116 protein-coding genes and 1 pseudogene (1 of these 117 running past the window's edge) are annotated in these 115343 nt (G+C 37.3%); 37 read left to right on the forward strand and 80 right to left on the reverse strand.

Annotation, left to right across the window (positions count from 1 at the left end; genetic code table 11):
* Positions 1-31: 31 nt before the first annotated feature.
* From ACB088_RS07245 to ACB088_RS07280, 8 genes are all read right to left on the reverse strand, one after another.
* Positions 32-757: a hypothetical protein gene (locus ACB088_RS07245; RefSeq protein WP_375038490.1), complete on the reverse strand. Its 726-nt coding sequence runs from the start codon at positions 755-757 to the stop codon at positions 32-34.
* Between the two features lie 326 nt (positions 758-1083).
* Positions 1084-2175 (reverse strand): chorismate synthase, encoded by a 1092-nt coding sequence (gene aroC / locus ACB088_RS07250; RefSeq protein WP_004642724.1) that lies wholly within the window; start codon positions 2173-2175, stop codon positions 1084-1086.
* Positions 2176-2187: 12 nt separating this feature from the next.
* On the reverse strand, positions 2188-3192 hold the full coding sequence (gene prmB / locus ACB088_RS07255; RefSeq protein ID WP_199990564.1) for a 50S ribosomal protein L3 N(5)-glutamine methyltransferase: 1005 nt from the start codon (positions 3190-3192) through the stop codon (positions 2188-2190).
* A 237-nt stretch (positions 3193-3429) separates the two neighbouring features.
* The gene (gene trpB, locus ACB088_RS07260) at positions 3430-4635 is read right to left on the reverse strand and encodes a tryptophan synthase subunit beta (RefSeq protein WP_199990565.1); all 1206 of its coding nucleotides are present in this window, start codon (positions 4633-4635) and stop codon (positions 3430-3432) included.
* Positions 4636-4671: 36 nt separating this feature from the next.
* The gene (locus ACB088_RS07265) at positions 4672-5859 is read right to left on the reverse strand and encodes a VWA domain-containing protein (protein ID WP_375038491.1); all 1188 of its coding nucleotides are present in this window, start codon (positions 5857-5859) and stop codon (positions 4672-4674) included.
* Positions 5860-5874: 15 nt separating this feature from the next.
* Complete coding sequence (locus ACB088_RS07270; RefSeq protein WP_199990566.1) at positions 5875-6726, reverse strand: MoxR family ATPase; 852 nt, start codon at positions 6724-6726, stop codon at positions 5875-5877.
* Between the two features lie 29 nt (positions 6727-6755).
* Positions 6756-7142 (reverse strand): hypothetical protein, encoded by a 387-nt coding sequence (locus ACB088_RS07275; RefSeq protein WP_307009908.1) that lies wholly within the window; start codon positions 7140-7142, stop codon positions 6756-6758.
* Positions 7135-7440, reverse strand: a complete 306-nt coding sequence (locus ACB088_RS07280; RefSeq protein WP_003651616.1) for a YcgL domain-containing protein — start codon at positions 7438-7440, stop codon at positions 7135-7137. Before ACB088_RS07280 ends, ACB088_RS07275 begins: the two co-directional genes overlap by 8 nt.
* Before the next feature lie 471 nt (positions 7441-7911).
* Here ACB088_RS07280 and ACB088_RS07285 point away from each other — a divergent pair, with 471 nt between their 5' ends.
* Positions 7912-8076, forward strand: coding sequence for a hypothetical protein (locus ACB088_RS07285; protein ID WP_002113596.1), 165 nt, complete (start codon positions 7912-7914; stop codon positions 8074-8076).
* Positions 8077-8143: 67 nt separating this feature from the next.
* Here the strand turns inward: ACB088_RS07285 and ACB088_RS07290 are convergent, their stop codons facing one another.
* From ACB088_RS07290 to ACB088_RS07300, 3 genes are all read right to left on the reverse strand, one after another.
* Positions 8144-8479, reverse strand: a complete 336-nt coding sequence (locus ACB088_RS07290; protein WP_005047367.1) for a hypothetical protein — start codon at positions 8477-8479, stop codon at positions 8144-8146.
* A 158-nt stretch (positions 8480-8637) separates the two neighbouring features.
* Positions 8638-8904 (reverse strand): hypothetical protein, encoded by a 267-nt coding sequence (locus ACB088_RS07295; protein WP_375038492.1) that lies wholly within the window; start codon positions 8902-8904, stop codon positions 8638-8640.
* Positions 8905-9000: 96 nt separating this feature from the next.
* Positions 9001-9852 carry a LysR family transcriptional regulator gene (locus tag ACB088_RS07300; RefSeq protein WP_092705660.1) on the reverse strand — a complete coding sequence of 284 codons (852 nt, stop codon included), beginning with the start codon at positions 9850-9852 and terminating at the stop codon, positions 9001-9003.
* Positions 9853-9970: 118 nt separating this feature from the next.
* Here ACB088_RS07300 and ACB088_RS07305 point away from each other — a divergent pair, with 118 nt between their 5' ends.
* A complete protein-coding gene (locus ACB088_RS07305) occupies positions 9971-10654 on the forward strand; it encodes an FMN-dependent NADH-azoreductase (protein ID WP_375038493.1) in 684 nt (227 codons plus the stop codon).
* A 462-nt stretch (positions 10655-11116) separates the two neighbouring features.
* On the opposite strand, the gene ACB088_RS07310 is transcribed toward ACB088_RS07305, so the two are convergent.
* The 5 genes from ACB088_RS07310 to ACB088_RS07330 all read right to left on the reverse strand — a co-directional run bounded on the left by ACB088_RS07310 (position 11117) and on the right by ACB088_RS07330 (position 15402).
* Positions 11117-12241 carry a ribonuclease D gene (locus ACB088_RS07310; protein WP_375038494.1) on the reverse strand — a complete coding sequence of 375 codons (1125 nt, stop codon included), beginning with the start codon at positions 12239-12241 and terminating at the stop codon, positions 11117-11119.
* Positions 12242-12569: 328 nt separating this feature from the next.
* Entirely contained in the window at positions 12570-13166 is a 597-nt protein-coding gene (gene recR / locus ACB088_RS07315) for a recombination mediator RecR (protein WP_017390620.1), read from the reverse strand.
* Positions 13167-13175: 9 nt separating this feature from the next.
* Positions 13176-13505 (reverse strand): YbaB/EbfC family nucleoid-associated protein, encoded by a 330-nt coding sequence (locus ACB088_RS07320; RefSeq protein ID WP_004642711.1) that lies wholly within the window; start codon positions 13503-13505, stop codon positions 13176-13178.
* Between the two features lie 281 nt (positions 13506-13786).
* Positions 13787-14020: a hypothetical protein gene (locus ACB088_RS07325; RefSeq protein ID WP_017390619.1), complete on the reverse strand. Its 234-nt coding sequence runs from the start codon at positions 14018-14020 to the stop codon at positions 13787-13789.
* A gap of 194 nt (positions 14021-14214) precedes the next feature.
* On the reverse strand, positions 14215-15402 hold the full coding sequence (locus ACB088_RS07330; protein ID WP_375038787.1) for an O-succinylhomoserine sulfhydrylase: 1188 nt from the start codon (positions 15400-15402) through the stop codon (positions 14215-14217).
* Between the two features lie 135 nt (positions 15403-15537).
* On the opposite strand from ACB088_RS07330, the gene ACB088_RS07335 reads away from it, so the two are divergent.
* The 5 genes from ACB088_RS07335 (at position 15538) to ACB088_RS07355 (ending at position 20287) form a co-directional block, all read left to right on the forward strand.
* A complete protein-coding gene (locus ACB088_RS07335; protein WP_375038495.1) occupies positions 15538-16623 on the forward strand; it encodes an alpha/beta fold hydrolase in 1086 nt (361 codons plus the stop codon).
* A 10-nt stretch (positions 16624-16633) separates the two neighbouring features.
* Positions 16634-17506, forward strand: coding sequence for an NAD(P)-dependent oxidoreductase (locus ACB088_RS07340; protein WP_375038496.1), 873 nt, complete (start codon positions 16634-16636; stop codon positions 17504-17506).
* Between the two features lie 718 nt (positions 17507-18224).
* Complete coding sequence (locus tag ACB088_RS07345; protein ID WP_092705654.1) at positions 18225-18494, forward strand: YARHG domain-containing protein; 270 nt, start codon at positions 18225-18227, stop codon at positions 18492-18494.
* 18 nt (positions 18495-18512) lie between these two features.
* Positions 18513-18926 carry an HIT family protein gene (locus tag ACB088_RS07350; protein ID WP_004642705.1) on the forward strand — a complete coding sequence of 138 codons (414 nt, stop codon included), beginning with the start codon at positions 18513-18515 and terminating at the stop codon, positions 18924-18926.
* A gap of 254 nt (positions 18927-19180) precedes the next feature.
* On the forward strand, positions 19181-20287 hold the full coding sequence (locus ACB088_RS07355) for a porin (RefSeq protein WP_092705653.1): 1107 nt from the start codon (positions 19181-19183) through the stop codon (positions 20285-20287).
* Between the two features lie 118 nt (positions 20288-20405).
* Here the strand turns inward: ACB088_RS07355 and ACB088_RS07360 are convergent, their stop codons facing one another.
* Both ACB088_RS07360 and ACB088_RS07365 read right to left on the reverse strand, forming a co-directional pair.
* Positions 20406-20996 (reverse strand): YidB family protein, encoded by a 591-nt coding sequence (locus ACB088_RS07360; RefSeq protein ID WP_375038497.1) that lies wholly within the window; start codon positions 20994-20996, stop codon positions 20406-20408.
* A 99-nt stretch (positions 20997-21095) separates the two neighbouring features.
* Positions 21096-21557, reverse strand: a complete 462-nt coding sequence (locus ACB088_RS07365) for a DUF6231 family protein (protein WP_127491666.1) — start codon at positions 21555-21557, stop codon at positions 21096-21098.
* A 39-nt stretch (positions 21558-21596) separates the two neighbouring features.
* Here ACB088_RS07365 and ACB088_RS07370 point away from each other — a divergent pair, with 39 nt between their 5' ends.
* Positions 21597-22466 (forward strand): DUF2797 domain-containing protein, encoded by an 870-nt coding sequence (locus ACB088_RS07370; RefSeq protein ID WP_375038498.1) that lies wholly within the window; start codon positions 21597-21599, stop codon positions 22464-22466.
* A gap of 44 nt (positions 22467-22510) precedes the next feature.
* On the opposite strand, the gene lpxB is transcribed toward ACB088_RS07370, so the two are convergent.
* Entirely contained in the window at positions 22511-23686 is a 1176-nt protein-coding gene (gene lpxB, locus ACB088_RS07375; RefSeq protein WP_375038499.1) for a lipid-A-disaccharide synthase, read from the reverse strand.
* A 220-nt stretch (positions 23687-23906) separates the two neighbouring features.
* Here lpxB and ACB088_RS07380 point away from each other — a divergent pair, with 220 nt between their 5' ends.
* The 6 genes from ACB088_RS07380 to ACB088_RS07405 all read left to right on the forward strand — a co-directional run bounded on the left by ACB088_RS07380 (position 23907) and on the right by ACB088_RS07405 (position 30482).
* On the forward strand, positions 23907-26042 hold the full coding sequence (locus ACB088_RS07380; RefSeq protein ID WP_375038500.1) for a TonB-dependent siderophore receptor: 2136 nt from the start codon (positions 23907-23909) through the stop codon (positions 26040-26042).
* 66 nt (positions 26043-26108) lie between these two features.
* Complete coding sequence (locus ACB088_RS07385) at positions 26109-26408, forward strand: hypothetical protein (protein WP_375038501.1); 300 nt, start codon at positions 26109-26111, stop codon at positions 26406-26408.
* Positions 26401-27957, forward strand: a complete 1557-nt coding sequence (locus ACB088_RS07390) for a PepSY-associated TM helix domain-containing protein (RefSeq protein ID WP_375038502.1) — start codon at positions 26401-26403, stop codon at positions 27955-27957. Before ACB088_RS07385 ends, ACB088_RS07390 begins: the two co-directional genes overlap by 8 nt.
* Positions 27954-28235, forward strand: coding sequence for a DUF1634 domain-containing protein (locus ACB088_RS07395; protein WP_127491660.1), 282 nt, complete (start codon positions 27954-27956; stop codon positions 28233-28235). Before ACB088_RS07390 ends, ACB088_RS07395 begins: the two co-directional genes overlap by 4 nt.
* 153 nt (positions 28236-28388) lie before the next feature.
* Complete coding sequence (locus ACB088_RS07400) at positions 28389-29276, forward strand: sulfite exporter TauE/SafE family protein (protein WP_375038503.1); 888 nt, start codon at positions 28389-28391, stop codon at positions 29274-29276.
* 96 nt (positions 29277-29372) lie between these two features.
* Positions 29373-30482: a 3-deoxy-7-phosphoheptulonate synthase gene (locus ACB088_RS07405; protein WP_080547672.1), complete on the forward strand. Its 1110-nt coding sequence runs from the start codon at positions 29373-29375 to the stop codon at positions 30480-30482.
* Positions 30483-30583: 101 nt separating this feature from the next.
* Here the strand turns inward: ACB088_RS07405 and ACB088_RS07410 are convergent, their stop codons facing one another.
* The 8 genes from ACB088_RS07410 to ybaK form a co-directional block, all read right to left on the reverse strand.
* The gene (locus ACB088_RS07410) at positions 30584-31324 is read right to left on the reverse strand and encodes an adenosylcobinamide-GDP ribazoletransferase (protein WP_375038504.1); all 741 of its coding nucleotides are present in this window, start codon (positions 31322-31324) and stop codon (positions 30584-30586) included.
* 108 nt (positions 31325-31432) lie between these two features.
* Positions 31433-33004, reverse strand: a complete 1572-nt coding sequence (locus tag ACB088_RS07415; RefSeq protein ID WP_375038505.1) for a histidine-type phosphatase — start codon at positions 33002-33004, stop codon at positions 31433-31435.
* Positions 33005-33129: 125 nt separating this feature from the next.
* Complete coding sequence (locus tag ACB088_RS07420) at positions 33130-33729, reverse strand: histidine phosphatase family protein (protein ID WP_375038506.1); 600 nt, start codon at positions 33727-33729, stop codon at positions 33130-33132.
* The gene (gene cobT, locus ACB088_RS07425) at positions 33722-34777 is read right to left on the reverse strand and encodes a nicotinate-nucleotide--dimethylbenzimidazole phosphoribosyltransferase (protein ID WP_375038507.1); all 1056 of its coding nucleotides are present in this window, start codon (positions 34775-34777) and stop codon (positions 33722-33724) included. Before cobT ends, ACB088_RS07420 begins: the two co-directional genes overlap by 8 nt.
* 1 nt (position 34778) lies before the next feature.
* Entirely contained in the window at positions 34779-35297 is a 519-nt protein-coding gene (gene cobU / locus ACB088_RS07430) for a bifunctional adenosylcobinamide kinase/adenosylcobinamide-phosphate guanylyltransferase (protein WP_375038508.1), read from the reverse strand.
* Complete coding sequence (locus tag ACB088_RS07435; RefSeq protein ID WP_375038788.1) at positions 35285-35911, reverse strand: 2'-5' RNA ligase family protein; 627 nt, start codon at positions 35909-35911, stop codon at positions 35285-35287. Before ACB088_RS07435 ends, cobU begins: the two co-directional genes overlap by 13 nt.
* A 105-nt stretch (positions 35912-36016) precedes the next feature.
* Positions 36017-38164: a bifunctional mannitol-1-phosphate dehydrogenase/phosphatase gene (mtlD, locus tag ACB088_RS07440; protein ID WP_375038509.1), complete on the reverse strand. Its 2148-nt coding sequence runs from the start codon at positions 38162-38164 to the stop codon at positions 36017-36019.
* 621 nt (positions 38165-38785) lie between these two features.
* Entirely contained in the window at positions 38786-39253 is a 468-nt protein-coding gene (ybaK, locus tag ACB088_RS07445; RefSeq protein WP_004642683.1) for a Cys-tRNA(Pro) deacylase, read from the reverse strand.
* A 190-nt stretch (positions 39254-39443) separates the two neighbouring features.
* On the opposite strand from ybaK, the gene ACB088_RS07450 reads away from it, so the two are divergent.
* The 4 genes from ACB088_RS07450 to ACB088_RS07465 all read left to right on the forward strand — a co-directional run bounded on the left by ACB088_RS07450 (position 39444) and on the right by ACB088_RS07465 (position 44093).
* Entirely contained in the window at positions 39444-39746 is a 303-nt protein-coding gene (locus ACB088_RS07450; RefSeq protein ID WP_209733478.1) for a hypothetical protein, read from the forward strand.
* Positions 39747-39978: 232 nt separating this feature from the next.
* Entirely contained in the window at positions 39979-41352 is a 1374-nt protein-coding gene (locus ACB088_RS07455; RefSeq protein ID WP_092705633.1) for an AarF/ABC1/UbiB kinase family protein, read from the forward strand.
* Positions 41353-41581: 229 nt separating this feature from the next.
* Positions 41582-42865, forward strand: coding sequence for an acyl-CoA dehydrogenase family protein (locus ACB088_RS07460; protein ID WP_375038789.1), 1284 nt, complete (start codon positions 41582-41584; stop codon positions 42863-42865).
* A gap of 22 nt (positions 42866-42887) precedes the next feature.
* On the forward strand, positions 42888-44093 hold the full coding sequence (locus ACB088_RS07465; RefSeq protein WP_375038510.1) for an acyl-CoA dehydrogenase family protein: 1206 nt from the start codon (positions 42888-42890) through the stop codon (positions 44091-44093).
* 111 nt (positions 44094-44204) lie between these two features.
* Here the strand turns inward: ACB088_RS07465 and ACB088_RS07470 are convergent, their stop codons facing one another.
* On the reverse strand, positions 44205-45428 hold the full coding sequence (locus ACB088_RS07470) for an alkane 1-monooxygenase (protein WP_375038511.1): 1224 nt from the start codon (positions 45426-45428) through the stop codon (positions 44205-44207).
* 171 nt (positions 45429-45599) lie between these two features.
* Between ACB088_RS07470 and ACB088_RS07475 the strand changes: the two genes are divergently transcribed.
* Positions 45600-46562: an AraC family transcriptional regulator gene (locus ACB088_RS07475; protein WP_045432634.1), complete on the forward strand. Its 963-nt coding sequence runs from the start codon at positions 45600-45602 to the stop codon at positions 46560-46562.
* 48 nt (positions 46563-46610) lie between these two features.
* Here the strand turns inward: ACB088_RS07475 and ACB088_RS07480 are convergent, their stop codons facing one another.
* From ACB088_RS07480 to ACB088_RS07490, 3 genes are all read right to left on the reverse strand, one after another.
* Entirely contained in the window at positions 46611-48476 is a 1866-nt protein-coding gene (locus ACB088_RS07480) for a SurA N-terminal domain-containing protein (protein ID WP_375038512.1), read from the reverse strand.
* Positions 48477-48607: 131 nt separating this feature from the next.
* Entirely contained in the window at positions 48608-48880 is a 273-nt protein-coding gene (locus tag ACB088_RS07485; RefSeq protein WP_001043034.1) for an HU family DNA-binding protein, read from the reverse strand.
* A 168-nt stretch (positions 48881-49048) separates the two neighbouring features.
* Positions 49049-49504, reverse strand: a complete 456-nt coding sequence (locus ACB088_RS07490; protein WP_005041005.1) for a phasin family protein — start codon at positions 49502-49504, stop codon at positions 49049-49051.
* 208 nt (positions 49505-49712) lie between these two features.
* Between ACB088_RS07490 and ACB088_RS07495 the strand changes: the two genes are divergently transcribed.
* From ACB088_RS07495 to fdx, 8 genes are all read left to right on the forward strand, one after another.
* Positions 49713-50360, forward strand: coding sequence for a hypothetical protein (locus tag ACB088_RS07495; RefSeq protein ID WP_005041007.1), 648 nt, complete (start codon positions 49713-49715; stop codon positions 50358-50360).
* Between the two features lie 109 nt (positions 50361-50469).
* Entirely contained in the window at positions 50470-50943 is a 474-nt protein-coding gene (locus ACB088_RS07500) for an Rrf2 family transcriptional regulator (RefSeq protein ID WP_003651563.1), read from the forward strand.
* A 1-nt stretch (position 50944) separates the two neighbouring features.
* Positions 50945-52162 carry an IscS subfamily cysteine desulfurase gene (locus tag ACB088_RS07505; protein ID WP_005041010.1) on the forward strand — a complete coding sequence of 406 codons (1218 nt, stop codon included), beginning with the start codon at positions 50945-50947 and terminating at the stop codon, positions 52160-52162.
* 67 nt (positions 52163-52229) lie between these two features.
* Positions 52230-52616, forward strand: coding sequence for a Fe-S cluster assembly scaffold IscU (gene iscU, locus ACB088_RS07510; RefSeq protein ID WP_003651560.1), 387 nt, complete (start codon positions 52230-52232; stop codon positions 52614-52616).
* Positions 52617-52646: 30 nt separating this feature from the next.
* Positions 52647-52967, forward strand: coding sequence for an iron-sulfur cluster assembly protein IscA (gene iscA / locus ACB088_RS07515; RefSeq protein WP_003651558.1), 321 nt, complete (start codon positions 52647-52649; stop codon positions 52965-52967).
* An 84-nt stretch (positions 52968-53051) separates the two neighbouring features.
* The gene (hscB, locus tag ACB088_RS07520) at positions 53052-53570 is read left to right on the forward strand and encodes a Fe-S protein assembly co-chaperone HscB (protein ID WP_056481731.1); all 519 of its coding nucleotides are present in this window, start codon (positions 53052-53054) and stop codon (positions 53568-53570) included.
* A gap of 38 nt (positions 53571-53608) precedes the next feature.
* Positions 53609-55468, forward strand: a complete 1860-nt coding sequence (gene hscA, locus ACB088_RS07525; RefSeq protein WP_209733473.1) for a Fe-S protein assembly chaperone HscA — start codon at positions 53609-53611, stop codon at positions 55466-55468.
* Between the two features lie 17 nt (positions 55469-55485).
* Positions 55486-55824, forward strand: a complete 339-nt coding sequence (gene fdx, locus ACB088_RS07530; protein WP_003651552.1) for an ISC system 2Fe-2S type ferredoxin — start codon at positions 55486-55488, stop codon at positions 55822-55824.
* Between the two features lie 45 nt (positions 55825-55869).
* Here fdx and ACB088_RS07535 read toward each other — a convergent pair whose 3' ends face one another.
* The 8 genes from ACB088_RS07535 to ACB088_RS07570 all read right to left on the reverse strand — a co-directional run bounded on the left by ACB088_RS07535 (position 55870) and on the right by ACB088_RS07570 (position 65118).
* The gene (locus ACB088_RS07535; protein ID WP_133746142.1) at positions 55870-57336 is read right to left on the reverse strand and encodes an adenylate/guanylate cyclase domain-containing protein; all 1467 of its coding nucleotides are present in this window, start codon (positions 57334-57336) and stop codon (positions 55870-55872) included.
* A 56-nt stretch (positions 57337-57392) separates the two neighbouring features.
* Positions 57393-57827, reverse strand: a complete 435-nt coding sequence (locus ACB088_RS07540) for an HIT domain-containing protein (protein WP_003651547.1) — start codon at positions 57825-57827, stop codon at positions 57393-57395.
* Between the two features lie 201 nt (positions 57828-58028).
* Positions 58029-61490 carry a transcription-repair coupling factor gene (gene mfd / locus ACB088_RS07545; protein WP_375038513.1) on the reverse strand — a complete coding sequence of 1154 codons (3462 nt, stop codon included), beginning with the start codon at positions 61488-61490 and terminating at the stop codon, positions 58029-58031.
* Between the two features lie 134 nt (positions 61491-61624).
* Positions 61625-61981: a hypothetical protein gene (locus tag ACB088_RS07550; protein ID WP_375038514.1), complete on the reverse strand. Its 357-nt coding sequence runs from the start codon at positions 61979-61981 to the stop codon at positions 61625-61627.
* A gap of 82 nt (positions 61982-62063) precedes the next feature.
* The gene (locus tag ACB088_RS07555; RefSeq protein WP_375038515.1) at positions 62064-62996 is read right to left on the reverse strand and encodes a Dyp-type peroxidase; all 933 of its coding nucleotides are present in this window, start codon (positions 62994-62996) and stop codon (positions 62064-62066) included.
* Between the two features lie 133 nt (positions 62997-63129).
* Entirely contained in the window at positions 63130-63912 is a 783-nt protein-coding gene (locus tag ACB088_RS07560) for a glutathione S-transferase N-terminal domain-containing protein (RefSeq protein WP_375038516.1), read from the reverse strand.
* A 21-nt stretch (positions 63913-63933) separates the two neighbouring features.
* Complete coding sequence (gene rraA / locus ACB088_RS07565) at positions 63934-64440, reverse strand: ribonuclease E activity regulator RraA (protein WP_045432975.1); 507 nt, start codon at positions 64438-64440, stop codon at positions 63934-63936.
* Between the two features lie 12 nt (positions 64441-64452).
* The gene (locus tag ACB088_RS07570) at positions 64453-65118 is read right to left on the reverse strand and encodes a nucleoside-diphosphate sugar epimerase (RefSeq protein WP_375038517.1); all 666 of its coding nucleotides are present in this window, start codon (positions 65116-65118) and stop codon (positions 64453-64455) included.
* 212 nt (positions 65119-65330) lie between these two features.
* Between ACB088_RS07570 and rpsT the strand changes: the two genes are divergently transcribed.
* Entirely contained in the window at positions 65331-65597 is a 267-nt protein-coding gene (rpsT, locus tag ACB088_RS07575) for a 30S ribosomal protein S20 (protein ID WP_003651535.1), read from the forward strand.
* Between the two features lie 57 nt (positions 65598-65654).
* Here the strand turns inward: rpsT and ACB088_RS07580 are convergent, their stop codons facing one another.
* Both ACB088_RS07580 and ACB088_RS07585 read right to left on the reverse strand, forming a co-directional pair.
* Positions 65655-66389 carry a histidine phosphatase family protein gene (locus ACB088_RS07580; protein ID WP_092705620.1) on the reverse strand — a complete coding sequence of 245 codons (735 nt, stop codon included), beginning with the start codon at positions 66387-66389 and terminating at the stop codon, positions 65655-65657.
* Between the two features lie 57 nt (positions 66390-66446).
* Positions 66447-67304 carry a 3'(2'),5'-bisphosphate nucleotidase CysQ gene (locus ACB088_RS07585; RefSeq protein ID WP_005041033.1) on the reverse strand — a complete coding sequence of 286 codons (858 nt, stop codon included), beginning with the start codon at positions 67302-67304 and terminating at the stop codon, positions 66447-66449.
* 298 nt (positions 67305-67602) lie between these two features.
* Between ACB088_RS07585 and ACB088_RS07590 the strand changes: the two genes are divergently transcribed.
* Positions 67603-67971 (forward strand): hypothetical protein, encoded by a 369-nt coding sequence (locus tag ACB088_RS07590; protein WP_375038518.1) that lies wholly within the window; start codon positions 67603-67605, stop codon positions 67969-67971.
* Positions 67972-68029: 58 nt separating this feature from the next.
* Here ACB088_RS07590 and ACB088_RS07595 read toward each other — a convergent pair whose 3' ends face one another.
* The 7 genes from ACB088_RS07595 to ACB088_RS07625 form a co-directional block, all read right to left on the reverse strand.
* Positions 68030-68689, reverse strand: a complete 660-nt coding sequence (locus ACB088_RS07595; RefSeq protein WP_375038519.1) for an SOS response-associated peptidase family protein — start codon at positions 68687-68689, stop codon at positions 68030-68032.
* Positions 68690-68797: 108 nt separating this feature from the next.
* Complete coding sequence (locus ACB088_RS07600; protein WP_375038520.1) at positions 68798-70531, reverse strand: ABC transporter ATP-binding protein; 1734 nt, start codon at positions 70529-70531, stop codon at positions 68798-68800.
* Positions 70532-70544: 13 nt separating this feature from the next.
* Positions 70545-71687 (reverse strand): ABC transporter permease, encoded by a 1143-nt coding sequence (locus ACB088_RS07605; RefSeq protein WP_375038521.1) that lies wholly within the window; start codon positions 71685-71687, stop codon positions 70545-70547.
* A 7-nt stretch (positions 71688-71694) separates the two neighbouring features.
* Positions 71695-72633, reverse strand: a complete 939-nt coding sequence (locus ACB088_RS07610; protein WP_375038522.1) for an ABC transporter permease — start codon at positions 72631-72633, stop codon at positions 71695-71697.
* Between the two features lie 12 nt (positions 72634-72645).
* Positions 72646-74658 carry a M3 family metallopeptidase gene (locus tag ACB088_RS07615; protein WP_375038523.1) on the reverse strand — a complete coding sequence of 671 codons (2013 nt, stop codon included), beginning with the start codon at positions 74656-74658 and terminating at the stop codon, positions 72646-72648.
* Positions 74659-74678: 20 nt separating this feature from the next.
* Positions 74679-76502: an ABC transporter substrate-binding protein gene (locus tag ACB088_RS07620; RefSeq protein WP_375038790.1), complete on the reverse strand. Its 1824-nt coding sequence runs from the start codon at positions 76500-76502 to the stop codon at positions 74679-74681.
* A 15-nt stretch (positions 76503-76517) separates the two neighbouring features.
* On the reverse strand, positions 76518-78296 hold the full coding sequence (locus ACB088_RS07625) for an ABC transporter substrate-binding protein (RefSeq protein WP_375038524.1): 1779 nt from the start codon (positions 78294-78296) through the stop codon (positions 76518-76520).
* A gap of 781 nt (positions 78297-79077) precedes the next feature.
* Here ACB088_RS07625 and ACB088_RS07630 point away from each other — a divergent pair.
* The 5 genes from ACB088_RS07630 (at position 79078) to ACB088_RS07650 (ending at position 84364) form a co-directional block, all read left to right on the forward strand.
* On the forward strand, positions 79078-81750 hold the full coding sequence (locus tag ACB088_RS07630) for a TonB-dependent receptor (RefSeq protein WP_375038525.1): 2673 nt from the start codon (positions 79078-79080) through the stop codon (positions 81748-81750).
* Between the two features lie 110 nt (positions 81751-81860).
* The gene (locus ACB088_RS07635; RefSeq protein ID WP_375038526.1) at positions 81861-82574 is read left to right on the forward strand and encodes an energy transducer TonB; all 714 of its coding nucleotides are present in this window, start codon (positions 81861-81863) and stop codon (positions 82572-82574) included.
* A 40-nt stretch (positions 82575-82614) separates the two neighbouring features.
* Positions 82615-83493 carry a MotA/TolQ/ExbB proton channel family protein gene (locus ACB088_RS07640; protein WP_375038527.1) on the forward strand — a complete coding sequence of 293 codons (879 nt, stop codon included), beginning with the start codon at positions 82615-82617 and terminating at the stop codon, positions 83491-83493.
* A gap of 15 nt (positions 83494-83508) precedes the next feature.
* The gene (locus ACB088_RS07645) at positions 83509-83931 is read left to right on the forward strand and encodes a biopolymer transporter ExbD (protein WP_087088840.1); all 423 of its coding nucleotides are present in this window, start codon (positions 83509-83511) and stop codon (positions 83929-83931) included.
* A 19-nt stretch (positions 83932-83950) separates the two neighbouring features.
* A complete protein-coding gene (locus ACB088_RS07650; protein ID WP_000525670.1) occupies positions 83951-84364 on the forward strand; it encodes a biopolymer transporter ExbD in 414 nt (137 codons plus the stop codon).
* Between the two features lie 51 nt (positions 84365-84415).
* Here the strand turns inward: ACB088_RS07650 and ACB088_RS07655 are convergent.
* The 4 genes and pseudogenes from ACB088_RS07655 to ACB088_RS07670 all read right to left on the reverse strand — a co-directional run bounded on the left by ACB088_RS07655 (position 84416) and on the right by ACB088_RS07670 (position 89696).
* A pseudogene (locus tag ACB088_RS07655) lies at positions 84416-84822 on the reverse strand (GNAT family N-acetyltransferase).
* Between the two features lie 99 nt (positions 84823-84921).
* Positions 84922-87087 (reverse strand): malate synthase G, encoded by a 2166-nt coding sequence (locus tag ACB088_RS07660; RefSeq protein ID WP_375038528.1) that lies wholly within the window; start codon positions 87085-87087, stop codon positions 84922-84924.
* A 366-nt stretch (positions 87088-87453) separates the two neighbouring features.
* Positions 87454-88596, reverse strand: a complete 1143-nt coding sequence (zapE, locus tag ACB088_RS07665) for a cell division protein ZapE (RefSeq protein ID WP_003651500.1) — start codon at positions 88594-88596, stop codon at positions 87454-87456.
* Positions 88597-88673: 77 nt separating this feature from the next.
* Entirely contained in the window at positions 88674-89696 is a 1023-nt protein-coding gene (locus ACB088_RS07670) for a helix-turn-helix domain-containing protein (RefSeq protein WP_375038529.1), read from the reverse strand.
* 121 nt (positions 89697-89817) lie between these two features.
* On the opposite strand from ACB088_RS07670, the gene ACB088_RS07675 reads away from it, so the two are divergent.
* Complete coding sequence (locus ACB088_RS07675) at positions 89818-91365, forward strand: flavin-containing monooxygenase (RefSeq protein ID WP_375038530.1); 1548 nt, start codon at positions 89818-89820, stop codon at positions 91363-91365.
* A 49-nt stretch (positions 91366-91414) separates the two neighbouring features.
* Entirely contained in the window at positions 91415-92326 is a 912-nt protein-coding gene (locus ACB088_RS07680) for a lysine exporter LysO family protein (RefSeq protein ID WP_133746160.1), read from the forward strand.
* On the opposite strand, the gene pyrF is transcribed toward ACB088_RS07680, so the two are convergent.
* From pyrF to ACB088_RS07820, 28 genes are all read right to left on the reverse strand, one after another.
* A complete protein-coding gene (pyrF, locus tag ACB088_RS07685; protein WP_092705610.1) occupies positions 92323-93021 on the reverse strand; it encodes an orotidine-5'-phosphate decarboxylase in 699 nt (232 codons plus the stop codon). The genes ACB088_RS07680 and pyrF overlap by 4 nt on opposite strands.
* Before the next feature lie 185 nt (positions 93022-93206).
* Positions 93207-93572 carry a lipopolysaccharide assembly protein LapA domain-containing protein gene (locus ACB088_RS07690; protein WP_005041071.1) on the reverse strand — a complete coding sequence of 122 codons (366 nt, stop codon included), beginning with the start codon at positions 93570-93572 and terminating at the stop codon, positions 93207-93209.
* 25 nt (positions 93573-93597) lie between these two features.
* On the reverse strand, positions 93598-93900 hold the full coding sequence (locus tag ACB088_RS07695; RefSeq protein ID WP_003651488.1) for an integration host factor subunit beta: 303 nt from the start codon (positions 93898-93900) through the stop codon (positions 93598-93600).
* Between the two features lie 156 nt (positions 93901-94056).
* Entirely contained in the window at positions 94057-95730 is a 1674-nt protein-coding gene (gene rpsA / locus ACB088_RS07700) for a 30S ribosomal protein S1 (protein ID WP_005041073.1), read from the reverse strand.
* A gap of 111 nt (positions 95731-95841) precedes the next feature.
* Positions 95842-96522: a (d)CMP kinase gene (cmk, locus tag ACB088_RS07705; protein ID WP_375038532.1), complete on the reverse strand. Its 681-nt coding sequence runs from the start codon at positions 96520-96522 to the stop codon at positions 95842-95844.
* A gap of 10 nt (positions 96523-96532) precedes the next feature.
* Positions 96533-96973 carry an SRPBCC family protein gene (locus ACB088_RS07710; RefSeq protein ID WP_375038533.1) on the reverse strand — a complete coding sequence of 147 codons (441 nt, stop codon included), beginning with the start codon at positions 96971-96973 and terminating at the stop codon, positions 96533-96535.
* A 70-nt stretch (positions 96974-97043) separates the two neighbouring features.
* On the reverse strand, positions 97044-97547 hold the full coding sequence (gene tadA, locus ACB088_RS07715; protein ID WP_004642637.1) for a tRNA adenosine(34) deaminase TadA: 504 nt from the start codon (positions 97545-97547) through the stop codon (positions 97044-97046).
* 5 nt (positions 97548-97552) lie between these two features.
* Entirely contained in the window at positions 97553-98677 is a 1125-nt protein-coding gene (locus ACB088_RS07720) for an enoyl-CoA hydratase/isomerase family protein (protein ID WP_080026950.1), read from the reverse strand.
* Positions 98674-99387, reverse strand: a complete 714-nt coding sequence (gene ung, locus ACB088_RS07725) for a uracil-DNA glycosylase (RefSeq protein WP_005041081.1) — start codon at positions 99385-99387, stop codon at positions 98674-98676. The genes ACB088_RS07720 and ung overlap by 4 nt, the downstream gene beginning before the upstream one ends.
* A gap of 49 nt (positions 99388-99436) precedes the next feature.
* The gene (locus ACB088_RS07730) at positions 99437-100033 is read right to left on the reverse strand and encodes a 6-carboxytetrahydropterin synthase (protein WP_003651480.1); all 597 of its coding nucleotides are present in this window, start codon (positions 100031-100033) and stop codon (positions 99437-99439) included.
* Positions 100034-100261: 228 nt separating this feature from the next.
* The gene (gspK, locus tag ACB088_RS07735) at positions 100262-101221 is read right to left on the reverse strand and encodes a type II secretion system minor pseudopilin GspK (RefSeq protein ID WP_375038534.1); all 960 of its coding nucleotides are present in this window, start codon (positions 101219-101221) and stop codon (positions 100262-100264) included.
* Positions 101221-101922, reverse strand: a complete 702-nt coding sequence (gene gspJ / locus ACB088_RS07740) for a type II secretion system minor pseudopilin GspJ (protein ID WP_375038535.1) — start codon at positions 101920-101922, stop codon at positions 101221-101223. Before gspJ ends, gspK begins: the two co-directional genes overlap by 1 nt.
* Positions 101922-102302 (reverse strand): type II secretion system minor pseudopilin GspI, encoded by a 381-nt coding sequence (gene gspI, locus ACB088_RS07745; protein ID WP_375038536.1) that lies wholly within the window; start codon positions 102300-102302, stop codon positions 101922-101924. The genes gspJ and gspI overlap by 1 nt, the downstream gene beginning before the upstream one ends.
* Complete coding sequence (locus ACB088_RS07750) at positions 102292-102846, reverse strand: type II secretion system protein (RefSeq protein WP_309950561.1); 555 nt, start codon at positions 102844-102846, stop codon at positions 102292-102294. Before ACB088_RS07750 ends, gspI begins: the two co-directional genes overlap by 11 nt.
* Before the next feature lie 9 nt (positions 102847-102855).
* Positions 102856-103464: a TetR/AcrR family transcriptional regulator gene (locus tag ACB088_RS07755; RefSeq protein WP_004642629.1), complete on the reverse strand. Its 609-nt coding sequence runs from the start codon at positions 103462-103464 to the stop codon at positions 102856-102858.
* A gap of 36 nt (positions 103465-103500) precedes the next feature.
* Positions 103501-104274: a TatD family hydrolase gene (locus tag ACB088_RS07760; RefSeq protein WP_375038538.1), complete on the reverse strand. Its 774-nt coding sequence runs from the start codon at positions 104272-104274 to the stop codon at positions 103501-103503.
* 17 nt (positions 104275-104291) lie between these two features.
* The gene (locus tag ACB088_RS07765; protein WP_003651467.1) at positions 104292-104633 is read right to left on the reverse strand and encodes a PilZ domain-containing protein; all 342 of its coding nucleotides are present in this window, start codon (positions 104631-104633) and stop codon (positions 104292-104294) included.
* A 10-nt stretch (positions 104634-104643) separates the two neighbouring features.
* A complete protein-coding gene (locus tag ACB088_RS07770; RefSeq protein ID WP_307010039.1) occupies positions 104644-105624 on the reverse strand; it encodes a DNA polymerase III subunit delta' in 981 nt (326 codons plus the stop codon).
* 13 nt (positions 105625-105637) lie between these two features.
* Complete coding sequence (gene kdsB / locus ACB088_RS07775; protein ID WP_375038539.1) at positions 105638-106399, reverse strand: 3-deoxy-manno-octulosonate cytidylyltransferase; 762 nt, start codon at positions 106397-106399, stop codon at positions 105638-105640.
* 9 nt (positions 106400-106408) lie between these two features.
* Entirely contained in the window at positions 106409-107419 is a 1011-nt protein-coding gene (gene lpxK / locus ACB088_RS07780) for a tetraacyldisaccharide 4'-kinase (protein ID WP_375038540.1), read from the reverse strand.
* 2 nt (positions 107420-107421) lie between these two features.
* A complete protein-coding gene (gene msbA, locus ACB088_RS07785; RefSeq protein WP_375038541.1) occupies positions 107422-109149 on the reverse strand; it encodes a lipid A export permease/ATP-binding protein MsbA in 1728 nt (575 codons plus the stop codon).
* Positions 109146-109574, reverse strand: coding sequence for a biopolymer transporter ExbD (locus ACB088_RS07790; RefSeq protein ID WP_307010047.1), 429 nt, complete (start codon positions 109572-109574; stop codon positions 109146-109148). The genes msbA and ACB088_RS07790 overlap by 4 nt, the downstream gene beginning before the upstream one ends.
* A gap of 14 nt (positions 109575-109588) precedes the next feature.
* Positions 109589-110224, reverse strand: a complete 636-nt coding sequence (locus tag ACB088_RS07795) for a MotA/TolQ/ExbB proton channel family protein (protein WP_375038542.1) — start codon at positions 110222-110224, stop codon at positions 109589-109591.
* Positions 110225-110274: 50 nt separating this feature from the next.
* On the reverse strand, positions 110275-111162 hold the full coding sequence (locus ACB088_RS07800) for a ParB/RepB/Spo0J family partition protein (RefSeq protein WP_375038543.1): 888 nt from the start codon (positions 111160-111162) through the stop codon (positions 110275-110277).
* Positions 111159-111941 (reverse strand): ParA family protein, encoded by a 783-nt coding sequence (locus ACB088_RS07805; protein ID WP_003651453.1) that lies wholly within the window; start codon positions 111939-111941, stop codon positions 111159-111161. The genes ACB088_RS07800 and ACB088_RS07805 overlap by 4 nt, the downstream gene beginning before the upstream one ends.
* Before the next feature lie 21 nt (positions 111942-111962).
* Positions 111963-112595, reverse strand: coding sequence for a 16S rRNA (guanine(527)-N(7))-methyltransferase RsmG (gene rsmG, locus ACB088_RS07810; protein ID WP_003651451.1), 633 nt, complete (start codon positions 112593-112595; stop codon positions 111963-111965).
* 87 nt (positions 112596-112682) lie between these two features.
* Positions 112683-113372 (reverse strand): N-acetylmuramate alpha-1-phosphate uridylyltransferase MurU, encoded by a 690-nt coding sequence (gene murU / locus ACB088_RS07815; RefSeq protein ID WP_307010054.1) that lies wholly within the window; start codon positions 113370-113372, stop codon positions 112683-112685.
* Positions 113372-114385, reverse strand: coding sequence for an aminoglycoside phosphotransferase family protein (locus tag ACB088_RS07820; protein WP_375038544.1), 1014 nt, complete (start codon positions 114383-114385; stop codon positions 113372-113374). Before ACB088_RS07820 ends, murU begins: the two co-directional genes overlap by 1 nt.
* Positions 114386-114505: 120 nt before the next feature.
* On the opposite strand from ACB088_RS07820, the gene ACB088_RS07825 reads away from it, so the two are divergent.
* Positions 114506-115343, forward strand: partial view of an LPS-assembly protein LptD gene (locus tag ACB088_RS07825; protein WP_375038545.1) — the 5' portion only. The gene runs 1604 nt beyond the window's last position; the window shows 838 of its 2442 coding nt (coding positions 1-838); its start codon is at positions 114506-114508; its stop codon lies beyond the right edge, outside the window.

Below are 115343 nucleotides of genomic sequence, written 5' to 3' on the forward strand. Positions count from 1 at the left end.
GATAATCTAATATAGAAAAAATTCCATTTAATTAGAGCTCGCCTTTCAACCTCTTCCAAAATTTAATTAAAAAATAAAATAGTGAATTTTGTTCTATTCTTTGCGGTACTGTGGAAATAGCTTCAGTTGAAAATGGTAAAATCGAAACAATATTCTCATGTATTGTTTCATAATTTGGATAGGCTTCTTTTTTTATTATTTCTATAATTTTTTGTATTTCATCAATAGATAAGTTCAAAAACCTCTTAATTTCTTGAGCTGTTTTTGACTCAATAGATAATAAAGCACAAACTCTAGTAACATTAACAATCTGCTCAGCATGAATGTTTTTAAAGTTTGGATAACAGACAAGCTTATAAAGAATTTTTGTCTCTAAATGATCTTTAGACACTATATTCTCGTTATTTATTATACGTTCTTGATAACTTGTTTTAAAATATTCATTCTTCTCAATATCTTGTAAAATATTGAGAAGTTCCTGATATCTTATTGGTCTCTTCAAACCATACTGATAGCCCTTTAAAAGCTCAGGATTATTACTTAATACGATCTTAATTTTTTTTGGAATAAGAATATTGGTATAACCACTATCTAAATCAATAATATGTATATCAGGATTATCTTCACTATATATCCAATTCCCCACAAGATGAGATGACAAAGATAAGTCATGAATAACTTTTATCATTGCCTCTAAATTTTTAGGCAATAGCCTATCCTTTGACATACAGCCAATTCTATATGTACACTGATTCATTGATATTTCCCCAATTTCAATGATGACTTTGAAAATTCTTTGTTTAAAGTAATAAAAATTTAAATATGTAATAAACTTATATAAAAGCAATTTAAGTAAATTAACTTTCGGTGATAAATATCGGTTGCAGTAAAAATTAACAAGATTTAATTGCCAAACTCTACAGATGAATATACTCAAAAATAATTCGCAGAATATTATATTTATATAAATATTATAAGACAAGAAAATAATTTAAAATTTAATCAGACTTAATGGAATAAAAATTTAAAACCCCATATTTAATTTAAATATGGGGTTTTACTTATTTTAGTCAAAAATTATGACTATGGTTCGATTGGAGCAAATGGTGGAATAACATCTGCATTTTGTGCGCGATGGCGTAAGAAATGATCCATCAAAACAATTGCTAACATTGCTTCAGCAATTGGGGTTGCTCGAACACCTACGCAAGGATCATGACGGCCTTTAGTCAACACATCTGTATCTTCACGATTTAAATTAATCGTTTTACCTAGTGTCGTAATGCTTGCTGTTGGTTTTAGTGCAATAGCGACTCGAATGGTCTGACCACTTGAGATACCCCCCAAAATACCACCTGCATGATTCGCTAAAAAGCCATTACTGGTCATTTCATCACGTGTTTCATGACCAAACTGTCCAGCAACTGCAAAACCATCACCGATTTCAACACCTTTAACCGCATTAATACTCATCATCGCGTGAGCAATGTCAGCATCTAAACGGTCAAAAACAGGTTCACCCCAACCCACAGGAACTTTCTCAGCTAAAATCTCTAGTTTTGCACCGCAGCTCGTTCCTTGTTCACGTAAAGAAGTAACCAAAGCCTCAAAACGCGAAACAGCGTCTACATCACCACAGAAAAATGGATTATTCGGAACTTCATTCCAATCCAGTTTTTCGGCAACTTCATTACCAATTTGCGTAACATGACCACGAATCAAAACGCCAAATTTTTCTGCTAAATATTTTTTAGCAATTGCACCTGCTGCAACACGCATAGCAGTTTCACGAGCACTTGAACGGCCACCGCCACGATAGTCACGGAAGCCGTATTTTTGCGTATATGTATAGTCGGCATGGCCAGGTCTAAAAGTTTGGGCAATATTGCCATAATCTTTCGATTTTTGGTCAGTATTACGAATCAATAAACCGATTGGTGTACCAGTGGTTTTACCTTCAAATACACCTGAAATAATTTCAACTTGATCAGGCTCTTTGCGTTGAGTCGCAAATTTTGATGTACCTGGCTTACGACGGTCTAGATCTTTTTGTAGATCTTCTTCGGTTAACGCAAGGCCCGGTGGCACACCGTCAACAATTGCCATTAAGCCAACGCCATGAGACTCACCACAAGTAGTTACACGAAAGAGTTGTCCAATACTATTCCCTGCCATATGCCCAACTCCTTATATTTGCTCTTCAAATAGTTTTCTATAACGGCGACATTGTTCAGCAGTCAAAGCAAAAATACCTGAACCACCTTTTTGGAAAGTGAGCCAGTTGAAATCAATCGTATTAAAGTTCTGACGCATTGACCATTCAGAATTACCTACTTCAATGACAATGAGGCCATCTTCAGTTAAGTAATCTGCCGCTTGTGCAAGCATTTTACGAACTAAGTCTAAACCATCTTGGCCCGCTGCCAATGCAAGTTCAGGTTCATGTAAAAATTCTTCTGGTAAGTCGGCCATATCTTCAGCATCGACGTACGGTGGATTGCTTACAATCAAATCATACTGATTTTCAGCTGGAATCTTGGCGAATAGATCCGACTCAAGCAATGCAACTTGATATTGCTTATTGTGGTGCTCAGTATTAATTGAAGCAACTTCTAAAGCTTCTTTAGAGATGTCAGTTGCATCTATTTCAGCATCTGGATAAGCATAAGCCAAAGCGACTGCAATACATCCAGAACCTGTACACATATCTAAAATACGGTGCGGAGTTTTAGGCTTTGTATTTTCTGGCAAATTATTGAGAGCTTCGCGCATTTGACCATTTTCATCTAAACAATATGGTGCAAAACGTTGCTCAATTAATTCTGCAATTGGTGAACGTGGAATCAATACACGCTCATCTACATAGAATGGTTTATTAAAGAAATAAGCAAGATTTAGTAAATAAGATGTTGGAATACGGTCATTGATACGGCGTTCCAATAAGCTTAAAAATTCTGCTTTTTCACTTGGTAATAACTTCGCGTCTAGAATTTCTGCGTCTGCTGACCATTCAAGAGATAAGGTTTGTAAAACTAATGCAGAGCTTTCTGCAAAATAATCTTCAGTACCTTGTCCTAAATGTGCATCATGTTGACGTAATGCTGATACCCCAAAACGAATAAAATCTCGAATTGTTGATAAATTTTCAGCCGCTTCCTGTAAATTTTCAGGGCTAATCGTCGGTCGCTCCACTTAGGCGTCTCCAAAGGCAAATTTTGCAAAGTGACTATTCTACTGAGTGAGGTACAGCAAAGCAACGCTTTGCCTTGTGAACCGGAGTTTTACACGCCTATCTCGAACAATCACACGTTAAATTCAGAATACTTTGTTTTAATTATAAAATGATGAACTTTAATTAAACTTTAATTTAGATATTCAAAATAAAAAGCGGCCCTTAAATGATGGACCGCTTCTAAAGTTTAATGAGTTTTAAAGCTTAAGCTTTTCAGCGACATAATCAGAGTCTTTATCTCCACGCCCAGATAGATTCACTACAATCATGGTTTCTTTCGCTAATTGGGGAGCTTCACGAATTGCCCATGCAACAGCATGTGAGCTTTCAAGAGCAGGAACAATGCCTTCAACCCGAGAAAGTGTCATAAAAGCATCTAAGCACTCTTGGTCAGTTGCAGTGCTATATTCAACACGACCTAAATCTTTTAAAAAACTGTGTTGTGGGCCAACACCTGGGTAGTCAAGTCCTGAAGCAATAGAATGCACTGGTAAAGGTTCACCATCTTCATTTTCAAGGACATAACAGGCCATACCATGAATTTGACTTGGCTTACCTAAGGTTAGTGTTGCTGAATGCATATGGGTGTCTAAACCATGTCCAGCTGGTTCAACGCCTACCAGCTTTACATCGGGATCATTTAAGAATGCCGTAAATGCGCCTATTGCATTTGAACCGCCGCCGACGCATGCCACAACATAATCCGGATTTTTTCCAAAACGATGATGTGTTTGTTCTTTAATTTCTGTACCAATAATCGATTGAAAATCACGAACCATTTTAGGGAATGGATGTGGACCCACGACGGAACCAATCGCATAGATAAAGTTTTTGGGGTCTTTTAAATATTCTTCAAATGCACTATCTACGGCATCTTTTAATGTTGCTGTACCACGTGTTACTGCGACCAAATGAGCACCCAAAATTTTCATTTTGACGACATTTGGATGTTCTTTTTCGATATCGACTTGCCCCATATGAATTTCACATGGAATCCCCACTAAGGCGCAAGCTGTTGCCAAAGCAACCCCATGCTGACCAGCACCTGTTTCAGCAATAACTTTCTTTTTGCCCATATACTTGGCAAGTAAAGCCTCACCTAAACAGTGATTGATTTTATGTGCACCCGTATGATTTAAGTCTTCGCGCTTTAAATAAATTTGTGCACCGCCTAACTGTTCAGAAAGACGCTTGGCATGAAATAAAGGACTTGGACGGCCTACATAATTCGTAAAGAGATCTGCCAATTCATTTTTAAATTCAGGGGTATGGCGAATCTCTTCATAAGCAACATTAATCTCATCCATTGCCTCTTTTAAATGTGGAGGAATGAACTGTCCGCCATATTCACCAAAAAATCCTTGTTCATTCGGCAAAGCAATACCGTTAATTTGATGTTGCATGTCATCTCTCTTTTTAAATTATTAAAGTTATTAAGCTTATCGAGAAAGGTAGCGAGTCATATCTTCAATGCCTTTTAGCGTCATTGGATACATATGATTTTCAAAAATTTCTTTAATCCAGCCAATGGTCTGAGTGTAATGCCAATACCCTTCAGTTTCAGGATTTAACCAAGCTGTTTTATCGAAATGTTGACGTAAGCGGCGTAACCAAACCTCACCAGTCTCATCATTCATATATTCAACCGAGCCACCCACCGATTTTAGCTCATACGGTGCCATACTGGCATCACCCACTACAATTACACGATAGTCGCGTCCATAAGTGTGAAATAGATCCCATGTATTCATACGAGTAGCTGTGCGGCGATGATTATCTTTCCAAACATAGTCATAGAGACAATTATGAAAATAAAAGTACTCAAGTGTCTTAAACTCAGTTTTAGCGGCACTAAAGAGTTTCTCGCATTGGGCAATATGAGCGTCCATAGAACCGCCTACATCGAACAACATAAGCACTTTTATTCGATTTCGACGCTCTGGTACCATTTGAACATCAAGAATACCTTGCTTGGCTGTTTCACGGATTGTACTGTCAACATCCAACTCTTCAGCTGCACCTTGACGTGCAAATTTACGCAAACGGCGCAAAGCAATTTGCATCTGACGAGTACCAAGAACTTGGTCGTCATCTAGATTTTGATATTTACGCTGTTCCCATACTTTTACCGCCGAACGTTTACGACCCGGCCCACCAATCCGCACTCCCTCAGGATGATCACCAAAAGCCCCAAAAGGTGAAGTACCACCTGTACCCACCATGCGGTTTCCGCCTTGATGTTTCTTATGCTGTTCGCGTAACCGCTCTTCCAGCATTTTCACCAGTTCTTCTAAGGAACCAGCTTTTTGGAGTTCTGCTCTTTGTTCAGGAGTTAAATGTTTTTCTAGAAGCTCTAAATCAAACCAGTCTTTTGGTAGTTTCTGAACTTGCTTAAGTAACTCATCCAGGTCAAAGGTTTCGATACCGTCAAAGTAGTCTTTTATGGCACGATCAAACTTGTCAAAAAAGCGTTCATCTTTAACTAAAATAGTTTTAGCAAGTTGATAGAACTCTTCTTGATCGGCAAAAACTAAACCTTCACTTACTGCACGGTTTAAATCAATGAGCTCACGAGTTGTAACTGGAACACCGTATTTACGTAGGGTGTAAAATAACCGCACAAACATGGGTTATTCCCTCCTTTAACGTCGAGACATGAAAGCCAAACGTTCGAGGAGTTGCACATCCTGCTCGTTTTTGATGAGAGCACCATATAACGGTGGAATAGCTTTAGATGTATCTCGATTACGCAATACATCTTCAGGCATATCATCTGCCATGAGCAAGCTTAACCAATCAATTAACTCAGATGTTGATGGTGGTTTCTTCAAATTAGGAATTTCACGTAATTTAAAGAAAATCTGTAAAGCTTCGTTGACGAGTGTTGCAGAAATATTCGGGAAATGAACATCGATAATTTCTCGCATGGTCACTTCATCTGGAAACTCAATGTAATGAAAGAAACAACGACGCAAGAAAGCATCTGGTAACTCTTTTTCGTTATTCGAGGTAATAATTACAATTGGGCGTTGTGTTGCCGTAATGGTTTCACTGGTTTCATAAACATAGAAAGACATTTTATCGAGTTCATGCAACAAGTCATTTGGAAACTCGATATCGGCTTTGTCAATTTCATCAATTAACAAGACACAACGCTCTTCACTCGTGAAAGCTTCCCACAATTTACCGGGTTTAATATAGTTCTTAATATCGTAAACACGGTCATCACCTAACTGGCTGTCTCGTAAACGAGAAACAGCATCATATTCATACAACCCTTGCTGTGCTTTGGTTGTCGATTTGATATGCCAAGTAATGAGTTTTAAGCCCAAACTTTCTGCTACTTGTTCAGCAAGTAAAGTTTTACCCGTACCAGGTTCACCTTTAACCAGTAAAGGCTTTTGTAAAGCACGGGCTGCTTTTACAGCGAGCTTAAGACTGTCAGTCGCGATATATTGATCTGTACCGGTAAAATGTTGGGTATCAGCAGACATGTGAAGACCTTATTTTTCTATTTCAATGGTTAGATGGAACGCATGCTTTTGCTTGTTGAATATTTTGACCAACAATAACCAACAACCAAACCTAGACCAACTACAAACAGAATTAAAGATAAATTTGCCCAGATTAGTGGGCTATCTTTCGTTAAAACACCAAAGAGTAGTCCAAAAATAGCAGGTGCTACCGAGGCATTTGGCCCTTCAGACACAGTTGGTGTAACTAAAATAGCAAATACAACAAGCCAACTAATTGCACCCAAAGTCGTTGGTAGGCGGCGCATTAATCGCCACCAACACCACAAAGCAATAATAGCGCCTATTCCATAAGCTGTTAAAGCAATAGCATCTTCAGGAATAAAATCCAAAAAAGAGAATAATTGATTCATTATTCCAGTTTGATTTTCACGCACCACGTAAGCCCTCTGGTTCAACCGCATTCGGGTTAATTAACCCTTCTGGTGGCATCTGAATAAAGAAACCCTTTGTTTGTAATGAGTCTAAAACATGTAAAACATTAGCACGCGCCAATTTACGTGTTGGAGCTAATTCTAAATGCATGACAAACGTTGCACGACCAAACGCTTGCAAAACAGCTTCAGGAACATTTTCAAACGGATCAGCTTGTTCCGCATCGTCAGGATAGTTTGGACGAGCAATATAAATGTACATTTCATCTTTTTTGCTCGATCTATAAATATCACAGTGCATTTCAAATCAACTCTTGAACTAAGGACAGCATACATGAAAAAAAACGACTCACCCACGCAGGTTTGTTTACGCATCAGTCGTTTTTTTAATTCTTGGGAAATATTAACCCACAACGTTGATTAAGGTCGATAATAACTTTGTTCTAGACAAAAGCCAGCCTTCATAAAAAACAAGTAAATATCTGATTTTAAAAATTAAATATAATTATTCATTTTAATAAAATAAAAACAATTTTAGAAAAAAATAAGAAATCGTTCGTTACTAAGTACTTTTTGTGATCTGTTTTTAATAGTTTCACCCCTTAATACTATGAAATTTATCGTATTAAAATTAGGTATTACCTTTTAAAATTCACATTTAAGTAAAACTTCTAACCACTTAATAAACATTAGCAGACATTACTTAACTAGTTTAAATTCTCAATATGTTTCAATAATAAGTATCTTAATAATAGATGTGGAGGATGAACTTATGCCTCGTGGCGATAAAACAGCTTACACAGCAAAGCAAAAACGTCAGGCTAAACATATTGTTGAGAGTGAAGTAGACAGAGGTCATTCTCAAGAAGAAGCTGAACGAATCGCATGGTCTACCGTCAATAAACAAGATGGCGGCGGTAAGAAAAAGTCTCACTAATACAAACTTTGAATACTTCTTTAGCCCAAGCTAAAGAAGTATTTTTACCAAAACAAGTTAATGATATTTAGAAGACTCGAGAACTCTTTATATAGTTATCAGTTACTTGATTTAAGGCATTCAAAATAGCACTATCATCTTGGCTTAATAGAGCTTCATTGAGGCATTCCATGTAACCTATGAGCGTAGTCTTAGAAACGTTGGCAAATTCAGTTGTTACGGCTTCATCTTCATATAAAATCACGTAGCTACGTGCAAAACCATAGATCAAATAGACTGCTGCTTTTTCTTTTGTATTTTGAGATTCTTTAAGAGACTGTTCACAAGCATTTTTTAAATCTTTAAATGCATCTGTACCAGTAGATTGATTTTTGAAAGATAAAAGTATTGTTTGGAAGTTCATATCCATATTCCACTTAAAAAGTAAAGCTACAGAAGATGGTAGAACGTGTCAAATAAAATCATGATTAACATAAGTTTAAATGTAAATAAATTTATCTTCCCTTTTTAATACGATATAAAAGACCGCCTTTAAAAGAGCGGTCTAAAAAAAATCGATATTTAAAAGCTTATTTCTATCGTTATGGTAGTACCAGAGTGTTCAATATTGGTTGATACATTAAAGCCTCTACCCTTAAGTTCCTCTTCTACTTGTGTGAGCTGATCAGGACTTACAGCATCAATCGGAAACAGGAAAGTTGCTTTTCGCTTCCCTGCTTTAGAATCAGTTTCAGTGCCTGTTAAAATTTTTTCCAGCATGGCCTCTTGATTGATTTTAAAATTTTTAGCATTTTGACGCGCTTGTTCAGCACTAAAGTTATTAAGCATATTTATCTCTCTAATTATTAATTTATCTAATTTTATAGCATAAAAAGCTTATATAGTTTTGGTGTTGTGTAGTTAATTCCAATCAGAAATATAAGCTTATTGATTAAATAACCTCTCTATCCATTCAATAAATTTTCTGGCATTTCTATTTTTAAAATCTTCTTTATTTGGGATGTAATAGCACAGCTCAGATTGAACTGATTTAGTTTTAAGCGGTTGTATAAGATTTGCTTTAATAAATCTCTGGGCAAGTGTAGAAGAACAAAATACAAGTCCATTGGCCGCTAATGCCTCATGTATTCCAAAAATTTCCTGATCAAACTTCTTAATTGTTATTTGCGTTCGGTCCCATCCATTCAGCTCAAGCCAAGTCTCTAGTGGCGGACTTGGTAATGCTTTATTTTTCCATTCTGTGGTGAATAACATTATTGGCTCATTAGAATGTTCAAGGGGATCAAGTTTAGATGCACCAAATACATTAAAAGACTCATATTTAAGAATATCGTTAGAAGGTATTAAAGATACATCACCATATCGAATAGGTAATGTATATAAGTGACTTTCTAACGCTTCCCCTGTAGAAAATTCAACCGAGATATCAGGATGTAATTGATAAAATTCATTTATTGAGGGAATTAATAACATTGCTGCCAATGAAGACGTGGTAGCTACTCTGAGTGTATTTCCATTTACTGTTATTTCATCTAGCGCATCTTCAATTTTACGAAATCCTTCAGAAATCGCTACTGCTAGTCTATCACCTGTCGTTGTAAGCGTTATTTTTCTTACCTGTCGATGAAATAAATCAACATTTAACCTGCTTTCAAGATTGGCAATATGATGTGAAATTGCAGTCGGTGTTAGCGAAAGCTCTTCAGCAGCCAATTTAAAACTGCCTAGTCGAGCAGCTGATTCAAATGCCCTAAGTGCTTGCAATGAGACTTGCATGCTTTCTCCTGAATCACAGTTATAGGTGATTTAAAATCATCTATAGCTGTAATTTTCTCGTTTGTCTACTTCTCATTTAAAACTCAGAATAAATTAACTCCTAACCCTTATGGAATTTATGATGAGCAAAATGTTACATATAGATGCCAGCGTACGAGCTGCAATTAACCCCAATCCAAATCATAATTCTATTTCAAAAAGTATTGCCAGCCGATTGGTCAGTTTATGGAAAAATAAAAGGCCTATGGATGAGTATATTTATCGGGATGTAGGAATGAATCCGTCTCAATTTATTACTCAGGACTGGATTGATGCTGTATTCACACCTGAAAATAAAAGAACACAAACTCAATGCGATGTCTTATCAATATCAGATCAGTTAATAGCGGAGGTTTCGAGTTCAGATATCATTCTAATTTCTTCCCCTATGTACAATTACGGTATGCCTGCTCAACTCAAAGCATGGTTTGACCAAATTATTCGAATTAATAAGACATTTGATTTTGACCTTGCTCGAGGAGATTTCCCTTTACAACCTCTTTTATCTGGAAAAATTTTAATCATTATCACATCTAGTGGGGAGTTTGGGTTTAAGAACGATGGTATTCGTCACAACATGAATCATCTTGTACCTCACCTGCGTACACTCAGTAAATATTTAGGTGTAGAGAAAATTTATGAAATTGCCTCAGAATATCAAGAGTTTGGAGACGAACGACATATAAAGTCATTAGAAAATGCTTTTCAAAAAGCTGAAGAACTTGTAGCTGAACTTGCTGGTTCATTCACAAAAAATCCGTAGAAGATTAATACTTAATTTTTAAAATTTAATAACCTACTGACATTTTAATTGAGCTATATCATTAAAAAATAAAAAGCCGACCCAATTGGGTCGGCTTTCTTATTTCTGCACTGAAACAAACTTATAGTTATATATTATTCATATTGAAATTGTTTTTCTTGTATCCAAGAATATACAGACCTGTATGTTTAATCAATTGAATTTTTCTCATTGAATCGGTTAATTTAATTCATTATCACTTTTACAAATTAAAACCCATTCAATTCATCACTTTACTAACTTTTAAAATAAGTTAATTATTTAATATAACTAATATAATTATTTATTTTATTAACTATTAACGTTAAATATCTATTATTTTAAATAAAAACTACTCAATTTAAACTTCAAGCCATTCACTATCCTTAATTAAAAAAGCTCATCACGAAGATGAGCCTTTTAAATTTTAACTATCAACTCATTTTAAATTGATAGACTTTCTTTTTCTTCTTGAAATAAATGAATTAATGGTTGAGTTAACAACTCATAACGCCACCCCAAAAGATAATCAGGTAAATCTTGTTCATCCCCTTGAGAAAGAACATGTTGATGAATTGCATTTAGCCATTTTTTTCTAAGTAATACTTCCTTAGGAATAGAAGTTTCACTTATTGCATGGGCAAGTACCATATCCATTTTATTTAAAGTTTCTTTAGATGTTACTTTAAAAGGTTTGGCAATTCTTGTTGGCCATTCGCTTTCATTAGGTAAATCTTTAAGTAATTCTAGAATCGTTTTTCCATATTCACGAACTACATTTGGGCGAATATCTTTAACTTGCGAGAGTTGAAAACTATTACGTGGATTCTTTTCAACCATATCAATCATGGTTGAGTTTCTAAGAATAAAACTACGTGGCTGGTTCGTCGCTTTAACAATGTAATCACGCCATTCACTTAAATTTTGCAATTGCATCAATTGACGGCGCGAATGACGATAATTACCAACATCGGTATAGAGTAACTCTGTAGGCGTTTCACTAATAATTTCTTTAGTTAAACTACTACAATCTTCAAGAACATACTCATAAAGCCCTTTCTGCTTAAGTTGTTCTTGAATATGATGAGCTAACTTCATTATATATAGAACATCATTGGCTGCATAACAGAGTTGCTGAGGCGATAAAGGTCGAGCCAACCAATCAGATCTTGTTTGATCTTTTTCAATGTCAATGTCGAGACAAAGCTTTAAAGCGCCTTGGTAACTCACTTGTAGTCCATGACCTAAGAAAGAAAGACCGACTTGAGTATCAAACACATTAAGCAGATCTTCTTGATCAGCGTAATGATAGATTAAATCGATGTCTTCCCCACATGCATGAAAAATGTTCTGCTGTGCGAGAAATATTTTTTTCCAAAACTGACTTAGATCTAATGAAACACCATCCAACAGATAGACATTACCATTTACATTGACTTGGCATACCCCAAGTTTAGGCCAGAGTGTGTCAACCTTAATAAATTCTGTATCAAGTCCATATATGGAACATTGATCCATTTTTTGAAGAACATCAACCAATTCGGTTTGCTGTTGGATAAACTGAAACATGCTTTCTCAAGTAAATGCAAAGAGTGCTTAGAACTCTGGTATATATAACATAGAAGTAGGAAATTACCACTTAAACCTTTATGAATACTCTATTTTTGAACAATTTTTCGAAAATAGATAATTTTTTGATCTTTTATTTATACTTTTAAAGTTAACTACAAATATTCATTCTTTAAAATCTCTAAGATCTTTTTCATTCTTATGTGCTTTCATATTTTATTTAAACGATTTTTTCTAATTAAAGACAAAATAATATTTGCCTTTAATAGCTAAATTAATAAATTTAATTCAATTTTATATCGCATCAATGAAATAAGCATCGGAATGCTTATTTCATTCTCATACGGTTATGAACTGCCTGACTTAAGGTATGGCTATCTACATACTCAAGTTCACCACCTTGCGGTACACCTTGAGCAATACGCGTCATGTGTATAGGTAAGTGCTTAGTCGCCTCTACCAAATAATGAGCGGTTGCCTGTCCCTCTACAGTCGCATTAGTTGCCAAAATCACTTCTTCAATAGTGCCTTGACTTAAGCGCTGAATCAGATAAGGAATACCAATTTCTTCTGGGCCAATACCATCCAAAGGAGAAAGATGTCCCCCTAAAACATGGTATTTACCTCGAAAACTACCACTTTGCTCAATCGCCATGACATCTGCTGGTGATTCAACTACACACAATAATTGATCTTCTCGCTCAGTTGAGGCACAAATATCACAAATTTCATTTTCAGTTAGAGAATGGCAAACGCTACACTCATGAATATAACTTGAAGCCTCATGTAAAGCATGAGCTAATGCGAACGCACCTTCTCGATTTTTCATCAAAAGATGTAATGCCATACGTTGAGCCGATTTCGGGCCAACGCTAGGCAATATACGTAAAGCTTGAACGAGTTGTTCAAATCTATCACTAAACACAGAACTTCCTTAGAACATGCCCGCTAAGCCAGGTGGCAAGCCCATACCAGAATTCGCTTTTTGCATTTTTTCTTCTGAAATAACTTCTGCTTGACGCACAGCATCATTTACCGCTGCAGCAATCAAATCTTCAATCATATCTGGTTCATCTTGAAGTAATTCAGGGTTAATTTCGATACGTTTTACAAGATAGCGACCATTCATGGTTACTTTAACCAAACCACCACCAGCTTCTGCTTGGACTTCAGTTTGGGCAAGCTCTTCTTTCGCCTTTTTTATATTTGTTTCCATATCTTTTTGCATGCGCTGCGCTTGCTGCATGAGCATATTGATATTCATAACTTTACTCCGTATCTCTATCAAATCTTTAAAGTATTATTGGTTATCGGGTAATACTTTATAAAAACTTAATCTCATTGAACCAACCCATGTGATTAAAATCCATACAGATTAGCGCATTGAACTCAAATTAATCCGTAATTCTGACACAATAGACTAATGTTTTCTATCAGTATCTCTAGCTCTATTTCACGTAGCTACATGAGTAGCGTGGTTAAACTTAGATACACTTCATAAACGTCTAAAAGTTATACATTAAAGTTTGATAAAAATTTATTTCACTATTGAGATGCCTGTAACCCTTTATCAATTGTTTTATATTCACTTAAAGGGACTTTCTTAAAGGATGTATTTGCTTCTTGAATAGATTTATCTGCTTCTTGCACCGACTTCTCTGCATTGTTAATCAATAAGGTTGTTTCATTTACTGGGTGTTGATGCGGTTTGGTCAATAATTTATATCCAACCACCCCAATTACCCCTACCACAACAACAATAGCAATAGGCTTAAGCATTTTAAAACTCGCATTTCTTTTAATTAAATTTAAAGTCTTTATACCTTGTACTCTTAGCCCTCATTTAAACAAAAATGTAGGTTTTTTATTGCAATTCTGAAATTTGGGTAACATTTAAATATAAAAAACCATCTCGATTAAAGAGATGGTTTCATGAACAAAATAACCAAAGAGTGTTATTTCGATCGAGATAATTAGATTAAATCTAGACCACGTGAGATATCACGGATAATGTCGTTAATATCTTCTAAGCCCACAGATACACGGATTAAACCCTCTTGGATGCCCGCCGCAGCTTTTGCTTCAGCAGAAAGTTTGCCATGTGTAGTCGTTGCAGGATGTGTAATTGTTGACTTCACATCGCCCAAGTTGCCCGTAATTGAAATAAACTTAGTATTATCAATAACCTTCCAAGCACCTTCACGTTCGCCTTTAACAACAAATGAAACGATCCCGCCAAAACCATTTTGCTGTTTGGCAGCAAGTTCATGACCTTCATGAGTTGGCAAACCAGCGTAGTAAACTTTTTCTACTTTTTCATGAGTAGATAACCATTCTGCAAGAATTTGAGCACTTTCACAGTGTGCTTTCATACGCAAACGTAAAGTCTCTAAACCTTTTAAGAAGACCCAAGCATTAAATGGACTCATTGATGGTCCAAGCGTACGGACAACACCAAAAACTTCTTCTAATAACTGATGATTACCGACAACAGCACCACCTAATGCGCGCCCTTGCCCATCTAAATATTTAGTCGCCGAGTAAATTACAAGGTCTGCCCCAAACTTTAATGGTTGCTGTAAAACAGGCGTACAGAAACTGTTATCAACCGCAAGTAATGCACCATTCGCATGGGCAATATCTGCAAGCGCTTGAATATCTGCGATCTCAGCTAAAGGATTAGACGGTGACTCAACAAATAAAAGTTTAGTTTCTGGACGTACTGCCTTTTTCCAATCGTCTAAATCACATAAATCGACAAATGTAATATCTACACCAAACTTGGCAATATATTTTTCAAATAAGGCAACAACTGAACCAAAAACTGCTCTTGAGCAAATAACATGATCACCCGCTTTTAGATACGCCATAGCAACTGCCAGAATTGCCCCCATTCCCGAGCTTGTCGCTACAGCTCGTTCAGCGCCATCTAAAGCTGCCAATCGTTTTTCGAACATGCCTACAGTCGGATTGGTAAAACGAGAATAGATATTTCCTTGAACCTGACCAGAAAATTTTGCTGCAGCTTCAGCTGCATTTTCATATACAAATGATGAAGTCAAAAAAATCGGTTCGCCATGTTCACCTTCAAAACTACGTGTATGTCCGGTACGAATGGCTAAGGTATCAAGTTGGTATTCTAAATCATCAGACTGGTTCATTAAATGTTCGCCTTTACTGGTCATGTACTAAAAACTATCATCATTTTGAGTGTCTAATGTATTTAAGGTCAAGGTAAACCTTAAAATTATCGCTTAGACTTTATTCAATCTTTAGTAAATAGTTGGTAAAGCAAGATGAAACGCTTAAAGTCCCTTGTCTCTGAACAAAGTCAAATGAAGCATCTTTCTGCCCGACTATTTCACCCAAAAACATTGGTTCTGTCACAAAGCACTCCCTATGAAGTCATTGGCGAGTTCAATCAAACCCGTATTCGCTATTACGCAGCAACACAGAAAAGATTTAAAGAACCTTTAGTATTTGTTGCCCCACTCGCCATTAATATGGCGATATATGATTTATATCCTTATCGCTCTCTTATTAAATATTTCCAAAATGCTGGTTTCGATGTCTATTTGGTCGATTGGGGAAGTTTAAAGTTTAAAGATAGACATCTTAACTTTTTATCATTTATTGAAGATTTCATTCCCAAAGCGATAGAAATCGTCCGCACACATTCAGGAAGTGAACAAATCTCACTCCATGGATGGAGTATGGCTGGCATATTCGTCACTTTATATACTGCGCTTAACCAACCTAACTATATTAAAAACCTGATTGTTCTTGGTAGTCCAATAGATAGTTATGCATCTGGCTATATTGGCAAACTCTACCGAAACATGAATCATCTTATTGGTCGTAATAAAAAAATTCAGGACCGTATTTATTCGGGATTGCCAAAACGCCTGATTCATAGTCCCGGAATTTTAAATTCATTAGGCTTTAAAATTCTTGATCCTAAAGGCTGGTTTGAGGGGCATGTTCAATTGCTAAAAAATCTTGATGACCTGCAATTTGTACAAGAGCATGCAACCTTAAGTAGCTTTTTAAATAATATGATTGATTACCCAGGGGGGATTAATCAGGACATGTTGTTTAATGTCTGGCTACAAAATCCACTAAAACGTGGCTTTATTCAATTAAAAGATAAAAAAATCGAATTAAAAAATATAGATTGCTCTCTCTTAGTTGGCGCGGGTCGTAGTGATCAGTTGGTGACTGCTGATGCTGCTTCTCCATTAAGTCAATTGACAAGCAGCCAAGATGTCACGTTTACTCTCATCCCCGGCGGTCATTTAGGCCTAATGTCGAGTCAGGCCAGTGCTCTGGAATTTTGGCCACAACTGGCGAAATGGCTGACCGAACGTTCAACACAAATTTAAGGATAAGGTCATGAGTCAATCTGTTGCATTTATTGGTTTGGGTGCAATGGGCTATCGTATGGCAGCACATTTACCGAAACACTTCGATACTGTCTATGTATGGAATCGAAATTTCGAAAAAGCCAAACAACATGCAATAGAATATGGCACAAAGGCTGCTCCATTAGAGCAAGCGGTACAAGCAGATATTATCTTTTCATGTTTACCGACAAGCAATGACGTAGAAGCACTTATTAATGATGTACAAATTAAATCTGGGGCAATCTGGATAGACTGTACAAGTGGAGTCCCTGACTCTGCCCGCGCATTAGCAAGCTCATTAAAACAATTGAATGTTGATTTTCTGGATGCTCCAGTAAGTGGTCAAACAGTAGGTGCTGAAAATGCAACTTTAACTGTCATGGTCGGTGGTGATGCCGCAGCTTTTGAACGCGCATTACCGGCACTGCAAGCAGTAGGTAAATTAATTAAACATGTTGGTGAATCGGGTGCTGGATTTGCAGTAAAAGCCGTTAATAATATGTTACTCGCAGTCAACCTTTGGTCTGTTGCAGAAGGCTTCAGTGCACTCAAAGCACATGGGGTCAGTTTGAACGAAGCATTAGAGTGCATTAATGCCTCAAGTGGTAAAAGTTTGGTAACAGAAACTATCTTCCCACAGCGTGTATTGAGTCGTGAATTTCCAGTGACCTTTGGCTTACCTCTTCTTGCCAAAGATACAGGAATTGCTTTGGATTTAGTCCATCAAGCTAAGCTTCCTGCCCCACTTTTGTCATTAACACAAAGTTTAATTCAGGCTGCGAATTTAACTGCTGAAGACAATAGTGACTTCTCTGCGGCAGTTAAAATGTATGAAGCATGGACCAAGATTACATTGGAATAAATTTAATCTTTTAGATGGCAGCTTATTAAAGATGCTTAATTTTAATAAGCTGCATAATGAATATTAAAAAGACTTAAAAAAAAACCCATATCAATTTTAGAAATGGGTTACAAAAACAAAAACTATCAAACGCAGCAATTAAGGATCACATAATAGAAGCTAAAACATGTAAAATCAATACATCTTTCAGTTGAATTGTAAACTAAGATCAATTTTGGCTTATTTATATTTTAGATATCAAAAGAAAAAGCCCATTTCCGTCTAAATTAAAATGGGCCCTGTGAATTCCACTTAATCCTAAAATACAAAAATGTGATAATTATCACGCTTTGTATTTTTATAATGTCATTGATATATTTCTTTTTCATTGACCCAATTTCAAACTCAAGCCGTCTATTTAGCAAATGAAAAAGCTATAAAATCTCATCTTTTCCTACAATTTTTTATATATTATCAACCGAACCAGAAGTATATTTTTCTCTTATTAATAACAGTTAAAGTAGATTAAACGAGAATCAAATTCTGAAAAAACATATATAATTTTTCTTAAGTTTATGTTTTTATTTGATTTTTATAAATAGTTGATATGTAAAGTTTTTATTTATATTGTGAACAAATTATCAACCAAAATGACACTTGAGTAATTAATAGTCATTGAAATATTGGTAATAAACCTTATATTGAGTACAGGTTCATACCTTTAACTGAGGAAACGCTCATGAATAAATTTATAGTTGCAGTCTTTACTGGCATGGTAAGTATTGCTGGTTTAAGCGTTCAAGCTGCAACGCCTGAGCAAGAATGTCAGAAATTGCAAGACGATTATAATTTGATTTATGCATCAAAAGGCTTTTGTTTTAAAGATCCTGATGCAAAAGAAAAATATGGTAATGAAAACTGTCATACGACAAAACCAAAGTTTTCTGACAAAGAGCAGCAACGTCTTGATGCTATTAAAGAGCGTCAGAAAGAATTGAAGTGTAAATAATTTTTAAAGGAATAATACATGGCATACGATGATCAAAATATCTTCGCAAAAATTTTACGTGATGAACTTCCAGCGATAAAAATCTATGAAGATGATCAAGTTCTAGCTTTTATGGATATTATGCCTCAAGCCGATGGTCATACATTAGTTATTCCAAAAACACCTGCTGTAACGCTCCTTGATTTACCTCCAGAAGCAGCTGCATATACCATACAAATTGTTCAGAAAATTGCGAAAGCAATGGAAAAAGCCCTCAATTTAGAAGGTATTGTGTTGATGCAACTTTCTGGAGCAGCGGCAGGACAAACTGTTCCACATGTTCATTTTCACCTTATTCCTACAAATGTGCATCAACTTGGACGCCATGCTGTAGAGTTAGGAGATCAAGAAAAAATTAAAGGATTAGCTGAGAAAATTAAAGCAGCTCTTTGATTTTTAATTCATTAAAGCGGAGTTTTGACTCCGCTTTTTTTCGTCTAAAAACTATAAAAAATTAAAATAATTAATTTATTTCTAAATTTTAACCGTCATAAAACTGTCATTTACTTTTCACGCCCCTGTCACAAAGTTTGCCGATACTGCTTAGCAAGTTGGTGAGCTTTTGTAACTTTTTGTACATAAGTCAACTACAAAATAAATAGTTAACTAGGCATACGCCATTTTTAAATACTTTTGGAGAAATCTCAATGAAGAAATTGCTACTCGCTGCCGCAGTTGCAACTTTGAGCATAAACGCGGTGCAAGCAGCGCCAACTTTGTATGGCAAACTGAATGTTTCTATTAACCAAGTTGACAATAAAAATTTCGATGGAAAAAGTGACGTTACTGAAGTTAACTCAAACTCTTCTCGCATTGGGGTAAAAGGCGAAGAGAAATTAACTGACAAGCTATCTGCTGTTTATTTAGCTGAATGGGCAATTTCTACTGATGGTTCAGGTTCAGATACTGATCTTAGCGCTCGTAACCGTTTTATCGGTTTAAAAACTGAAGGCGTGGGTACATTAAAAGTAGGTAAGTACGATTCTTACTTTAAAACCGCTGCTGGTGGTAACCAAGACATCTTTAATGACGATACACGTTTAGATATTACCAACATCATGTACGGCGAAAACCGCTTAGACAACGTGGTTGGTTTTGAATTAGACCCTAAATTATTAGCTGGTTTAACATTCAATATCATGGCTCAAACTGGTGAAAGCACCTCAGATAGCAAACAAGGTGAAACTGGTAAAGACAGCAAAAACGACAGCTTTGACTCTGTGTCAACTGCGCTTGGTTATGAAAACAAAGACCTTGGCTTAGCAGTGGCTGCTGCTGGTGACTTCGGTATTAAAGGTAAATATGCTGCTTACGGTCTGAAAGATGTTTATACAGATGCTTACCGTGTAACGGGTTCTTATGACATCGCAAAATCAGGCTTTGTTGTAGGTGCTTTATGGCAACATGCTGAACCTACTGATGATTTGACTGCATATGGTCAATCATATAAATCAGATGGTTCAATTGATAAAGCTGGTAAAGCTTACCGTGGGTTAGAGGAAGAAGCATATGCAGTAACAGCTGCTTATAAAATTCCTAACACTAAACTTAAAGTGAAAGCAGAATACGCTTCAGCTGAAACACAAGTAAGTGGTCAATCAGATCGTAAAATCGACTTGTACGGTTTAGGTCTTGATTACCAAATCAACAAGCAAGCTCGCTTCTACGGTATCGTTGCTCAACAAAAACGCGATTGGTTGAATGATGACGACAAGCAAACTGTTGTAGGTACAGGTATCGAGTATAATTTCTAATCAGTCATATCTGATTTAATTATAAAAATAAAAGGGCTTATGCCCTTTTATTTTTTATTGTGTGGTGCGAAAAATAAAAAAACCGATATCAATTTTATCGGCTTTTATAACCTATATCTTATTTCAAGAAACCACTCACAAGATTCATCACATTTTGGATGTCCTGATTTGCTTCTTGATGGTCTGTACTGTCACCCTGAGGTGTTAATGAGTCAATGACTTGAGGTAAGACTGAAGCAATTGCACCGTAAACTTGTTCTTTTGGAGCTTGAGCCTGCTCGGCAACTTGTTCAATATCAGCAGGATTAAATAGACTCTGTAATTGTTGAGTAGGAACCTCACTATTGCTTTGATTTGGGTCAACCCAGCTTTGAACTTGGCTACCTAGACCTGCTCCTTTTAGCTTTTCTAAAGCCGCTTGCAAACCACCTTGTTGCTGAACCCAACCTAAAATTAAAGGCACCACTGCAATTAATAAACTTTGTACACCACCACCTGCTTGAGGTGCATTATTATTGCCAGTCACTTGACCCAATACAGAACCTAATACTCCACCAAGGCCCCCTTGAGCGCCAGAAGAAGTATTACCCCCCATTTGTCCAAGTACTGAACCTAAAATTCCGCCCAAACCGCCTTGACCTGATGCTTGCTGGTTCCCACCTAAAGCCTGCTGAGCCAAAACTTCAACAATGCTGCTTAAATTTGTCATGTGTAACTCTTATGTATGGTTTCTACATGAGCATACGCGGATTCTTATTCAGACAGCAAAAGCCAAATTGTTAAATTTTGAAAGAGATTTAATGCCCTTTTACCAACGGAATTTATTCCAGTTTTCTGGGTTTGCCCAAAACTTTGAATTAAACCAATCTGGAACATGTTTATAGGTCAATATATTAAATTGCCATAAAGCAAAATCGCTATCATGTGAAGTCTTATCAATGAGTTGGGTAAAACCTAGGGAGCGTAGTAACTGTTCATCACTTCGTTTGCTCACCACCACAATTCGTTTTGCTAATAAATCTCGTAGCTTTACTAATAATTGTGATTTTTGAATATTACTGATGTTATGCATTTCATCGGTATCAAATAATACAAAACCCAAATCATAACGCTGAGTAAAAGGCAGACTTAAAAGCTCAGTTACGCTAAAATAGTGCCATTGAATTGCGTTATTCTGGTCAATTTTCTGGCCAATACAAAGTGCAGTATGAATGGGCTGTTCTTTTGATAAATCGTCTAGCATAGAAGCGATGACATTTTGTTCAGCCATGACTGCAACCCTTAATTGAAAGATGTGAGTTTAAACTTTATGGAACTACAAGGCATTTGCCATAAAATGCATGCAGGCCTAAAAGATGCTAGTGTAACTGATCAACAGACAACCAAGGCAAATGTTGAATACAAATTTGTATTAGACCGTTCAGAAATTGATCTTCCTTTTAATTTAGGACAAGAACTAGAAATCGAATGGACAGGTAATATTTATTGCACCTCTTGTGGCACTAAAACACCAAAATCTTATTCTCAAGGTCACTGCTTTAAATGTTTTAAAACGAAAGCGGAATGTGACCTCTGCATTATGAAGCCAGAAACATGCCATTACCACTTAGGTACATGTCGTGAAGATGACTTTGCCCACAATGTTTGTTTCCAACCTCATATTGTTTATTTAGCAAATTCTAGCGCTTTGAAAGTTGGTATTACCCGCGTTAGCCATATGCCAGGTCGTTGGTTAGATCAAGGTGCAACTCAGGCCTTACCAATTATGAAAGTTGGATCACGTCGTTTATCTGGTCAGCTTGAAACAATGTTTGGTTCTTTAGTTGCTGACAAAACTGATTGGCGTAAACTCCTTAAGGGAGAAGCTGAACCTCTAAAACTAACTGAGCAACGTGATCAGTTAATCGAAGAGTTTGCACCTAAAATTCAAACGATTCGTGAGGAATTTAGCCAAAATCTTGAATTTAACGAAACCGTTGAATTATTAGAAGATGAGCTACCACGTGAGTTTGTTTACCCTGTTGAGCAGTACCCTGAAAAGATCAAGTCTTTAAATCTGGATAAAACTCCAAAAATTCGCGGTGTATTACAGGGCATTAAAGGTCAATATTTAATTTTTGATATTGGTGTTATTAACATCCGTAAATATACGGGTTACGAGCTCATTGTGCGTACTTAAACTAAAATAGAAATAGGCATTCAGAAGAATGCCTATTTTTTTAATTACTTTTCTAAAATTTTTAAAATTGCCTGCACCGGATCTTCTGTATTTCCAGAAATAAGCTGTTTATGCATGGTTAAATGTTGCATCACTTGAATTTGCGCCTTTTCAATATTCATCAGTTTTTCTATTTCAGTTGCTAAATTTTCTGGTGTTGCATCTGCCTGAATCAACTCTTCAATCACTTTTTTACCAGCAATGATATTTGGCAAAGAGTAGTAAGGAATTTTGACCAAAAACTTAGCAATTAAATAGGTCAACCAATGCAACTTATAAAAAGTAACCATAGGTCTATGCATTAACATTGCTTCTAATGTCGCTGTTCCAGAAGCTAAAGCAATGATGTCACTTGCATTCATGACCATACGGCCAACTTTTGATTCAGCGTCTGTATTTTCTAAAATATGAATTGCAGCTTTTAAATGAGGTGCTAATTGTTCAACACCCTGCTCAATCTGCTGTTTACGTGCATCGTTAATTGCGGGAATCAAAAATTGAATATCTGGATATTTGGTATGTAAAATATTGGCAGCGCCCAGCAACATAGGAAGAAGTCGTTCTACTTCCCCTTTGCGGCTACCTGGCAACAAAGCAATATGTTTTTGATTTTCATCAATACCTAATTGTTGTTTAGCAATTTGAATTGGATTTTCAAGCGGTAATTGTTTAGCTAATGGATGACCTACAAATGCCGCAGGAACTTCATATCGCTCATAGAAGACTTTTTCAAAAGGAAATAAACAAAGTACTAAATCTATACTCTGTTTAATGCCATGAACACGCCCCTGACGCCATGCCCAAACCGAAGGACTCACATATTGAACTGTTTTAATTGGAAGATTCTTTTCTTTAATACTTTTTGAAAGTCTGAGGTTAAAATCTGGCGCATCAATACCAATAAAAATATCAACGGGATGCTCAGTCCATTGGTTAATTAAGCCATCACGTACCGCGAATAGTTTCTTTAAGTCTTTTAATACCTCAACAATCCCCATTACCGACAAAGTTTCCATTGGGTAATAGCTTTTAAAACCTTCAGCAATCATTTGAGGTCCACCAATTCCCTCAAATTCAGCATCGATTCCCTGTTCACGAAAACTACGCATGAGCTTAACGCCAAGCGTATCTCCTGAAACTTCCCCAACTACAATGCCTATTTTAAGTTTTTGGTTTGCCAAGGCGATTTACCCAAGAATTTGAAATAACGCATTCTAGCATAGAGGCTTATCAATCTTGAACTTGATCGATGCATCCTCACTAAAAGCGGCCACGGCGTACACTATCTAAAATTACATTCATTCACCATATTTTAATCTAAATTAACAATGCAATTTGAATTGTAGCTTACATTAACAAACAATAAAATAAATGAGAATTATTTACATTATCTTTACTCTTATGAATATCCCGCCTCGACCATTTAAGCTTACCGTAATTGCCTGCGCGATTTGTTATGCGAACCTCACGTATGCTCAAGATGCAGATGTGCAAGCTTTACAGACCATTCAAGTTAAAGCCACAAGTGCTGAGCAGTCTTCTGAACAGACCAAAGCATACAATGTTAAAAATTCAAGTAGCGCAACCAAGCTTAATATTGAGGCTAAAGAAACTCCTCAAACTATTAACGTAGTCACTCGTCAGCAAATGGAAGATTTCGGGCTTACCAGTACGAGAGATGTTCTAAAAAATACTCCAGGAGTAACTGTAAGCAATCAGGAAACCGAACGTACTTCGTACATGGCTCGTGGTTTTGAGATTTCAAATATTTTGACTGACGGCGTGGGCTTTCCACTCTCAGGGTATAACTACAACAACACTAACCCAGATACCTACTTTTACGATCGTGTAGAAATAGTTAAAGGTGCAGACTCTTTAACTAATGCATTTGGTGACCCAAGTGCAACAATCAACAATATTCGTAAGCGACCAACTCAAGAGTTCCAAGCAAGTGGCGGTTTGAGTTATGGTTCGTGGGATACTCAACGTTATGAAGCTGACGTATCAGGCTCAATTACCTCTAGTGGAAAAGTACGTGGCCGTATCATGGGCTATGAACAAACTGGCAATTCTTACATTGACCGATATTCTTCAGAAAAAAATGGTTTCGCAGGTATTGTTGAAGCTGATTTAACAGATAGTACTTTACTCACCGTAGGCTATAGCCAAGAACAAAATAAACCGAATGCAAATAACTGGGGTGCTCTGCCCTTACTCGATGCAAATGGCAAGCAAATTTCGTACGACCGCTCATATAATCCAAACCCTGATTGGGCACACTGGGATAATGAAACACAAAATGCTTTTGTCGAATTAAAGCAAAAAATTAATGAGCAATGGGCAGCGAAGCTAACCTATAACTATCTTGATACTAAGCACAATAGTCGCCTCCTTTACTACTATGGTTATCCAAAAGCTGATGGTTCGGGGGTATCTTTAACCCCTTGGGGAGGTCAAGAACATCAAGAGAAACATGCAGTAGATTTTAACCTCGAAGGAACCTATAAACTTTTTAACAGAGAACACGAAGCAACTCTCGGTTATAGCTATGTACGTAGTCGTCAGCAAGATAAACAATCTACAGGAACGATTAACGATAGTAATGTTATAAAATCAACGACTACAGACTGGGCAAGCTGGACACCTCAATCTGTAACTTGGTCAGATTTCACAGAAGCCGCTAACTATACTCAAAACATTGACTCGATCTATGCCGCGACGCGCTTACATCTCAATGAAGATTTAAAACTTTTACTTGGTGCGAACTATGTCAGAGCTGAGAGTAAAGGCGAAAGCTATGGCTCACCAATGTCATATAGTGAAAGTAAAGTATCACCCTATGTTGGACTCACCTATAACTTCACACCTGAATATACAGGTTATATGAGTTATACCTCTATTTTCCGCCCTCAAACCGGTATTGATAAAGACACCAATCAAGCTTTAAAACCTATTGACGGCAAAAGCTATGAAATGGGTGTAAAAAGCTCGTGGCTAGATGACCGTTTAACCGGAACACTTTCAGTATTTAAAACTGAGCAGAATAATTATCCGCTACGCAACTCTGACGGAAATCCTCTCAACAGAAAAGTACCAACCAGTGATTTAGAATCGCAAGGTGTAGAAGTCGGATTATCTGGCCAAATTACAGATAATGTGAATCTTTCTTTCGGTTATGCTCAATTTAGTATTAAAGATATTAAGAATGGTGGCGAGGCAAGAACTTATAATCCAAACCAGACGCTTAATTTGCTGACGACCTATACGCCGTCAGCTTTACCTAAGCTGAAAGTTGGTGCAGGCTTACAATGGCAAGATGGTGTAAAGCTATATGACTCAACTGTAAACAGTACTATCACACAAGATGCCTATGCCTTAGTCAACTTAATGGCGAGCTATGAAGTAAATAAACATATTACGCTTCAAGCAAATGGTAATAACATTTTCGATAAGAAGTATCTATATAGCTTCCCTGATGGCCAAGGATTTTATGGTCCTTCTGCCAACTATACAGTTGCTGTAAAGTTTAAATATTAATATCGTAGCCAATCCCAATTTAGGGATTGGCTTTTCTTATTATTCTTTGTTTATGTGTCATTAAAGATGTCCAAAACTGTAAATCTCCCTGTGTCATATCGCATAAAAGTTTTCTATCGATTCTTGCTGGTTTTCGGTATGGGTTTTGCCTGTATGGCGTATTTAAGTCTTGGACTCACTGGAATTCTCCTTTTGACCTTAGACAAAGCTGAAGCTATCTATCTCGCATCATTTATAGCAATTCTATTTTACGTAGTGTTCGTGATTATAGGTTTTTGCATCCAGTCACTTTTGAAACTCACTGGGCTATCAGTCGTTCTATGTGCCCTTTTCTTTTTTACAACGCGTATGGTGGGTTATGCATAAAGGTATACGTCAATCTATGGCATGGCTACACTCATGGACTGGCTTAATTTTTGGATGGCTCGTATTTGCCATTTTCTTAATGGGAAGTTTGTCCTATTACCGCCACGAAATTAATTTATGGATGCAGCCTCCACTTGCGCAATATGAAGTAAAGCAAGATATTGCTATTAAAACAGCCTATCAATACTTACAAGACCATGCTCCAGATGCCAAATCTTGGTATTTAACTGTTGCTACACCAGAAAGTCCAGTAAACACCATGTATTGGGAAAAATCAGACGGCGGTTATGGCAATACCACACTTGATGCAAACACAGGTCAAGAGCTTCAACTTTCGGCAACGTTAGGCGGCGACTTTTTTTACCGATTCCATTACCAACTTTTTGGCGTCCCAATATTACTTGGACGATTAATAGTATGTCTTGCCGCATTTATTATGTTGATTGCTTTGGTTTCAGGCATTATTACCCATAAAAAAATATTCACCGACTTTTTTACTTTGCGTACATTTAAGTCTCAGCGTTCATGGCTAGACTTTCATAATATTTCTTCGGTGATTGCCCTACCTTTCTTTTTAACCATTACATTTACAGGCCTAGCCATTTTCTTTTATTTGTATCTGCCTTGGGGCATGCAAAAGCTTTATCCTGAAAATCCATATCAATATTTTACCGAAATACGTACAAAGAATGTGCTTGAGAACCAATCGATACAGCCAGCTCAGAACTTATCTATCGAAAAGTTATTAAACCAAGTGCAACAAAGTTGGGGAAATCAAACTTTATCGACAATTAGTGTAAAAAATCCAAATACCAATCAGGCGCAAATTACCTTTATTCAAAATGAAGATCATTCAATTACTCGTAATCAGGCTCAAATTACATTGAATGCATCAACAGGCAAAGTCTTAGCAGACACACGTAATAATAGTGCTATTGCAACACTGAATGCAGGAGTTTACGGTCTACACATGGCAACATTTGCCCAACCTTTACTTCGCTTAGGTTTGTTCTTCTCTGGCATTTTAGGTTGTGTCATGATTGCCTCTGGTTTGTTACTCTGGAGCCTTAAACGCCAAATTCAAAATAAGAATAGTAAGTTTCACTTTGGACACTATTTAGTTGACCGTTTAAATGTCGCAACTTTTGTAGGACTGCCGTGTGCAACTGTCGCCTATTTAAGTGCGAATCGATTATTTACAGTCACTTCAACCACGATCAATTATGAAATTTATAGTTTTTTCTTGGTCTGGCTAATCAGCTTAATCATTGCTTTAGTCACTAAAAAACAATATTTATGGCGAACTCAACTTAGTATTTTTATTCTGCTTTGTATGGCGCTTCCAGTCTTAAATTTAATTTATTTGCTCAAGTATGATTATGTTGAAAGCTTCAACAAGTATTGGGCATTTGCACGTATAGATATATTTTTGTGGATATTTGCAGGCTTAGCGATTTTTATATTCTGTAAAATTCAACCTATTCAGCATAAAGCTGTAGAAAAAATTCAAAAGAAGCTGAATAAATTAAATACTGAGGTGAGCTCATGATCTTTATAGCTTTCATCTTAATTTTATTAGGAATGTATTTGTTGTTTATGGCGAGTGAAAAATATCGATCGCCAAAATCAACAGGCCATTTCAAATCATTAGCTCAAAAATATTACCAACACTTTAAGATAGCTGCATTCATATTGTTTGTTTTATGCGCATATATTCTGATTCGACATTATAATTTTTCAATTGGTTTTGTCAGTTGGTGGATATTTGCAACGCCGTTAACTTTTGGCCTCATACTTCTACTTAACCCCTTGAAACCATCAAAATAATCTTAGATCCTAAGAATTTGATGAAAAATAGCTCAAGCTAAGCAATATTTTGATTGCTTAGCTTTTTTTTGCATAAGTAAATCATTATTCATGACAACTGTTTATCTCTAAAAGGAATAAGATATGGGCGTTTCGTGATAAGTGGCGATAAAGATGTCTGGTGCTTTTGAATTTATCTTAGCGGGTATGTTAGTTGGTTTCTGTGTAGGGATTACAGGAGTTGGTGGTGGATCATTAATGACACCAATTTTAATTAGTCTTTTTAGAATTGAACCGCATATCGCAATTGGTACCGATTTACTTTATGCCGCAATTTCAAAATTCTGTGGCTCAATGGTTCATGCTAGAAAACTCAACATTGTGTGGCCAATTGTTTTATGGCTTGCAGTGGGTAGTATTCCAGCATCTTTCATTACCTCATGGGTACTTGAACATTATTTAAGTCAGTCAACTCACTATAAAGCTGTGTTAACCATGGTTTTAGGTTTTATGCTAACACTGACTGGTGTTTCAATTATTTTTCGTTCACGTATTGAAAAATTCTTTAATCGTTTTAGAAATAAAGAAACCGTACAAACAGAAAATGAGCAATTGGCTATTCACCATAAACGCCTCTACATCATTATTATGGGTATTATTTTAGGCGTATTCGTAACGCTTTCATCTGTCGGCGCTGGTGCATTCGGGATTATGGCTCTCGTGATCATGTTCCCTAACTTGCCAATGATTCGAATTATTGGTTCAGATGTGGTACATGCGGTATTGCTTACATTAGTGGCCGGCCTTGGACACATGAGTGCTGGTAACGTCGACTTTACGCTTCTTATGTGGTTATTGGTGGGTTCAATTCCAGCAATTATTGTAGGTACGCTCATTAGTTCCCGCATGCCAGAACGTTTAATCCGAAAAATTTTAGGGATTACCCTATTTGCTCTCGGTGTTAATTTTATGGTTAACCCGGTCAAAGCAAAACCAAAAGCCCCTGTGGTACAACAACAAGCAGTGATTGCTGAAAAAACAAGCAATTCAACTGAAAGATAGCAAAATCAATAAGATTTTTCCAAACTGAAATACCATGAGATGTAGGATTTTCATAATTATTTCATGGTATATTCAGTACACAAAACAACCTTTAGTATGATCGAACCAGTGACAGTAATGACTACACATTCAAAATCCGTTTCAAAGCCAGATATCGACGACCTTAATATTAAAAGCATTCAAACTCTTGTAACACCAGCTGAGCTTAAATCAGAGTTGCCTTTATCTGATGTTGCTTCACAAACCGTTCTAAAAGGTCGCGAAACTATTCGTAATATTTTAGATGGTTCAGATAACCGTTTGTTTGTCGTTATTGGTCCTTGCTCTATTCACGACCCGAAAGCTGCTCACGAATATGCCGATCGCTTAAAAGTGCTAAGCGAAAAAGTTAAAGATACATTGTATCTAGTTATGCGTGTTTATTTTGAAAAACCACGTACTACAATTGGTTGGAAAGGTCTAATTAATGACCCAGACATGAATGACTCATTTAACATTGAAAAAGGTTTACGTATTGGTCGTAAACTCTTGCTTGAATTAAATGAAAAAGGTCTGCCATGTGCAACTGAAGCACTAGATCCAAACTCTCCACAGTACTATCAAGACTTAATTTCATGGTCTGCAATTGGTGCACGTACCACCGAGAGTCAAACTCACCGCGAAATGTCTTCTGGTTTGTCATCACCTGTTGGTTTTAAAAATGGTACTGATGGTGGCTTAACTGTTGCAACCAATGCGATGCAATCTGTTAAATATGGCCATAGCTTCTTAGGCCTTAACGAAGACGGTCAAGTTTCGATTATTAATACGAGCGGCAACCCTTATGCACACGTTGTATTACGTGGTGGTAATGGTAAGCCTAACTATGATGCTGGCTCTGTTGAAGAAGCAGAAAATGCTTTAGCGAAAGCAAAAGTTAGCAATAAAATCATGATTGATGCGAGTCACGCGAACTCAAATAAAGACCCGTACTTACAGCCACTTGTTCTTAAAAATATTACTGAACAAATTTTAGATGGTAATAAGTCAATTGTTGGTCTTATGGTTGAAAGTCACTTAAAAGGCGGCCGCCAAGATATTCCTGAAAACCTTTGTGACCTAGAATATGGTAAATCAGTGACTGATGGCTGTATTGACTGGGAAACCACTGAAAAAACATTGCTTGAAATGCATGACGCTTTAAAAGACGTTTTACCAAATCGTTAATTCATCTTTTTAAGAATATCGATTAAGCCCTCATTTTTGAGGGCTTTTTATTTTAATGAAATTTCTAGATAAACCGTAATAGTGTTTAAAATTTTTATTATTTATAAATAAAAATAAGTTACTACAAAAGCAAAAAGCAGCACAGTTTCGCTAAGCTCAATCGCAGCTCCTACAGTGTCCCCTGTAATACCATCAATACGTTTTATAAACAGATGTCTTAAATAAACAAGGCTCATTAAAAAGCTAATCACGGCAATTAGACCTTGCCATCTCCAATATAGAGACATTAATACAACTAGAGAAACTATTATCCAAGAAGCTGTTTTAGGTAAATGATCAGTCAAAGAACGACCTAAACCTTTTTCACGGACATACGGCGTAGTTAAAAATAAAATTGATGGCACAAGGCGCCCAAGAGCAGGAACCAATATTAAAAATAGTGTTTGCTGTTGTTCAATCAGTACATAGAGCAGTGCGAACTTGAGTAAACATATAACAACTAAACTCAGTACGCCAATGGGGCCACAACTTGGATCCTTCATAATTTGTAAAGTACGTAGCTTGTCTCCAAAACCACCTACCCACGCATCTGCCGTATCTGCCAGCCCATCTAAATGCAACCCGCCTGTCAGCCAAATCCATAAAGTCGTTATGATGGTGGCAAGCAGAAGAATTGGTAACTTTGCGAAAAGACATGCAATAAAAAAAAGGATGCCACCAATAATGAGTCCAACCAATGGATAAAACAAAATAGCTTGACCATTTTGTTGCGCCGTCGGCATTGTCTTTAGCTCTATCGGTAGAACAGTTAAAAATTGCAATGCGATCCAAAATGGTGTCATGTCCAAATCTCTAACTGAACTATATTTAAAAAACAGTTTGAATTATGAAGAAATAAAAATGGGAATAGCAATCCCTATTCCCATTAAAGACTTCAGAAAACTGAAAATCTATTGTATTTGATAGCACTGTTTCAATTTTATATAGTCGTAGTAGAAACTAGTTGAGCTATAGCGCGCATAGTTACATGCAGACTTAAACAAAGTTTCTTTTTCGTTATAAAGCATTTTTACCAAAGTATTGCCTTGGCCATTTTGATAAATATCCCACTGTACATTGGCAGCCATAGGTGAAACTACTTCTCCACGCCATGTGCTTGTTGAATAGTTATAAGTCTGGCGTAGAGGTAAAGGCTGCATCATATTATGTAAGTCTAGGCTGGTGGCCAGAGGAATAATAATTTCAGCATGGGCAAAACGTAAAACCGCTTTGTAAGGTTGGGCTTTATTCACAACAGCATCAACTTGTTGGAACATATCTTGTTTTAAGCCCTGTGCAATTTCACTCGTGACTAGATTTGACTCTGTGAAACTTGGGCCTTTTTCGTAAAAATCATTGGCATCATTAAATTCAGCATAGAATTTTGCGGCTTCAACAGGCATATATTTATCAAAATCGATACCTTTTAGCTCATCTTTCATACCACCAGAAATCGAATAGAGCTCATACACATAAGCTGCTGCATCAACTGCACTGGCGATAGTGTTTTTACCCTTACCTTTTTCCGTAATTTGCTCACCTTTAGGCGAAGTTACGGTAAAAGACCCTGTATTACTAAAGCTATAACCCGCTGTACCCAATTTTTTAATAAAGTCTGCTTTAAAAATCGGGTTGAGTACAGTCTGGGCAGTTTTTTCAGCCTGAGTATTTTTTGATAACTCATCCAGTTTTTGTACTAAGTCATTATTATTTTCTTCAAAATCTTGATAGGCCTGACTTGCATCATAAATTTTCTGCTGACTAGCACTGAGTGGTTGTTTTAAGTCTTCATCCGCATTCAAACTATGAAAATAAAGTTTAAAACGGTCAACTCCGCCATCTATAACACTTGGAACACTTTCACTCGATAAATTGGTATAAGAGACTGGAACAATTTTATCTTTGAGCTGCGGTTGTTGTTTAATTAATTCAGCCGTAAAGAATTTAGCACTATCTACCGCACGATCGACACCCGAACTTTGTACCGATATAGAAGCTTGCGAATTTAAAAGATTGGGTAAGCGTTGTAATAACCGATCTGCAATCCCGCGATGTTCTAAAATACCCGTCATCGTTTCGTTTCCATAACCAAACTGGCGAACTCCCTCAACACCGTAACCTAACAGAATATTGGCTTTCATCATGGCCTCTAAGTCAGCACCTAATTGCTCACCTAACGGCGTTAAGGCATTTTCTGCTTTTGCCTGCTTCCATAAATTATAAAGTGCCAAGTCATATTTGAGACTTGATAAACCTCTTGAACCATGACGCGCAACCAACTCTGTGAAAACTGGCTGGAATCCATTTGGTGCTTGTTCATAGCTTTTTAAATCTTGTTGTGGTTGATAAGGCGTTTTGGTTTGATAATACTTTGATTGGGTTGTAGGTGGTGTCGTTGATTGATCATCTTGATCGTCATTATTGTTGCAGGCCACAAGAAATAATGATGTTGCAAGCATCGTCGTTGTAAATAAAATATTCATGAGTCTGATAAGTTATTAATAAGAAATGCCCATAGCTTAATTTTTAGCAATGACAGTACGATTACATGACTTCAAATATCTTTATAAAAATAATAACTTACAAGTGTATAAAAATAAGAGGATTGTTATTTAAGTATAAAAGTTAATTGACCATCTTTTTCAGAAAATTCTAGGGAGTATAATTTCCCAAGCTCTGCTGGCATTTTAAGTAAGTCATCTAAAGGTTGTTGCCCAGCTAAACAAGCCAATAGCTTAATGACACCTCCATGGGTAACAACCAATGCATGTTGCCAGTTTTGTTTTTGCATATTTTCAAGTAAATCTTGAAAACCTTTCAGAACTCTCTTTTGAAACTGCGTTAACGTTTCAGCCCCAGGCGGACAATATTGACTCGGTTTTTGCCAAAAATTTGCAAGTAACTCTGGCGAGGTTTCATAAATTTGCTGAGTAGAAACGCCTTCCCAGTCTCCAAAGAACATTTCTTTTAAATCATGATTTAAAAGCAAAGGCAGTTCAGTTGTTTTAGCAAGTTGCTCCGCAAAGCATGCACACCGTTTTAACGAAGAACTTACAATGACATCCCATGTCTGGTTTGTGTCTTGCTCAATGGTTGACTGCATTTGCTGCCAACCTTTTGGTGTTAGGTCATCATCTAAATGACCACGTAAAGTATGGCTAAACTGACTTTCACCATGTCTGAGTAAATCAATTTTCAATTTACTCAATTTTATCCCCGCTTACAGCAGCTTGAGCAAAGGTAGCCATTTGGTTGTGTAATACACATGCCATTTTAACTAATGCCAAAGCAGCTGCTGCTCCACTACCTTCACCTAAACGCAAATTCATCTTTAAAATTGGCTCGGCATTGAGTTCTTGCAAAATACGTCGGTGACCATATTCCGCCGATTGATGACCAAATAACATCCAGTCACGTACTTTAGGATTCATTCGTACTGCACATAAAGCGGCTACTGAACTAATAAAGCCATCCACAATTACAGGTAAGCCAATTTGAGCACATCGAATATAAGCACCAGTTATCGCCGCAATTTCCAAGCCGCCTACAGCACTTAGGGTTTTAAACGCGTCCCCAATGACATGTTGATAGTGACGCTCTATTGCCTGCTCAATCACTTCAATTTTATGTCTTAACTGATCGGCACCAATTCCTGTGCCTGCACCAGTTAGTTGCTCAGCCGTATCATTTAATAAAAGACATGCTAAGGCAGAAGCAGAACAGGTATTCCCAATACCCATTTCACCCGCAATATAAATATCTGCACCGTCAGCTTTAGCTGTATCTACGCTCTTTCTTCCCAATTCTAATGCAGCACGACATTCTTCAGCATTCATTGCAGCTTGCTTGGCAAAATTTGCTGTGCCTGCACGAATACAATGACGTTCAACACCGACATATTCGTATGCCTCGCCTACTGTGCCACAATCAATGACTTGCAAATGAGCTTGATGATATTTAGCAATTACACTAATTGCTGCACCACCAGTTGTGAAGTTTTGCAACATTTGGCGTGTGACAGCTTGAGGATATGCAGAGATATTCTCTTCAACCACGCCATGATCGCCAGCAAAAACTGTGATCCACGGATGGTCAACTTGAGGATGAGCGTTGGACTGTAAACTGGCAAGTGTAATTGCAATTTGCTCTAAATCACCTAAAGCACCTGTAGGTTTGGTGAGTTGGAGTTGATGTTGCTCAGCTTGTTGTTTTGCTTTCAGATTAGGTTGCTGTACAGATTCTAACCACCAGTTCATTTCACTTCTCACCTTTTAAAATCATTGGAAAACCAGCCACACAAAACATAACCTTATCTGCAATTTGTCCTAGAACTTGATGCAGTCTTCCTGCTTCATCTACAAAACGACGGCTAATCTCGCCTAATGGCACAACACCCAGACCAGTTTCATTACTAACTAAAATAATTTCTGATTGAAGTGTGGGTAAAACGTCTATTAGTTGCTCACACTCAAACTCTTGAACGTTTTGATCATCTAAAAGTAACAAATTCGTTAGCCAGAGTGTTAAACAATCCACCAGAATGATTTGATTAGGCCGATCAATTTTTTGCAAAGTTTTAGCCAAAAATAATGGCTCTTCAACCAACGACCAGTGAGCAGGACGCTGATTTTGATGGTGTGCGATTCGCTTTTGCATTTCTGGATCAAGCGCTTGCGCCGTCGCGACATAAGTCACAGCTAATTGCGTAGCTATTGCCGTTTGTTCAGCCAGTCGACTTTTACCAGAACGAGCACCACCCAAAATTAGTTGCAACATGAATCACCTAAAAATAAATGCTGATATGGATATAACTTACCTTGTAAAGTTTGAGCCTGATAATAACCAAACGTCAAATGCTCAATTTTAAGTTCAAATTCAGCGTGCTTATATTGTACAGGTAATTCAGAAATTTTTTGCAAAATCAAATCACTACTATAGTTCTTTTTATATAACCCTAAGGTAATGTGTGGGCAATAATCTAAAGCTGCAATTTCATTAGAAACCGTGCCTAACTTTTGTCTTATTAGAGATAAGATATTTTCGGTATCTTGGATTTCTACAAATAAAGCACTACTAAAGCTATCAACTGAACCAGTTTTTAATTCAAATGGTGCAAAATTCTTTTTTCTTAAAATTTCTCTCTGCTGCTCTAACTCACTAAAGCTAAAGTCATCTTTATAAGCTTTAGATTCGTCAGTCAAAAAACCACATATAAACAGCGTGATATGGTATTGGCGAGTATTTGGTTCTAACAAAAAATCTGAAAAATGCGCGCGTAATCCATCTAAATAATCAACTAATTTTTGATCATTAATTGCCAGATACCATAAAGCATAGTTTTGACGCCCAAGGTGCCATTCCGGATAGTCCCGTAAAGATGTTGGCACCATGGATGTCGAAGGTTGTAGCAGCACAGTTTTAATTCAAAATGATTCAATTTTTGTATTAAAGCATGTTTGCCTTTTAATTGTAGAGCACTAATTCATTGAACGAATTTAAGCATATTGAGTATGCCTAGTTTTTGAATTGGTAATATTCATGTTCAAAGGTTGCTTGCCTTGTTCAGAAAATAAATATTGAATTAATTGTGTTAACTCAACTTCCAGCTGTCTTTTCTGAACTGTACTCATGTCCAAGTTCTGAATTTGCTGCTGTAAATGTTTAAACACATCAGTCTCATCAATTTCTAAAAATTGAATTGCATAGGCATAACCTAAAGCAGCACCTTTTAATAAGTTTTTATAGGGTAAATCATGACTAATATTCACCACAATTGATGCTATTACCCGTTCATTGTGACCCAGTTTACGTAGCGGATCTCGCGCAACACGCTGACATGGATCTTTAAATGCATATTCACATGAATCTAGAAAACTCTGTGCAAGTCGATCTAGATCTTTTGCATAGTTAGGTAATACGATTGCAAGTCCTTGCTTTACTTCTGTAATCAAATTCTCTGCAAATGCTTTAACAGAACTATCGCCCATGGCAACACCAATAGAATCATAACCCAGTAAAGATGCATACCAAGCAAGCATCGCGTGTACGCCGTTCCACAGTCGGTTTTTGATTAATTGAATATCTGTAATTTGCTCAACCAACACAACTTGGCGCAATTTTTCGAGTAAAGGGCTACCTTTTTCTACATAAATTGGCATATCAGTTTCGCTATTGAACAAGATTAGATCCATACTTTGTAATATATGTCCCGGCTGAAAATTACGACGCATGTTATCTACATATAAAGAGGCCTGATTTTGCTGATCTTGAGTCAGTTTATTGCAATCTTCAATTTCGACCTGCTCTTCATGTTCCACATCAGATAAATGCTGTTCAAGAAAATGATGCTTAATGCGAAGCTGACGATATAGATTTTGATTAGACAATTTTGAAACCATACGGTTTACAACGGTGTCGCAAAAGTAATGTTCTTTTAAAATATGCTCTGTCACATCCTCATCATTAGTTAGTTCTAAAAGTGCTTCTCTAAGATGCTTCATCACCAAATATTTTGCGCCAACTTTATTTAAAATAATTAAAAAAGTTAACGGTTCTATACATGTTTCGAGTGCCGAGTTAAAACGAGCGTATAAACCTTTTGCAATCGTTTTTGACTCAATTTCAATAGCTTGTTCAGGCAAACATAGTGCGATCAAACTTGAATGGGTATACATCTCTAACATTTGCTGTTCATTGTCAGAATCAACAATTGTCATATTTTCAATGCGTTCATCATACGAAAACTGTCCATAGCGAATACTATAAGTTCCAAACGCATTTACCGCTTCACGAAATAGACTATTACGTGTAGAAGCAATAATACGTCTTGGTTTTGTGTATCCATCCCAGTGCGACAAGATTTGCGCTATATAGCCGCCGCCAATAGCACCAAAACCGTGTATACCAACCGTAAGTTGATTTAGGCTTTGCGGAAAAGACTCTTGTCCTTGTGGCATATCCATAACAGGAATAAATTGGTCGAGATCTGTTAAGAAGTCATACATCTGATCGTAATAAAAATCGGCTTTTTCCAACATTTCATCATTTGGTTCTTTAATATCTTTTAATAAAATTGTTAGACCTTCCGATGAGTGAGCTGACGTTAAACCATTTTCAGAATCTTCAAACATTAAACATTGGTTAGCATCTAAATGAAGCTGGCTTGCTGCTTTTAGAAATATTTCAGGATGAGGCTTTCCATTTTGTACTTCATCCCCACAAGTAATTACATCAAAAAATTTATAAACATTCGCATTAATTAAATATTCTTCGGCAATTGCTCTACGACTTGAAGTAGCCACAGCCATTCTTAAACCTGATTTTCTTAAACGTTCTAAAACTTGAACCAAACCTTTTTTGATAGGAACGCCGTGTTTTCGTATATGTTCAAGCTCCATCTCATCGGCTCTTTTTCGTATCTCTTTATATGGAACGTTTACGCCATACAAACGTTGAGCTAATTGTTCAGCAGTAGTTGCACTTAAACCTAAACATTGCATTAAATATTCGTGTGAAAATTCCTGTCCAATGAGTTCTTGAGATGCTTGTTGCAATGTTTGAAACCGCAACCTTTCAGTATCAAACATTGTCCCATCCATATCAAAAATTGCTCCATGAACAGGTTTTTCATGAAAAATAAGCACGCTTTTACCTCTTTTTTTGATCATGTTTTATTCAGGGTATACAAAAAATTGGCTAAAAAGGCATGATGTTAATAAATGAAACACTAGTGGTCATTTTTTAATCAAAAATATAAGTGATCTGTTACTGAGCAGAGTTAAAACTCTAAAAAGGTTGAACAATATAAATAAGTATGAAGCTAACTTTAAATGCAAGAGTAGCAAGCCATCCTCGCTTGCTACTCTTGGTTTATTCTTTTTGTTGCGCTGATAGTATTTATTTTTCTTAGTTCCATTTACCGCTGCTTGAACCCGCATATTTTTATAATGTCTTGCAGGTGTCACATACCAGAAATCAACTCGCCTTTCGCTGTTCTTCTTGTTTGAGCCTCTGGTATAACTCTAAATTTCATTAGAAGATGAGCATCAATCTTCTCCCCCTTATCGGGACTAGGACTATATCGCCATTAATAATAATGATAATCATTTTCATTTAATGGTTCAAGCTTTTTTACAATTATTTGTGCTTATCTCTTTTTTGAAAAATAAAGAAGGATCCGCAATGCGCTATACCTCTCAACAAAGTATTTTCTCAATGTAGATAAAAATAATGATTAGTTCTTAGAGTATTCCTCTAAACTTTTCTTACTGATCAAGCACATCAACAAATTGAGCATTTAAAAGCTGTGCTAAATCTTTAGGATTTAAACCAATATCCAGCCCTCTTTTTCCGCCACTGACATAAATTTTGCTAAAGTTTTGAGCAGATGCATCAATGACAGTTTTTAAACGTTTCTTTTGGCCTAAAGGACTAATTCCTCCTACCAAATATCCCGTTAAACGTTCAGCATCTTTAGGATTAGCCATCTGTAATTTTTTACATCCAAACGCCGTAGCAACTTTTTTTAAATTTAATTGGTGATTAACCGGTAATACAGCAACAAAATAATTCTTATCGTCACTCACCATTAGAGTCTTGAATACTTCTTTTACATCCAAATCTAATTTTTCAGCAGCTTCTAATCCAAAACTTTTGGCATTTGAATCATGTTCATATTCATGAATAGAAAATTCAATTTTATTACTTTTTAACAATCTGCATGCAGGAGTCATAATAAGTGGTGTTATAGATGAAATTGTTTCGATTATAGTTTTTTTAAAAAAATTTTTAAATTTGCTTAGGCTATTTACAAGAGTTACATAAAAATTCAATCAGCAACTGAAGAAAAAATAATCTCAACTTGATATTCGCGGCTCGACTCCATATATTTTATTTAGATTTGAAGTCTGAGCTGGCAATTTTATGAGTTATAAACACAACAATCTGATGGCTATGCGTCACCGTTTTTGGGATGAATCTTCAGATTCTGTATTAAATGAAAAGCAGTTTTTGCAGCAGACGTTAATTGAGCAAGGTATTTTTAATAACGCAACTCTTGATGATGTTAAGTACTTCTTTTATACCCTGCCTAGCATCATTATCGTAAAAGCTCATGCACTTGGTTTCATGCATGATTCAGTCAAACAGATGTTATTGCAACATATTCAGAATAATCGTCTTAATTTGATGCAGAAATCTGAATTAAAGATTCAATTTAAAATGTAATCCATTTTGTTATCAAAGGTCCGTTTTATTTTAGTTTTACTCATCTGAATGCTCTTAATTTCTTAAATTTATAAATTGCTTAGGCTATTTAATAGTTAATGAAATAAAGATGGCGATTTCGACCTATCATTCAGTCTGAGAGAACTATTTTAATACGCTCAAAACATGTAATATTCGTTACAATTTTAGATCACAGCGTTTGGCTGCATGATGCGCATAGGATTCTATTTTCATGTCAAATCAGAAAGATAAGCTTAAGAGTTTAAAAACTTCTTCCATGGATCGACGCTTATCAATCGCGAAAGCTTCTTTACTTGCAGGAACACGTTGGGCAACTGCAAGTGCTTCTTCTATTTTTTCTAATGAGGAAGACAAAGAAAAGAAACGTAAAAAAGCGATGAGCGAACAAGCTAATTATCTGGTTTCTGAAATAGGTAAACTTAAGGGTTCTATTGTTAAAATTGGGCAAATGATGGCCCTTTATGGTGAACATTTTTTACCAGAAGAGATTACACAAGCATTAAATACTCTAAATAACCAAACTGTTGCTTTAGATTGGCCTGCAATTAAGCCACATCTACAAGAACAACTGGGCGCTAAGTTAAATGATTTAACGATTGATCATGAGCCAATTGGTACCGCCTCTCTCGCACAAGTACACCGTGCAACACGTAAATCAGATGGCTTGGAATTAGTTCTAAAAATTCAATATCCAGGTGTTGCGAACGCAATTGATTCAGATATGAGCTTGTTTAAAAACATGCTTAAACTGACACGTATGGTGCCACAAACCCGTGAATTTGATCAGTGGTTTGATGAAGTGCGTGAAATGATGCATCGTGAAGTTGACTATGATGTTGAAGCTGCCACTACTCGTCGCTTTGGTGAACGCTTAAAAGATGACGAGCGTTATATTGTTCCGACGATTGTAGATGAATATTGCACCAATCAAGTACTCTGCATGACTTTCGAACGCGGTGTTCCAATTAATAGCCCTGTGATGTTGTCTTTACCTCAAGAGCGTCGTAATCAGCTTGGTGAAGCTTCACTAGAAATTGCTGTTCGTGAAATTTTTGAATGGGGCGAAATGCAAACCGACCCTAACTTCGGTAACTACCTTGTCCGTTTAGGTAATGGCCAAGATGTTCAGGATAAGATTGTATTATTAGACTTTGGTGCTATCCGTCAGTTTGATGACCACTTGTTATCGGTTGCCCGTAACCTAATTCAGGCAGGTTATCAGCATGATAAACATGCGATGGTACAAGCAATGACTGGATATGAATTTTTTGATGCAATGCCTGAAAGTATTAAACCAGGCATGGCTGATGTCTTTTTACTCGCAACAGAAGCATTTAGCACCCCTGCAAATAATCCAGATATGCCCGCTGGCCTTATGGATGAACATGAACGTTATGACTGGAAGAAAAGTCAGTTACATAGCCGTGTTATGCAGCAAGCAAGTAAATCAATGGCATCTCGTTATTTCTCAGTACCTCCGAAAGAATTTATGTTTATTAGCCGTAAATTTATTGGGGCATATACATTTATGACGGTTATTGATGCAAAAACAAATGTACGTCGTATGATTCGCAACTTCGCTTAATTTAGTGAAGGGCTAGAATGATTCCATGTCATTCTAGCCAATACCCCTCTAAACACACCACAAAAAAGTTATTTTAAATAAATAAAATCATGCACTTAAAATATGTTTATTTTTTACCTACCATTTATCCACTCATTTTTTGAATGTCAGTAACGACATAGTCTTTTACTATAATGCGTGTCAGCATAAAACAATAACAACGTGTTAGGACACCATAATCATGACAAGTATGATCAATAAAGCTCAGGGTTTGGGTTTATCGCTGATCACTAAATTGGCTGGAAGCGATGTACTTGATCAACTCAAGTTACGCAAATTTGTTGAAAAATCTCTATATCAAGGTTCAAAAGCTGGTTTTAAAGCATTAAGCCAGACTCAAAAAGCATTTAAACCGAAACAAATCTCTCAACAGCGATTGCCTCAACAACAAAAAACTCTGTTTGATTTAAGCCTAACTGAAGAACAACAAATGACCTCTGATGCAATGTCTCAATTTGCTCAAGAAGTTTTATTAGGGTTAGCTCATGATGCTGATCAGACTGCCCAGTTTCCAGAAAGCCTTTGGCAATATGTAGAAGATCTAGGTCTTAATTACTATGCTCTTCCAGAAGCATTAGGCGGTGTAGCAACCGAACAAAATATTGTAAGTAACTTATTGATTGCTGAAAAATTGGCTGAAGGTGATTTTAGCCTTACAGCTGGATTACTCAGTACATTTAGTGTCATTAATGCAATTACACGTTGGGGTTCTGCCGAAGTTCAGTCGATGTACTTACCTTGTTTTGCAGAAGACTCAGACATTACAGCAACCTTTGCTGTACAAGAAGCAACTCCAGCATTTAATCCTTATGTATTAAAAACCAAAGCATCACTTGAAAATGATCAATTCTATATTGATGGTGAAAAAACGCTTGTTATTTTAGGTGATCTGGCCGATGTATTTTTAGTAAGTGCGGACTTTAATGGCAAGCCAGATATATTTGTAGTGCAATGCAACGATAGTATTTCTATCAAAAATACGCCTGCTATGGGCCTTAAAGCGACAGAAACAGCAACTTTACGCTTTAATCACACTCCTGCTCTACGCATAGGTGCAACAGACTTTGATTACACTGCTTTCTTAGATCTGGGAAATTTAATGTGGTGTGCAATGGCTGTTGGTACTTGTGACGCTGTAAAAGCCTATTGTATTAAATATGCCAATGAACGAACTGCTTTCGGAGAGCCGATTTCTCACCGCCAAAGTGTCTCTTTCATGATTGCAGATATGGCAATTGAAATTGACGCAATGCGTATGCTGGTTTTAAACGCAGCAAGCCTTGCAGAATCAGGCAAGTCATTTCACCGTGAAGCCTACCTTGCTCGTTTACTTTGTGCTGAAAAGTCCATGAAAATTGGTACAGATGGAGTGCAAATTCTTGGTGGACATGGTTTCACAAAAGAACATCCCGTAGAACGTTGGTATCGTGATTTACGAGCTACTGCAATTTTACATTCTGGCTTACATGCATAACTGATGATCAGAGGATAATACAATGAACTTACAAAATCCTAAAAAATTCAAAATGATGATTGATCAGGCACATGATGTTGCGATCAATGTTTTACGTCCTATTTCTCGTAAATATGATAAAGCTGAGCATGCTTATCCAAAAGAGCTCGATATGTTAGCTTCACTCATTGATGGTATGAACGAAGGTGGTGAAGGCATTAATGCCGGAGCTGCGGGTGCTGGCAAACGTGGCGATACAGACAATGAAGGTATTCGTAACGGAACCAATATGTCTACCGCTCTTGGGATTATTGAGATGTGTTATGGCGATACTGGCTTATTACTAAGTATGCCACGTCAGGGCCTTGGGAACTCAGCCATTGCTGCTGTTGCAAATGATGAGCAATTAGAGCGCTTCAAAGGAACATGGGCTGCAATGGCGATTACCGAGCCAGGTTGCGGCTCTGACTCTGCCGCCATCCGTACCACTGCAACCAAAGATGGTAATGACTATATTTTAAATGGTGAAAAGATTTTTGTGACATCTGGCGAACGTGCAGATTCTGTCGTCGTTTGGGCGACTTTAGATAAAAAACTAGGTCGTGCTGCGATTAAATCTTTTGTTGTACCTAAAGGTACGCCTGGAATGAAGGTTGAACGCTTAGAACATAAATTGGGAATTAAAGCTTCAGATACTGCCGTTATTAGTTTTATTGACTGCCGAGTACCTGCCGAAAACCTTTTAGGAAACGCTGAAGTCGATGTTGCAAAAGGTTTTGCAGGGGTGATGGAAACTTTTGACAACACTCGTCCTCTAGTCGCTGCAATGGCAATCGGTTGTGCTAAAGCTTCTTTAGAACGTATTAAAGAAATTTTTAAAGACCAACTTGATCCAGATTATTCTACCCCTTATCTACATACTTCTAATCTTGCAGCACAAATCTACCGTATGGAAGCTGAGTGGGAAGCCGCTCGCCTGCTTATGTTAAAGTCAACGTGGATGGCAGATAACAAAAAGCCAAACTCAAAAGAAGCGTCGATTGCGAAAGCCAAAGCTGGCCGTGTGGGTAACGAGATTACTTTAAAATGTGTCGAACTGGCTGCAAGCATGGGCTATAACGAAGATGAGTTACTTGAAAAATGGGCACGTGATTCGAAAATTCTTGATATCTTTGAAGGTACTCAACAAATCCAGCAATTGATTATTGCCCGCCGAGAACTTGGTAAATCTTCTAGCGAACTAAAATAATAATTAAGGGAAATTTTTCCCCTTCTTTTATTAGCTATCTATGTCAAAACTTTAAAAGCCCTCTAGCTATTAAACTAGAGGGCTTCGTATTTCAGGAATTAATATTTTTATTTATTCAGTAGTTGCACTATCTAATGCTTTATCAACTACACCAAATTTCTTAAAGATTTTTGCACGACGCTTTGATGAAATATTCGCTTTGTTTAAATCACCTTTATAGTGATCAAAAACACGTTTATCCATGATTTTAAACCACAATGAAGGGATTAATGCCGGTAGTAGCATACTTGCGTAACCGCTTGGTAGCTCTGGTGCCTCATCAAAATGACGTAATGCTTGGAATGGACGAGTTGGATAAGCATGATGGTCTGAATGACGCTGCAACTGATACAAGAATAAGTTTGTTACTACGTTATTGTTGTTCCAGCTATGCTCAGGCATTGTGCGCTCATAATTACCATCAGCTTTTTTCTGACGCAATAAACCATAGTGCTCAATATAATTAATAATTTCGAAAAGACTAATACCATAAAAGGCTTGCGTTGCTAAATATGGAATTGTAGCTTTACCAAAGATTCCAACCATCGAGCCATGAAAAGCAGCAGTCATTCCCCAGCCTTGTAATAATTCATTATCTGAAGACCAGAATTCTTTACCTTTACGTTTTAAACGATTTTTTTCAATTTCTATTGCAGATTTAAAAGAACCAATAACAGTACGTGGCCAGAACTCATAGAATGTTTCACCCATACGTGATGAAGCTGGATCTTCTGGTGTTGCTGCACGCTTATGATGACCGTAAGGATGTTCAATACGGAAATGATTATAACCTGTAGGAACTAAAGCAAGATGAGACAGAATATGGTCTATACGGTCATGCTTATGACTTAACTCATGGGCTGTATTAATCGCAATACCATTGATTGCACCCATTGAGATACCAAGTAAAATCTTATCAATAAAAGATGTCGTTTTACGACTTGTTAAATAACATGCATAAACATTTGCAGCGTACTGTAGAGGAATAAAGCTCTTCACAAGACGTGAATAATATGGATCTTTTTCTAAAAGTTTAATTTCTTCATCTGTCGGATTTCGAGCATCTTTCCCAATAATAGTATCAATTGCTGGAATCACGACATGTAATAAAAGTGGACCACCTAAAGCAAAGACTTTCTTTAAAGGGCGTGGACCAAACTGATAACCTGCTAAAATTGCTAAACCGATAGCAGGTAAAGCAGGACTAATCATCCATAAAAAGCGTTTGCGATCTATTTCACGCATAGACGCAGGCACTGGCATAAGTTCTTGCTGAACATTTACTGGTGCATTCATAGCTATATTTCCTTTTTCTATATGTCTATATAGTTAAAGAAATAGTGTTTAGTTAACAGTAGTAACCGTCCAAAAAACCTATGTTAAAGTCTTTGGCATTTTCTTCCACTTTTCTGTCCTAAAAACACATGTTGATCTATTCTTATAGCTCACTATAATTTTATTAAAATAATGATTGATCATTTAAATATGGATGCACTAAGTAAATTTTTTGATGATATTCACCTTAATAAGTCTGAATACATCTATTTAAAAGCGCAAGGAGAATGGGCTTTTAAAACACAAGATCAATCTGCTCTACTTGCTTATATTGTTTTAACTGGTTCAGTATATATTCAACTTAACGCTTCAGAAAAAATAACTGCAACTGCTGGTGATATTATTTTAATTCCTTCGGGGAAAGCACATAGTGCGACTGACTCAAAATCAACAGCGAGTAAGTTGGTAGATTCTCTGGATATCACTTCACTTTTTAACGGTCACAGACAAGATGCAATCGAGTTTGGTACTTCATCTCCGGATAATACATTATTGCTATGTTTACGCTGCCAAATCGATACTCATATGGCTGGGCCACTCATTAATGCACTGCCATCCATCATGCATATTCAGCATGAAAATCAAACCAACCCACCTGAATGGCTACAAATTGGACTCTATTTTCTAGCAATCGAAACTCAAAAAATCAGGCCAGGTCATGACAAAATTATTGATCATTTAGTCAGTATTTTGCTCATTGAATGCATTCGTGATCATATTCAACAAATGACAGATCAACAAAACTGGTTAAGTGCCTTAACTCATCCTGAACTGAGCAATGCACTATCTGCTATTCATAGCCAACCTGAAGTCACATGGACAGTTGAATCTTTAGCTGAACAATGCTGTATGTCACGTTCTAAATTTGCGAATATATTTAACAGTATTATTGGTGAGCCCCCCCTCACATATTTGCAGCATTATCGTTTTCGCTTGGCAAGTCAGTATTTACGCACAAGCAACTTATCAATTCAGCAAATTTCAAATAAGGTCGGCTATTCATCCGAAACAGCATTTAGTCAGGCATTCAAACGAATTTTTGATTTATCTCCTAAACAATATAGACAGCAATATATTGGACATAGCTTAGATTAACTGCCAATAAAAAAAGCGCCGAGGCGCTTTTTTTATTGAATCAAATTATTATTTAATTTTCGCATGTGATTTTAAATATTGACTATAATCTTCTAATATTTGTTGACCACGCGATTGACGATAAAGTTGCTTTAACTGCTGTAACTGATCAGCAGGAATAGCATTCGCAGCAGATGAATTTACATTTGAAACTGCAACAACAACCAGCTCATTTGGTAAATTCGCTGTTGAAACAGACCACATACCTGACTTAGGTGTAGCTGCACTAAATGCTGCACGCTCAATTTCACGCTTTAATCCTTGTGAACGACTAAATACGCCAGCCGATTCAAATGCTACTTTATTTTTAGCAACAACTTGATCTGCTGGTTGAGTTTTAAATTCAGCCAACATTGTAGCAATTTTTGCTTGAACAGCTTTACGCGCTTTTTCATCGATAACTTTTGCTTTCGCTTCATTCATCGCTTGTGCTAAAGGTTTTACACCAGCGGCATGATAATCACGTACTTTAACCCATACCGTATCACCATTCGCTAATTGAATATTAGACGATGTATTACGATCACCATTTTTAACGTCATCATTAAACAATTTAATTTTAACGTTTGGATCACTTAAATACTGATTTTGTGTAGCTAAAGTTACGCCATTTAATGATTCAACTTTTGTACCTTTTACTTCTTGCACAACAGCTTCTAAAGAATCATTACCAACAATCGTTTCATTTAAACTATTTACGGTATCTGAATAAACAGTCGCAACTTTATTCTTTTCAACCTCAGCAGTTAAACGCGCCTTCTCTGCTTCGAATGAAGGAATTTGATTAGCTTGAGTTTCTGCCTCAATAATATGATAACCATATTGAGTTTTTACTGGTTGAGAAATTTGTCCATTTTTTAAGCTTACTACAGTTTTATCAAACGCATCGGAAAAAACACCCGGTGCATATGCTTCAACTAAACCGCCTTTTGCTTTCGAACTTGGATCTTCAGAGAACTGAGATGCAGCTTGTGCAAATGTAAGACCGCCTTGAATTTTCGCATAAACTTCTTTAGCAAGTTTTAGAGCTGCTGCATCATCACGAGCATCGGTAGTAATTAAAATATGCTTCACAGTCCGTTTAGCATCTTTTTTCTGAGTTTCAACGAACTTGCTATATGCTTGCTGAAGTTCAGCTTCAGTTGCAGGAGCTGGTTTAGCCATCAGTGATGGAGACACAACAACATAATCCACGTCAACAGAAGCTTGTTGTTTAAACTCATTTTGGTGTTTGTTGTAATAATCTGTAGCTTCTTGATTAGAAGCAGTTAAACCAGTTTTATAACCATCTAATTTAATACTAGCCAAATGTAATGTACGTTGTTCAGTTTGCAAATTCGCAATTTGCATTAAATCAACTTTACTTACCAAAGAGTAATCAGAAAAAGTTGAAGTTAGCATTTTTAAAGCATGATCTTGACGAAGGCTAGATATTAAGCCCTGACTTGTCATACCAATAGAACGTAAATAATTTTCATAGAGTTTTTGCGAGAATTGTCCATTCTCTTGCAAACTAGGCTGCTGAGCTAACATCTGCTCAATTTGAGTATCACTCAGTGAAATACCTAGTTTTTCAGCTTGTTGAATTAATAAATTACGTGACACTAAAATATCGAGTGCTTTAGCCTGAATAACAGGCAAATTAAGTAAACTCTCATCACCTTTAACAGCAGCTAAATATTGTTCTTTGTAAGACTGAGTTAAAGTTTCAAGGTCTTTTTTAGATATTTCTTGGCCATTTACTGTCTTTGCAACATCAGCCTTGTTTCCCCTATTAAAATATCCTTCAATACCTACAAGTGCTAAAGGGGTCAAAAACAAAATTAGAAGGACTTTGCCGAGCCAACCCTTAATGACTGTACGAAACGATTCCATAAGTATTCCAATATTTTATTTCGAGGCGAATTTTAACTGAAAAACCACAATCAATGAATGAGCAATATTGGTCAATTCAGATTTTTAATAAAAAACGCGCCTATATTGGCGCGTTTAATCATCTTAAAAGATTAAGCTACTGAATCTTTAAGACCTTTACCAGCTTTGAAGCTAGGTACTTTTGTTGCTTTAATTTGAAGCTCTTCACCAGTTTTAGGGTTACGACCAGTACGTGCAGCACGTTCTTTAACACTGAAAGTACCAAAACCAACTAAAGTTACTGTGTCACCTTTTTTAAGTGCTTCAGTAATTGACGCAATTGTCGCATCGAGTGCCTTGCCTGCATCAGTCTTAGATACTCCCCCTTTTTCAGCAATTGCATCGATTAATTCTGATTTATTCATGAATAAAACATCCTCTTAATATCGTTTGTTTAAGGTCCAAGGCTATAGTTTAAAAGGCCATGACGCCTTTATAGCAATGCTTTGGGGGAAAACGCAATACTAGAGCAGGGCTTTTAGCGAAAATAAATGCTAAAAAACTGTTATATATTTGCTAAATCCCAACATTTTTTACTTTTTATTCAATTTTTCTTTCAACTGCTGGTTTTCTTCTATTAAAGCATCCACCTTAATATGAAGCTGCACCAAGAGCTGTTCAATGTGCTGTAAATCCTTCGGAGTCACCAATCCAATCCGGTTTAAAGAATGGTTAACACTGGTATCAAGAATTTTTTCTACTTTATCTTTTGTTTCAGATACAGATTCTTTTGCTTTTTCTGTGACCTTACCAACAGTAGTGTCTGCTAAGTCTCCAGTTTTAGATTCCAGTTCTTCACCTACCTTGACCAAAGAGTCAAATAGCTTATTACCTTCTTCTTCTGCGCGTGAAAAAGCCCCTAGCCCTGCTAACCAAATTTGCTTGGTATACTTTCTAAAATCTAAAGCCGATTTTCTTGAACCTCTTGATTTTAATTTATTTTTTTCTTCTGACTCTTCTGTCGGGGTATCTATATTTGCATTATCCATTGATCTAAGCTCCTAATCAGATGAGAGAGATGATGACTGATTTGACCACAAAATATTTCTATAATATCAAAGTAAAGACTTGATCCATTTACAAAACTGTTCTACAAAGCAATTAAGTCGTGTAAATATATTTAACAGGACATTTATTAAAGTTTGGGATAGGATGTCCCATTCTTCGGTTAACTGCTATTTGTAAGGATAAACTTTTATGAGTGAAACGCAACAAAGACAAAAACATCCCCGTCTGTTGCTGAATATTGTTCTAATTATTTTAGAAACTTTCTTTTCATTTATTCTCACCCACGATGGTGTTCTTCGCTTGCAAGCGAAAAAGTTTATTTCAAACAAAACAACTATTCGCATCAATAGCTACCTTCCTTTTTTTGACTTTTATGTTCAATTTACAGAAAAGGGTTTGTTGTTCGATATCCACTCCTTTGACCGACGTATTGATCTTGAAATCAATAGTACGCTTATCGATTTGATTAAGATTTTCGCTTTTTCAAACCAGCGTAGTCTTAAGAACATGCGTATTGATGGTGATGAAGAAACGAAAAAAGAGTTATTAGATTTAATTTCTCATCTTACTCTGCCTAAACTTTTAGCTGACTGGAAGCAATGGTTTAACACACCAGATGATGAAGCTGAAACCCTTGCTTCACGTAAACGCATTGCTCCATTGCTTGAAAAAATTGATCAACAACGTTCAGAAATCAATTCACTTCATGTGGAAATCAAACAATATCAAAATCGGATTACTCGCTTACAACAACGTCAACGCAACATTAACTTAGGCTTTGGTATAATTAGCCTGATATTTATTGTTTTTTTCATATATAATTTGTGGGTTGCTTAAATTATTTTTCCATTTTGTTCCTGCACTTGAATTAAAAATAAAAAAACTTGACTATTTTAGTCGGGATTCATAAAATCCTATTATCTAGTCTTAACATGTGTATCGAATCATGCGCCTTACAACTCGCGGTCGCTACGCAGTGACTGCTCTACTTGATTTAGCTTTGCAGCCAACTGAACAAACGATCACGCTCGCCGAAATTGCCGCACGTCAATCTATTTCAGTTGCTTACTTAGAGCAGTTATTCGCTAAACTTAAGCGTCATGGGTTAGTTTCTAGTGTCCGTGGTGCAAATGGTGGTTATCATTTGGCTCGAAACGCTGATGAAATTACTGTGTTAGAAATTATTGAAGCCGTAAATGAAACCGTTGATGCAACACGTTGCGACCACAAAGCTAACTGCCAAAATGGTGCAATGTGTCTTACTCACGATTTATGGCAAGAACTCTCTCATCATATTGCCGACTATTTAGCAAAAATCTCTCTTGCCGACCTCATTAGCCGAGACAACGTTCAAACTGTTGCATTGCGCCAAAATGTGACTGGCACAGATTCAGCTCTTTTATCGGGTACAGGTATTTGATATGAAACGTCCAATTTATCTTGATTACGCAGCAACCACTCCAGTAGATCCGCAAGTTGCAGAACGTATGATGGAGTGTTTAACTTTCGACGGTACCTTTGGTAATGCTGCATCTCGTTCCCATGCTTATGGCTGGCAGGCAGAAGAAAAAGTTGAATATGCGCGTGAACAAGTCGCAAATTTAATTAAAGCCGATCCACGTGAAATCGTTTGGACTTCTGGTGCTACCGAATCAGACAACCTTGCACTTAAAGGCGTAGCTCAATTCTATGCTTCTAAAGGCAAACACATTATTACAAGTAAAATTGAACACAAAGCTGTTCTAGATCCTTGTCGTGAATTAGAAGAACAAGGTTTTGAAATTACTTATTTAGAACCAGAACCTCAAACAGGTTTAATTACTCCTGAAATGGTAAAAGCTGCACTTCGTCCTGATACTGTCCTTGTTTCTCTTATGATGGTAAACAACGAAATCGGTACAGTTACAGATGTAGCAGCAATTGGTGAGTTAACACGTGCCAATAAAACCTTCTTTCACGTAGATGCTGCTCAAGCTGCTGGTAAAGTTGAAATCGATTTATCTACCATGAAAATTGATCTTATGAGTTTCTCTGCTCATAAAATTTATGGTCCAAAAGGTATCGGTGCATTATATGTACGTCGTAGCCCACGTGTTCGTTTAAAAGCACAAATTCATGGCGGTGGTCATGAACGTGGTATGCGCTCTGGTACTTTAGCAACTCACCAAATTGTTGGTATGGGTGAAGCTTTTGAACTTGCTGGCAAAAGACTGCATGCAGAACAAGAACGCATTCGTAAACTACGTGACAAACTTTGGAATGGTTTACAAGGCCTTGAACAGGTTTTCTTAAACGGCCATCCAACTCAAAACGTTGCTAACTATTTAAACGTCAGCTTTAACTTTGTTGAAGGTGAATCTTTAATGATGGCACTTAAAGATGCTGCTGTATCAAGTGGTTCTGCTTGTACTTCTGCAACTTTAGAGCCTTCATACGTTCTTCGCGCATTAGGTTTATCTGATGAGCTAGCGCACAGCTCAATCCGCTTCAGTTTTGGTAAATACACAACTGAAGAAGACATTGATCACGTGCTTACAATTACCAAAGCCGCTGTTGAGAAATTACGTGAACTTTCTCCGCTTTGGGATATGTATAAAGAAGGTATCGATCTTTCTACAGTTGAATGGGCGGAACACTAATTCATTGAAATTAGTATTTTTACCCTCATATTAATATTAGGCTGACCCCGAGGTTTGGAGAAGCGACATGGCTTATAGCGAAAAGGTAATTGATCATTACGAAAACCCTCGTAATGTTGGTGTTTTAGATAAAAACTCTGAAAATGTTGGTACAGGTATGGTCGGTGCACCTGCGTGTGGTGACGTAATGCGTTTACAAATCCAAGTAAACGATAACGGTGTAATCGAAGAAGCACGTTTTAAAACTTATGGTTGTGGTTCTGCAATCGCATCAAGTTCTCTTGTAACCGAATGGTTAAAAGGCAAAACTCTTGATGAAGCTCAAACCATCAAGAATATTGATATTGCGACTGAGCTTGCACTTCCACCAGTAAAAGTTCACTGTTCTGTACTAGCTGAAGATGCGATTAAAGCTGCGATTGAAGATTACCGCACTAAAAAATCTAAAGCGTAATTTGTTACCATTGTAAACGTTGGAGTTTTCATGATTCATTTAACTGAAAATGCTGCGACTCATATTAGCAATTACCTTAAAAATCGAGGTAAGGGTGAAGGCATTCGCGTGGGTGTGAAAACTTCTGGTTGTTCTGGATTGGCCTATGTTCTTGAGTTTGTAGACTCTATTGATGAACATGACCAAGTTTTCGAACAATTTGGCGTTAAGGTATTTGTAGATCCAAAAAGCTCAGTATATTTAGAGGGCTTAGAAATGGACTACGTTAAAAATGGCCTTAATGAAGGGTTCGAATTTAACAATCCTAATAAAAAAGGTGAATGTGGCTGTGGTGAATCTTTCACTGTCTAAGCTTTCTCCTTTCATCTCTCATTAAAACAGTGTCTTTTTATAGCACTGTTTTAATGTATTTAATTAATGTGGACCTCATTTCCAATGAATCATTTTGAGTTGTTCAATTTACCCGTAGCACTCGATATCGATTTGGCGAGCTTAAAATCTAGTTTCTTGAATTTGCAGCAGCAGTATCATCCAGATAAAGCTGAAGATAAAGATCAGGCGTTGATCAAATCAAGTGAAATCAATCAAGCTTTTAAAACTTTGTCGCAAGTAGATAGCCGCGCTGCTTATCTATTGTCACTCAAAAAGCAAGATCACCACCTCGATCAATCCATTAGCGATTTTGAGTTCTTACAATCAGCTTTAGAAATTCGTGAACAACTTGATGAAGCAACTTCACAAGAGCATCTGATCACACTTAAACAAGAAGTTTTTCAATGGATGGATGGCCTAGTTCGCGAATTTAAAATTGATTACGCAGATGAGGACTGGGGTGAAGCTCGAGATACTGTACGTAAATTACGTTTCTTTCAGCGCGTTCTTAACGACATTGAAAAAGCAGAAGATCAAATGTTAGATGACGAAGACAACTTTGATTTAGACGACGATTTTTAATTTTGCTTTTTCCAAATTATATTCAAGGGATTTAACTCATGGCACTTTTGCAAATTGCTGAACCGGGTCAATCCAGTGCCCCACATCAACACCGCATTGCGATTGGTATCGACCTAGGAACAACACATTCTTTAGTTGCGACAGTGTTATCAGGCAAACCTAAAGTACTCAATGACGAAAAAGAAAGAAGGCTCCTTCCTTCTATTGTGCACTATGGAAATGATGCAACTCACTATGGTGAAGAAGCAAAGCCTTTCCTTATTGCCGATCCTAAAAATACAATTGTTTCTGTAAAACGTTTTATGGGTCGTTCAAAAGCAGATATTAAATTTCAACACCCATATGAGTTAGTGGGTTCTGAAAATGAAATGCCAGCTTTTGAAACACGTGCTGGCCGTAAAACCCCTGTTGAAATTTCTGCTGAAATTTTAAAGCAATTAAAAGACCGTGCTGAAGCTAGCTTACAAAATCCAATAAATGGCGCAGTGATTACTGTTCCAGCCTATTTTGATGAAGCTCAGCGACAAGCAACACGTGATGCTGCCCAGCTTGCTGGCTTAAATGTATTACGTTTATTAAACGAACCAACTGCTGCTGCTGTCGCTTATGGTTTAGACCAAGAAACTAATTTAGCTACAGATCATAACTATGTAATTTATGATTTAGGTGGTGGTACTTTCGACGTATCAATCTTGCGTTTCTCACAAGGTGTCTTTGAAGTATTAGCTACAGGTGGCCACACTGCTTTAGGTGGTGATGACTTAGATCGTCTCATTGTTAAATGGGCTAAAAAGCAGCTTAATATCGATACTCTTAACGATGAAACTTATGCAGTATTTATTGTTGCTGCTCGTCAAGCGAAAGAACAACTATCAACTCAAGAATCAGTTCAATTAAAACTACTTGAGAATGTACTAACACTTGATCGTCCAACTTTTGAAAGCATTATTCAGGTTGCATTAGATAAAACAATCAGTGTTTGTAAACGTGTTTTACGTGATGCGAAACTTGAATTATCAGATATTCAAAATGTTGTTTTAGTTGGTGGCTCTACCCGTTCTTATGCTGTTCAGCAAGCAGTTCGTAATGTATTTAATCAAGAACCACTTTGCACGATAAATCCTGATGAAGTAGTTGCAATTGGTGCTTCCATTACTGCAAACCAATTAATTGGTAACAGTCAAGACGGCTCATTACTTTTAGATGTCACTCCTCTTTCACTTGGCTTAGAAACCATGGGTGGATTAGTTGAGCGTCTTATTTCACGTAACACCGCTATTCCAGTCGCTCGTCGTCAAGAATTCACAACTTATCAAGATGGCCAAACTGCCATGCTTATTCATGTGGTTCAAGGTGAACGAGATTTGGTAGAGCATTGTCGTTCATTAGGAAGATTTGTCCTTCACGGCATTCCTCCAATGACTGCTGGTCAAGCACGCATTGAAGTTACATTTCAGGTAGATGCTGATGGTTTACTAACAGTTTCTGCTCGTGAAACAACTTCAGGTGTACAGGCTCAAATTGATATTAAGCCATCTTACGGTCTATCGGAATCTGATACTGAGCGCTTATTAATTGAAGGTTTCCAGCATGCAGAAGAAGATAAAAATCTGCGTCATTTAAAAGAAACCAAAGTTGAAGCCCAACGTGAGCTTGAAGCTTTAGAACAAGCTCTCAAAGTTGATGCTGATTTACTCAATGATGAACAGCTTGAAGCACTTAAAACTGCTGAAAACTTGCTAAAAGTACAACTTGAAGGCAATGATATTCAAGCGATTGAAAAAGCTGTAGAACAACTCAAAGTACATAGTGATGCTTTTGCCGCACTACGTATGAATCGACATATTGACCACGCCTTAAAAGGTACAAAACTTGAAGATTGGTCAAATTCAAACTAAAGGTATAGGTGATCAATATGCCCCGCATTAAAGTACTTCCTCATGCTCAGATCTGCCCAGAAGGCGCAGAATTTGAAGTCGAACAAAATGCAAATCTTTGTCAAAGTTTGCTTGATCGAGGAATTAAAATTGAACACGCTTGTGACATGTCGTGTGCTTGTACAACTTGTCATGTAGTCGTTCGCAAGGGCTTTGACAGTCTAGAAGAAATGGATGACGTTGAAGCAGATCTTTTAGATCGGGCTTGGGGTCTTGAACCAGATTCTCGTCTCTCTTGCCAAGTGAAAATTGTTGATGAAGATTTAGAAATTGAGATTCCTAAATACACAATCAATCACGCTTCCGAAAATCATTAAAATAAAAAAGCTGCTTTAAAAGCAGCTTTTTTTTACTTCACGTTTTTAAACTTGATCTTGCTGATCAATTCCAACTGGCTTAACTTCATCTTCAAGCCTTAACCGTGCAATGCCTTGAGTATTAATTAAAGTTTGTTGAACTTTAAGTCGTTGAACCATTTTCTCGAGTACTTCTACTAATTCTGGATATTCATAATTTTGTACTTCTTCTAAATTAAGTACTAAATGAAAGCCTTTATACTCATAGTCAAACCATTGTTGATGATCTGACTTATTCCCCGTGTACTTCTCCATTACCTGCCATGTCTTTACTGCACCTTGAATACCTTTTAAGTAAATTGGCGTTTTGGGAGCACAAAGAAAATCACTTTTGATTATTTGATAGGTATCATCCGAAATTAAGATTTCATCTATTTCAGCAGCATATTGTAAACGAGCTGCCAAATTCACATCACGACCTACAATGGTATAAGCCATACGATGCGTTGCCCCATAATTTCCTACGTGGCAGTAACCGGTACTAATTCCCATACGAATGTGTAAGGCTGAATAGCCCATTTTTTTCCAACGTTCACGTAACAATTTCATTTGCTGACGCATAGCGATCGCCATTTCTACACAGGCTTTAGCATCTTGTTCTACACCCTGAGAATTCGGATCACCAAAAAATATGAGGATGGCATCCCCCATAAATTTATCGACAGTAGCTTCATACTGCTTCGCGATTTCAGTCATATGACTTAAATAATCATTAAGCAAAAATGCTAAATCATCAGGAATTAATGTTTCTGATAACTCTGTAAAGCCCTGAATATCAGAAAAAAATACAGTCATTTTTTTTCGTTTATATTCAATTTTTGCTTCCGCTTCACCGCGCATAATAGACTGCCACAACTGTAGCGGTGCATAACGACTTAACTGATTAGCAAAAGCAATATAGCGCGTCATTTGATCATAGTAGTGTTGACGCTGCTGACTAATTTTCTTAACCCAACGATGTTGGTAATAATTTCCAATGGTAATAAACATGACCAAGCCTAAGAGTGTAATTACAGTTAACTCTTGGCTAGTAGGTTCAAAATATGTATAAAAACCAAATAGGAAAAAAGTACTTAAATAAAAAATAATCGCGCCTAGCAAACTAGTCAAACAAATGACTGCGAAAGAAATACGACTATTAATTGCAGAATAAAATAATGCAAAAAGTGCAATAAATGTAGGCACCAAATTAAGATGCAGACCCGCTAAGGTAACTGCCACAACAATTGCATCAATTGCAAAAAAAACACTTTTTTGTGTTTTCTTATCAAATTGGTATTGAAGCCAGTGCTCTAACTTTGAGCTAATAAAAAGCAAAAATAGGAAGAAAGGTGGAACGTAGATCTGATAATTTGTATTAGGTGAGGTAAAAGCATAGATCACTAAAATTAAGGACAGAATTGAATATCCCATCAAGCGATGAAAATATGCAAACTGCTTAGGCTCTCTATCGATAAACCTCTCTAATTGCACCCTATCCTCCACACCTCAATGTAGCCACATTCATATAAATGTGGCATTGCATTGATTTAATCCATGCGCCAATCAAAAGGCATATCACCTTGACCACGTAAAGCAAGCATAAGGGTTTGACGCATGTGAGCCAGTACATCATTTGTGTATGGAACAGCAGGTGTACCCCAAACTGGCTTAGGCCATGCAACATCATTTTGATAACGCACGACATGATGGAAGTGCAACTGAGGCACGATGTTACCTAGAGCTGCAACATTCATTTTATCAGCACGGAATACTCGAGATAGCTGGCTAGACAACCAACTTGATTCACGTAAAAACTGCTCTTGATCAGCTTGGCTCAATTCATATAATTCTGTGATTCCCGGCACACGAGGGATTAAAATCAGCCACGGGAATTGCATATCATTCATTAAACGACATGTTGAAAGCGGGAAATCGCCTACAAAAAAAGTATCTTGAGCAAGTTGTGGATGCAAACTAAACATATCTTTTATAAATGACAATAAACAATAATGGCTAATACTATCACATCAGTTTTGATGTGAGTATTGGTAGTGTCTGGTTTGATTACAAATAACAATGATTTTATGCACTTATTCCTCTTATGGTCGAATAAATCGTGCATAAAACCATGCTATCAACTTACATAAAATTTACACTCAGTAAAAAATGCTTCAAAACATCATTTATACATGTATTTCAGTTAATAATTTCGCTAACAAATCATTAATGAACTGGATACGTTTTTCATGTTCTTCAAGCTGAACCATAACCTTCAAACGCTGCCCACCATCCATGCGGTAATAGGTCGGATTTTTTTGCATTAACTGAATAATACTGATTGCTTGAACTGGAGTATCCGGTGAAAACTCAATATTACCGCCTTGTGTATTGATATCAATTTTGGTAATACCCAACTGCTCTGCTTTCAATCTAATCTGATGAACACTAAATAGGTGTTTTACAGATTGTGGTGGAACACCAAAACGGTCAATTAACTCCATACGAATATTGTCGAGTTTTTCGTGTGTATCTGTATTACTAATACGCTTATAGAACAACAAACGCTGATGAACATCGCCTAAATACTCATCTGGAATGAGTGCTGGAATATGTAAATTAATTTCTGCTGTTAAAGATAAAGGTGCATCAAAATTCGGTGTTTTGCCTTGCTGAATTGCCTTAGTGGCTTTCTCAAGCATTTCCATATACAGACTATATCCAATTGCCTGCATTGAACCGCTTTGTTGCTCACCTAAGAGCTCACCTGCGCCACGAATTTCTAAATCTTCTGTAGCTAGCATAAAGCCAGCACCCAAAGTTGAAGCACGCTGGATTGCATCTAAACGCTTCTCTGCATCACCTTTTAAATGTTTTATAGAAGGAACCAGTAAATAAGCATAAGCTTGGTGATGTGATCGTCCCACACGCCCACGTAATTGATGTAATTGAGCTAAACCAAGTTTGTCGGCCCTTTCTATCAAAATTGTGTTGGCATTTGGAACATCAATTCCGGTTTCAATAATGGTTGAGCATACCAATACATTAAATTCTTTGTGATAGAACTGCTGCATGACTTGTTCGAGCTCTCGTTCTCTCATTTGCCCATGAGCTACTGCCACACGAGCTTCAGGTACAAGAACACGAATGTTTTCAGCAGCCCTTTCAATCGTATCGACTTCATTATGTAAGAAGTATACTTGGCCCCCACGTAGTAATTCACGCAAGATGGCTTCTTTAATAGAAGCTTCCGTATGTTCTTGTACAAATGTTTTAACCGCTAAACGGCGGGCTGGCGGTGTAGCAATGATAGATAAATCACGCATTCCCGAAAATGCCATATTTAAAGTTCGTGGAATTGGTGTTGCGGTAAGCGTCAACATATCTACATCTGCACGTAATGCCTTGATCCGCTCTTTATCACGTACACCAAATCGATGTTCTTCATCGACCACCATTAGGCCCAAGTCTTTAAATTGCACATTTTCTTGTAAAAGTTTATGTGTGCCCACCACAATATCCACTTTACCAGCAATTAAATCTTCAATATTTTTTGTATGGGCTTTATTTGAGCCAAAGCGTGACAACACTTCTATACGCACAGGCCAATCAGCAAAACGATCTTTAAAAGACTCATAATGCTGTTGTGCAAGTAAAGTTGTAGGTACTAAAACAGCAACTTGCTTACCGTTTTGCACAGCAACAAACGCGGCTCGCATTGCTACTTCAGTTTTACCGAAACCAACATCGCCACAAACAAGTCGATCCATAGGTCTAGCTTGTTGCATATCGTGAAGCGTAGCTTCAATAGCATTCGCCTGATCGAGTGTTTCTTCGTAAGCAAATCCACTGGCAAATTGCATATAAAGTGATTGATCGAGTTCAAAACCAAAACCAGGTTTTGACTGACGACGTGCTTGTATATGTAATAATTCGGCGGCAACATCATGAATTTGTTCTAAAGCTTTGCGTTTAGCTTTACTCCACGCATCACTTCCAATTTTATGAAGTGGAGCTAAATCTGGGTCTCCACCACTATAACGACTAATAAGATGCAAATTAGTCACAGGCACATAAACTTTTGCGCCTTCAGCATAATTTAGTTGCAAGAATTCATAATCTTGCCCTTCAATTGCTAAAGTAACTAATCCTGCATAACGCCCCACACCATGATCAATATGAACAACAGGAGCATCTATACTTAATTCAGTCAAACTGCGAATTAAGAACTCTTCTGAAACTTCTTGCTGACGTTTACGACGACGCTGAACTACCCGATGTTCATATAACTGATTTTCTGAAATAACTGACAATTGGTCTGTTAAAAGTAAACCACGGTCTAGTGGTGCATTTGTAATAGCAATCGCAAACTGACTCGTCTGAAATTGTTCAAAACTGTCTACGCCTGGGATATCTCCTAAACTGGCACGTAAACCATCTCTTAAGCTTTCACGTCGACCTGCACTTTCTGCAACCAACAAGACCGGATGATTTGCTTCATCAATATATTTTTTGACTACCGCGAATGGTTTTTCTTTTTTTGGATCAACTGGTAACTTGGGTGGCTGCTCTACCTTAAGATTTAACGCGCCAGCTTTTTCTTCAACTATTTCTGCGCTCACCAACATACGCGGAAATTGATTTAAAGCACTGAGCAGATGATTTGGAGCAATAAATAATTCTTCAGGAGGAAGAATTGGCTGATCTACGTTATGACGTCTGTCTTCATAACGACGAAAAACTTCTTTCCAAAAATTAGTTAAATCAGTATCTACATCATTAGTTGTAATTACAATGCAATTCTTTGGGAAGTACGTTGTAAGTGTACTTTGCGATTGCATTTGTGCTTTATCAAAAAACAATGGCAAATAAAATTCAATTCCTGGTGAAGCAATTCCCTCTAGGACATCTTGATAAATCGGGTTTTTCTTAGGATTAGCCGTAGGGAAAAGTTCAGAATACCGATCTCTAAAAATTGAACGGGCTTCTTTTAGTGGAAATTCTTTTGCTGGTAAAACTGTAAAACTTTTTAAAGGCTTCGTTGTTCTTTGCGTTTCTGGATCAAAGAATTTTAATGTATCAATTTCATCATCAAACAGATCAATACGAATAGGCGCTTCTTGCCCTGACGCAAAAATATCCATAATACTGCCACGTACAGCAAACTCACCATGATCATAAACAGTGTCTACCAAATGATAACCGGCTTGTACTAAACGTAACTTTTGCTGTTCTAAATCGAATTTCTGTCCAACGTGAATATCAAAATGTTCGCCCAAAACCCATGAATACGGTGCAACTCTTTGAGCTAAAGTACTTGCTGAAATGAGCAATACCCCCTTCTGAGGCATATTAGATAAAATTGCAAGACGTTCTGAAACAATATCTTGATGAGGCGACAAGCGATCATACGGTAAGATTTCCCAATCAGGAAAAATTGTCGGTTTTATGCCATAAAACTCAAGTTCACTTTCTAATTGAGCAACATGTTGGTTATTTCTGGCGACCACAACAAGTAAAGATGGATGCTGAGCAGCAATTTCTTTAAATAATAATGCAGCAGATGAACCTAATAACGACCCCACCCAACGCTTTTCACCGGCTTTGAGCTGTTGTAAATTCAATTGAGAGATTTCTTGTTGAAACATGTATATGGCTTTTATCAGCTAAGAAGATATGAGCCTAATAGTAGCATGATGTTTTTAGTGAAATGAGTTATTTTTTTGAAAATCAAACTACTAGTTAGCTCTACTTTTTATATTTTTTAATCAATCAACTATGATTATTTATCACGCAAAAACAAAACGTAATATTGATTCAATATTTGTATAATCGCTTTAAGCTGAAGTAGCTTTTCTTGTGTATTTCCTAATCTTTCTACATAACGTTGGGTTGCGATTTCCAGATCAATCTTTTCATTAATTTGTGGAGTAATTAGGAATAATTTCTGAAGATTATGAAAATTTTGTAATTTACGGTTTGAGAAATACTCAAGATGTTCTGACCATTTCTCATTAATCACTACATCCTTGATTATAGGACCGCGTTCAGAATCAAATTTTAATAGATTTTCTCGCAAGTAAATTTGTTCTGGCGTTTCTTTTGAGCCTTGAAAAAGCTGCGTTATCTTCTTAAACATTTCATCACATCATATTAATTTTCAATTAAAGCAATGGAAGTAATCTAGTTACTTCCATCATTTAAGCCTTTTAGCTTAACGACTAGTCATCACCTAAATCATCAAGAAAATCGACCGTTGGTATAAAAAATAAAGTTCCTGTTTGAGCAGTACTAAAGTCAAGCAACCGATCAAGATTGCCCTGCTCATTTCCTAAGAACATGTTTTCAAGCATTTGTCGGGTTGTACTAAATTTACGCGAGTAACCGATAAAAAATGTGCCATATTCATTTTTTGAAGGATTTGAGAAAGGCATATTAGCTCGCATAATTTTAAGCTCATTACCTTCTGCATCATGCGCTTTACTTACTACATTATGTGCAGTTAGTGGCTTTTCATCATCACCTAATTCAATATCATTGAACTTTTTACGGCCAATCACTTTTTCTTGCTCTTCATCACTCAATCCACGCCATTTTTCCATGTCGTGTGTATACTTCTGGATAAAAGCATAACTTCCACCGATAAATTCAGGATCTTCATTGCCCACTAATGCCCATTGCGCTGCAATAACTGGTTCTGGATTCTCTGTCCCATCTACGAAGCCAATAATTGCCCGTCCATCAAAATAACGGAAACCATGAACTTCATCAATTGGATAGGTCACTTTACCAAGTTGTTGATTGATTATATTACCCAGCTCATAACATAAAGCCTGACGATCAGCACGAATATGAAAAAATAGATCACCAGCTGTTGAAACAGCCGTGTATTTCGGCCCTTTAATTTCTTTAAATGTTTCTAATTCTTGAGGCTTCGTTTGCTCTGGAAATAAGATATCCCATGCATTTGAACTAAAACCTAGTGTGGCATTAAACTTACTATCTGGATAACGATTAGTTAGACTTCTAGTTAATGCTGAAAAATTACTAGCAAAATCTTTTACTTTTTCTATTACAGAATCACCTTGCGTGAGTCCCAATACAATAAATAGTGCATTTTCACCAGGACTGCTCGTTACAGGTTGAATTCTCATACATTCCATAAAATATGCCTTATTTGGGTATTTAACCTCTTTAATTTAGCATATTCATGTTCTTATGAAATCTGATCTTTCTAAGAGTTTAAGTAAATTGACTTAAACTCTTACTAAAGCCTATCTTAATTAATCAACGACCATATTGCTTCTTTAAATATTTTACGATTTGAGCAGACTCAAACATCTTCACTCCCGTATTTGGGTCTACCAAATAAGGTACCTGCATTTTACCTTGCATAACAGGCAATATTTTTTCTCGCTTCCCACCTTTTAGAGGCACATATTTACCTGGTTTTAAGCGAAAAATAGCTGGGCCTTGATCTTGCCATCTTTCTTTTGCAACATTATGCAGAATATAAGGAAGCTCCAACTCACAGAGTAGACTTCTTACAACTCGTGAATAAGGACTTGCCTCAAAACTCCATAACTCAAGTTTTTGTTCAGGCACAGCTCTGTTAATGATTTTTTTATTTATCCAAACTCCCCGAGCACCATTTAATATGGTCCCAGCAAATGCAGCATAAGGGACGTTAGGGTAACTCGAAAATTTCTGAGGTGTCTTTCCGGTCTTACCGTAGTGTTTAAATAAATGATGAATAATTTCTTGTGACTCATATAAGTAGTCACCTGTATTTTCATCTACTAAAAAAGGAAACCGTAATTTGCCACCTTTTTCTTTTACAACCGAACGATATTTTGTCCCACCTTTAGGGCATGGATAAATTTCTACATCCAGATTTAAAAGTGTAAGGACTTCACGGACACGACGGCAAAATGGTGAACCTTCAAATTCATATAGCTTCAAGGCTTTTACAGGTTGCTGAGGAAATGCGGTACCTGTTACGCCCCGACCACCTTCAGCAATTGCAGAGACAACTGCCTGTAATACTTTAATTTGATGATTCACCATCATGCGATCCTTTATAGACTGTGATTACACTAATTTTTCTTTTGAAATCACAATTCCATTATTATCAGCATAGATATAATCGCCTGATTGAATTGTGACACCACCAAAATACAAAGTGGTATCTACTTCGCCAATGCCTTTACGATTACTTTTTTGGGGAATTGCTGCCAATGCATGTATACCTAAATCAAGGGTAGCAATAGCATCGACATCGCGTACACAGCCATAGATTACGACACCATTCCAGTTATTTTTAACTGCCGACTCTGCAATCAAGTCACCCATAAGTGCACAACGCATAGATGCACCACCATCTACAACGAGTACTTTATCTGTACCATCTGTTGCCAATAACTCTTTTACACGCGAGTTATCTTCAAAACACTTTACTGTTACAACCTGTCCCCCAAAAGTTTTACGCGCCCCATAACTTTGAAAGAACTTTCCATCCATTGAGGGAATTACAACTTGTAAGTCTTTTTCAGGGTTATCATCTAATAAATCACATGTTACAAACGGTACTGTGGACACTTCTATTCTCCCTTATCGAGTTTTCTGTATACTCAGATTATCATATCGTTTGAATGCTTCAATTTGCGTTAGCGCCGCTACGACCATGGTATGAGCCAATTGCTCCGCCGTCACAGGTTTATATTTGAATGGTTTTTTCCATTTATTCTCAATAAATTTAAATAGACTTTGCCCCAAATCCTCTATAAGCCGTACATCACTGCGCTTACCAATCAGTAAAGAGGGTCTAAAAATAGATAATTTTTCAATTCCCAAACTCTCAATATAATCTTCTAACTGTCCTTTCACTTTATTGTAGAAAATTGGTGAATTTGCATTTGCACCAAGGGCACTCACTAATAAAAGATGAATATGTTTATCTTGTACCAAATCTGCCAAATGGGCATTGATTTCATAATCTACCGCGTAGAAGCCTTGCTTTGAGCCCGCATTTTTTAATGTTGTTCCCAGACAGCTAAATGCATGGGTATGACCATTCACATCTTCATCATTCAACATTAAGAAATCTTCTATGATGAGCTGATTAACTTTTTCATATGTATTAAATACTTGAGATTCTTTTCTAACCACCAGCGTAATGGCTTCAAATTCTGGAGCCTGCTGGAGCATTTCAACAAGCGCTAATCCGACCAACCCTGTTGCGCCGAGCACAATCGCTTTTTTCTTACTTGCTGTCATTTTTTATCCATCCCTCTTTAACTTTGTTTTAAATTTAACCTTTTCTTACCGTTTTAACAGCCCCTAAAACAGCTTAAAACGTTCTCAAGGCTTGACTTCACGGTGTCTATTCATCACAATATGGCACTTGTTTACGGGCTGGTGATGGTTACACCAGTTTACTGGATTGACCACAGCCCGCCCAGACCAACTTATTTTCAAGGAGTGCAAGAGTGGCAAACTCTGCTCAAGCTAAAAAACGTGCGCGTCAAAACGTTACTGCACGTAAACACAACGCAAGCTTGCGTTCTATGGTTCGTACATACATCAAACGTACTTTAAGTGCAATTGCTGGTGGTGATCATGCTGTTGCTACAGAAGCTTACCAAAAAGCTGTTCCTGTAATCGACCGTATGGCTGATAAAGGCATCATCCACAAAAATAAAGCTGCTCGTCATAAGAGCCGTTTAAATGCTCAAGTTAAAGCGTTAGCTAACTAATTAAAGCATGTAAAAAAAGCCCAATAGGGCTTTTTTTATTATCTATCGTTTTTGAGCTTATAGCGTTTTTCCAAATTTGGCTACATTCAGCTCATAGGCCTTACCTCTCCAAATCCATTTTAATTTGCAATTTGGAAATTCGTCACCTTCAAACCATACAAATAGGCCTTCCATCATTTCAGGCCAATCTTCTTTCTTAATTTCATTTTCACCAGAAATTACAGCAACAATTGCAGCAATAATAGTGTCATGGCTGACAGCTAAACTAAGCCCGCCTTGAGTTTTAGGATGCGTATGATAAATAAGCTCTAGTACATCTAAAACACCAGTAATTGGGTGTTTCATACCAGGCAATGCATTATTTACAAAACTATTAATAAAACCCAAAGCACCTTGCTTTTTAAAATAAGGGGCAGCTTGTTGTATGTCTAATACAAAGCTACCAGGTTCAACCAGTAGTCCTTGCTCAATAATTTCAATCGTATGTGTATTAAATTCAGGGCTTACGGCATCAGCCCCTTCGATCATCAGCGCAGCCGTATCGACACAACGTTGTATTGGACTTGAAATACAATGCTGAATAACACGATCTGTATTTTTAATTAAATAGTTACCCCATGCCTGCGCAAGCTCACGCCCTTGAGGAGTGAGTTGGAGATCATATCCAGCTAAGCCCTGCCCATCCACAAGTTCTCTTAGAGAATGACGCGTAAATAAGGTTACAGGAGTTGAAGCATCAGGCAATAAATCAATTGCTTCAAACATACTTTTAGGCAATAAATCGAGTGCCATTTTTATCTTGTCATCTTTTTTCAATACTTTGCCACTATAACATGTCTGGCATAACTCTCAATCAATAACACCTGCTTGGGCTAATGCTTCAAATGCTATTTTTTTGCTTTCCTGATCACGAAATGCGATAAAGCCCTTGTTTAAAACCGTGTGTCTCTGATTATATTCAAAAGGTTTTCCATCAAGAGTAAGTAAGCCACCGCCTATACTTTCTAACAAACCTTGACCAGAACTTGTGTCCCATTCAGAAGTTGGATGAAATCGTGGATAAATATCAATTTCACCTTCCAACATCATGCAGAATTTGTAGGCACTTCCAGCTTCTCGTCGAATAATGCTATGTTTTTCTTCAATAGGTTGAATAAATTTTTGATATTTCGGGTTTTTACTGCCATGACTAAGTCCTATTTGAATAGGCTCATCTGGCGAAAACGAAGTTATTTGATATTGATACCACTGTTTTTGAGTGAAACTATATTTAAAAGGTAAATCTTGCAGATATCCCAAGTACACGACTTGTTCACATGGCACAGCAATAACTGAAAAGATCGTTTCTTTACCCTTAATCAAACTTAGGTTGATCGTAAACTCATCACGCTCATGTATGAATTCTTTAGTTCCATCAAGAGGATCTAACATCCAGCATGTGGACCACTCATGCCGAGCACTATAATCACTTTCTTCAGACAAAACCGGCAAGTCTGGCGTAATCTCTGCCAAGTGCTTTAATAAGAAAAGGTTCACTTTTAAATCTGCTTGAGTTACAGGTGAATCATCTTGTTTTTCGTGAATAGTAAACTCATAACCCGCAGAATAATTTTGATATTCTTGTAATAAAATCTGGCTCGCTTGTTCCAAAACTGGAAGAAGCTGATTAATCAAAGTATCTTGTGGACGCGTAGTTGTTATAAACATAAATATGCTCTACATAGTTTCATTTCTATTATAGGTGAATTATGAACAATTCAATATTCGCCAACAGTTTGATTTACTAAAATAGTCATTTATCTTAATCATTAGGTAAGCGCTGCTTTCTGTGCATGCTATATAGCTAATATGAATAATTATAGTGTTTAAAAGAAGCCTTTATTTTGTACAAAAAACAATCTATAAGTTATGAAAAATAAACAACTTAAATCAGATTTATCCATTTTCTTTTCATGTATTTCTTGTTATGTTCAATCACACAATAACAAGATGGAAGAAAGCGCACATGATGCTATATGGATATCATTTCTCGACAATCGAATATAACTGGGAAGAACTCACTCCCTTAAATGAGTTCCTACAAACATTTGCAGATGATGATGGTGATGTTTCAACAAGAGATAAAGAGTCTCTCAAAGAAATCATTGCGAAATCAGATACAGCTTTAGCTTTAGCAAGAGAAATGAGTTGGGATGGTAGTTACACAGGATGTCCTTATCTATTCTGGTTACCAAGTAAAAATAGCCAGTCTTTTGAATATGGCTTTGTATTTAAACAGACATCAGACAATACCACTTTTGTGATTTCACCAATTGAGTTGAGCTATCTAGCTCAAGATTCAGAAGTGCAAACATTAAGTAAAACTATTGAATAAGCAATATAGGTTATTGATTCAGATTTGATATCAATAACCTCATCTTATTTTAGATAGATTAGTCAAACATGCTTAACTGTGGTGTAGGTTTTATAATTTTTTCTTTTGGTACATGTGAGCATTCAAACTCTTCAACTGGAAAACCTTCGATAAAGCTTGAAATATCAGGTGATTCCAAACCCAACCACTCTTCTAATTGGTCATGTGGGATCACAATAACTGATCTTTTAACATCTCCAGGCTCGTGAAAATCTTTCATCATAGGATGGTCTATGGCATCCATGGTCAACATACTTGCAGAACGAATAATCTTTTCATTTATTTTGCAAATTTCATAGATTGCTGCAATAAAAAAAGCCTGTCCATCTTTACGGCGTACACCCCACCGCTCAGGTTTATCATTTATATATTTACTTTCATAGAATTCAGTCACCGGAATCACACCGAACTTACATTTAAGTGCAGCTTCTTGAAAACTCGGTTTTTGGAAAATCGTTTCATGACGGGCATTGTAGGTATGTTTTGCTATGTTTGTATCTTCGGCCCATTTAGGAACTAGGCCAAACATGACTTCACGCCATTCAAGACCTTGTGGTGATTTAAATAATAGCGGCATTGTTCCCGCAGGATAAACCTCTTCGGCATAACTAAAGCCGACCACAGGCAATTGGAGTTGCTGTAATTGGGCAAGAGTCAAAGGCTTGAAGTTAGCACACATAGCAAGAATCAAAAGACAGTAGTTCTACATGTCTTATTTTATAAGCATTTAGCCGATAAACCAAATAAAAAGGCACTCGAAAGTGCCTTTAACGACATAACTTTACGCTTATGAAACGTGGTGAATCCCTTGGGGAATGGCTTGTAATAGTCGTTTGGTATAATCATGTTGAGGATGTGCATAGAGATCATCCGAATTGGCAATTTCAACAACTTCACCATGATTCATGACCATCACCTGATCAGATATATATTTCACAACCGATAAGTCATGTGAAATAAAGATATAACTGAGTCCAAACTCATCTTGTAAGTCTTGTAATAAGTTGAGGACCTGTGCTTGAACCGAAACGTCTAGTGCTGAAACAGATTCATCACAAATCAAAATTTCAGGTTTTAGGGTTAAACATCGTGCAATGGCTATACGCTGACGTTGCCCACCCGAAAACTCATGTGGATAGCGATAATAAGCTTGCTCAGGTAAATTCACTCGCTCAAGCAGTCCAAGCGCAATTTGTTTACGCTCAGCATCATCTTTACCAATGTTATGGATTTGCATGGGTTCTAATAAAATTTGTCCAACTGTAAAGCGTGGATTAAGAGAAGCATATGGATTTTGAAAGATAATCTGGATTTTCCGTTGATATTTAGCAAACTCTTTTTCAGTTAATGAAAGAATATCTTTTCCCTCAATGAAAGCCTGCCCACCTGAAGCTTGATGTAAACGCATAAGCAATAGGCCTACCGTCGTTTTACCTGAACCAGATTCACCGACTAAACCTAAAGTTTTTCCTTTAGCAAGTTTAAAAGAAACTCCTTTTACGGCTTGAAACTCTTCTTTGCCAAATAATCCTTTACGACTATAAAAGCTTTTTTTCAGATCTTTTACTTCTAAAATAATTTGCTCATCGCCAATTAAGCCACGTTTGCGCTGTGGAATTTCTGAAGCATCAAAACTTTTCTCAACCAAGATATTATCTTCTTGGCACATAAAATCACTGGTCACAGGTAATCGATAAGGACGCTGTGATATTTGTGGACGACAGTAAAGTAATGCTCGGGTATATACATCTTTAGGCTGTTCCAGAACCTGTTCAGTAGCGCCTTGCTCTCTAATTTCACCATGACGCATCACAATGACTTTATCTGCAATTTCACCGACCAGTGCCAAATCGTGGGTAATAAAAAGCATCGACATTTGACGACGTTTACGCAATGACTCAAGTAAATCAATAATCTGCTTTTGAATCGTGACATCAAGTGCCGTGGTCGGTTCATCAGCAATTAATAACTTAGGCTCACAAGCAATCGCCATTGCAATCATGACACGTTGCTGTTGACCACCTGAAAGTTGATTTGGATAGGCATCAATTTTAATTTCAGGTGAAGGAATACCTACTTCTTTAAGTAACTCTAAAACACGTTGTCGAGCCTGTTTACGGTTCAACCCCATATGCAAACACAACACTTCTGCAATTTGATTGCCAACCGTAAAAACTGGGTTTAATGATGACATCGGCTCCTGAAAAATCATGGCAATATCTTTACCACAGATTTTCCGCATATCTTTACGAGATAAGCTAAGCAAGTCTTTGCCTTCAAATATAATTTTACTTTGCTCATCAATTTTACTTTGCCCTACAGGCAGTAATCCCATAGTTGCCAAAGAAGTTACCGATTTACCACTACCTGATTCACCGACTAAAGCAACAGTCGTATTAGCTGGAATATCAAAAGAAATTCCTTTTACGGTTTCAATATATTGCTTATCTTCACCTTTAAAACTTACTCGTAAATTTTTAACATGAAGCAACGGCGCATTCTTATATTCTTGTTCTATCATTTGGACCTTCCTCTTATTTTAGCTTTGGGTCTAACGCATCACGAAGTGCATCAGTAAACATTGAGAATGCCGTAACCAAAACAGCCATTGCGACAGAGGCTGCGACTAGTTGCCACCATTTACCTAAAAGAAGTTCACTTTGTGCTTCATTTAACATGCTGCCCCAAGACACCACACCGACTGGCACACCAAATCCCAAGAAACTCAAAATGACTTCAGATTTAATAAAAGAAACCACCAAAATCGACATTTGGACTAAAGCGATATGGCTGACATTAGGAAAAATATGAATGAACATACGGCGGAAGTGACCAACGCCAATTGCTTTGGCAGCAAGAACGTACTCACGTGCAGTATGCTTCATATATTCGGCACGAATTAAACGATAAACGCCTGTCCAACCCGTTAAACCTAAAATCAGAACAATAGATAAAATGCCTTTTTGTTGAAGAACGGCAGCAATAGCAAGCACTAATAATAGATATGGAATTGAAGTAAAAATGTTGTAAAACCAGTTGAGAATATCATCCACCCAACCGCCAAAATATCCTGAAATTGCACCTAATAACGTACCAATAACTACCGCAAGTAAAGCAGAGATGACTCCAACAATAATTGAAGTTTCAGCCCCCTTAATTGTTTTCTTTAAAACGTCTTGTCCCCACTTATCAGCGCCAAACACAAGTGTACTTTTAAGCTCTGCTTGCTGATCTAATAAATGTCCGCCAAGTTGCTGATCGATCGCTTTCATATCATCAGCTAATGGGTCAACCACACCATAGTAATCAATCGCATCCCCTGAACTCTTGCTTTGCTTAATCTGCGCATTCAGTTCTTTGATAACATCTTTTAAAGGGTCTACCGGATTTATCGGTAATTCCTCGTCAACCGCCGCTGCATTTTGTCCAGTATCTGTTGTCTTATCTGCACCTATAAATGTGGGTGGTGCATAACTCACTGCAACTTCTTTATTCCAGTCAGATGCAATCATACCCGTCATTGATAGAACCAAGATAATAAAATAAAGCAATACAATCGCTAGTGATGACATCGCGATTTTGTCAGCCCGAAGACGTCGCATGGCAAGTTTCCACAGGCCAGATGAATGAGTTTCGGCTTTTGTTTGTTCTTTTCTTTTTGATAAAACGCTCAGCATAGCCCACCTACTTCAACTGTACACGTGGATCAACCACTTTGTAGACCAAATCGGCAATCAGGTTAAAAATCATGGTTGCAGCTGCGATGTATACTGTAATTGCCTTAATAACAGGAAAATCACTTCGTTCAACTGCAATAATGACCTCTCGACCAATACCGGGAATACCAAAAAAACGTTCAATTAAAAATGCGCCTATGAGTAATGCAGGTAAAGTTGACATCACGTCGGTAATAATAGGAATTGAAGCGTTACGCAGTACATGCACACCTAAAATTCGGCTTTCACCTACACCTTTGGCACGTGCTGTTCGAACATAGTCCTGATTAATTTCATCAAGCACAAAACTACGATACAAACGTAAGGTTGGTGCAATACTCACAACCAACATGATTAAAATTGGAAGTAAGGCAAATTTAAATAAATTCTCGGTGAAGGTGTCACTCCAGCCTTGTACAGGAAACCAACTGAGCTGATAAGCCAAAACATATTGAAAAACAATAATGTAAACTAAAATACTAATTGACATAGCAATAGTACATAGCATCATGACCATACGGTCGGTTAGAGAACCTCGTACCGCTGCAACAGACAATGCCAAAATAATTGAAATAACCGTTTGTAAAATAGTGAGCGGAATTAAAAGCGTTAACGACGGCCCTAATCGGGTTAAAATAATTTGGGAAACAGGTTCGCCAGTACTCCAACTCGCCCCATAGTCAAAAGTCAGAATCTGCTTAATAAAAATCCAGAGTTGAACGTAATACGGCTGATCGACACCTAGCTGTTTACGAATGTTTTCGATCTGCTCAGGATTAGACATCTTGCCTGCTAAAATATAGGCAGGATCTCCACCGACCCAGTTAAAAAGAATAAAAATAAGTAAGACTACTCCCAACATGGTTGGAATCATCTGCCATAAACGCCGAATAACATATGCCAGCATAGTGATAATTCCTTATTTAACCCGTTGTCCGGTAATTTCATTAAAGAACGCTTTATTGTCAGGCTCACGACCAAGAAAATCTTTCACTAGCTCAGCTGCTGGTTTTTGGCTACCCTGCGATAAAATCGTTTGACGGTAACGTTGTCCTACTTGCGGATTATTTAGATTATCGCCATAAGCAGAAAGCATGTCTAAAGCCAAAACTTCAGACCACATATAGCCGTAATACCCTGCTTGATACCCACCCATCAAATGCCCAAACTGACCTGGAAATTCTGTTGTTGGTACATAACCTAAGGCTGTAGAGGCTTCCATTTTTTGCCAAGTTTCCAAAGGTTTCACTTTTAGGGCATCGGCAGTATGTAGTGACATATCGTACTGTGCATAAAGAGTTTGACGCGCATAACGCAAGCCGCGTCCATAGTTATGAACTGCTTTTAAACGGGCAATTAATTCGTCATCTACACGTGGACATGCTGGATCACAATAATCGGCAACTTTAGATAAGGTTTCTTTACGGCGCGCCCACTCTTCATACATTTGAGAAGGTGCTTCTACAAAATCACGTTCTACAGATGTTCCAGACTGGCTGGCATAACGTGTATTTGACAAAATGCCATGCAAGGCATGACCAAACTCATGAACAAAAGTTTCTAGCTCGTCACTGTTTAAACCTTTGCGGTTAAAATTGGTGACCAATGCTGAAACCGGTAGTCTATTAGTTAAAGTGCTACCACCGTATACTCCCCAAACCGCGGCATGACCATATTTTCCCTCACGAGGAAATTTATCCATATATAGGCCGCCCAAAAGCTTTCCTGTCTTTTTATCAACTACATCGTAATATTCAACTTCGTCCTGCCATGCTTTAACTTTGACAGGTTTAAAGTCAATACCGTAAAGGTCAGATGAAATGGCAAACAGCCACTTTTGAGCAGCTAAAGTTGGGAAATAATTACGAAGCTTTTCCTGATCAATCTGGTATTTACTCTTACGAAGTTTTTCACTCCAGTAAGCTTCACTCCAACGTGTTATCTCGGTTTTATCTAATGGCGTTTTTAAGGTTTGCGCTTTAAATGCTCGGAGTTCTTCGACTTCTTTACGTTCAAGGGGTGCTACTGTTTTTTGTACGTCTGCCAAAAACTGGTTTACAGCATCAGGGGTTTTAGCCATACGATCTTTTAAAACCCAATCCGCATAACTTGCTTTTCCAAACAATTGTGCCAACTCATAACGTAAATCTACTGCCTGCTTGAGTAGTTTTAAATTTTGCTCAGTACCACGTCTTGTAAAAGCAATCTGATATCTTTTTCGGGCATCATCGTTGTCTGCCAACTCCATAAATGGCCGATATTCTGGATATTCAAAACCAACCAAATAATTTCCTTTTGCATTCTTTTTCAAACCTGAAATATAACTTTCTGGTAAACCCTTCATCTCTTCAGGAGTAAACTCAAGCTTTTCAGGGTTATCACGAACGTTACGGGCATATTCTTGTTCTAATTTAGTCAATTCATCCAGAATAGCTTTCATTCTTACGCGTTTTGTAGGTTCAAGTTGAACACCTGTATCTTCAAATTGGCTCAAAATATCTTGACGATATTTTTTATCAACAGGGTCCGTTGCTTGTGTATTTTTAATTAAGTTATATAGCTTCGTATTCTGAAATATGTCGGTGTGAAACTGATTAATTTTGATTTCACAATCTTCGGCTGCCTTACGCAACTTTGCATCTGGGTCTACGTTACTATATAAACTTATCGGACCTGAAAAATCTTCAAAATGAGCAAAAATTTTATCCCATTTTGCCAAAATAGGTGCCGCTGCCGCGTTAGCATTAACAGGTGTTTTCTCAAAGTCTGTAATCTGTTGTTGAATTTTTTTTAAATTAGAATCACACCATGTTGGAAGCTGCTTTGCTTTAAGTAGTGGTAATGTACTACGAGTTGTTTCAGCTGAAACGTATTGGTTTATACCTATAGCCAACATACATAACGTTGTCATTTTTAGTGTTTTATTCTTCATCATATCTCCAGATTTTTCATTTAATGATTAGATTTAGTATTTGTATCAATATCAAAGTACATCCACTCAGCATGTAAAATGGGATGCTTTTTATAGCCAATGACACGCGGCTGGGCCAACATATTTCGGTAGCGGGCGTAGGACATTTGCACAGGCATATAGACTTCTAACAAACGCGTCATTTTTCGATAAAGTGCATCCCGTTCAGAGCCAGCTTTCATTTGTTGGGTTTGGCGATACAATTGGTCAAACTCTGGAATTGAGCCACAAGACCAGTTTGTCATATGCGTATTGGGACCATAAAAATTCTGCATAAAATTATCACCATCAGGATAATCAGCAATCCATGCAGAAGCACCAAACATACCTTCGCACTGTTTTTGTGCTCGAATTAGATCTGCAAAAAGCATTGGTTTAAACACCATTCGAATATTCAAACTATCAAAGTTTTTTTTCCAAAGTTCAGCACTTTGTTGACCAATACTGTCACTGCGAGCCATATATTCAATGACAAGGGGCTTCCCATTTGGTTGAGTGCGCCAACCTGATGCATCTTTTTTATAGTGATATCTATCTAATAGTAAATTTGCTGCTTTCACCGAATATGGCGTACTAGTTCTATACTGAGGGTCATATCCCACTACACCGGGTGGCACTGGAAAATGTAGACGCTCGGCATCATCATTTCTTACTAATTTAATTTCTTGATCTAGTGAGCGAGACATTGCAATTGCACGGCGTAAAGCAATTTTTTCTTTACTCATTCCCCCAACAACCGGATTTTTAAGGTTCCAATAAATATAGCTAATTTCAGGATCAACAATACGAGATAAATGCACACCTTCTTTAGCAAGCTCAGGTCTTAATTTACCGTCTTTAATTGCCTTCGCGACCAATTGCCCTTCAAGCTGAAATATATCAATCTCACCACGCTGAAATGCCAGCCATCGTGATTGGTTTTCTTCCATAACCTGAATATCAATTGTGCCTACTTGTGGCATTTGTTTGCCTTTCAGGCGCTTCACAATTGCCTCATCCTCAGGGCTACTGGCTGTAAAGTTCCAAGTAAAACCACGAAAATCTGGATTAGATTTTAAAACAATACGCGAAGCAGGCACCCATTTACTGAGTACATAAGGTCCAGTTCCTACAGGATGTCCCATGACAAAACCGGCTTTGTCTTTATACTTTTCGATGACTTCACGCGCCACAGCACCTGTCGGGTCATGTGCCAGTAATAAAGGAAAGTTATAATCTGGCTTAACTAAACGAATCACCAAAGTGTACTTATCTGGTGTTTGTAAACCACTTACCTTTTGGTCATAGTTAAATTTTCCGGTTTTATTGGCTACTTTTATTAATGCATCCATACCTTCAATTTTGTTCTCTAACAACCAGCTATTGGGAGAACGTAAATTCGGATCCAATAAGCGCTTAAAAGAGTACGCATAATCATTGGCCGTTAACTCTCTAGGCTTCCCTTTAAAAACAGGGTCCGGCGTAAAATAAATGCCTTTTTTAATGTGAATGGTATAAGTCAGACCATCTGCACTGACTTGTGGCATAGTTGTAGCAATATGAGGAACTAATTTTGCGGGCCTTGCTAAATAGTCATACGTATATAAAGTTTCAAATATTGAAGTGGTTACATGCGCCGAATATAAATCATGGATATAAGCTGGGTCGAAACCTGTTTCAGCTGTCGGGAATACATAACGTAAAACTTTATTTGGATCGGCTGAGCTTTTCGCAAAAATACTTGTAGATCCAGTTAATGCCATACTGGCGAATAATAGGCTGACACTACAATGCTTGAGCTGTTTTATTAAATTTTCAGTCATAATTATCTTTATCTAAAATTATTTTTTAACAGGGGTAATATCAAGATATTGCCAGTTTGTATTCATCATCGGGTGAGGTTTAAATCCCTGAACTTGCGGCTGTACCAACCAATTACGAAGTCGAGTTACATGAATAATCCACGGATTGTCAGCTTCAATCTGGCGGTTAAGCTTTTCATAATATGGTAGACGTTGTTGGGGTGGTAAATGGGTGGCTTGATTATAAAGAGCATCATATGTTTTAGACTGGTAACAAGCATGGTTTCCTTGCCCAGCGTTTGGACCATAAAGTAATTGTGCAAAATTTTCTCCTTCAGGATAGTCAGCAATCCATGCTCCACTCCAAATCATATATTTACATTGAGTTGCCGCTTTTAAGTTATCTGCAAAGTTACTTACTTTAAAGTCAGCACGAATACCAATGGCATCCAGATTTTTTTTCCAAAGTTCAGAATGAATAACCGATGCTGAGCTATTTTCATTATTAATTTTTAAAACCAAAGGTTTCCCATTTGGTAAGTCTCGGTAACCATCAGCCCCTTTTTTATAACCATAATGATCAAGTAGTTTATTGGCTAATAGCGGATTGTATCCTACGCTACTTCTGTACTTCGGGTTATATCCATTTACACCTTCAGGTATAAACATTTCTGCTCTAACAGCTTGCCCTTTGTAAGCCTGTCTTATACTTTCTTTTTGATCATATGCCAAAGTAATTGCTCGACGAAGAGCTATCTTGTCTGGGCTAAAACCGCCAATTACCGGATCACGCATGTTCATCATCGTATAGGTAATTTCAGGTTCTTTATTAGGGAAATGCTTAATTCCTTTTTTCTGAAAAGACGCTTTAAGTTGTCCCTTGTCTAAAGCTTGCGGAACAGCATCTGCTGTAAGTCTATCAAAATCCAATTGACCAGACTGAAAAGCTAACCACCGTGACTGTTGCTCTTCAATAATGCTGACCACCACCTTGCCAACTTGCGGCATTTTCTTTCCAGACATTTCTTTAACAAGCTGGTTATCCCACGGTGTTCCTATTGACTTAAAGTTCCACACGAAACCCCGATAATCAGGATTGGCAACCAGCTCAACCTTACTTCTTGGTACATATTTACTTAACATGTAAGGTCCTGTACCTACCGGATGCATACCAATACGGTCGCCATAATAATCAACAACCTCTCTAGCAACTCCACCAAAAGATATATAGGCAAGAATATAAGGAAAATTAAAGTCTTGCCGAGTTAAAGTGAGTTGTAGAGTATATCGATCAAGCGCTTTCACTCCTGCAATGGGTGCGGCGTAATCAAATTTTCCAGTTTTCTTTGCCTTAGCTACAACCGCATCGGCACCTAACAATTTTCCCTCAATAAAAGAAACAGAAGGTGCCCTATTTTCAGGATCTAAAATGCGTTTAATTGCATAAACATAATCTTCTGCCACAAGTTCACGGCGTTTACCTTTAAAAGCAGCGTCATTGGTGAAGTAAATACTTGGCTTAATTTTAAATGTATAAACTTTACCGTCTTGTTCAACCTTAGGCAGGCTTTCAGCCGTATAAGGAACTAACTGTACTGGACGAGCTAAATAATCATATTTAAGTAATGGCTCGAAAATAGCTTCTGCAATACTGGCACTATAAAAATTGGTGGTTTTAACCATGTCAAAACCATCATCAGGTGCCTCATAAGCAACATGTAATACTTTGTTTGGTTGTGCAGGCGTTTGGGCGAAAGCACAAGAAACTGATGTAATAGCCAGACTTAAAATGGCGAGCTTAAAAATTTTTAATTTCAAGTTCCTACCTACTTAATTAATATTTTAAAGATATTATCCTTTTGAGTAACATCTAAATCCGCATAAGAAAAGTTCTTTCTCAACGGACTACTTTCTTCTTTGTAAATTACTAACCGTTTTATTCAATCTTTTATTTGATCAAATGGAAAAGCTAACAATAAAATTAGAAAGCTGTAACTATCTAATATAAAGCGAATTTCATGCCATATTTTGTGATCAAAAATAATCCATATAAAAATATTTAAAATTTACATTTTAATTAGGCACTTAAAACTTCTGGGACTATATAAATAAAAGTAAGTTTATGCCAAATATTATATTTATATAACGTATCCATCATTAACCTATAATGCACAATTAAAAGTCATAAATGTTTCATTCTAGTTCAGAAAAAATCGTTATTTTTCACAAAAAATAACAGATCAACCATTTGATTTATAAATAGAAGTATATGAAATTATCATAATGTTACGTTATATAATTACATTTCATAAAGTTCTAAAAAGATACAAAAATGAATATCTAATACATGAAGATTCAAACAATGATTGTTTTTTATACAAATAAATTTGAAACTTTTCGCCAACTCATTATTTTTTTCCAAATAGAAAAATAATTTCTTTGATTCCACTCTCTGAATTACAGCCTCAACCACAATAAAATCAATATTTATCAGTATTTTGCATAAACTAAAAAAAGAAAAATATATAGTTGGCACTTGCTTTGCTTAAACACTTTTCAGCAATATCGCTAACTACAACAAAAAGGGATCAAATCTACGATGAAAAAAAAATACAATGTTCGATCTCAGGTAACCCCCAAGATCGGCAAAACAATTCTTAAATTAAGCACCCTTAGTTTAAGCATGATGTGTCTTACCCTGGCACAAGCAGCAGAAACCGAACCATCATCAACATCTGAAGACAAACCAGTCAAAGTCATAAAAGTTGCTGTGACAGGCTCATCAATTAAAGGCGTTGCTGCTCAAAGCGCTTCACCAATTACAGTAGTAAAAGTTGATGAAATTTTAAAACAAGGGGTGACTACAACTGAAGAAGCCTTAGCCAAAATTAGTGCAAACCAATCGAACTTTGTTACTGCCAGCAACGTGGGTACAAGCAAAACAGCAGGCTCGGCGGCAAACCTTAGGGCTTTAGGCGCCAATAAGACTCTTGTTTTACTTAATGGTCGTCGGTTGGCTGCAAATGCATACGACAGTGGCGTCACAAACTTAAATATTATTCCACTCGCAATGTTAGACCGTATTGAGGTTTTACGAGATGGCGCCTCTTCCATTTATGGAACAGATGCAATTGGTGGAGTAATTAACTTCATTACCAAAAAGCAGTTTACAGGACTTAATCTGACCGCAGGCTATCAAAAACCAGAACAAAAAGGTGGTGAACAACAAGACTATAGCATCTTTGGTGGCTTTGGTGATTTAGACGAAAATGGCTATAACGTTTTTGGCGTTGTCGACTATCGCAAAGGCGATGATGTTATGGCCAAAGATCGTAAGGTCAGTCAGCGTGGAGGGATATTACCCGAATTAGATGTTAATAGAACCAGTAGTGGTTCCTTTCCAGCCAATGTCCCTGGTTTAGGTAACCCTTACGCATCCACTGGTTGTGGTAATAATCCTCTTAATAGTAACGATGATGGAACTTGTCGATATAACAGTCAAGCTGTGATTGGAATTGTTCCAAAAACAGAAGACATCTCAGCTATGGGCCGAGCTACTTTTAAACTGAACGATAACTTTAATGCGATTGCAGAATATTTATATGCAAGAAGTGAAGTTACCACTTCAGTTGCGCCAGATGTATTTTTTGATCTAACGCTTGACCCTAGTAGTAAATATTATCCAGGTAAAGGTATCACTCCAGCTTTAGCTGGTGCTACTGGAACTATCCCTCTCTATCTGCGTTCACAATCGGGTAATCGTATAAGTAACAGTATTAACCAATCACATAGATTATTTGCTGGTATTGAGGGTGAAACTCATGGTTGGGATATTAATTCAGGCGTTACCTATGCTCATAGTAGTGCATCGGATGCTATCGTAAGTGGCTATTTAAACTTTGATAAAACACAAGAAGCTTTAAACAATGGTATTTTAAACCCATTCGGACCACAAAACCCTGAAGATGCTAGTGTATGGAATGAGTTAGGAGTTGAAGGTAAATACTTAAAAGCTAATCTAGATACAACTACCGTTGATTTCACTGCAAGCCGACCTATATTTAAATTACCAGCTGGAGACGTTGGTTTTGCGGTTGGAGCAAGCTATCGTTATGAAGATTGGACTTCAAAAGTCGTTACTGATGTTGCCCGAGTGGCGCCTAGTACAGGTGTCGATCCTGATGAACCAGTAAATACTGGCGATCGTAATATTAAATCGGTATTTACCGAATTTCATATCCCACTTCTTAAAACTTTAGAAGCTCAAATTGCCGCTCGTTATGATGACTACAATGATTTTGGCGATACGTTTAATCCAAAATTTGCACTTCGTTGGGAACCTATTAAACAGTTAATGTTCCGTACAACTTATAGTACAGGTTTCAGAGCACCAACACTTTGGGAGGTTAATGGTGCAAATTCAATAACCAATACAGGTGCGTCATATAATGATCCACTGCTTTGCCCAGGTGGAGTTGTACAACCAGGAGGGCAAAAAGAACGTGATTGTAAGATGCAATTCGACAGACAAAATGGAGGTAATAAAACTCTAGATCCAGAAGAGTCAAAGTCTTTTACTGCAGGTTTAGTATTTGAACCAATTAAAAATTTAGCCTTCACTCTCGACTATTTCAATATTGAAGTCGACAAGCAAATTGCTACTCTTTCAGAAACTGCTATTTTTAATGACCCTGTGAAATATGCAGACAAATTTGTACGTAATCCTGATGGTTCATTAGATTATATTATTACAACACAACAAAATTTAGGTGGAATTAAAACCTCAGGCTTCGATGTAGGCTTAAGTTGGGTTTCTCCAATGACAGCTACAGGTCGATTCGGTTTCAATATTGATGGGACATATATAACAGACTACAAATATCAAGCTGAGCCAAATGGCGAGTGGATAGGTGTTGCTGGATCATATAGCGGCTTAGACTATCAATCTATTATTCTGAGATGGAAACATACTGCAAACCTAAATTGGAATTATGAAAACTGGGCTTTAAATTTACAACAAAACTTCTCTCGTGGGTATCAAGATCAAAACTCTAATGACCAAAACCATAGAGTCAGTGACTATACAACATACAATATTTCAGGCACATACAAAGGCTTTAAAAATCTAGAAGTTACAGCGGGTATTAAAAATATTTTTGATGAAGACCCTCCTGCTTCTAATGTAATTGATAACTTCCAAATGGGATATGACCCACGTTACGCAGATCCTTTAGGACGTACGTACTTTGTACGAGGTACATATAAGTTCTAAATGGTTGTTCTGCAAATATAACTCTCAACAGTTAGTTTGCAGAACAAATACCCATTCTTAGCCAAACAGTCATTTAAAAAAATTGTTTGTCTACAGTTTCAGGAGTAACTATGGGCATGACTTTTACAGACATAGAAAATAAATCTGCAAAGCGCCTTATTGGTATTGCCGCAGTACTTTTTCTGCATCTTATTGTTGCCTATATTCTGATGTCAGGTTTAGCAAACAATATTCAAAAACCAGCAGAAAAACCTGTGGAATTACAAATTATTCAGGATATTAAGCCACCGCCTCCTCCAAAACCAGAGGAGCCCAAGCCTAAGGAAAAACCTCCTGAGCCACCTAAAATGGTAGAAAAGGTAGCCAAAGTACCCGAGCCAGTGAAACAGGTCGAAAAAGCGACACCTGTACAAAAAGTGACTCCAGTAGCTCAACCGACTAAAGTTGCCCCAACTCCAACTGCTGCACCTAGCACTCCATCACCTAGCCCAATTGCAGCACCTGCTCCAGTGGCTGCTGCAGCACCTGCACCAAAACCTGCGGGCGTAACTCGCGGTGTTTCGGAAGGTTCAGGAGGCTGTAAAAGACCTGAATATCCACGTGAAGCAGAAATGAGTGGTGAACAAGGTACTGTCCGCATTCGAGTTTTAGTTGATACCAATGGCAGTGTTATCGAAGCAAAGGTGAAGAAGTCGAGCGGTAGCAGAATCTTAGATAAGGCGGCAACTAAAGCCTACAGCCTATGTACGTTCAAACCTGCAATGAAAGATGGCGTGCCTCAGCAAGACTGGTATGAAATTGAATATCCATTTGTAATTGAATAAACAACTGAATTAGCAAGAAATTAAAAATATTGGAGATAATATGATGAAAAAATCAACTCAACACCTAGTACGCTTCGCTTCTGCAAGTTTAATCGCAGCATGCTCTTTACTTCCATTAAGCTCGGTTTTTGCAGAAGAAACGAATACTCCTGTTGCAACAGCAACTACTGAAGCCACTTCAAATGCAAATACGCCAACTCCACCACCCAAGCCAGCAACTAGCGAAACTGTTAAAAATCCCTATGGCCTAGAAGCGCTTTGGCGTGAGGGAGATTTAGTTGCTAAATCTACTTTATTTATATTAGTACTCATGTCGATTGGTACGTGGTACATCATTATTTCTAAATTCTTACAGCAAGCTAAAGTAAAGCGCCAAGGTAAAGAAGCAGAGAAAAGTTTTTGGGAAGCAACTTCACTAGATAATGCAGCCGACAATCTAGAGCAAAGTAGTGCATATCGCTTTATTGCAGAAAAAGGCATTAATTCAACTAAATCACACGGCGGCTCTTTACTTGAACGTATTGACTTTAATACATGGGTAAGCATTTCAATTCAACGCGCAATTGAAAAAATACAAAATCACTTAGGTGGTGGTTTAGCCTTTTTAGCAACAGTTGGATCAACGGCACCATTTGTGGGTCTTTTTGGTACAGTTTGGGGAATTTATCATGCATTAACAGCTATCGGAATTTCAGGTCAGGCATCTATTGATAAAGTTGCTGGTCCTGTCGGTGAAGCTTTAATCATGACAGCTATTGGTCTTGCAGTCGCAGTACCTGCTGTACTTGGTTACAACTGGCTAACTCGCCGTAATAAAGCAGTTATGGAAAATGTCCGTTCGTTTGGTTCAGATTTACATGCGGTTTTATTAAGTGGAGAAATTAATACCAATAATTCAGTTAACCGCAGTATTAAATAATCAGGAGCAAACATTATGGGTATGAGTGTTGGCTCTGAAGATGATGATGAAATGATTGGCACAATTAACACGACGCCTCTCGTTGATGTCATGTTGGTTTTACTTATTATTTTTCTTATTACGATACCGGTAGTTACACATACGGTTCCTGTGAAACTGCCAGAAGAAAAAAATACTCCATATGCAACAACACCTGAAAATATTCAACTTTCTGTAAACAAGAAAGGAGATATTTTCTGGAATGAAAGCTATGTGCCTAATAAAGAGATATTGCTGTCAAAACTCCAAGCCGTTGCACAAAAAAGACCTCAACCAGAAGTTCATATTCGTGGAGATCAGCTTACCCATTTTGAGGCAATAGATCAGGTGATTAGCACGACCAAACAAGCTGGTATTGGCAAAATCGCCTTTGTTACTACCCCTCCAGCTTCCCCGTAATTAACTTAAGGAGAATTTTATGGGTATGAATGTCGGCTCAAATAATGATGATGACGTGATGTTAGAAGTCAACATGACACCTCTTATTGATGTCATGCTGGTACTCATTATTATGTTTATTATTACCATACCTGCGCCAAACAACGCGATTAATATTAATTTGCCAAATGGCACACCGCCACCAACAAATGAGAAGCCACCTGAAGTTATTGATGTTCGTATTGATGCAGCAGGCAAAGTATTTTGGAATAACCAGCAAGTTTCTGACCGCAAGGCACTAGAGACTTTATTTCAAGGTGTTGTTGCCAAAAAAGATCAAGACCAGATCAAACTTAAACCAGATCAAATGGCTGAATATAAAAACGTAGCGATGGTTATGGCTACAGCGCAGCGTTTAGGTGTCACCAAAATTGGAATTGTGAGCAGTAACTAATATTGCTTTTAAATCTATTCTATTACTTCATACGCTAACTGGAATTTTCAGTTAGCGTTTTTTTTGAAGGGAAATATTCAACTCTAAAATAATATCTCCACATTCATCATATTCTCCAGTTTCTGTAAAACCCAATTTATTATAAAGTTTTCCAGCACAATGATTAGATGATTTATACATAGTTCGAATGCGTTTAGCTCCTTTTGTGAATATTTCATCAATCATAAAGCGAAACAACCAAAATAATGTCTCATCATGTGGATCAATTTCGACGCAATACATTAAGAAACCAACAACTTCATCATCAAAACAGATCACTCGCGGACAGTAATGTTCTTCCACTTTAGACTCAGCAATAGAATATACATTGGGGCAACATAGTCTTTTTGAGATTCATCCAATGATAATCTTGTAAATTGAATCCAATTCTCTCGATTGAGATTTTTTAAATTAATCAAACTTAAAACCTTTTAGCTATAAATCTACTTTCTAGTAAGCACAAAATATACCGAAAATAAAAAAGCCTCCGAAGAGGCTTTTTTTATGACAGGTTAAAATTAGTCACCTGTATAACCTTTTAACTTTAAACGAGCAGCGTGTAGTAACGGCTCAGTATAACCAGAAGGCTGTTCACAACCTTTAAAGATGAGGTCAGAAGCTGCTTGGAAAGCAATATTGGTTTCAAAGTTAGCAGCCATTGGTTTATACAATGGGTCATTCGCGTTTTGCTCATCAACAATTTTTGCCATGCGTTTAAGCACTTCTTCAACTTGTTCACGAGTCACAATACCGTGACGTAACCAGTTTGCAACGTGTTGAGAAGAAATACGTAATGTTGCACGGTCTTCCATTAAACCTACGTTATTAATATCAGGAACTTTCGAACAACCCACACCTAAGTCAACCCAACGAACTACATACCCCAAAATACCTTGGCAGTTATTTTCAAGTTCGTTGTTGATTTCTTCTGCTGACCAATTTGTTTCTGGTGCAAACGGCGGAGTCAACAAGTCGTCTAATGACAACATTTCTTCAGCTTTTAACTGATCTTGACGCGCTTTTACATTAACTTGATGATAATGCATTGCATGAAGTACCGCACCTGCCGGAGATGGAACCCAAGCACATGATGCACCTGCATTTGGATGTGCAGCTTTAGTTGCTAACATATCTTTCATGCTATCTGGTTTTGGCCACATGCCTTTACCAATTTGTGCTTTACCTTGCAAACCAGTCTTCAAACCAATTGCAACGTTACGGTTTTCGTAAGCAGCAATCCATTTTTGTGTTTTTACAGCTTCTTTACGAACAACTGGTGCAGCTTCCATTGACGTATGAATTTCATCGCCAGTACGATCCATAAAACCAGTATTAATAAAGATAGTACGGTCTTTTGCAGCAGCGATACAGTTTTTCAAGTTTACAGATGTACGACGCTCTTCATCCATAATACCGATTTTTAATGACTTCGCTGGTAATCCAATCGCCTGTTCAGCACTTTCAAATAACTCTACAGCAAATGCAACTTCTTCTGGACCATGCATTTTTGGTTTAACAATATACATAGAACCTTTACGAGAGTTCTTGTTTTCGTTTTCACTACGGATGTCAGCAACTGACAATAATGGTGTTACCAGTGCATCCATAATTCCTTCGAAAATTTCTTCCCCATCTACCAAAATAGCTGGGTTAGTCATTAAATGACCTACGTTACGAAGTAACATAAGTGAACGACCATGAAGTTTTGTTGTACCACCAATTAAGTTTTTAATTTCGCGGTCTTTATTTAAATCACGAACAATCGTTTTACCATTTTTCTCGATAGATTCTTGAAGCGTACCCTTCATTAAACCTAACCAGTTACGATAGCCTTCAACTTTTTCTTCAGCATCTACCGCAGCAACAGAATCTTCTAAATCCTGAATGGTGGTTACAGCTGCTTCAAATGTTAAATCTTTAACACCAGCTAAATCAGTTTGACCAATTGGGCTAGATGCATCAATTTCGATAATGACATGAAGGCCATTACTTAAAAGTACAACTTCTGTAGGATTCGCTTCTTCACCATTGAAACCAACGAACTGAGCTTCATGAGCTAAACCTGTTTTTGAACCATCTTTCAAAGTTACCACAAGTTTATTTTGCTCAATCGCATATTTTGTTGCATCGGCGTGTGAACCTTGCGCAAGTGGAAAAACTTCATTTAAGAAATTTTTAGCGAACTCGATAACTTTTGCACCACGTACAGGATTATATCCTTTACCTTTTTCAGCTCCGCCTTCTTCAGAAATTACATCGAAGCCGTAAAGTGCATCATATAAAGAGCCCCAACGAGCATTTGCTGCATTTAAGCTATAACGTGCATTACGTACAGGTACAACTAACTGCGGTCCTGCCAATAATGCGATTTCTTCATCAACATTTTCAGTTGTAATTTGAAAATCTTCAACTTCTGGCAATAAATAACCAATTTCAGTTAAGAACGCCTTATAAGCACCTAGTTCAAATTTGTTGTTACGATGCCATTCATCAATTTTTGCTTGTAATTCATCACGCTTAGCCAATAATGCTTTATTTTTTGGGCTAAGATCGACAACAACTTGCTCAAAGTTCTTCCAGTAAGTTTCACTATCTAAACCAGAACCTGGTAAAGCTTCATTTTCGATAAAATCGTAAAGTTCTTTAGCAATCGCTAACTTGCCTTTTTGAATACGTGCAGTCATTGTCTTTCCTGAAGTTGCTACTTTTTATACCAAGAGAATCCTAGTATACCGATTTAAATTAAGCTGAATACTAATATCACATTCCTAAATAGTAAGCATTTTCCCTTGTAAAACTATTGACAAAAATAAATTTATCTATATAGGAAATATTAAAATTCTAACTAGGATTCCCAACAATTTATTCAATATTTAAAGATACTGAAACTAGACTTTTTGTTAACAGACAAAAAAGTTCACTATCTTATTTTTCTAAAGCGTATTTAGTTATATCAAACTTTGCAGCTTGAAAAAGCACTATTTAACGAAATTTATCTATTTTTGTTGTAAAAAAAGCGCCCTATATAGAGCGCTTTTCATATCTATTTTTTATGCGTTTTTAGCTTCATCAATATGACGATGTTCTGAATGCAAATATTCATCAGATTGCATTTCTAATAAACGTGAACGAGTACGCTCAATTTCAAATGCTAACTTTTCACCTTGATAAATATCAATAATACTATCTTGAGAAGTTAAAAGTAATTTTACTCCACGGTCATAAAACTCATCGACTAGATAAATAAAACGACGTGTGCCTTCAGACAAGAAATCTGTTAAATGAGGAACATTACTCACCAGAACCGTATTATAGATATTTGCAATTTCAATAAAATCTGCTGGGCTACGTGGTTTAAAGCAGAGTTCAGAAAACTCACACCACAACACATCTTCTGTATGCCCTAGAGTCTCAACAATACGATTATTGATTACAATAGGCTCTTGAGAATGAGCTTGTGTATGAGTTAGTGCACTGAAACGTTCAGACATCCAGTTTTGGACTTCATTACTTAATGGTGATTTAAATAATTGAGCTTGTTTTAATACGCGTAAACGATAATCCACACCTGCATCTACATTTAAAATAGCGCAGTTCTTTTTAACCATTTCAATTGTTGGCAAGAAACGGTCACGATGAATACCGTTTTTATATAAACCATCTGGTGCAATGTTTGATGTTGCAATTAATGTCACACCACGAACAAACAATTTTTGAAATAAATCACTTAGAATCATTGCATCTGTTACGTTTGATACAAAGAACTCATCAAAACAAATAACGACTGCATCTTTATAAATTTGGTCAGCCACGATTTCAAGTGGATTACGTTGGCCTGAAAGCTTATTTAGCTCTTTATGAACATGTTGCATGAAATGATGAAAATGCATACGTGTTTTACGACGAAATGGCACTGACTCATAAAATTGATCCATAAGCCAAGTTTTTCCACGACCTACTCCACCCCACATATAGACACCTTTAGGTGATGTTTGGCGGCGAAAACGACGGAAAGCTTTTTTAGAGGCTTTATAACGGTTTAAAAGTTCTTTCCATACGCGATCTAATTCTTGCACTGCCTGTGCTTGCGCTTCATCTGCCATAAACTGGCCTGAAGCTAAAGCCTCAGCATAGCGTTCTGCTGGGGAAGAAGGTGAGAATGCAGTACTATGAGAAGATTTTAAATTTAACATATCGTTTTATTTCAATTTTAACTGATAGGAGTATAGCGAACATTTTGTTCAACCACATTAGCTTTTAGCATCAAGAATTACGACGATGACTCTTTGCCATATTGTCGAGGACTCTGCCCAAACCATCGTTTAAATGCATGATTAAATGCCGCTGGTTCAGAATAACCGAGCAATTCGGCAATAACTTCTATTGAGTATTCCCTATATTCCATAAGCTTTAATGCCTTATTCTTGATGATTTGTTCACGAATTTGCTTATAACTCGTATTTAACTGTTGCAATTGATGCCTTAACGTCCTTTCAGGCATTTTCAATGCAAAAGCAGTTTCCGCCATGCTCGGGATAATACCTTGTTGCAACTCAAGATAATCTTGCACACATTGTATGATATGTGGAGTTTGGTGATCTTGTTGATTTAATCTTGTTATTTCTGTAATACATTTTGATTCATAAATACGATGTGTAATGATATCCGCTGAAGGGATCTTAATTTCAAGCACATCCTTGCTTAGGCTAAATGCTGCATATTTACCATTAAAGTGCACATCATCGCCATAGTATGCAAAATAGCGAGATAAAGTATCCGAGTCAGTTGGTTTTTGAAATGGAAGTTCTATACGCATAGCGGGCATTTGTAATCCCATCATCGTATAAATATCTTGAATAAATTTATAAGTTCCTGAAACTTCACATTGGGCCCGCAACTTGCCAATTTGTGTTTTTAAATCAACAGGTAAATAACTTAAAATTGTACGATCATCAGTTTCGTATAGGCCTAAAGCACCAAATAAATGAGTAAGTTTTTGATACTTTATCCCTTTATTTAATGCAGTTTGAACATCATTACTTGTGACAAGCAACATAAGTAACGGTCCGTAACCCGCTAAAGCATAATGCTGTCCAATAAATAGGCCCTTTTCAGGCTCAACATTTTCACTAATAATTTGCTGAATATCCCATTCTAGGCGATCATGAATTGTGGAACTCGGATCTAAAGCATCAACCTTAATTCCTATACCAGCCAAACGTGAGTCGACATCAATGCCTGCATTGCGCATTCCTTGAATTAAATACATTAAACCAAGTATCGACCGTTTCATTCTTCTATCAATTTCCCTAGACTCAAATGTTTTACTATAAACAAGAAAGAAAATTAATTGCCGAATCTATCAATTTTCACGTCGATACAATCATGTTTAAACTGGTTAAAAAACGTTAGTCTTGCCTGCAATCCTCCTTTTAGCTTATGCAGGGTTTCCAATGCTAAACGCAAAGCAAGATGCTATTCAAAAAACTAAAATCGCTATTATTGGTGCTGGATTTGGTGGCCTAGCAATGGCAATCCGTTTACTGCAAAATCAACAGCAAGACTTTGTTATTTTAGAAAAATCAAATGATGTTGGCGGAACTTGGCGAGAAAATCGCTACCCAGGCGCGGCATGTGATGTTCAATCTCATATGTATTCTCTCTCTTTTGCACCTAAAACCGACTGGTCAAAACGTTACGCTGAAGCACCCGAGATTTTTCAATATATTCAGGATATTACAAAAAAATATAAGATTAAAGATTACTGCAAGTTTAACCATGATGTGAGCAATATCCAATATGATGAAGCACGTCATGTATGGACTCTAGACTTTAAAAATCAGCCTTCTATTGAAGCTCAATTTGTTGTTTTTGCTTCTGGTCCTTTACACATTCCGCAAATTCCCCATATTCAGGGTATCGAAAAATTTAAAGGTAAAGTTTTCCATTCATCACAATGGGAACATGACTATAATTTGAATGGTAAATCAGTCGCATCTATTGGTACAGGTGGCAGTGCAATTCAATATATTCCGGAAATAGCTGGAGATGTTAAGCAGCTCTATGTATTTCAAAGAACGGCAGCATGGGTAATACCGCGAGATGAACGCAAATACTCAGGTTTGAGTAAAACATTATTCAAATCTTCCAATATTTATCGCCAAATTCATCGTAGTCGTCTTTATTGGAGTAATGAGTCACGTGTTGTACCGATTGTTCAACCTCGAATCATGAAATATGGTCAAAAGTTGGCAGAAGCTTTCATTCGCTTCCAAGTTAAAGACAAGGAAGTGGCTAAGAAACTCACACCGGACTTTGTGATGGGATGTAAACGTATTCTTATTTCAAATAAATACTTCCCTACATTTAACCGTAAAAATGTTGAGCTAATAACGGATAGCATTCAAGAAATTAAAGAAAATAGTATTATTACTAAAGATGGTAAAGAACGACCTATTGATTGCTTAATTTACGGCACAGGTTTTATAACTGACCCACGTATTTACTTAAAACATTTCACTTGTATTGGACGCAATCAAATCGAGTTAAAACAGGCATGGAAAGATGGTGCAGAAAGTTATTATGGCATTATGACTAAAAACTTTCCTAACCTATTTCAATTAGTCGGCCCTAATACAGTATTAGGTCATAATTCAGTTATTTTTATGATTGAATCTCAAGTAAATTACATTTTACAGCTCATTCAACTTGTAAAGAAATCTGGTCAAAAAGCAATTGAGATCAAACCAGAAGTTCAAGATGCTTTTAACGAGCGGGTTCAAACTCAGCTTCAAGGGACTGTGTGGCAAGCTGGAGGCTGTAGTAGCTGGTATCAATCTGCCGATGGAAAAAACTTTTCGTTATGGCCCACCTATACATGGAAGTATTGGTTAGAGACGCGTAAAGTTAATCCAAAAGATTACCTACTCTTAAATAAAAGCTCACAGAGCTATGCAGCTTAAAATGTTCAAGACATAATAGGTGGGTTAAAAACAATCCACCTATTATTATATGCAATCCTTTTATCTTATCATTCAAATTTTTTTAGCACTTGCTTTCGGCTATTTTCTAGCACCTAAACTATCTCTAAATATCCGACAGTTTATTTTCAAAATACTGCCCTATTTTTCCTATATTCTATTAGCAAGTGTGGCTTTAGAGTTAACACTAGCACTTGATCAAATTGAGAACCCTTCTGCGATACTTCCACCAGCTATAATCATTGCACTTACCACATCTTTTGGTTCTTTCTTTACATGTTTATTGGCTTATACAATTTTTGATAAACAAAGTGTAAAAGGAAAAATCTCACTTCAACTTTTTGTAAATGCTTTAAAGAATATTGCAAAAGCTTTTCTTGCCTTAGGTATCGGTGTTTTATTAGGAGCTATCGCCACTCAATTCAATTCACATATGGCATTTAATAGTTGGTATTTATTATTATTGTTTATTTTCTTAATTGGTATTGAACTTGCCTTCACTCATTTCAACCGTACATGGTTAAGCTGGAAAATTTTAATTGTACCTTTAGCTGCTTTTATAGGGTCATGTATTGCAGGCTTCTTCAACTACTTTTTGCTTAACAAACATTTTGCACTGAACGAAACATTAGCATTAGCACAAGGTTATGGCTGGTACTCAATGTCAGGGATCTTATTTACGCAATTACATTCGGCAGAACTAGGTGGCATCGCACTATTGACTGATTTATTTAGAGAAATTGTTGCTATATTTTTAATGTATACCATGGGATGGCGTTTTCCTCGCCCTGCTATCTCAAGTGCTGGCGCAACGTCAATGGATGTTACCTTAGCAATGGTAAAACAGTCATGCGGTACACATTATGTACCACATGCCATGATGAGTGGCTTATTATTAAGCCTACTCGCCCCGTTATTAATTAGCTTATTTCTAAATTTTTAGGCAATTGAAGCAAGAATAGATTTCAACATTTCTGTTGGGTTTTCTGCTTTAGTAATCGGTCGACCAATGACCAGATGTGTAGAACCATCAAGCATAGCCTGCTTTGGAGTCACAATACGTTTTTGGTCGTCCGCATTTGTCCCTTCTGGACGAATACCTGGTGTTACCAAAGAGAAGTCTTGGCCAATTAATTCACGAAGAATCTTAGCTTCTTGAGCAGAACAAACCACCCCATCTAAGCCACTTTCTTTAGTGAGTTTAGCCAAGCGCTTTACATGTTCTACAGGCTCAACATCTAGACCAAGATCTTTTAGATCTTCTCGACCCATTGATGTGAGTACTGTCACAGCAATAAGCTGGGTTTGATAGTTACCTGCTTTTAAACGCTCAACACAGGTTTCCATCATTTTACGGCCACCTGAAGCGTGAACATTTACCATCCACACTCCTAAATCAGCTGCTGCACAAACAGCCTGAGCGGTAGTATTTGGAATATCATGAAATTTAAGATCAAGAAAAACTTCAAAATTTTGTTCTTGAAGTTTTTTTACAACAGATGGGCCTTCATGAGTAAAAAGCTCTTTACCCACTTTTACACGGCATAAAGTAGGATCAAGTTGTTCAACAATTTTTAAAGCGTCATATTGGCTTTTTGCATCTAACGCAACAATGATACTCAAGAGACTTTCTTCCATCACATAAAATCAGCGTCATTATAATAGACAAGTCATCAAGTAATAAAGGAATGTATAAGGAAGGCTTTCAAATTTAGAGACAATAATGTCACGGGGATTGATTTTTAGAAAAATAAAAAGAAGAAAACACTGATAAATTAAGGAATATACTACTCTTTATTCGTGAATAAAGAGTAGTGTTCGAATTATAGCGGAGTAGAGTTTTTATCTTGAGGATAAACATCTAAAACGGTTTTTTCATGTCTTACATTTGCAGCGGCTTCTGCTGCTGCTAATTGAGCACTTTGAATCTGTTCTTTTCTCAAATGGTCAATATCTTTACGAAGACGTTTAATTTCCCAGCTTTGTTGAAACACTCTGAAAACCTGTACACCTAGCAAAAGACCGACCACCGTTCCAAGTACTAATGTGAGTAGCAATAATAAGCCTAATCGCATAGCTGGAACTTGAGTAAATAGCAAATCAACAGACAGCTCTGTTGGATTTTGCAATACAAGGGCTAAAGAATAACCAAATACAACAATAAGCAATGCAATTAAAATATAACGCATAGGCACCCCACTTATAAATTTTTATTTATTTTCCGGATTCGTTGACTGCATCACGCAGTGCTTTCCCGGGTTTGAAATGCGGAACAGCTTTAGCTGCCACTTCAACTGATCTTCCTGTTTTAGGATTGCGACCAACTCTTGGATCACGGTGGTGTAAAGCAAAGCTACCAAAACCACGGATTTCAATTCGATTATCAGTTGATAGTGCTTCTATCATTTGATCAATCATAATTTTAACCGCCTCTTCCACCAAAGGTTCAGCTAAGTGTGGGTTTTTTAGCGCAATGCGTTCAATCAAATCAGACTTATTAAGAGCTTCAGTAGTCATCTACGACCTCGTTATTTATTGCTACTCTATGTCGTCTGATAATAACCTGTTTAAATACAAAACGGTAGCGTAGTATGTTGAATACTAGGCTACCGTTTACAGTAATTTGTATAAAAAGTACAATTCCGTTACATGAAACTGTACTTTGTTAACCTATTACTTCATTTGTGCTTTAATCAAGTCACCAATAGTCTTAGGACCATTTTCTTGACTTGTTGTTGCTGTACGTAAAGTAGCAACTGCTTCTTTCTCTTCAGCTTCGTCTTTTGCTTTAACAGACAAGTTGATAGAGCGAGATTTACGATCAACGTTGATGATTTTCGCTTCAACTTCTTGACCAACTTCTAAGAATTTAGTTGCATCTTCAACGCGGTCACGGTTGATTTCAGAAGCTTTAAGAGTAGCTTCTACTTCGTCAGCTAACTTAACAGTTGCGCCACGAGCATCAACTGCAGTTACAGTACCTTTAACTAAAGCACCGCGTTCGTTAGCAGCTAAGAAATCATTGAACGGATCGCTGTTCAATTGCTTGATACCAAGGCTGATACGGTTACCTTCAGCGTCTACAGACAAGATAACAGCTTCAACAGTGTCACCTTTCTTGTAACGACGAATAGCTTCTTCGCCTTGCTCGTTCCAAGAAATATCAGACAAGTGTACTAAACCGTCGATACCGCCGTTCAAGCCGATGAAGATACCAAAGTCAGTGATAGACTTGATAGTACCAGATACTTTTTCGCCTTTCTCATGAGCTTTAGCAAACTCTTCCCATGGGTTAGCACGAGTTTGTTTGATACCAAGGCTGATACGACGACGTTCTTCGTCAACTTCAAGAACCATAACATCAACTTCATCACCAATCTGAACAACTTTAGATGGGTGGATGTTTTTGTTAGTGTGGTCCATTTCAGAAACGTGAACTAAACCTTCAACGCCTTCAGCGATTTCAGCGAAACAACCGTAGTCAGTTAAGTTAGTTACACGAGCTTTAACGATAGAACCTTTAGGGTAACGGCTCATGATCGCTAACCATGGATCTTCGCCTAATTGCTTAAGGCCTAAAGATACGCGGTTACGCTCACGGTCAAATTTAAGTACTTTAACAGTAACTTCTTGACCCACTTCAACAACTTCTGAAGGATGCTTGATACGTTTCCAAGCCATATCTGTGATATGGAGAAGACCATCAATACCGCCAAGATCAACGAATGCGCCGTAATCAGTAAGGTTCTTGATAGTACCTGTAACTGTTTGACCTTCTTCAAGTTGAGCAAGTAATGCTTCACGGTCAGCAGAAGATTCTGCTTCCATAACAGCACGACGAGATACAACAACGTTATTACGTTTAGCATCAAGTTTGATTACTTTAAACTCTAACTCTTTACCTTCAAGGTGAGTAGTGTCACGGATAGGACGAGTGTCAACTAATGAACCTGGTAAGAATGCACGAACAGGACCGATGTCAACAGTAAAACCGCCTTTAACTTTACCAGAGATAACACCAGTAACGATTTCGCCATCTTCAAAGATTTTTTCAAGTTTAGTCCAAGTTTCAGCACGCTTAGCTTTTTCACGTGATAAAACTGTTTGACCCATACCGTTGTCAAGAGCTTCAACAACTACGTCAACAGTATCGCCAACTTGAACTTCAAGTTCACGTTGTTCATTTAAAAATTCAGCACGGTCAACAATGCCTTCAGACTTTAGGCCAGTGTCAACAGTTACCCAGTCGCTATCGATGTTTACAACAACACCTTGGATGACTGCACCCTTTTCAACGTTGAGGTTTAATTCACTTTCTTCAAAGAGGGCTGCAAAAGATTCGGTCATGATATACCTGATAAATTCAGCGGTCTTGGATCAGACAAGGCCGGTTTAGTTAAGTATCAACATAGTCTTTATAAACTGATCAAGCTATGCGTCAACTGATAATTCTATTTGCTAAATGGTACGGCTATCGACATAATCAACCATCAACTTAAATACCTGATCGATCGTTAATTCCGAACTATCAATGATATAAGCGTCTTTGGCTGGCTTGAGTGGAGCAACTTCTCGCTCCATATCTCTTTTGTCACGCGCCTGTATATTAGCTAAAATGTCGTTTATTTTAGCATCTAGGCCCATGCCCTGCAACTGTTTTACTCTTCGCTCGGCACGCGACTCAGCTGAAGCTGTTAGATAAATTTTCGCATTTGCTTCAGGGAAAATAGCTGTTGCCATGTCACGACCATCTGCAACTAAACCAGGATTTTGTGCAAAAGCTCTTTGTCGCTCAAATAATGCCTGTCTAAGTTCTGGAATTGCTGCAACTTTCGATGCATATTCACCAACCCGTTCTGTACGAATTGTTTGAGATACATCTTCGCCATCTAGAAAAACTAAAACCCCTAATGCGGAAGTTTCAAATTTAATATCTAGTTGACGTGCATATTGAATGCATTCATCGAGCTGACTGTCTAATTTCTCTAATAAATCGTGTTTATGTAATGACAACCCTAATAAACGATATAAGGCACCAGAATCGAGTAAATGATATTGATAATGTGCTGCAAGTTTTGCGGCCAATGTTCCTTTACCCGAACCACTCGGACCATCAATAGTAATAATTTGAACTGTCATTGAACTCTCACTAAGAAGCAATTGCTTTAGCTAATCTCGAAAAGCCTAGTGTAATGGCTAGTTTTAGCTGTGCAAGGATTAATTTACTTACCACTGGAGCTTTTGCTGTTAACTCGATACGGTATGTAACTAAAGTTATATATGGAGTAATTTCAGAAAACTCGATTCGACCTAAATGGTGTTTAATCAAAGGATTGTCTATTAATTTATATTCAATGCTTTTATTTTCTTCAAGCAATGTAATTTCTTCTTTAATTGGTTTGATTGGACCAAATCCCATACGACGAACTGAACCTAAACCATCAGGTCTTTTAGAATCTACTGAGTCTTTTACACGTACAACTTGTAACGGTGCAAAAGCAGTATTATAAGTTGAATGTTTAGAGAGCAAGTTAAATACATCATCAAGTGGAGCATTAAATTCTTTTTTTACGGTAATTACATTACGCATTGAATATTCCTTATTAAATAGAATCATGGCAGTAAAATCGCGTTAGTTTGCCATAAGCTCATGTTACTTTTTAATCATTTAAGGACGTTTTTTGTTGTTTTTCTAGTTTCTTTTGCTCACGTCTTTGTTTAAAAAAATGACTGAGTTGTTGGGCACATTTTTCTTGTAAACAACCATGCTGAAAGGTAAATCTGTGATTGTAATAACCATGTTGTAGTAATTGACGAGCGCTTACCAATGAACCCGCTTTAGGTTCGGTTGTACCAAAAACCACATGTTTGATTCTTGCATGTACTAATGCGCCTACACACATTGTGCACGGCTCAAGAGTGACATATAAAGTTGCATCTTCAGGTAATCGATAATTTTCTAATGATAAACACGCTGCACGAATAGCCTGAATTTCTGCATGTGCAGTTGGATCTAACAAACTAATTGGAGCATTATATCCAGATCCAATCACTCTATTTTGGCTCACCACAACCGCTCCAACGGGGATTTCACCCTGCTGAGCGGCTAATTCAGCTTGCTCGTAAGCAAGCTGCATCCAATATTCATCACTATATTCAGTCATGTATTTTAGGTGATCACACCATGTTGTCTAAGCAAAGCATTCCAGCTATCTATTGAGGTAACTGGTGGACAATCAGCTAATATACCTCTTAGGCTTAGGTCTTCACATGGTTTCCATTCTGGTGATAAATCTTTATCAACCAAGCGTGCACGAACACCTTCTACAAAGTCAGGATGACGAATTTTCCACTCAGAAATCTGAGCTTCTAGATCAAAGACCTCATCCCAAGAATGTATTTGTTTACCCCATTGCCAAAGCAACCAAGTAATTGCCGCAGTACTAGGAGATCCTTTTTGCAAGTTCTCACTCGCTTGGCGGAGCCAATCACTGCTAGCATCACGCAAGCTAACAATAGCTTGGTAATCTTGTTCAAAATTAAAACCACGGCAAACGCTATGAATCACATCTAGCGAGTTTTGCAATGGACCTGCCGCAACAGGACGATGCAAACTATTTAAAGTATCATCAATTGCGCGGAAATCCCCTGCAGGATAATGAGCCCAATTAATATTTAAAACTTTTTGCAAAACATTATCACGCTGTGCTTCACAAATATGTGTTGCCCAACCGATGCTATATGCTCCAGCGGCTGTCATAATTGAACCAGTTAAACCAGTAAACAAACCTACTGGACCACGATCTGCTAGGAAACGGCTCGCCCCGACATCTGGATATAAACCAATATTAATCTCAGGCATTGCCAAACGAGAATATGGGGTTACTAGACGGAATGGTGCTGCCATGAACAAGCCCAAACCACCACCCATAACATAGCCTTCGCCCCAAACAACCACAGGTTTAGCATAATTATGTAAAAGTAAATCTAAAGCATATTCTTGCTGAAAGAACTTATTAGCAGTATCTACTTCTTGATTTATAACAAGTTGACGCAATTTTCTAACGTCGCCACCTGCACAAAAAGCTTTTGGTGTAGTTGAATCTAACCAAATTGCTTTAACGTTCTCATCATCACGAAAATCTTCAAATACACGCAATAATGCCGTTACGATTGACTCATCTAAAGCATGCAATGATTTAGGACGATTCAAACGTACTATACGCCAGCCGTTTTTTGCTTCTTCAACCACCAAGTCCGGGTGATAGTTATTTACATTGGGAGAGTTCATCATGCGTCCAATTGCCAGTCTATGGGCTCAATGCCATGTTGTTTCAAATATTGATTTGTTTTTGAGAACACTTTGCATCCAAAAAAACCACCTCTATTTGCAGCAAGAGGTGATGGATGTGCGGCGGTTAAAACCAAGTGTCTATCTCTATTTATACGTTGTCCTTTGCGCTGTGCATAAGCACCCCACAAAATAAATACCACATGTTCTCTTTGCTCATTCAAAACATCAATGACTTCATCAGTAAATGCTTCCCAACCTTGCTTTTGATGTGAAGTTGGCTGCCCAGCTTCAACAGTAAGCACGCTGTTCAGTAAAAGCACCCCTTGTTTAGCCCATTTCGTTAAGTCACCATGGCGAGGAGCTGGAATACCCAAATCTGTATGCAATTCATGAAAAATATTACGTAAAGATGGTGGTAATGCAATACCTTTTTGAACAGAGAAACTTAATCCATTCGCTTGGTTCGGTCCATGATATGGATCTTGTCCTAGAATAACGACCTTCACATCAGCCAATGGTGTCGTATTTAGAGCACTAAAGATTTGTTTACTCGGTGGATATATTATTTTTTGTGCTTGTTTCTCTTGAAATAAGAAATCGCGCAAATTATCCATTTGAGGGCTTAACAAAAAAGGTGCTAAAGATATTTTCCAGCTTTCTTCTAATTGAACTTTACTGAGTTTATCTTGCTGTTGCTCAGTTAATTGCATTAATGTCATCCTAGATCAATTTTCAATTCTACAAATAGAGTAATTCGATTTACACTTCGACTTGCAAATCAACTTGAGGATTATTAAATTTCATCCCTTTTTTCAAGTCTTCATACATTTGCGGATTTGCCCACTCTATCTGAATTTGTTCTGAAAAAACAATTCCATCAAGACTTAAGATACCCATTTGTTCGTTTTGAATATCTTCAATAAAGCTTTGAGCATATCCAGTATCGGTCTCATGAACAATAACTGAATAAACCTCAACATCACCTTCCCCATTTTGAGTGATTGTTGATTGCAAAACTTGCTGAGCTAGATAAAAGAAAATACGAGAAAACTGTTCAGCTGAGGGTGAAACCGGTAAAGAAATCCAGCGAGCACTAAAAGTCTGACAAGCATCAATATATTGAGAATCATCTTTTTCCCAAAAACAGATTGCATGATCAAAGCTGTCAATAAGGTCTTTTATTACGCCTTTTAAAAGCCCAAAATCATAAACCATTTGTCCATGATCTAATTTCGAAGCTTTAAGCAATAATTCGACTTTATAGCTATGTCCATGAATTGATCGCTTACAACGATCCGATGTACAGTTACGTACAACATGTGCATTTTCAAACTTAAATAACTTGCGAATTAACATGTGCGAAATCGATCATTCCTTCTAAGAACATTATTATAAAGCAAAAGACAAAAACTTCGCACCACTTTTCAATTAGAAACAATTAGCGAAAAGTATGATAAGACTTGTGAAGAAATATTGAAGATAAGCATATGGAAAATTTATATTTATTCTATTATGTCCATTAGAGAAATTCCTAAAAATGACTTTTCAACAACATGATACAAACAAATAAATTACATTTTTCAACTAGTTAAATGGCGAAATATTTCTAGAATAAACATAAACCTGCTTATCATTACGCATGAGTGCACTTGTAAATTGTCTTTTTCTATTATTAAGCATGACCTCAATTTGTGCTTGAAAAAAACTCGACTTTACATCTAATAGGCTATTCACCTCAGTTCTCTTTTGGGTATCGACTGTTGAAAAAGCATTCAATTGCCATAATTCATCAACATTTTGAAAGAATTTTAAATTTTGTTGGCGCATTTGAAGTTCTTTTTCTACCGCCCCTACATCTAATTTTTCATCAATACTCGCTAAGACTAATGGTGAAGCAGTATTAATATTCACTTTTGTATTCTCGGGTAATGCCGAAATATAAGGGGCAATTAAATCATATTTCTTGCCGTCAAAACCTCTTACTAATTTCAACTCTTCAATGCGATGAAATTTAGCATTTGAAGCTAAATAGCTAGGATCAAGGCCTTCATAATAGCTACTTTCTGCTCCCATAGATCCAGATGGTTCTTCATCTGGATCTTGCCAATCGATAACTGCTTGACTTAACTCTGCTGGCAAGCCTACACGTACAAGTAAGCGCTCAAACCAGCTTTTGGCAGCTTCATTTACCTTACCTTCATTGGTTGTTAAATTGTTTAAGTTAAATTTCCCTGACTCGTCGATTAAACGCCCTGATACAGATCCATCTTCTATTGGAAAAGGTGGCATTGGCTGTGCCCATGTTTCTTTTAAATGATCAACGCCACCTGCATTGTTTGCATCTTGAATTAATAACTCAGAAAAAAAAGCTTCTGCACTTTTGGCATATAATAATGACTGATTCTGACGCATTAAATAACCAGTGTTTTCCATCGTATTGGTTTGATGCTTTGCAATAGAGGCAGCTAAAATTGTAGCCAATGCCACCATAATCAAAATTGTGAGCAAAGCTACACCTTGCTGGCTCTTTTTATAGTGCAACATTATGCCCCTCCTTCTTTGGAGAGCGATAAATTTCCTTGGTTTAAGCTATAAATCCACTCATAACTTACACCAGCAACCGTGAGTTGTATTTTTATTCCTTTCGGTAGCTTTCTAAACTCTTCGGGCTTTGTGGGATCAAGATTAATTTCTGGCCACTTTGTCACTTCTTGCGGCGTTAACACCATAATTTGAAACTGTTCAACCTGATTCAATAAAGTGCTAGATAAGGGCTGCTCTTTATTTGAAGTATTTAAATTACTATATTTAAGACGATAAAGTTTTTTTTGATCAGGATCATATCGGTATTCAATACGCTCAAAAGGTGATAAACCTTGTTTTAAAGGGTCAGTAACACCAGCCTTACTAAAATGGAGCACTTGATTATCAAGCTCTAATGCTGGATGAAGCTGCCCCCCTTGATTTGCCGATAAGGGTATAATTTGTAATGTATCTCGCAAAACTTGTTGATACGCATCTTGTAATTCAAATAGCTGCACTTCATGTTGAGCATTACGATCACGGACTTTTAATAAATAATCAAAAATTTTCCAACCTAACAAAGATAAAACAGTAAAAATTGCAATTGCGACTAAAAGCTCAACTAAAGTAAATCCTGAGGCACGAGTTAATCGAGCCCTGTTCGATCGTGCTGCAAGACGTGAAGCTGTGCTTCGAGAGCGAAAATATTTATTTTTTATCATTATTTTGCTTTTATTGGATAATTAAAAAATACCAAGTGGGTAATACCATTTTGAACTTTTCCTTTATCAGAATCATATAAGCTAATTTGCAAATCTACTTTCTGAACATTAGGGCTGACTGTAGATTCAGCTGATTTATCAATCTGCCAAGTTTCCCCTTGAGAAGTAACCTGCTTACTTTGAGTGCCTTGAAGCCATTCTTGATTTATCTCCATTAAGGCTACTTCATTCATTGCCAGAAACTGAGCTTTTGTTCTAAGAATTGCATTTGAGGTAGATTGGGTATATTGCATGGCCACTTTAGTTAACGCGACAGCAGCTACCGCAAAAATTGCTAAAGCTACCATTACTTCTAATAGAGTAAAGCCTTTAGATTTCATTTATTTTACCCAAATGATCAATTTGTATTTCTGAACCAATTGGTTTTTGTTCAAAGTAAAACTGTATTTTAACTGTTTTAGCTTCGCCATTTCCAAACCAGATTAGCTGAGGAGCCTGCCCTCCAACTAAATCTGTATTCGTAGCTTTTGAATAGTTCTGCCCATCTAGAGGCTGTATTGTAAAATATACATGTTTAGGCAATTGGCGCGTAGTAAATTCTGGGTATTTCTGCCAGCGGTTTTTTAAATCTTGGACCTGTAATTTACTCTGATCGTGGTATTCATACAGTTCATAGGAAAATGGGGAAACGTCAGTCTCACTCAGAGTAGATAAAGCTAAAACACGAGATTGATCAAGCGACTCTTTACCAATTTTATGTACATCAAGCAAAAATAATTCTCTTGCTTGCATCGCTTTCTTTTGGTCAACCCCACCGATGTTGAGTACAACTAGAGAGGTCATAATCGTCATAATAACAATCACCACCATCACTTCAATGAGGGTAAAACCTTTTTGTGATTTAGGCGGTGATTGAGATTTCATATCGACCTATTAAGCATATTGTTCAACAGCTTGTTTAGGTAAGGCTAATGCCTGATCAATATAAGCCACTCTTAACGTGTCCCTTGAACCTAAATACCGTTGGTAAAAACTTGAGTTAAGAATAGCTGCTGCACCATGAGTTAATGACCAAATAGATGCCAAATAATCTCGAGTAGGCATATTGCTTTGGATAGATTCTAAATAGTGATCTGTCATGCGAATAATAATTCGTAATCGCTGTTTACGCACCTGATAAAGTTCATTAAAAAGGTGATGTACGCCTTGAGCTGTAATCGAAAGTTTTTCCTCAATTTGATGAAATAAAACTGTCCGCTCAGGATGATGTAAATGATGCAACATGAAAAAGGCCAAATGTTCTGGAAAAGCCTTTTCAGTATCTTGCACCATTTCTAGTAACATACGTTCATTACGAATAATCAATAGCATGTACAATTCATCTTTACTTTGAAAGTGTTTGTACAAAGTTCCTTTTGCTAAATCAAGCTCAGCAGCCAAGACATCAAGTGTCATTCCGGCTTCGCCATTTTCTAGCAATAATTGCTCCGCAACCTGAAATATTAATACTTCTCTTGCTCGGAACTGAGCCTGACGATCCATCTTCACGCAATTACTCTCTTATATAGTTTCTATAACTTAAATCGCTTTTAGCAAGTTCTCAAAATTTTGTGAGGTGATCATTGCAATTTCCTCAACCGATTTATCATATACATCACTGAGCGCTTTGGCTACATAAGGCACATATTTTGGTTCATTTGTTTTACCGCGGTATGGAACAGGTGCTAAATAAGGGCTATCTGTTTCAATTAAAAGTCGATCTAGCGGAACTTGTTTAGCTACATCACGCAAGTCTTGTGCATTTTTAAATGACACAATACCTGAAAAAGAAATGTAATAACCACAATCCAGTACAGCCTTAGCTGTTTCCCAATCTTCAGTAAAACAATGCAAAATTCCATGCGTGGAATGTTCAGCACGGATAATATCTACCGTATCATGCTTTGCTGAACGCGTATGAACGACGACTGGTTTTTTTACAATTTTCGAAGCTTGGATATGTCTTGCAAAACATGCCTTTTGCTCTTCAACAAAATCTGTACTGTGATAATAGTCCAGTCCAGTCTCACCCAGAGCCCATACTTTTTCCGACTGAGCTAATTCAATCAAGTGCTCGGTCGTTGCACGTGCCATCGTATCTACATCTTCACAAGGATGCACACCTATCGTATAACCAACGTCTTCATGCCTATTTGCAATTTCTGCTAGTGCAATATGGTCATCAAGATCAACGGAAATTGCCATAAATTTAGACACTCCTTCTGCTCGCGCTGCAGCGAGCGCAAGGTCCAGATCACCGTTATAAGGCGTTAAATCTAACATCGTTAAATGGCAATGCGTATCAACAAACACTTTTCTATCCTATATGATTACATGGTATAACTTGGACGATCTAGAGACATACTACCAGCCAAAACTCTTTCTGCCTCAGCTTTATAGTAAATTCCCTTATCTCCACTTAATTGAATAGCAAAACCTTGAGGTTTAAATCCACTTTGCTTGTGTGATATCCAAATTACCTTACCAGTGAGAGGAATTTTTTGAGACTGCTCAGGCAAAGTAGCTAAAATGAAAATTTCTTGTCCCATCTTTACCTTTTGTTTTGATGGTACAAATAGGCCTCCACCTTGCACATATCCCATATAGCTTGCTTGCAAAGTAGCTCTATCAGGAATATTTACCTGAATAATCCCCCCCATTTGCGGTTGCATAATCTTCCCCTTAAATATTCATTAACGTTATAAACAATTGATCTATAATAAGTTGACTTTGTACATTTTGCTCAACAAGTTTTTTTGCTTGTTGTACTTCACTATAAATATTAAATAAGCTTTCTAAATCATAATATGGACTTAATTGATCAAAATCTAAATCAGTATTTTTTTGTGGCTGATTTAGCTTGACACAAATTAAATCTCCCAACAAGTATTCAAAAAGTACGATAAAATCATTAAAACTTAATTCTTTTTGCCATTTTCCTGAGAAAAATAGAGGCATATTTTTTTGAGCTACAATTTTTAGCCAGTCATTTAAGAAAATCTGTCGTTTAGCAAACCAATCACTTTTTGCAATTTCTATTGCTTGCAAAGGCATATCATTAGATAGACCAAGTAATAAATCAGGTTGTACTTCTGCAAGTTCAGATAAATGCTCATCCAAATATGAAGTAGCCTGTTCATATGAAATACGATCTAAAGCAAAATGCTGCAATCGGCTACGAATAGTGGCTGGTAATTTAAGGTAATGATCAGCCAATAAAATTAAAACAACACGCTCACCAGGTTCTTCTAAAGTTTTTAGTAGCGCATTCGATGATGCCAAGTTAAGAGCTTCAGCAGGCTCAATAAGAATAACGCGCCAGCCTTCTCCAGTTTGTTGCACGAAAGGCAGTAAATCTCGGATCTTTTCGATTTTTATTTTTGCATTCTGCTTTTTATTTTCTTCATCTGTTGTGATATGGACATAATTGGGATGAGTGTCTGATTTTAACCATTGACAACTACTACACTCACCACAAGCGCCATGGGGCTGCTTATTAAGGCAAAGCACCCATGCCAAAAAATGCTTAGCAAAAGCATGTTTCCCACAGCCTTGCTTGCCATAAAATAATAGGCCATGTCCAATATTGGGAAACCTTGTTGTTAAGGTATCCCATGTTGTTTTTTGCCAAGGATAAACCTTTGAGGCTACATTCGGATTCATTAAAAATTAACGCTTATTCAAAAGATTCGACAGGCATTTTATTTAAGCGATCAAGATCAGCTTGAGTGTCCACACCAGGAGGTAAATTTGCTTGAGCGACAGCAATCGCAATGCGATGTCCATTTTCTAAAACACGTAATTGTTCAAGACTTTCTAACTTTTCAAGCTTACCCATATCCCAGGTCACATATTCTTGCAACAAGCTCACTCGATAGGCATATAAACCTAAATGGCGAAATGCTTGGTTATGTAAACTTGGCGCTGCTTGCCCAGCCCCATCACGGTCGTACGGAATGGTTGCCCGGCTAAAATATAACGCTTCATTTTGCTTAGACATGACTACTTTTACAATGCTATCACGTTGAAATTCGTCTAAGGTATGTATAGGCTCGCACAACGTAGACATTGAACAATTTGGTTTATCAACCAAGAGTTTTGCAACTTGTTGAACAAGTTGAGCTGGCAATAAAGGTTCATCCCCCTGAACATTCACAATAATATCATCTGCTGCCCACCCCTTAATACGAGCAACTTCGCTTAATCGGTCTGTTCCTGACGGATGATCAGGACTCGTAAGCACAACGTCCACACCATCTGCACGGCAAATCTCAGCAATACGCTCATCATCTGTTGCCACACATAGATCATCAAAGCCCTCGACTTTTTTTGCTTGATCCACAACACGCAAAATCATAGGGCGATCATGAATAAGCAACAAGGGCTTGCCGGGCAAACGCGAACTTGAGAAGCGTGCTGGAATGACGATGTGTTTCATTTTTTCTTCCTAAGATAATTGGATATCAAGTTCTTGCAATTGCAGTTTTAAAACCTGATAACACTCTACAGACAGGATAGCTTTAACAGGAACAACCCAAATAGACTGTTTAAATTCCGGATATTTTTCAAGCAATGGTAATAATTTAACTGCATCTTTTTCAGTTGTAATAAGTGGCAGTTCATCATTAAAAATTAAATCATTGATTGAGTAATCATGATGGTCACGAAACGCATGCTCTTGAAATTGTTTCAGGCCTAAATCTTTAAGTGTTTGATAAAAGCGCTGTGGAAAGCCAATACCAACTACAGCATGATAATTACTCTGAGGATTAAAACCGTGTTCGGCCCTTGACGAAGGATTAAGTAAATATGGCTGTCCAGTCTCAAGATGCATATTTAATTCTGTAGTTGGTTTATACGCATGTTCAATTACTGTTCCAGTTTCTAAACGCTCAACTGGCTCTCTCAAATATCCCTCAGGTAATAGTTTTTGATTTCCTAAACCACGATTTTGATCGAGCACAATCCACTCGATTTGTCGTCCCAAAGCCCAATGCTGTAAGCCATCATCACTAATAATTAAATCTAGTGGTCTTGATGCAATCAAGAGCTCTATTGCAGCCTGCCTATTAGGACCCACCGCCATTGGTACACTCGTCGATTGAACAATTAATGCAGGCTCATCTCCGACCTGAGTTGCTTGAGCACCCGAAGTAACCAACATTGGAAAAGGACCAGTACCACCATACCCCCGACTAATTACCCCAACTTTGACATTATGCTGTTGTAGATAATTCACCAGTTGTATTAATAATGGAGTTTTTCCGCTGCCACCCACCGTAATATTGCCAATCACCATGACAGGTACAGGGGCTTTATAGACTTTCTTTAAACCAGCAGTATAAAAATTACGATTTAATAGAAACCCAGCACGATACAAACAAGATAATGGACGTAAAGCAATCAACCAACTCGATTGCTTATTCCATGCATTCTGGATCAGCTGGGCCAATGACATGCTTAGTTATCCTCAAAATTACGCTGATGTAATTGATAATAAGCACCATGTTTTTCAAGAAGTTCTTGATGAGTACCTTGCTCAACAATTTCCCCTTGATCCATCACTACAATACGATCAGCATTTTCAATTGTTGACAACCGGTGAGCAATAACAATTGTTGTGCGATCTTGCATTGCTTCATCAAATGCTTGCTGAATAAAATGTTCAGATTCATTATCGAGAGCACTTGTAGCTTCATCTAAAATTAAAATTGGAGCATTCTTTAAAATTGCTCGAGCAATTGCAATTCGCTGACGCTGACCACCTGATAGGTTTAGACCTTGTGCCCCTAAAACAGTGTCATAACCGTTTGGTAAATTCATAATGAAGTCATGTGCATATGCTGCTTTTGCCGCTGCATAGATTTTTTCATCTGATGCGCCTTCCAACTGACCATATGCAATGTTTTCACGAACAGTACGGTTAAACAATATAACTTGTTGATTTACCATTGCAATTTGCGTACGCAAACAAGAAAGCTCAATATCATTAATTGGCAAATCATCTAAATAAATTTGTCCACTTGATACTTCTTGAAAACGTACCAACATGTTAACTAATGAACTTTTACCTGCCCCTGAACGACCAACCAATGCCACAGTTTGACCTGGAAGAATATCCAAAGAAAAATCTTTAATAGCTGCTACGCCATCAGCATAATTCAATGTCACATGATCAAAACGAATTGCCCCATTTAATTTAGGTTTCAGTTGACCACTATTCTGCTCTTCAGGTAAATCTAGTAATTCAAAAACAGAATGAGCTGCTGCTAAACCACGTTGTAACTTTTCATTAACATCAGTCAAGCTTTTAACTGGCTTTGCTAACAGACCAGCTGCTGTAAGGTAAGCTACAAATTCACCAGCACTTGTAGTGCCTAAAATCTGAGGTCGTAAAGCCAACCATACAATAAGAGCCATAGCACAAGCCATGACCACCTGAACAACCGGACTATTCAGGTTTTGTACAATTACCATTTTTAAGCCGCGTTTTAAGTTCTCTTCCGATGACTTATAGAAACGTTTTTGTTCAGATTCTTCACCAGCAAAACTTTTTACAACAGCATTACCATTAATACTTTCTTGGACAACGTGGTTCACATCACCCATAGTATCTTGTACCTGTAACGAAAGCTTTCGCATTCGTTTCGAAGCTTTACGTACCAATACACCAATCACAGGCAAAAACACAAAAACGCATAAAGTAAGACGCCAATTGGTATAAAACAGATAGCCTAATAGTCCAATAGTAATCATTCCATCCCTAACGATGGTTCTTAATGATTCAGAAGAAGCAGCTGTTAGCTGTTCAACGTTATACATAATTTTGGCAGTAATATGGCCAGATGAATTATCTAAGTAATATTGTGCTGGGAGTTTTAAAAGTTTCGCATAAACTTCCTGGCGAATACTAAAAACCAAACTGCGTGAAATCACCGCAGTATAGTAGCCGCCCATAAATAGGCCTAAGCCGCGAAAGAATACTAATAAAATAATTAATAACGGGAACCAATCCAAATCTGCTCTACTGCTGTTTTGGATTGCATCAATAATAAATTTAATCAATTTAGCAACGGAAACTTCTGTTGCTGAGTTTATACCGAACCCGATAAGTACTAATAAGGCGGCGCCCCAATAAGGTTTTAAATAGGCTATGAGACGCTTATAAACCTTAAAATCTTGATTCACTCAGAAAAACCTCTAGAAGGAACTTTGGTACTAATATTGATGTTAACAAAACCGAGTTGTCCTGCTACATCCATAACGCGAATTACATCCTGATGAGACGCTTTGGCATCCGCAGCAATGATGAACATAAAATCACGGTGCTCTCGAGCAACTTGCTTAATCGCAGTACTCAGATCAGCAACCTCTTTAGACGAAAGTGCTTGACCATTCACAGCATAATGACCAGCAGAGTCTACCACGACTTCAATTTTATGATCGTACTGTTTTGGTGGAACACCTTGTGCATCTGGTAATGTTAGATTGATGCGACTTGGCTGATTAAAAGTGGTCGACAGCAATAAAAAAACCAAAATGAACAGCAAACAGTCAATCATAGGCGTTAAATTGATATGAATGTCTTCAACCTGAGAACGTTTAAATTTCATCTGGTTTTCACCTCCTAACCAACACGGCGGTGTTCAGCTACAGACGAAGAACGCTTATAGAACAATGAGGCATGAAATAAGGTCGATTGCTGTTCTAATTCGGCAATATAATCTTGCACTACTCTTTGAAAATAGCGATAAGCAATTAAAGCAGGAATTGCAATTAACATCCCCACAGCTGTAGTAATGAGTGCTTTAGAGATACCAGGAATCATTAAACTTGGACTGCCAGCCGATCCAAAATCAATAACAAGAAACGACTCAATAATTCCCACTACAGTACCAAGCAACCCTAACAGCGGTGCTACAGCACTTAGAGTGCCCAAAAAATTAATATGTTTTTCTAAATAGGAAATTTCTTGAGAAGCTGCCACTTCCATTTGCGCACGAGCAAATTGCTCACCATGCTCGCGATGCTCAAAACCTGCTTTTAAAATGTGTCCTAATGCGCTACTTTGCGCTTCTACATTTTGTTCTAAACTTTCCACGATATCTTCAGCTCTTAAAGAGCCCTTACCGCTTAATGCTTCGGGTAGAACTTGTGAACGTCTTAACCGAACAAAACGTTCAATACTGATCGCAACAGTTAAAATCGAGCATAGAATTAAAGGCAGCATCAACCAGCCACCCGCTCTCACAAGTTCCCACATATGTTCTTCCCCAAGAATATAAAATTAGAAATACATGACCCAACTGCAAATTATTCTGGCAAACAAATATTTAAAATGCCATCTAACTCATCCAAGGTATGATAATGAATAACCAGTTTACCCTTACCCTTTTGGTTATGATCAATTTTTACATTAGCGCCAAAACGCTCTGATAATTTTTGTGTCAATTGCTCAATATCTGGTGCTACAGGCGTTTTTTCCTTCTCCTGTTTAGGCTCACTTCTATCACGCACCAATTGCTCTGTTTGACGAACTGACAATCCTTTCTCAATTACAATTTTAGCAACTTCTAATTGATCTTTACCTTTCAATGTCAAAATTGCTCGAGCATGCCCCATATCAAGCTGGCCTTGCTGCATGAAATCTTTAATGTCATCAGCTAAACTCAATAATCGCAACAAATTACTCACAGTAGTACGTGCTTTCCCAACCGTGTCAGCAATTTCCTGATGACTTAGACCAAATTCATCATGAAAGCGCTGTAAAGCGATTGCTTGATCAATTGGATTTAAATCTTGACGCTGAATGTTTTCAATTAACGCTAAAGCAATCGCAACCTGATCATTCAAATCTCGAACAATTGCTGGAATTTCAGTTAAGCCGGCAATTTGTGCTGCACGCCAACGACGTTCACCCGCAATGATTTCAAATGGATGAGTTTCATCATCAACTGGACGGATTACAATAGGCTGCATCACCCCATGTTTTTCAATAGACGACGCCAACTCTTGTAAATCATGCTCATGAATAAAACGACGTGGTTGATATTCACCACGTTTCAGTAAATTCACATCAACTTGTTTTAACTGTCCGTGGTCTAACGCCTGTGCTTCAAGTTGTAGTTTTTCTTTTTGAATTGAACCAAGTAATGCATCTAAACCACGTCCTTTAGCCAATCCGCGTTTTTTGATGCTCATACTTTACTTCCTTTCTTCACTTTACTTCTCTTTAACATCTCAGCTGCAAGATTTAAGTATGCAACTGCACCTTTAGAACTTTTTTCGAAATAGATAACAGGTAAACCATGTGCTGGTGCTTCTGCTAAACGAACATTTCGTGGAACAACAGTATCATAAAGCTTTTTGCCGAAATATTGCTCTAGTTCTGCAGATACATCACGTGTTAAAGCATTTCGTGCATCGTACATCGTACGCAGTACACCGATAATTTCTAAATCGGGATTGAGTGCTTTTTGAATACGATCAATGGTCTGAGTTAAATCAGCCAAACCCTCTAGCGCATAATATTCGCATTGCATTGGAATAATTACACTATCTACAGCTGCCAAAGCATTGACAGTAATCAAGCTCAAGCTTGGAGCACAATCCACAATGATATAGTCAAATGAGTTTCTGATTTCATTCAAAGCATTCTTGAGAATGAATTCACGACCTTCTTGCTCTGCGATAGCGAGCTCTACACCTGAAAGCTCACGATTAGAGCCTAGAACTTTATATCCAACTTCTGCTTTTTGAATGGCGGTTTCAATTGGAACTTCGCCAAGAAGAACATCTGTAATTGAATACAAAAGATCGTTCTTTTGAATACCAGACCCCATCGTAGCATTACCTTGTGAGTCCATATCTACAAGTAATACACGTTTTTTTAATACAGCTAGAGACGCTGCAAGATTTACTGCAGTCGTTGTTTTACCAACACCACCCTTTTGGTTTGCAATCGCAATAATTTGAGCCATGGTAACCTTAATACTTTTTATTTAGATACGTTGAAGTAAAAGTAAATGACGTTGTTCATCAAGTCTTGGTACGCGCAGTTCAATCACTTTACATGAAAAGTCCTGCTTGAGCTGCTCAATTTCCTCAACTGGCACTACACCTTTCATCGCTGCGATTATACTGCTCTGATGAAGGTATGGCTGAGCCGCATCTACAAAGTCCGTTAAAGAAGCAAAAGCTCGACTTGTTATGACGTCAAACTGGCCAAGCTCATCAATTGTATCTTGATTCTCAACACGTGTTTGTACTGCCACAACGTTACTCAATTTAAGATCAGCAATAAATTGCTTCAAAAAACGAATTTTTTTACCATTAGAATCTAAAAGAACACATTGGCGTTGTGGCTGACAAAGAGCAATAATCATGCCAGGCATACCACCACCTGTACCCACATCAAGCAGTCTACCTTCAGGTAAGTCATTTAAAATACTTAGACTATCCAACAAATGCTTCACTAACATTTCTTTCGGATCACGAATTGCTGTCAGATTATATGCTTTATTCCAAAGTACCAAAGCATCTTGATACTTTAACAATAATGCCAAAGCTTCATCGCTAAGCGATAAACCTAATTTTTGACTACCCTGTTGTAACTCTTGAAAAAACGGATGCATAAACAGATAACATCTAAGTAAAATTTAAAACAAAGTATACCCATTTATGCATCGTGGAACACTAGTTAACGATTAGGGATTACACAGTTAATCGTAGAAGCCTTCACGAATTTGCAAATCTAGCTCCATTAAACGCTCAGGCGTTCCCACATCTACCCATGCACCTTTAAGTTTTTCACCAGATATTTTTTGATTCTGCATCGCTTGCTTCAACAATGGAGCTAAAGGACGTTTACCAGGTTCCAATCCATCAAAAAGCTTAGGATGGATAACAGACACGCCACTAAAAGTGAGGTTCTCACCCGTTACATCTTGATCGAATGTAAAAGCGCGTCCATCGAACAATGTAAAGTCGCCTTCAGGGTGCTGTTTAGGATTATCAACCAACACAAGATGTGCTAAATCATCATTTAACTTAATATGGCGTAGAGCTTCAAAATCCATCGTGGTCCATACATCTCCATTCACCAGAATAAACGGATCTGTTCCAAGCAGTGGCAAAGCATTAATAATTCCACCAGCTGTTTCTAGACCCTCATCCTCTCGTGTCCAACGGATATCAACACCAAATTGAGAGCCATCCCCTAAGCTACTGATGAGCTTGTCGGCCAACCATGCAGAATTGATGACTATTTCAGTCACACCAATTTTTTTAAGTTTTTCAATATGCCACACAATGAGCGGCTTACCACCCACCTCAAGCAGAGGCTTTGGTGTATATAGCGTGAGTGGACGCATACGATTACCCAAGCCAGCAGCAAGAATCATTGCTTTCATTATGCTGCTACCTCGTAGTTACCATATTTCTCGATAAACTTCGGCATAACTATGTCATTTATGAATAACATAAACTCATCAAGTTCAGCATAACCACGGCTTTCTTCAATCAAATACCACATTACACGTGGTAAATCTTTTAAATAACCTGATTTACCATCGCGCTCAAACAGACGCACAAAGATGCCCAGAATTTTAATATGGCGCTGAATAGCCATTAAATCTGCATCACGTTTGAACTGCTCAAAACTGCGATTCTGTTTGGCAGACTCAGGTAATAAATCATAAAAGACTCTAAACCATTGATACACACGCTCTGCATTCCACTGAACATAAGCATCACGAGTAATCGAGATTAGATCATAAGTATCTGCACCAATCACCGCATCCTGAAAATCAATAACTCCAAGCTCTGGTTCATTTGCAATTTTCATCAAATTACGACTATGAAAATCACGATGTACAATCACTTGCGGCTGAGCCAATGCAGTTTTTGCTAACACATCGAAAGCATCATCAATCACCTGTTGCTGTTCCACACTCGGAGTAATCTGCAAAGATGGTAGCATCCAGTCAGTCAACAGCTTCATTTCAGTTAACAATTTCTCATAGGAGTATGCTGGAAATTGCTCCTGACCATTCACAGACTGCAAATGAATCAGCTGTTTAAAGCTTTGTTCATAATATTTATCGACTGTTTCATCATTTAATAATGTCGACAACAGCACATCACCAAAATCTTCCAATAACAGAAAACCTTGAGCTAAATCTTTCGCGACGATCTGAGGGACGCGTACACCATGGCCTGCAAAAAAATCGTCAATGGTCACAAACGGAACACAGTCTTCTTTTTCTGGAGGGGCATCCATGAGCATATACGTTTTATTTTGTAACTGTATACGCGCATAACGGCGGAAGCTTGCATCACCTGCCAAAAAAGCGATCTTAAATTGATCATTTTCAAGAACAGATGTAAGCCATGTATATATCAATTGTTCACGTTGTGTATTCATTTGCAATAAAATCTAAAACAAGCTGAGATTTTTGAAGGGTTAAGTGTAGCCACTTATAAACTTTTTCTCTATGATGCGACAATAATTAATTGTGAATTAGCATACTTGGTTAATGAGACAATGAAGCATCAGTTTAAATTTAATCCTTTAGCGACAGCTATTTTTACGCTCTTATGTGGCTCCATACAATCAAGTTATGCTGAGTCAGCTGATGTTGTCTCCAATATAGACAATAATCAACTTAAAGCGAGCATCAAAGAAGCCTACCCGGGTCAAGAATTCTTTCAACAGTATTATGTTGATAAATCAGCACCTGAGGCACAGCTTCGTGACAATAAATATTTAAGCTCGGCATTTTGCCAGGGTACATGGGTTACACCGATTAACCCTGAGACCAAAGCTCTAGATGCCGACAAAACGACTTCTGTCGTTACGGCTAACTATGGACATTATAATCCTGCCGGTGACTCTGTTTTAGAAGGCGACGTCGTTATTGATCAGGAAGGACGCACGGTTCGTGCTGACAAGGTTACGATTGATAAGACCCAAACCTTTGCACATGCACAAGGCCGAGTACAACTCGCTCAAGGCGGATTACTTTCACAGAGTGACGAAATTAATTACAACCTAAAAAACCAGACTGGTAATTTAGAAAATAGTTTTTATATTTCTGAACAACAACATGCCCATGGTCATGCAGGGAAAATCGAAAGAACATCGCCAAATGTCATGGTTCTTAACGATGCAACCTATACGACTTGCCCACCAGGCCAAAAACCGGGTTGGAAAATTCAGGCAAATAAAATCGAGTTAAATCAGGAAACTGGGCGTGGTGTAACTCGCGGGACAAAACTGTATGTTAAAGACGTTCCTGTTCTAGCAGTTCCTTACTTTAACTTCCCGATTGATGATCGCCGAACTACAGGTATTCTCAACCCACAGTTTGGTTTCTCAAACG

The sequence above is a fragment of the Acinetobacter sp. RW6 genome, from assembly GCF_041956835.1.
GTDB classification, from domain to species: domain Bacteria; phylum Pseudomonadota; class Gammaproteobacteria; order Pseudomonadales; family Moraxellaceae; genus Acinetobacter; species Acinetobacter calcoaceticus.

What these genes read in the sequence shown, in the direction of transcription:
- ACB088_RS07245 (WP_375038490.1), bottom strand. Translation starts at nt 757, where the DNA reads ATGAATCAGTGTACATATAGAATTGGCTGTATGTCAAAGGATAGGCTA.
- aroC (WP_004642724.1), bottom strand. Translation starts at nt 2,175, where the DNA reads ATGGCAGGGAATAGTATTGGACAACTCTTTCGTGTAACTACTTGTGGT.
- trpB (WP_199990565.1), bottom strand. Translation starts at nt 4,635, where the DNA reads ATGCAACATCAAATTAACGGTATTGCTTTGCCGAATGAACAAGGATTT.
- ACB088_RS07265 (WP_375038491.1), bottom strand. Translation starts at nt 5,859, where the DNA reads ATGTTTGTGCGGTTATTTTACACCCTACGTAAATACGGTGTTCCAGTT.
- ACB088_RS07270 (WP_199990566.1), bottom strand. Translation starts at nt 6,726, where the DNA reads ATGTCTGCTGATACCCAACATTTTACCGGTACAGATCAATATATCGCG.
- ACB088_RS07280 (WP_003651616.1), bottom strand. Translation starts at nt 7,440, where the DNA reads ATGCACTGTGATATTTATAGATCGAGCAAAAAAGATGAAATGTACATT.
- ACB088_RS07285 (WP_002113596.1), top strand. Translation starts at nt 7,912, where the DNA reads ATGCCTCGTGGCGATAAAACAGCTTACACAGCAAAGCAAAAACGTCAG.
- ACB088_RS07290 (WP_005047367.1), bottom strand. Translation starts at nt 8,479, where the DNA reads ATGAACTTCCAAACAATACTTTTATCTTTCAAAAATCAATCTACTGGT.
- ACB088_RS07295 (WP_375038492.1), bottom strand. Translation starts at nt 8,904, where the DNA reads ATGCTTAATAACTTTAGTGCTGAACAAGCGCGTCAAAATGCTAAAAAT.
- ACB088_RS07300 (WP_092705660.1), bottom strand. Translation starts at nt 9,852, where the DNA reads ATGCAAGTCTCATTGCAAGCACTTAGGGCATTTGAATCAGCTGCTCGA.
- ACB088_RS07305 (WP_375038493.1), top strand. Translation starts at nt 9,971, where the DNA reads ATGATGAGCAAAATGTTACATATAGATGCCAGCGTACGAGCTGCAATT.
- ACB088_RS07310 (WP_375038494.1), bottom strand. Translation starts at nt 12,241, where the DNA reads ATGTTTCAGTTTATCCAACAGCAAACCGAATTGGTTGATGTTCTTCAA.
- ACB088_RS07320 (WP_004642711.1), bottom strand. Translation starts at nt 13,505, where the DNA reads ATGAATATCAATATGCTCATGCAGCAAGCGCAGCGCATGCAAAAAGAT.
- ACB088_RS07325 (WP_017390619.1), bottom strand. Translation starts at nt 14,020, where the DNA reads ATGCTTAAGCCTATTGCTATTGTTGTTGTGGTAGGGGTAATTGGGGTG.
- ACB088_RS07330 (WP_375038787.1), bottom strand. Translation starts at nt 15,402, where the DNA reads ATGAACCAGTCTGATGATTTAGAATACCAACTTGATACCTTAGCCATT.
- ACB088_RS07335 (WP_375038495.1), top strand. Translation starts at nt 15,538, where the DNA reads ATGAAACGCTTAAAGTCCCTTGTCTCTGAACAAAGTCAAATGAAGCAT.
- ACB088_RS07340 (WP_375038496.1), top strand. Translation starts at nt 16,634, where the DNA reads ATGAGTCAATCTGTTGCATTTATTGGTTTGGGTGCAATGGGCTATCGT.
- ACB088_RS07345 (WP_092705654.1), top strand. Translation starts at nt 18,225, where the DNA reads ATGAATAAATTTATAGTTGCAGTCTTTACTGGCATGGTAAGTATTGCT.
- ACB088_RS07350 (WP_004642705.1), top strand. Translation starts at nt 18,513, where the DNA reads ATGGCATACGATGATCAAAATATCTTCGCAAAAATTTTACGTGATGAA.
- ACB088_RS07355 (WP_092705653.1), top strand. Translation starts at nt 19,181, where the DNA reads ATGAAGAAATTGCTACTCGCTGCCGCAGTTGCAACTTTGAGCATAAAC.
- ACB088_RS07360 (WP_375038497.1), bottom strand. Translation starts at nt 20,996, where the DNA reads ATGACAAATTTAAGCAGCATTGTTGAAGTTTTGGCTCAGCAGGCTTTA.
- ACB088_RS07365 (WP_127491666.1), bottom strand. Translation starts at nt 21,557, where the DNA reads ATGGCTGAACAAAATGTCATCGCTTCTATGCTAGACGATTTATCAAAA.
- ACB088_RS07370 (WP_375038498.1), top strand. Translation starts at nt 21,597, where the DNA reads ATGGAACTACAAGGCATTTGCCATAAAATGCATGCAGGCCTAAAAGAT.
- ACB088_RS07380 (WP_375038500.1), top strand. Translation starts at nt 23,907, where the DNA reads ATGAATATCCCGCCTCGACCATTTAAGCTTACCGTAATTGCCTGCGCG.
- ACB088_RS07385 (WP_375038501.1), top strand. Translation starts at nt 26,109, where the DNA reads ATGTCCAAAACTGTAAATCTCCCTGTGTCATATCGCATAAAAGTTTTC.
- ACB088_RS07390 (WP_375038502.1), top strand. Translation starts at nt 26,401, where the DNA reads ATGCATAAAGGTATACGTCAATCTATGGCATGGCTACACTCATGGACT.
- ACB088_RS07395 (WP_127491660.1), top strand. Translation starts at nt 27,954, where the DNA reads ATGATCTTTATAGCTTTCATCTTAATTTTATTAGGAATGTATTTGTTG.
- ACB088_RS07400 (WP_375038503.1), top strand. Translation starts at nt 28,389, where the DNA reads ATGTCTGGTGCTTTTGAATTTATCTTAGCGGGTATGTTAGTTGGTTTC.
- ACB088_RS07405 (WP_080547672.1), top strand. Translation starts at nt 29,373, where the DNA reads ATGATCGAACCAGTGACAGTAATGACTACACATTCAAAATCCGTTTCA.
- ACB088_RS07410 (WP_375038504.1), bottom strand. Translation starts at nt 31,324, where the DNA reads ATGACACCATTTTGGATCGCATTGCAATTTTTAACTGTTCTACCGATA.
- ACB088_RS07415 (WP_375038505.1), bottom strand. Translation starts at nt 33,004, where the DNA reads ATGAATATTTTATTTACAACGACGATGCTTGCAACATCATTATTTCTT.
- cobT (WP_375038507.1), bottom strand. Translation starts at nt 34,777, where the DNA reads ATGAACTGGTGGTTAGAATCTGTACAGCAACCTAATCTGAAAGCAAAA.
- cobU (WP_375038508.1), bottom strand. Translation starts at nt 35,297, where the DNA reads ATGTTGCAACTAATTTTGGGTGGTGCTCGTTCTGGTAAAAGTCGACTG.
- ACB088_RS07435 (WP_375038788.1), bottom strand. Translation starts at nt 35,911, where the DNA reads ATGGTGCCAACATCTTTACGGGACTATCCGGAATGGCACCTTGGGCGT.
- ybaK (WP_004642683.1), bottom strand. Translation starts at nt 39,253, where the DNA reads ATGACTCCTGCATGCAGATTGTTAAAAAGTAATAAAATTGAATTTTCT.
- ACB088_RS07450 (WP_209733478.1), top strand. Translation starts at nt 39,444, where the DNA reads ATGAGTTATAAACACAACAATCTGATGGCTATGCGTCACCGTTTTTGG.
- ACB088_RS07455 (WP_092705633.1), top strand. Translation starts at nt 39,979, where the DNA reads ATGTCAAATCAGAAAGATAAGCTTAAGAGTTTAAAAACTTCTTCCATG.
- ACB088_RS07460 (WP_375038789.1), top strand. Translation starts at nt 41,582, where the DNA reads ATGATCAATAAAGCTCAGGGTTTGGGTTTATCGCTGATCACTAAATTG.
- ACB088_RS07465 (WP_375038510.1), top strand. Translation starts at nt 42,888, where the DNA reads ATGAACTTACAAAATCCTAAAAAATTCAAAATGATGATTGATCAGGCA.
- ACB088_RS07470 (WP_375038511.1), bottom strand. Translation starts at nt 45,428, where the DNA reads ATGAATGCACCAGTAAATGTTCAGCAAGAACTTATGCCAGTGCCTGCG.
- ACB088_RS07475 (WP_045432634.1), top strand. Translation starts at nt 45,600, where the DNA reads ATGATTGATCATTTAAATATGGATGCACTAAGTAAATTTTTTGATGAT.
- ACB088_RS07480 (WP_375038512.1), bottom strand. Translation starts at nt 48,476, where the DNA reads ATGGAATCGTTTCGTACAGTCATTAAGGGTTGGCTCGGCAAAGTCCTT.
- ACB088_RS07485 (WP_001043034.1), bottom strand. Translation starts at nt 48,880, where the DNA reads ATGAATAAATCAGAATTAATCGATGCAATTGCTGAAAAAGGGGGAGTA.
- ACB088_RS07490 (WP_005041005.1), bottom strand. Translation starts at nt 49,504, where the DNA reads ATGGATAATGCAAATATAGATACCCCGACAGAAGAGTCAGAAGAAAAA.
- ACB088_RS07495 (WP_005041007.1), top strand. Translation starts at nt 49,713, where the DNA reads ATGAGTGAAACGCAACAAAGACAAAAACATCCCCGTCTGTTGCTGAAT.
- ACB088_RS07500 (WP_003651563.1), top strand. Translation starts at nt 50,470, where the DNA reads ATGCGCCTTACAACTCGCGGTCGCTACGCAGTGACTGCTCTACTTGAT.
- ACB088_RS07505 (WP_005041010.1), top strand. Translation starts at nt 50,945, where the DNA reads ATGAAACGTCCAATTTATCTTGATTACGCAGCAACCACTCCAGTAGAT.
- iscU (WP_003651560.1), top strand. Translation starts at nt 52,230, where the DNA reads ATGGCTTATAGCGAAAAGGTAATTGATCATTACGAAAACCCTCGTAAT.
- iscA (WP_003651558.1), top strand. Translation starts at nt 52,647, where the DNA reads ATGATTCATTTAACTGAAAATGCTGCGACTCATATTAGCAATTACCTT.
- hscB (WP_056481731.1), top strand. Translation starts at nt 53,052, where the DNA reads ATGAATCATTTTGAGTTGTTCAATTTACCCGTAGCACTCGATATCGAT.
- hscA (WP_209733473.1), top strand. Translation starts at nt 53,609, where the DNA reads ATGGCACTTTTGCAAATTGCTGAACCGGGTCAATCCAGTGCCCCACAT.
- fdx (WP_003651552.1), top strand. Translation starts at nt 55,486, where the DNA reads ATGCCCCGCATTAAAGTACTTCCTCATGCTCAGATCTGCCCAGAAGGC.
- ACB088_RS07540 (WP_003651547.1), bottom strand. Translation starts at nt 57,827, where the DNA reads ATGTTTAGTTTGCATCCACAACTTGCTCAAGATACTTTTTTTGTAGGC.
- mfd (WP_375038513.1), bottom strand. Translation starts at nt 61,490, where the DNA reads ATGTTTCAACAAGAAATCTCTCAATTGAATTTACAACAGCTCAAAGCC.
- ACB088_RS07550 (WP_375038514.1), bottom strand. Translation starts at nt 61,981, where the DNA reads ATGTTTAAGAAGATAACGCAGCTTTTTCAAGGCTCAAAAGAAACGCCA.
- ACB088_RS07555 (WP_375038515.1), bottom strand. Translation starts at nt 62,996, where the DNA reads ATGAGAATTCAACCTGTAACGAGCAGTCCTGGTGAAAATGCACTATTT.
- ACB088_RS07560 (WP_375038516.1), bottom strand. Translation starts at nt 63,912, where the DNA reads ATGATGGTGAATCATCAAATTAAAGTATTACAGGCAGTTGTCTCTGCA.
- ACB088_RS07570 (WP_375038517.1), bottom strand. Translation starts at nt 65,118, where the DNA reads ATGACAGCAAGTAAGAAAAAAGCGATTGTGCTCGGCGCAACAGGGTTG.
- ACB088_RS07580 (WP_092705620.1), bottom strand. Translation starts at nt 66,389, where the DNA reads ATGGCACTCGATTTATTGCCTAAAAGTATGTTTGAAGCAATTGATTTA.
- ACB088_RS07585 (WP_005041033.1), bottom strand. Translation starts at nt 67,304, where the DNA reads ATGTTTATAACAACTACGCGTCCACAAGATACTTTGATTAATCAGCTT.
- ACB088_RS07590 (WP_375038518.1), top strand. Translation starts at nt 67,603, where the DNA reads ATGATGCTATATGGATATCATTTCTCGACAATCGAATATAACTGGGAA.
- ACB088_RS07595 (WP_375038519.1), bottom strand. Translation starts at nt 68,689, where the DNA reads ATGTGTGCTAACTTCAAGCCTTTGACTCTTGCCCAATTACAGCAACTC.
- ACB088_RS07600 (WP_375038520.1), bottom strand. Translation starts at nt 70,531, where the DNA reads ATGATAGAACAAGAATATAAGAATGCGCCGTTGCTTCATGTTAAAAAT.
- ACB088_RS07605 (WP_375038521.1), bottom strand. Translation starts at nt 71,687, where the DNA reads ATGCTGAGCGTTTTATCAAAAAGAAAAGAACAAACAAAAGCCGAAACT.
- ACB088_RS07610 (WP_375038522.1), bottom strand. Translation starts at nt 72,633, where the DNA reads ATGCTGGCATATGTTATTCGGCGTTTATGGCAGATGATTCCAACCATG.
- ACB088_RS07615 (WP_375038523.1), bottom strand. Translation starts at nt 74,658, where the DNA reads ATGAAGAATAAAACACTAAAAATGACAACGTTATGTATGTTGGCTATA.
- ACB088_RS07630 (WP_375038525.1), top strand. Translation starts at nt 79,078, where the DNA reads ATGAAAAAAAAATACAATGTTCGATCTCAGGTAACCCCCAAGATCGGC.
- ACB088_RS07635 (WP_375038526.1), top strand. Translation starts at nt 81,861, where the DNA reads ATGGGCATGACTTTTACAGACATAGAAAATAAATCTGCAAAGCGCCTT.
- ACB088_RS07640 (WP_375038527.1), top strand. Translation starts at nt 82,615, where the DNA reads ATGATGAAAAAATCAACTCAACACCTAGTACGCTTCGCTTCTGCAAGT.
- ACB088_RS07645 (WP_087088840.1), top strand. Translation starts at nt 83,509, where the DNA reads ATGGGTATGAGTGTTGGCTCTGAAGATGATGATGAAATGATTGGCACA.
- ACB088_RS07650 (WP_000525670.1), top strand. Translation starts at nt 83,951, where the DNA reads ATGGGTATGAATGTCGGCTCAAATAATGATGATGACGTGATGTTAGAA.
- ACB088_RS07660 (WP_375038528.1), bottom strand. Translation starts at nt 87,087, where the DNA reads ATGACTGCACGTATTCAAAAAGGCAAGTTAGCGATTGCTAAAGAACTT.
- zapE (WP_003651500.1), bottom strand. Translation starts at nt 88,596, where the DNA reads ATGTTAAATTTAAAATCTTCTCATAGTACTGCATTCTCACCTTCTTCC.
- ACB088_RS07670 (WP_375038529.1), bottom strand. Translation starts at nt 89,696, where the DNA reads ATGAAACGGTCGATACTTGGTTTAATGTATTTAATTCAAGGAATGCGC.
- ACB088_RS07680 (WP_133746160.1), top strand. Translation starts at nt 91,415, where the DNA reads ATGCAATCCTTTTATCTTATCATTCAAATTTTTTTAGCACTTGCTTTC.
- pyrF (WP_092705610.1), bottom strand. Translation starts at nt 93,021, where the DNA reads ATGGAAGAAAGTCTCTTGAGTATCATTGTTGCGTTAGATGCAAAAAGC.
- ACB088_RS07690 (WP_005041071.1), bottom strand. Translation starts at nt 93,572, where the DNA reads ATGCGTTATATTTTAATTGCATTGCTTATTGTTGTATTTGGTTATTCT.
- ACB088_RS07695 (WP_003651488.1), bottom strand. Translation starts at nt 93,900, where the DNA reads ATGACTACTGAAGCTCTTAATAAGTCTGATTTGATTGAACGCATTGCG.
- rpsA (WP_005041073.1), bottom strand. Translation starts at nt 95,730, where the DNA reads ATGACCGAATCTTTTGCAGCCCTCTTTGAAGAAAGTGAATTAAACCTC.
- cmk (WP_375038532.1), bottom strand. Translation starts at nt 96,522, where the DNA reads ATGACAGTTCAAATTATTACTATTGATGGTCCGAGTGGTTCGGGTAAA.
- ACB088_RS07710 (WP_375038533.1), bottom strand. Translation starts at nt 96,973, where the DNA reads ATGCGTAATGTAATTACCGTAAAAAAAGAATTTAATGCTCCACTTGAT.
- tadA (WP_004642637.1), bottom strand. Translation starts at nt 97,547, where the DNA reads ATGACTGAATATAGTGATGAATATTGGATGCAGCTTGCTTACGAGCAA.
- ACB088_RS07720 (WP_080026950.1), bottom strand. Translation starts at nt 98,677, where the DNA reads ATGATGAACTCTCCCAATGTAAATAACTATCACCCGGACTTGGTGGTT.
- ung (WP_005041081.1), bottom strand. Translation starts at nt 99,387, where the DNA reads ATGCAATTAACTGAGCAACAGCAAGATAAACTCAGTAAAGTTCAATTA.
- ACB088_RS07730 (WP_003651480.1), bottom strand. Translation starts at nt 100,033, where the DNA reads ATGTTAATTCGCAAGTTATTTAAGTTTGAAAATGCACATGTTGTACGT.
- gspK (WP_375038534.1), bottom strand. Translation starts at nt 101,221, where the DNA reads ATGTTGCACTATAAAAAGAGCCAGCAAGGTGTAGCTTTGCTCACAATT.
- gspJ (WP_375038535.1), bottom strand. Translation starts at nt 101,922, where the DNA reads ATGATAAAAAATAAATATTTTCGCTCTCGAAGCACAGCTTCACGTCTT.
- gspI (WP_375038536.1), bottom strand. Translation starts at nt 102,302, where the DNA reads ATGAAATCTAAAGGCTTTACTCTATTAGAAGTAATGGTAGCTTTAGCA.
- ACB088_RS07750 (WP_309950561.1), bottom strand. Translation starts at nt 102,846, where the DNA reads ATGAAATCTCAATCACCGCCTAAATCACAAAAAGGTTTTACCCTCATT.
- ACB088_RS07755 (WP_004642629.1), bottom strand. Translation starts at nt 103,464, where the DNA reads ATGGATCGTCAGGCTCAGTTCCGAGCAAGAGAAGTATTAATATTTCAG.
- ACB088_RS07765 (WP_003651467.1), bottom strand. Translation starts at nt 104,633, where the DNA reads ATGCAACCGCAAATGGGGGGGATTATTCAGGTAAATATTCCTGATAGA.
- ACB088_RS07770 (WP_307010039.1), bottom strand. Translation starts at nt 105,624, where the DNA reads ATGAATCCGAATGTAGCCTCAAAGGTTTATCCTTGGCAAAAAACAACA.
- kdsB (WP_375038539.1), bottom strand. Translation starts at nt 106,399, where the DNA reads ATGAAACACATCGTCATTCCAGCACGCTTCTCAAGTTCGCGTTTGCCC.
- lpxK (WP_375038540.1), bottom strand. Translation starts at nt 107,419, where the DNA reads ATGTCATTGGCCCAGCTGATCCAGAATGCATGGAATAAGCAATCGAGT.
- ACB088_RS07790 (WP_307010047.1), bottom strand. Translation starts at nt 109,574, where the DNA reads ATGAAATTTAAACGTTCTCAGGTTGAAGACATTCATATCAATTTAACG.
- ACB088_RS07795 (WP_375038542.1), bottom strand. Translation starts at nt 110,224, where the DNA reads ATGTGGGAACTTGTGAGAGCGGGTGGCTGGTTGATGCTGCCTTTAATT.
- ACB088_RS07800 (WP_375038543.1), bottom strand. Translation starts at nt 111,162, where the DNA reads ATGAGCATCAAAAAACGCGGATTGGCTAAAGGACGTGGTTTAGATGCA.
- ACB088_RS07805 (WP_003651453.1), bottom strand. Translation starts at nt 111,941, where the DNA reads ATGGCTCAAATTATTGCGATTGCAAACCAAAAGGGTGGTGTTGGTAAA.
- rsmG (WP_003651451.1), bottom strand. Translation starts at nt 112,595, where the DNA reads ATGCATCCGTTTTTTCAAGAGTTACAACAGGGTAGTCAAAAATTAGGT.
- murU (WP_307010054.1), bottom strand. Translation starts at nt 113,372, where the DNA reads ATGAAAGCAATGATTCTTGCTGCTGGCTTGGGTAATCGTATGCGTCCA.
- ACB088_RS07820 (WP_375038544.1), bottom strand. Translation starts at nt 114,385, where the DNA reads ATGAATACACAACGTGAACAATTGATATATACATGGCTTACATCTGTT.